Below are 115,343 nucleotides of genomic sequence, written 5' to 3'. Positions count from 1 at the left end.
TTCATCAAATGATGGTCATATTGTTAGATAATGCGATGAAGTATACAAATGGGGGCGGACATATTCAAATCGATTGTACGCAAACGAGCAGCTCAATTCGTATACGGGTGAAAGATGACGGGATAGGGGTTAAAGATGAGGACATCCCAAAATTATTTGATCGTTTTTATCAAGGTGATAAAGCGAGAAGTGCGTCAGAAGGAGCGGGATTAGGCCTTTCAATCGCAAATTGGATTGTAGAAAAGCATTATGGGAAAATATTAGTAGAGAGCAAATGGGGAGAGGGTACTTGTTTTGAAGTGAATTTCCCTAAAAACCAAAGAATATAAGTGAGAAGACGATCTTGTTTTTACAAGGTCGTCTTTTTTTAAGGGAAAGTTAAGAAACTATTTATAACATGTATTATATACAGAAAGTTCGTTGCATGAAGAAGCGATTATAAAAAGGTATTTGAGCAGATTATATCGATCATAATGTTATTTCGATTATGTATAGGGAATGATGGAAAAGAAAGTGTAAGAGGGAGGAATTAATTTTGAAAAAGAAAATGATGACGGTATTCACTATTGGAGTAATGAGCTTAAGCATACTAGGGGGGGCCTCTCCTTCTGAAACATCAAAAGGAAAGACAAATTACACGCAGCGCAGTAAAGAACAATTAAATAATGGGAAGATACATGCGGTACATACAGAAGAAAAGGCGGAGAATCTAGGTATTGAAACAGAAGGGAAAGAACAAATTACGCTAGAAAAAGAAATTCATGAGACGGAAGTAGGAAGAGAAGCTGAACAGTTAGGAATTTCGATTGAAGGAAAAGACGTTGGAACTCTTTCAGAAGAAATCTATGAAACAAAAGTGAAGCAAGAAGCGTTAAAGCTAGGCATATCTATAGAGAATACAACGATTGTAAATTTAATTACTCAAATTAATACGATTAAAATTAGCGATGAAGCGGATAAATTAGGCATTTCGACAAATGGAAAAGAAATAGAGGACATTGCGGAAGAAATCTATGGAACGAAAGTAAGAGAGGAAGCAGGGAAGTTAGGTATTTCACAAAAAGGAAAAGAGATAGAAACGTTAGCGCAAGAAGTGTACGAACAAAAAGTGCAGGAAGAAGCAAAAAAATATCATATTGATTTGTATGGTAAAGATATATATCAAGTATTAAGCGAAATTAATGAACAAAAAGTGTTACAAATGGCAGATGAGCTTAATATGGATAAAACGAATATGAACGTTCAAGAATTAGCAGAAAAAATTAAAAAAGATCAGCCTGAAAAAGGAAAAGAACTAAATTTTGTACCGGTGATTCGCACGGATGCTGACGCGTTTTATTTTTATTTAACGAACTAAAAAGGGCGTGAGAGTGATACGGAGATGGAAGTGGTATATATGTATGGCTTTACTAGCTATAGCAGTATGGAATGTATATACAAATGGTATTACAAAGTATGCGGAGAAGTTAACATTCTTCAATATACAAAGCGGAAAAGAAGCAGATTTTAGTAATAATGATGAAAAGGTCATCTTATCGAATGTACCTTTAATTCAGCAATTACCAGAGCTAGATAGAGGCTGTGAAGTGACTAGCTTAGCGATGATGTTACAATATGCAGGCATTACAGTGGATAAGATGAAATTAGCAAATGAAATAAAGAAAGTTGATTTTATGAACGATGGTGTACGTGGGAATCCGAATGAAGGATTTGTAGGAAATATTTATACCTTTTCTGAATCTGGATATGGTGTATATCACGGACCACTTTTTCAATTAGCGAAAAGGTATTTACCTAATAAAGCTGTGGACTTAACAGGGAAGAGTATAGAAGAACTTTATAAGAGTGTAAAATCAGGACAACCGGTAGTTATGATTACGAATGCAACATTTGCGCCATTAGATGAAGATGAATTTACTACATGGGAAACAAATAGCGGAGATGTTTCTATTACGTATAATGAACATTGTGTAGTACTGATTGGATACGATGAAGAATTTGTATATATTCGGGATCCTCTCGAGGATAGCCTAGATGTAAAAGTGCCGAGAGGAAAATTTGAAAAGGCATGGATGCAAATGGGGAGTCAGGCGATTAGTTATGTGAAAAGCTCTAAATGAATTAGTAAGGAAATAGATGTAAGGAACTGTAAGAGGAGTTTTTGTGGGTGTTTTTTGTCAAGAAATAAGAGAACTTCAGCTTATTATATAAGCTGAAGTTCTCTTATTTTTTATGATTAAATCTTTAGAAGTAGTGAATATGAAAAAATGCATAATTGACAAAAAAAATACATGTTATCATTATATATTGTTTTATATATGTTAATTGTATAAAATTACACAAGTATTCACATTACATAAAGGAGGCTTATTATGCAAAAAATATTTAACTGGGTTAAATGTATGAGTATCAAGAAAAAATTAATCATTTCATTTTTTCTTATTTTAACTATACCAGGACTTATTATCGGTGGTGTTTCATATCAAACTGCCAAAACAAATTTTGAACAACAAATTACAGGTAAAGCAAAGGAAAATATTTCAGTTTTAAATACTGTTATTTCTCAAAATATAGAAGAGAAATTTGTTGATGCGGCGTACTTTGCAGACATTTTAACAGAGGATACATATCAAAACGGACAAGAAGAAATAGTAAGAACGAAGTTAGCGCAATATATAAAACTTCATCCAGAAGTAGAAGGTATTTATATTGGAACACAGGCGGGAAAGTTTATAAGAGAACCATTTATCCAAATGGCTGATGGGTATAATCCAACAGATAGATCTTGGTATAAAGAAGCACATGAAAATAAAGGGAAAGTAATTGTTACTGCACCATATCAATCAGCATCTACTAAAAATATGGTAGTGACAATTGCTAAAGAAGTAAAAGATGGTAAAGGTGTTATAGGAATTAACTTAAATTTAGATAACATCTTAAAAATTTCCAAAATGATTAACATTGGTGAAAAAGGTTATGCAGTTATTCTAGATCAAAATAAGCAAATTGTTAGTCATCCATCTAGAAAACCAGGTGCAAAAGTTACTGATCCGTGGATTAAACCAATTTATGAAGAAAAACAAGGAAATGTGTCTTATACAGAACAAGGTGATAAAAAGAATTTAATCTTTGCAACAAATGAGAAAACAGGATGGAAAGTAGTTGGAGTTATGTTCGACGAAGAAATTACCCAAGCTGCGAATCCAGTGTTTTATAAGACTTTGATTGTCATTGCTATCGCTATTGTATTTGGTAGTGTATTAATTTATTTCATTACAAAGTCTATTACAAGACCATTAAGAAAAATAGCTGACTCGGCACATAAAATTAGTAAGGGAGATTTGACAGAGAAAATTACAATCCATTCCAAGGATGATATAGGGAAATTAGGGAATTCATTTAATGAAATGTCTGCCTCTTTACAAGATGTGATTACTCAAATTAGTTTTTCAGCAGAACATGTCGCTGCATCGGCTGAAGAGTTAACAGCGAGCGTACAGCAAGCAAATGATGCGACAGATCAAATTACAATTGCAATGGAACAAGTATCAGGTGGGGCTGAATCACAAAGTCAAGGTGTTGAAGAAGGTGCGGCTACATTACAACAGGTAAATACAGCAATTCAAGATGTAACTGGAAGCGCGGAATCAATTTCTATCTCCTCATTACATGCGAGAGAAAGAGCTGAAGAAGGGGAAGAATTGGTTGAACAAACAGCAAAACAAATGCAGTCTATTTCTAGATCGGTATCCGAGTCAGATGCTATTATTAAACTTCTTGATGAGAAATCAAAGCAGGTAGGAGCTATTTCTGAAGCGATTCAAAACATCGCTACTCAAACGAACTTATTAGCTTTAAATGCGGCTATTGAAGCGGCAAGAGCAGGTGAACAGGGCCGAGGGTTTGCTATTGTAGCTGATGAGGTTAGAAAATTAGCGGAGCAATCAGGAGAATCATCTGGAGAGATTGCAAATTTAATTGCAGAAATTAAGGCGGATATTGAACATACTGTTAAGGCGATGGATAATGTGAATGGAGAAGTTCAACAAGGCCTTGATGTTGTAACAAAAACGAAAGTAAGTTTTACGGAAATTTTAAGTTCTACTACACATATTGTTTCTCAAGTTAATCAAATGGTAGAAACAACGAAGAGAATTGCTGGAGATGCAAATGAAGTGACAAATGCTATTGATGAAATTGCAGCGGCTGCAGAAGAAAATACAGCTAGTATGCAAAGTGTTGCTGCTTCAACAGAAGAACAAGTGAATTCAATGGAAGAAATTAGTTCAGCTTCGCAAAACTTAGCTGGGATGGCCGAAGAACTACAAGCCATGACTAGTAAATTTAAAGTATAATAACAGCAGATAAGTAAGGTGATATTATTTTCACCTTACTTATTTTTCTATTCAGCAATTAGGGGAGTCATTAACGGGATGAAAAAAAGAAAAAGACTATGGAATTTATGGAAAACGATTACATTGTTAGTTTGTACAGTTGTAATTTTTTCTTTACTTGTGACAGATATATTAATTAGTCATAATGTAGAACGGACGACGGAGGATAGCCAAGCAGAGAAAGCAAAAACAATTGCACACATTGTGGCGAATGATTCAATTGTAATCGATGGTTTGATTGGGAAGGCAGATACTTCTGCAATCCAAACGTATACAAATAGAATATTAAAAAACACAGGTGTTCAATTTATTGTAGTTATGGACATGAATGGAATAAGAAAATCACATCCAAATCCTCAAAAAATAGGCCATCATTTTATTGGGGGAGATGAAGGGCCTGCATTGAAAGGAAAGGAACATGTATCGCTGGCAGAAGGAACTTTAGGTATTTCAATGCGAGTGTTTGTACCTGTATTTTCTGAAACAGGTGAACAACTTGGAGCGGTGGCCGTTGGTATTTCAGCAGATAATGTAAAAGAGAGAGTTAAGGAAAGTAGATATATCATTTACATTGGTGTCGGAGTTGGAGTACTAGTCGGAATTATAGGAGCAATATTGCTAGCTAGACATATAAAGAAAAGTTTATTTGGTCTTGAACCTCACAGGATAGCGAAAATTCTTGAAGAAAGAAATACGATGCTACAATCTGTAAAGGAAGGTATTATTGCTGTAGATAAAGAAGCCAATGTAACTTTAATAAATAATGAGGCAAAACGATTGTTTAAGAAAAGTGGACTTGAAGAAGATTTTATCGGTAAAGATGTTGAGTTGTATATGCCTAATTCACGTATAAAAGAAGTATTACAAACGGGAGAGGTACAATTAAACGAAGAACAAAATATTTATGGAATTACGATTGTGACGAATCGTGTTCCTTTATATGTAAAAGGAGAAATAGTTGGTGCAATTGCAACATTTCGTGATAAAACAGAGGTTAGAAAATTAGCAGAAGAATTAACTGGTATTAGACTATATGCGGAAGCATTACGGGCACAATCGCATGAATTTATGAATAAAATGCATGTCGTATTAGGACTTACACACATGAAGCAGTATGAAGAATTACAGAAGTATATAAGCGGTATGGTATCAGAGCATCAATATGAAATTGGTGGGGTTATGGAGAGAATAAAAAGTCCAGTATTTGCTGGTTTTTTACTTGGGAAACTTAGCTATGCTAGAGAGAAAAATATAAAATTAATCATAAGTGAAGATTCTTACATGCCGGAAATAGATGATGAAAGTAGTATTCATGAACTAATTACGATTGTCGGAAATTTAATTGATAATGCATTAGAGGCAGTGACGAATTGTGAAAAGAAGCAAGTTGAACTTGAGATACAATATGGGGATACATTAATCATTACAGTACAAGATACGGGGAAAGGTATACCAGAAGAAGAAATAGGGGCATTATTTACGAAAGGTTATTCCACAAAGGGAGATAACCGTGGTTATGGTTTGTATCTTGTAAAAGAAAGTATACAGCGAATAAATGGGGAAATTCATATGCATTCATTAGTAGGAAAGGGAACAACGATAACAATTGAAATACCTAAAGGTAGGGATGAGAGGCAAATATGATTAAAGTTTTAATTGTAGAAGATGACCCGATGGTAGCAATGTTAAATACGCATTATTTAGAGCAAGTAGGAGGGTTTGAACTTGTTCAAGCAGTTAACTCCGTTAAAGAAGCGATAGAAGTATTAGAGGAATCACAAGTAGATTTAGTATTACTTGATATTTTTATGCCTGAAGAAACTGGATTTGAGCTTTTAATGTATATTCGGAACCAAGAAAAAGAAATCGATATTATGATGATTTCAGCTGTACATGATATGGGGAGTATTAAAAAAGCATTACAATATGGTGTAGTAGATTATTTAATTAAACCATTTACATTTGAACGATTTAAAAAGGCATTAACTATATATCGAGAAAAACTTACTTTCATGAAAGAACAACAAAAAATTAGTCAATCGGAATTAGATTCGTTAATTTTGCAAAAAGAAAAAAGAGAGCCTACTGTCACTAAAGAGCTTCCGAAAGGATTAACGAAGCAAACGATGCAATTAATTTGGCAGAAGATCGAGTCGCTGAATGGACGAGCGTTTACAACAGATGAAATGGCGCAATTAGTTGGAGTTTCAAGAGTTTCTATTCGAAAGTATGTAATGTTTTTGACTGAAATTGGAGTATTAGAAAACGAAATGGTGTATCAACACGTAGGAAGACCAGTGAGTAAATTAAGATGTATTGACAAAAATAAAATAGAGTTTTACGTATAAGCGACTTATTATAAGTCGCTTATACTTTTTTTAATTACAAAATCAATTACAAAACTTACAAAAACTATTTTTACTATTGAAAGCGTTTTAATATTGTTATTAAGAAAACAAGGGGGTGCCATATGGGAATTCAAAAGAATGTGGAAGCGGTATCATTTTCTGGAGGAAATGAAGTACAAAGAGAATCTTTCGCTTCTAAAATTATGAATGTAAAAATCGGTGTTATACCTTTACCGTTATATGTAGTATTGGCTGCTATTATTTATGGGGCATCTGTATATAATAAATTGCCAGCAGATATGATTGGTGGATTTGCAGTTATTATGATCATGGGTATTTTCTTAGGTGACATTGGAATGAGAATTCCAATTTTAAAAAATATCGGCGGTCCGGCAATACTTTCATTATTTATTCCATCATTACTTGTATTTTTTAACTGGATGAATCCAGCTTCAATGGAAGCCGCGACTATGTTAATGAAAAAATCGAACTTTTTATATTTATATATTTCTTGTTTAGTAGTCGGAAGTATTTTAGGAATGAATCGTAAAGTATTAGTACAAGGTTTCGTTCGTATGTTTATACCTTTAGTAGTAGGGACGTTAGCTTCTGTAGCAGTAGGATTATTGGTCGGTTCACTATTTGGGTTTGAAATGAAGCAAACATTTTTCTTTATCATCGTACCAATTGTGAGTGGTGGTATTGGGGAAGGGATTTTACCATTGTCGCTAGCTTATAGTGATATTTTAAATGAATCATCAGCAACGTTTGTATCACAGCTTATTCCAGCGGCTATTATTGGAAATATGTTTGCAATCGTGAGTGCAGGTTATATGAAGCGTTTAGGTGAGAAGAAACCGGAGCTTAGTGGTAACGGTGTATTAGTGAAAACAGACAATCAGGCAGAATTATTAAAAGAACAAAATACAGAGAAGCCAATTGACTTCTCATTAATGGGAGCAGGTTTATTAATTGCGTGTACGTTCTTCATCTTCGGAGGATTTGCTTCTAAGTTCATCGGTATTCCTGGGGCAATCATTATGATTTTCTCAGCAGCACTTGTGAAATACTTTAAATTAATGCCAGCAAAAATGGAGCAAGGAGCATTCCATTTATATAAATTTATTTCAAAGAATTTAACTTGGCCGTTAATGGTTGGACTAGGATTGCTATATATTCCGCTAAAAGACGTAGCAGCAGTTCTTTCAGTAGGGTATGTTGTTGTGTGCGCATCAGTTGTTCTTACAATGGTAGCATCAGGTTTTCTTGTAGGGAAAGTGATGAAAATGTATCCAGTTGAATCAGCAATTGTAACGGGATGTCATAGTGGTTTAGGTGGAACTGGAGATGTTGCTATTTTATCAGCTTCAAATCGTATGGAATTAATGCCGTTTGCGCAAATTTCAACACGTTTAGGCGGGGCAGCAATGGTTGTAACAGCGACAATTTTATTAAAAATGTTTTCATGATCAAACAAGCTAGCTATATTCATATAGCTAGCTTGTCAAATTAAGGGGAGATTATAAGTATGTTAGATAATCAAATTAATGAAAGATCATTGTTACTGCATAAAGAATTAGTAGGGAAAATTGAAATTACAAGTAAAGTAGAAGTAAATTCAGCGGATGATTTAAGCCTGACATATACACCAGGTGTAGCGGAGTCTTGCAAAGCAATTGCGGCGGATGAAGAAACAGTGTATGACTATACGGCACGCGGTAATATGGTGGCAGTTGTCTCAGATGGAACAGCGGTACTTGGTTTAGGGAATATTGGACCGAAAGCAGCTATGCCTGTTATGGAAGGGAAGAGTATTTTATTTAAGAAATTTGCGAATGTAGATGCTTTCCCGTTATGTTTAGGTACGACTGATGTGGATGAAATCGTTACCCTTGTGAAAAATTTAGAGCCTACGTTTGCAGGAATTAACTTAGAAGATATTGCGGCACCACGTTGTTTTGAAATTGAAAAGCGATTAAAAGCAGAAACGAATATTCCTGTATTCCATGATGATCAACATGGAACCGCTATTGTCGTCTTAGCAGCTGTTATTAATGCATTAAAAGTTGTTAGCAAACAAATGGATAATGTGAAAATTGTTATTAACGGTGCGGGTTCGGCAGGAATTGCAATTGGAAAATTATTATTAAAGGCTGGTGCAAAGCGCATTACGTTAGTTAGCTTAGAAGGTATTGTTTGTGAAGGTGAATCATGGATGAACGAAGCACAAATTGAAGTTTCCAAAAAGACAAATCGAGAATATGTGCGTGGAACGTTAAAAGAAGCGATTCATCAAGCTGATATTTTTATTGGCGTATCTGCTCCTAACGTATTAACGAAAGAACTTGTACAAACGATGAATGAGAAAGCAATTGTGTTTGCTATGGCGAATCCAATTCCAGAAATCTTCCCAGAGGATGCATTAGAGGCTGGGGCAGCTGTAGTAGGAACAGGGCGCTCGGATTATGCGAATCAAGTAAATAATGTATTGGCGTTCCCAGGGATATTCCGTGGTGCGTTAGATGTGCGCGCGACTGATATTACAGAAGAGATGAAATTAGCGGCAGCATATGGGATCGCTAACATCATTACGGACGAAGAACGTAATGCGAATTATGTAATCCCGAATCCGTTAGATAAAAGAGTTGTTCCAAGTGTTGCGGAAGCTGTAGCGAAAGCAGCCATTGATTCAGGTGTGGCGCAAATTATGAAAATACCAAGTTATTAATAGCTAAAAGCAGTGCCTAAAAAGGCACTGCTTTTTTGAGATAAGAAATCAAAATAATGAAGAAGTGTAAAATTATTTATTTGTGTGTCTTCACTATTTATTTAATTCCATTGCAACTTGTTTACCATTTACTAAAACCTCAGTTACTGCTACGATCACTTCTATCATCTTTTTCATCTCTCCTTGTGTCATTTCTTACTTTAATAAGTATAAGAGAAGAGAGATACTTACACTATCGAAGTATATGACGTAGAAATTACATTGTTGTAAGAAAGTGTTTTAGTTTTGTCACTTTACTCAGCGGTAATTACAAACTGATCATAATATTTTTCATTCACATATATATTTAATACCCATAATCCAGATGAAGGTAGTGACATAGTGAGAGGGAGTTCGTTTGTAGTAGAATCAATTGTATTTGAAGTAGTCCAAGTTGGTTTGGAAGTTTCTTGTTGAAAGAGTACGGGTGTTGGAGTTATTGATCCTTGTTTTAGTGCAATAATAGATAGTTTTCCAGTTGGCATTTCAGGATCTAAAAAGTACCACATCATTTCATTTTTTTCATTTGCGATAATAGGACTATCAGCCATTGCGATTTTTTCTTCGATGCCTTTTAAAGGTATTTTTTCTTGTATGAAGGAGGGTGTTTCTTCCCAATTTACATCTTTTAAAACGCTAAGATGAAAGAAGGAAGGTGCATTAACTTGAGTGGATGACGTTGCGATGGCTTCTTTTTTAGGTGCTTCTGAATCAGGTTGCGCTTGTGTGCATCCAGCGATGAGAAAAGAGAAAAGTAGCATAGTTCCGATTTTTTTCATGGTGTCACACTCCTAATTTTTATTGTTAGTGTAATTGTATTTGCTAGAAAGCGGGACAATTCCTTTAAAGTATAAAAAGAGGTCGTAAGTTTTGTACGACCTCTTTTGACATTTTCTATATTTGTTCAGTTGTAAAAGTCGGTTCATTCTCTTTTTGCGGCATCGTTAAGAAAATAACAGAAAGAACGATACATACGCCGCCTAATAATTGATATGCTCCAAAGGATTCATTTAGCCAAGCGATTGAAACGATGGCAGCTACAAGTGGTTCAATGCTAGATAAAATGCTCGTTTCTGTTGCTGCTAAATATTTCAGACTACCGATATAAAGGAGGAAAGAAAGAGTGCCACTTATGATGATAAGAATAAGCATAGAAAAAGTTTTTGGTGTAAAAGTTTGTGAAAGCTGATTCCATTCAAACGAGCGATTACAAATAAGCAGGGCAATGCCACCGATTAACATCCCCCAGCCAATTACTACAGTTGTTCCGCATTCTTTAATAAGAGAAGCTGGATGAAGGGTATAAAATGCAAAGCCAATTGCTGTTAATAGGCCGAAAATAATGGCTTCTTTCGATAAAACAATATTTTCAATTGAACCGTTTGTAATAATAAAGTACGTTCCTGTTAGGGCAGTTATAATTGCGAGTAGTTGCATAGAAGCAGGGAATTTTCTTTGTCCAAATGCGACATAAATGGTAATAAGAACAGGGCCTAGAAATTGAAATAATGTCGCTGTGACCGCATTACTAATATGAACTGTTTCGATAAAGGCATATTGCGCACCGAGCATGCCGAGAATAGAGAAAATAATAAGTTGTATGGAATGTCTAGGATGTTTCCAAATTTGAAATATGTTTTGTTTCTTTATAAGCAAGAAAGATAAAATAAATATCCCCGCAAGCAACAAGCGAATTGTTAAAAAATCAATTGATGATACGTTAGTATGTTGAAATAGCCACTGAATCATCGGGCCAGATAATCCCCATAAGGTAGCTCCTGTAATAATCATAATGAGTCCAATCCGTCTATTGTTGTTCATAATCATGCATCCCCTCTCGAGTATTTGATTTTTTATGTGTGACATGATACAAGGAATTATATATAATTTCTGGTACTGTAAAAAGTATCAGATTTTAGTTTTATTAAGGGGTCAGATATTATGTTAGAATTAACGCCTAATTTAAATACGAAAAGTAAAATAGCATTGTACGTGCAATTGTATGAGTATATAAAAAAAGAGATTAAAGATGGAACGATTCCGGCTTTTACAAAATTACCTGCTAAAAGAAAGCTGGCGAGCTATTTACAAGTGAGTAAGAATACAGTAGAAGCAGCTTACGAGCAATTACTTGCAGAAGGTTATATTGAATCGGCATCGAGAAAAGGTTATTTTGTATGTAAAATTGAACAAATGATTTATGTAGAAGGAAGCGAAGCGAAAGTAGAAGAAGTATCGTTTCGGGAGGAGAACTATAAATTTGATTTCACCCAAACAGGGGTTGATACGGATACTTTTCCGTTCACTACGTACCGCAAGCTTATAAATGATGTATGGCAGCCACATAATAATGAGTTGCTTTTTCTTGGACACTCTCAAGGAGAATTGAGCTTAAGGGAGGAAATTGCGAGCTATTTGTATGAATCTAGAGGTGTGCGTTGTTCAGCTAGTCAAATTGTATTAGGGGCGGGAACACAAATATTAGTGAAGTTACTTTTTCAATTGTTGAAGGGGAGTAATTATGCAGTTGAAAACCCAGGTTATCATAGGAAAATGGTCGTTTTTGAACAGGGAGAAAAGAAGGTTCAAATGTTGTCTTTAGATAGGGACGGAATTTGTATGACAGATTTAGAAAATAGCGATGCAAATGTTGTATTTGTAACTCCTTCTCATCAGTTCCCATATGGAATGATTATGCCTATTACGAGGAGGACGCAGCTTTTACAATGGGCAAAGAAAGAAGAAGACAGGTATATTATTGAAGATGATTACGATAGTGAATTTCGTTATTCAGGAAAGCCAATTCCGGCACTACAAGGGTTAGATACAGATGGGAAAGTTATTTATATGGGGACGCTATCAAAAGCTTTGTTACCCTCATTACGGATGAGTTATATAGTATTACCGAAGAATGTAATTGAAAAGTATCAAAAGGAATATTTATTTTATACGCAAAGTGTTTCAAGAATGGACCAAGAAGTGATAAGAAGGTTTTTAAATGAAGGCTATTGGGAAAAACATATTCATAAAATGCGTGTCGTTTACCGAAAAAAGAGGGATCGACTTGTTTTTGAAATAGAGAAATATTTCTCTAATCGTGTTGAAGTGATAGGAGAAGATTCTGGATTACACATTTTATTACAAGTGCATAATGGAATGCGAGAAGAAGAACTAATTAAAGAAGCTGCAAAATATAGTATTAAAATATATCCTGTTTCTACGTACTATAAAGACGGTACTGCGCCTGAAAATGTAGTTTTACTTGGGTTTGCGATTTTATCAGAAGACGAAATTGCGAAAGCGATTCAATTATTACATAAGGCATGGTATACAAGAAAGTAAAAAACATCCTCCAAGCATGAGGATGTTTTTTATTATTTATTTTCATCTAAGAATAAGACCATATGCTCTTCGTCCCAATACTGTCCGTTATATTTCAGTGAACGTTCTTGTACACCGAATGTTTTAAAACCTAATGATTCATAAAGTTTCTTCGCACCATCGTTGCCAACAACAACATCAAGCATAACTTGTTCTACTTCTAAAGATTTAGCAAGTTCAAGACATTCTTTAATAAGTGCTTTTCCTGCTCCAAGTCCGCGTGCTTTTGGTGATACATATACAGAACCGATTTTAGCTTTATGTTCTTGTTTTACATATGGTTTCGTTTCCAGCGTTGCAACTCCGATTAATTGTCCATCTTTAAATGCACCTAGCGTATAGTTTTCATCTTGTGCTAATTTTTGTGCTTTATATTCAATCGCACACTCTTTATTAATAATATCTTCATAAGAAGAGCTGAAAGCTTCAGGGTTTTGCTTTAATCCTTCTACACGAAGTTCTAAATAAATTTCTGCTTCGTCTTTTGTTAATACATGGATATCCAATTATATCACCCTCCAAATCTTTGCAAATGTACCTTTATTTTATATTGAAATAAGAATAATTTCAAAAGCTTAGCTTATATGAGCTGATTTTATGACAAAATAACACCAGTAGTGTTTACTACTACTGGTGTTTTCACACGCATCTTATTCAAAAGGTAGCTCGATTATAAAGTTTGTTCCTACTCCTAATTGGCTTGTTACTAGAATGGAACCGTTATGCAATTCTACAATTTCTTTTGCAACAGCTAGCCCGATGCCTTTTCCACCAGTAGCTCTCGTTCTGGATTTATCAACACGATAAAAACGATCAAAAATATGCGGGATATCTTCTTCAGGAATACCTTCGCCTTCATCGGCTACACTTATTATAAAAGAATCTGTTTCTGTGAGCACGCGTATCGTAATAGTTGTGTTTTCTGGCGAATGTTGATAAGCATTGTGTAATAAATTTAACATAACTTGTTCCATACGTCTTTCGTCTATGCAAACTTCTAAATCATCTTTGCAATATACATGGAGTTGCATTTGTTTATTTGTTAATGTTGTTTTTGTTTTTTCAACCATTCGTTCTAAAAATGGTTGAAGAATCACTTTTTGTTTTTTTATAACAAACTGGTGTTGTTCTAATTGCACCAGCATAAATAAATCTTGGACGAGATCGGTTACACTATCAGTTTCATCCTCAATGATCTGTAAGTATTCTTCACGCTCTTCCTTCGTTAAAGACTCCCTCTTTGCTACCTTCGCATAACCTTTCATATAGGTCAATGGAGTTAATAGTTCATGGGCAACACTAGCGAGAAATTCATTCCGTTCTTTTTTCATATAAGTCAGTTCACTGGATAAATCTTCAATCGTTTTTGCTAAGCTTCCAAGTTCATCATTCCGTTTAATACCTAATTGAATTGGCGTATTTAATTTTGACATTTTTTCTGTCGCCCTCTTCATTTTTATAAGTGGTTCTGTAATAACACGCGAAAAAACAAAGACAGAAATAGTAGTCAAAATAATTGTCAAAACACCAATGATAAGAAATTGCTTCATGAGTTTAAGTAACATATTTTCTAAGAAAGATGTTTTTAATAACATATATAACTTCCCTTGAAACTCTGCTGTGTTAAGTGGGCTTACCGTTGTGATGAATTTTGATTTTTTCCAGTTCTTTTCGACGATCAATCCGCCTTTTGGAATAGGTTCTGTTTTACAAGTAAGTTGCTTCTGCATTGCCTTTGTTACGGGTTCTGAAGTGGAAATAATTTTGCCATTATTGTCTGTTAGTATGATAGCTATATCAGAGTTAGCAATTAATTCTGATTCTACTAAGTGTGCAGCTGCATCCGCGATATCGAAATCTGGATACATAGGACGGTTAGGGTTTTTATTGTATTCAGCGCGTTCGGGGTGTTGCTTTTCTTTAGCAATTGCATTCCGCTTTGTGCGGCTTGTAATTTTTTTACTATAGCGATTACCTTTTTCTAAAAGAGCAAGTGTTTCTTCCTCAATCCGCATTGTTGAAATGCTTTTGTAAAAAGATACAAAAGCAATTGTTTCAATACATAAAGCTAATATTAAAAAGTATGTCCCAATTTTAAGTGAAAGTTTACTCATTTTCTCACCATACCTTATTTCATATAAAGGGTCAGTGGTATACTATTGTCCACTGACCGAAGTAATTATTCACTTTTCCATTTATATCCGACTTTATAGACAGTTTCTAAGTAATTTTCAACTGGAAATCCTTTTTTGCGTAATTTATCACGGATATTGCGAATATGTGAATCGATTGTTCTATATTCAATGTCTGTTTCATAACCCCAAATTTTTTCGATTAAATCATCTCGGCTATAAGCACGGTTTGTATTTTGTAAAAATAGTCCAAGTAAAGAAAATTCGATAGGAGTTAGTGAAATTTTTTCATCATATACTGTGACAGTATGTTTCGTTTTATCCCACTCAATACCATTGAAGCTAACGAAGCCATCTTTCTTTGTACGGCGTAATATAGCTTCGATTCTTGCAACTAATACATGCTCATCAAATGGTTTTGTAATATAGTCATCCGCGCCCATAGTAAGACCTTTCACCATATCATAATTTTGATTACGAGCTGTTAGCATAATGATTGGAACGTTGGAAATTTGACGGATTTGATAACAAGTATCCCATCCATCCATAGTTGGCATCATAACATCTAACAAAATAATATCGAAGTCTTTTTGTTCTATTAACTTTAGTGCTTCAAGGCCAGAGGTAGCTTTCATACAAAAATAGCCGCGAGGGCTTAAGAAAAGATCTAATAATCGTAACATGCGTTCTTCATCGTCTACTAATAAAATTTTTACCATTATCTTGTGCACCCCAAACTGTTCATTCTACTTGTATAGTTTACATGAAAATAATAAAAAACTCTTTTTATGTGATTGAGTGGAAGAGTTATTTTTCGCTCAGAGTAATTGACATAAAAAATGCACTAGTTTTGCACAACTATTTTTTATAATAGAAAACGTAGCGACACAAAATACCCTATGTTGCGACATAACGTCATGTCATTTTATTTATAAAATGACAATTCCATTCTATTGTGTATGTGAGATAGAGAGGGTTTTCGTATTCACCTCGCATCGGATAAGAAAAATTTCCTATCTCACACTTTTTTTAAAAGGAGATCATACACATGAATCCAAAAGAAGAAATTTCAAAAAAAGAAAAGCAAGATCGTAATACGGTTGTCATGTGCATTGCCGTATCTATGGTTATTATTATAAGTTGTGTAAATAAAATTTTGGGGATTTTATAATAATGAAAAAAGCTTATTGCTTCTTAAGAAGCAATAAGCTTTTTTCATTATTAGGGAAATAGTTCTATATAATAAACCAAGGTAAAATCGCTAACCCAGAAGTTACAATCGCTATAGTAAATATTAAAAGCATAGCTCGTTTGTTTTGTTTCATGTCACATTCTCCTTTATATATCAATTGAATGCTATACGTTCATTTCATGATTGGTGCCTCACTAATTAAAGTGTCACTTTATACTTTTAGTATAATGAATGGAAAGGTTTGGTACGATCGATAAAGGTGACATGAAGATTACATTGTTGTAATGAAAAAAGCACCTTCCTTAATAAGAAGATGCTTTTAAAAAACTATATTGAAGTATTAATCATTTAAGAACAGAACCATATGTTCCTCGTCCCAATATTGCCCGTTATGTTTTAATGAACGCTCTTGTACGCCGTAAGTTTGGAAGCCTAATGATTCATATAATTTTTTTGCAGCATCGTTACCAACTACAACATCGAGCATAAGTTGTTCTACATGTAGTTTATCGGCATTTTCAATAATTGCTTTAATTAGAGCTCGTCCTGCTCCAAGGCCACGCGCTTTTGGGGAAACAAAAACGGAACCGATTTTTGCTTTATGTTCTTGTTTAATGAAAGGCTTTGTTTCTAAAGTAGAAATGCCGATTAAATCGTTATCTTTGAAGACCCCTAGAGTATACTTATCCGGATTGCTTAATCGTTTTGCCATAGCAGCTACAGGATCCTCATGTTTAAGAACATCTTCATAAGAAGAGCTAAAAGCTTCCGGGTTCTTCGTTAAACCTTCCATACAAACTTTTAAATATATTTCTGCGTCCTCTGTCGTTAATAAGCGAATTTCCATAGTTATAACCTCCTTGGTCGATTTCAAATCAAATAAATCCATTACTTCAATAAGATTGTGTATGCGTTTTGTTAACAGTCTCTTTTAATTTGTAAAAGAATGAAAAGATATATGCTACAATGTTTTGTTTTTAATATGTAATGAAATTATATATTAACTTCATTAACTATTCAAGACTTTAATATATTACATTTTTATAACTAAAATAACTCCTCAACCGAGGAGTTATTTTAGTTATTCGATTGATAACCATCAATTCGATGTGGATGTGTGTAAATATTGCAAGATTCATTTCTAATAAATCCTACGACTGTAATGCCTAAATCATGAGCGAGTTGTAATGCTAATTTTGTTGGAGCGGATTTAGATAGAACCATTTCACATCCGATTTTTGAAACTTTGAGTAAAATTTCGGATGAAATACGCCCACTAAATGCAATGATTTTTTCTTTAACAGATATATCGTTGCGCAAACAATGGCCATATATTTTATCTAATGCATTATGTCTTCCGATATCCATTCTTGATAGGAGGATATTGTTTCGATCACATAGCGCGGTATTGTGAACCCCGCCGGTTTGGCGAAAGGTAGTGGAAGATTGTTGTAAAGTATTCATTAAGTAAAAGCATTCTTCAGGAGTAATTTTTACATGTATATCATGTAAATCTTTTGCTTTTGCTGCATCGTTAACGAAAATAAAACCTTGTCTACCTTTTCCGCAGCAAGAAGTGATGTATCGTTTATTATATAAAGTTTGATAGAGTGGATTTACTTTTGATGATGTTACATGGACAATTCCGTTATCTTTTTGCACCCATAGCTCTTCAACATCTTTATAGGAAGCAATAATTCCTTCAGAAATTAAAAAACCAATTACCATATCTTCAATATAATTTGGTGTGCATACAACTGTTACATATTCTTCACCATTTAATTTAATAGTAATAGGAGATTCTGTAACAATCTCATCCAGTTGTTTTGAAAATGTACCAGATTGATAGCGTACAATTGTATAAGTCTCTTGCGTAGGCCCCATATTTAATTCCCCTTTTATATGTATTTCTCTCCCATATTTATCATAAAACAATGGGGAAATAAAAACACCTATTAGCAAGGAAATCACAGATTATTTTGGTTATTATTGTATATGTACGATATAATAGAACCGTAGAATAGTGATATTTTCAAGCTTTCGTAGTTATACCTTATAACATCTAGAATCGACTTCATAAGAAAAGTATTCGGGCAGAGCGTTTCAAAAATATGTACAGTAATGCGATTTTGAAAACGGATTCATAATTGTGTTGTACAGTTGGTTGTAAGGAGAGGGGAAACTATGGCAGAACAGACAGTCCGTGTAACCGTGGATGGTAAAGAATTTTCCACATCGGGTGAAAAGACGATACTACAATTATTTAACGAGAGTAATTTGGAACATCCTCAAATTTGTCATGTACCAGAAGTAGATCCAATTCAAACTTGTGATACGTGTATTGTAGAAGTAAATGGGAAGTTATTACGTGCTTGTTCAACGAAATTAGAAAACGGTATGCATATCGAAAGACAGTCCCAGCGTGCGAAAGAGGCACAGACTGAGGCAATGGATCGAATATTAGAGAATCATTTATTGTATTGTACCGTTTGTGATAACAATAATGGTAACTGTAAAGTTCATAACACGGTACATATGATGGGAATTGAAGAACAGAAATATCCGTATGAGCCGAAAGTAAGTGCTTGTGAAGTAGATATGTCACATCCGTTTTATCGGTATGATCCAAATCAATGTATTGCTTGTGGACAGTGTGTAGAAGTATGTCAAAACTTACAGGTTAATGAAACTATATCGATAGACTGGAACTTAGATCGTCCACGTGTTATATGGGATCATGGTGTAAGCATAAATGACTCATCTTGTGTAAGTTGTGGGCAGTGTGTAACAGTATGTCCATGTAATGCGTTAATGGAAAAAACAATGCTAGGTGAAGCTGGGTTCATGACTGGATTAAAACCAGATGTGTTAGATCCGATGATTGATTTTGTAAAGGATGTAGAGCCTGGATATAGTAGTATTTTAGCGGTTTCAGAAGTAGAGGCTGCGATGCGTAAGACGAAAGTTAATAAAACAAAAACAGTTTGTACATTTTGTGGTGTCGGTTGTTCCTTTGAAGTATGGACAAAAGATCGTCATATATTAAAAGTACAACCTGTTTCAGATGCACCTGTTAATGGTATTTCCACATGTGTAAAAGGTAAATTTGGATGGGACTTTGTAAATAGTGAAGATCGAATTACGAAGCCATTAATTCGCCAAGGAGATATGTTTGTTGAAGCTTCATGGGAAGAAGCATTAGAAGTTGTTGCTTCTAACATGCAGCATATTAAATCTCAATATGGCAGCGATGCGTTTGGATTCATTTCTTCATCGAAAGTAACGAATGAAGAAAATTACCTTATGCAAAAACTAGCCCGACAAATATATGGAACGAATAATGTGGACAATTGTTCTCGTTATTGTCAATCTCCAGCGACAGACGGTTTATTTAAAACTGTCGGTATGGGCGGGGATGCTGGAACAGTGAAAGATATAGCTGAAGCAGGCCTTGTTATTATCGTTGGTGCGAATCCAACAGAAGGACATCCTGTACTTGCGACGAGAGTAAAACGTGCTCATAAATTACACGAGCAAAAACTGATTGTAGCAGACCTTCGTAAACATGAAATGGCAGAGCGTGCGGATTTATTTATTCATCCGCGCCAAGGTACGGATTACGTATGGCTTGCTGGTATTACGAAATATATTATTGATCAAGATTGGCACGATAAAAAGTTTTTAGCTGAAAATGTGAAGAACTTTGATGAATATAGCAAAATGTTAGAAAAGTATACGCTCGATTATACAGAAGAAATTACGGGGATTTCTAAAGCTCAGTTAAAAGAAATGGCCCGTATGGTATATGAAGCAGATGGTACTTGTATACTTTGGGGAATGGGTGTAACGCAAAATACAGGAGGAAGTACGACATCAGCAGCAATTTCAAATTTACTACTTGTTACGGGTAACTATCGTCGTCCTGGTGCAGGTGCATACCCATTACGAGGACATAATAACGTACAAGGTGCTTGTGATATGGCAACATTACCAAACTGGCTTCCTGGTTATCAAGCAGTATCAGATGATACGCTTCGTGCGAAATTTGAAAAAGCATACGGTACAACTATTCCGAAAGCACCAGGATTAAATAATATTGCAATGTTACTTGCAGCGGAAGAAGGAAAACTACGCGGTATGTATGTCATGGGTGAAGAAATGGCTTTAGTCGATTCAAATGCGAACCATGTGCAACATATTCTATCAAATTTAGACTTCCTCGTTGTTCAAGATATGTTCTTATCAAAAACAGCTCGTTTTGCTGATGTTATTTTACCGGCAGCACCAAGCTTAGAAAAAGAAGGAACGTTTACGAATACAGAGCGCCGTATTCAAAGATTATATGAAGTATTGAAACCGCTTGGTGATTCCAAACCAGACTGGTGGATTTTGCAAAAAGTTGCTCGTGCACTGGGCGGGGATTGGAATTACGAAAGTCCAAGTGAAATTATGGACGAAATCGCATCACTTGCACCGTTATACTCTCAAGCGACGTATGACCGTCTAGAAGGATGGAATAGTTTATGTTGGGGTAGTCATGATGGTAGCGATACACCGCTATTATATGTAGACGGATTTAACTTCCCAGATAAACTTGCTCGTTTATCATTAGATGAATGGGTACCACCGGTTGTAGCGCCAGATGAGTATGATTTACTTTTAAATAATGGTCGTATGCTAGAACATTTCCATGAAGGGAATATGACGAATAAGTCGGCTGGTATTTTATCTAAAGTATCTGAAGTATTCGTTGAAATTTCACCTGAACTCGCTATAGAGCGCAATGTGAAAGATGGTGGTCTTGTAGAATTAGCATCACCATTTGGGAAAATTAAAGTACAAGCGCTTATTACTGATCGTGTAACGGGGAAAGAGCTATATTTACCAATGCATGCAACAGTAAATGAAGAGGCAATCAATATTTTAACTGGGACGGCAACAGACCTTTATACGTGTACACCAGCATATAAACAAACGATGGTGAAAATGCGTGTGTTACGTGAAAAAGGAAATCGTCCGTTACCATCTTCAAACCCGCGAGATAAAAAGCGTAATCCGCAAAATGGTGTTGAAATCGAGCAAAAGTGGCAAAGAAAACAATACGTATCACTTGTGGACTAGGGGGCGGAGAGAATGGCGAAAGAAATTACGTTAATAAAAAAGAAAGTTGTAACAGAGGAAGAGCAGAAACAGCAAGTAGCAGATGAACTTCTAAATGAGCTATCTAATAATCGTGAAGCAGTAGAAGAAACGATGCAGCTTTTAGCACAGTTGCAGAAGGCTGGTATATTAGATGCAGCGATTAGTTTACTTGCTGCGAAGGAAGATGTTTCAAAAATCGCTGTGGAGCAATTAAATCGTGAATCCGTTAAAAATGCACTCAACAATATGATGGGGGCGGGGGAAGCGCTATCCGCAGTTGACCCAGAAGTAACAAAGCAAATCACATCGAGTTTAGTTACTGGATTGCAATTTGCAACAGATGAATTAAATAGTGGGAAAAAAACAAAAGTGATGGATTTCTTTAAAGTGTTAAAAGATCCAGATATCAATAGAGCCATTACATTCGGTTTTAGCTTCTTGAAAGCATTTGGGCAAGGATTAGAGAAAAAATAGAGTAAATGAAAAAGTGATGGGAAGTAGCCATCACTTTTTTCATTGTATGTATAAGAGTGTTCATGTTAAGCGGAATATATTATTATTATTATTATAAAGATGGATTGGAAATGGAAATATGGAATCCATCTCAAATATCGTTTTAGAATGTGGAGGAATATATGCAACACCGTAAAAGACTATCTATACCAGAGGTAATGGGACATTCCTTTCAAACAGTTAGATTTGCTTTTTGGAATGTATTAACCTTTCAACTTGCTTATAAATTATTAGCAGCGATTGTATTTGTTCCGCTATTTGGGATTATTTTTAATAAGTTATTGTATTTTGGTGGTTATGCAAATGCGACGAATGATGAATTATTAGCGTTTTTAAAGACACCATACGGCATTTTGGCAATCGTAATTTTATCATTGTTAGCACTGTTTCTTATCTTTACGGAATTTGCAGTACTTATTATTATTTCGTACTTCGCTCATAAAAGACAAAAGGTGAAATTACGTCCGATTTTATATAAAACTGTAACGTATTTACCTACTCTGTTCACATATTGCTTACCAGGATTTATTTTATATGCTGTCGTATTGTTACCCCTTTTAAATATTGGATATGAAACGGCATTGATTCCGCAAATTCAAATTCCTAACTTTATTACAGGAGAACTGTTTAAGACAACGATGGGACAGGTTGGTTATTACACATTTTTTGCTGTAGTTGCATATTTGAACCTTCGCTGGATTTTTGTTCTACCTATTGTTGTTTTAGAGCAAAAGCCGTTTCGCACAGCAGCACGTAAAAGTGCAACGTTAGTAAAAGAAAGTTTTTTAAAAGTACTATTCTTTTTAGTAGGATTTTTTATTTCAATAGGGATTGTGTACGGTGTATTTTTTGGAATGTATTTATTGTGTCTATGGGGCATGTACGAATTTACAAATCCACAGGGAACATTTGCATTATTAGCGGAATCAACAATGTCTGTATTTTTAACGAGTACATTGTATTTATTTAGTTTTATCGTGACGCCATTTTATATTATGGCAATAACACGATTATATTTACAAAAGGTTCCGGTTGAAGATGTTTTATTAGAAGAAGGATTAGATTATTCGAAAACGAAAGCAGATAAATGTTTCTTCCAAAAACATCGTTGGAAATTTATTGGCGTATATATTGTAGGAATTATTACTGCGGGAATGGTTGTTGCTTTCATTGTGACCTTTATTACAAACACATATAAAGAACCAATTATTATGGCGCATCGTGGTTATATTTCAAAAGGTGTAGAGAATACGAAAGAAGCTGTGCAGGGGGCTATTGATGCGAAAGCAGACTACGCTGAAATTGATGTACTGCAAACGAAAGACGGTGAACTAGCAGTTATACATGATTTGAAGCTAAAACGTCTTGCTAATGCTAATGTTCATGTGTCAGATTTAACGATGGATGAGTTAAGGCAGGTTACTCTTAGTCAAGACGGATTGTCAGGACAAATAAGTACGCTGGATGAAATCATTAAGCTGTCAAAGGACAAAATTAAACTTAATATTGAAGTGAAGCTTCATGGTGGCGAAAAAGATTTCGTAAACAAAGTATTAAAAGCGATTAAAGATAATGAATTTGAGAAGCAATGTGTCATTCAAACGCTACACTATCCGCTTATTAAAGAGTTTAAACGTGCAAATCCAAATATAAAAGTAGGATATATACTGTATGCAAGTAGAGCCAACTTAAAGAATGTGAAAGCTGATTTTTATGTAGCGGAAGAATACATGTTAAATAAGAAATTAGTAAAAGAAGCAAGGAAGTTAAATAAGCCAATTTACGTATGGACGGTAAACGATATGGAAAGTTTAAAGGGATATTATAAGTTAAACGTAGATGGTATCATTACCGATTATCCTGAAGATGCACGTGAAACAATTAAGATGTTAAAAGAACAAGAAGCGGAAGAAAGTGATCTGTTTGATAAAATTAGTGAAACAACAGATGATTTATTTTCCAAGTTATTTATAAGTTATCCAGCTGCTGGCTAAATGCCTGCAGCTGTTTTTTTATGAAAAGAATATATCCCTAAAGTATTGTACAAATTATTAACTGTATATGTATACGGAATCACTCGGGTTTCTTACATTGTTACATTATTGTCGAATAATAAGTGAATGCTGCTTATTTTTAGGGAGTATAATAAAAATAGAGTGATAGATAATGAAATGGAGCGAGGATGCTAATAGAATCAATGTTCCATATATTTACACTATTCTAAATATATAAACTTTTAAAAAATGATATGTTAGCGTTTTCATAACTTTTAAGTTATGCTAGAATAAGGACATAAGTTATTAATTATTACAAAAAGAAAAAAGACTTTCTTTTTTCTGTTAATTATAAGGGGGCATTTCATTATGCGTATTGGGGTACCAGCAGAAATTAAAAACAACGAAAACCGTGTGGCAATGACACCAGCAGGTGTTGTACATTTAATTCGTAACAATCACGAGGTATTCATTCAAAAGGGTGCAGGTCTAGGATCTGGTTTCACAGATGCTCAGTATGTTGAAGCAGGAGCGAAAATTGTTGATACGGCTGAAGAAGCTTGGAACATGGAAATGGTTATGAAAGTTAAGGAACCAGTTGAAAGCGAATACAAACACTTCAGCGAAGGTTTAATCTTATTCACATACTTACACTTAGCTCCAGAACCAGAATTAACAAAAGCGTTAATTGAGAAGAAAGTTGTTGCGATTGCATACGAAACAGTACAATTAGAAAACCGTTCTCTACCATTACTTGCACCTATGAGTGAAGTAGCTGGTCGTATGGCTGCACAAATTGGTGCACAATTCCTTGAGAAAAACAAAGGCGGTAAAGGTATCTTACTTGCAGGTGTTCCAGGGGTTAAACGTGGTAAAGTAACAATCATCGGTGGTGGACAAGCTGGTACAAATGCTGCTAAAATTGCAGTTGGACTAGGTGCGGATGTAACAATCATCGACTTAAGTGCAGAACGTCTTCGTCAATTAGATGACATTTTCGGAAACCAAGTAAAAACTTTAATGTCTAATCCTTACAATATTGCAGAAGCTGTAAAAGAGTCTGATCTTGTAATCGGTGCAGTATTAATCCCAGGTGCAAAAGCGCCAAAACTTGTAACAGAAGAAATGATTCAATCAATGGAGCCAGGTTCTGTTGTTGTAGATATCGCGATTGACCAAGGTGGTATTTTCGAAACAACTGACCGTATTACAACTCATGATAACCCAACTTACGAAAAACACGGCGTTGTTCATTATGCAGTTGCAAACATGCCAGGTGCGGTTCCACGTACATCAACTCTTGCATTAACAAACGTAACAGTACCATATGCAGTACAAATTGCTAACAAAGGCTACAAAGAAGCCTGCCTAGGCAACTCTGCATTACTAAAAGGTATTAACACATTAGACGGCTATGTAACATTCGAAGCAGTTGCAGAAGCTCACGGTGTAGAGTACAAAGGTGCTAAAGAATTATTAGAAGCAGAAACAGTATCTTGCTAATAGAAGCATTATACAAAACAAAATCGAACAATATATAAACCAACATGATAAGAGCTAAGAGTGAAGATCTCTTAGCTCTTCTTGGCAAAAGGGGGCATACATCGTGGCCAACCTATTTAAAAAGAAATCCGTTACGCAATTGTTAGGGGAAAGTAAAAGTAAAACTTTAACGAAAACGCTAGGGGCATTCGACCTAACAATGCTAGGGATTGGTGCGATAATCGGTACAGGAGTTCTAGTATTAACAGGATTAGTAGCAGCAAGAGATGCTGGTCCAGCAGTTATTTTTTCATTCATGATAGCAGCGATTGTTTGTGGATTTGCAGCATTATGTTACGCAGAGGTCGCTTCTACACTTCCTGTTTCAGGTAGTGTGTACACATACTCATATGCAACAATTGGTGAGTTTGTAGCTCATTTAATGGGATGGACATTACTATCCGTATATGTTGTAACAACTGCCGCAGTAGCTGGTGGATGGACGGGTTATTTCCATAACTTAGTGAGTGGATTGGGACTTGAAATTCCAAAAGCGTTGTTAACGATTCCAGCGCAAGGTGGTATGGTAAACTTACCAGCAGTTATCGTTACGTTAGTAATAACTTGGTTGTTATCACGAGGTACGAAAGAAAGTAAGCGTGTGAATAACATAATGGTATTAATTAAAATTGGTATTGTTGTTTTATTCATTGCAGTTGGTGTATTCTACGTGAAACCAGAAAACTGGATACCATTTGCACCGTATGGCTTAAGTGGAGTCTTTGCCGGAGGAGCAGCAGTATTCTTCGCTTTCTTAGGATTTGATGCATTAGCAACTTCTGCTGAAGAAGTGAAAAATCCGCAACGTGATCTACCGATTGGTATTATTGCTTCATTAGTCATTTGTACAATCATTTATGTTGTAGTTTGTCTCGTTATGACAGGTATGGTTTCTTACAAGGAATTAGATGTACCTGAAGCTATGGCTTATGTACTTGAAGTTGTAGGACAAGATAAAGTGGCTGGTGTAATTGCTATTGGAGCTGTAATTGGTATTATGGCTGTAATTTTCGCGTACATCTATGCTACGACACGCGTATTCTTCGCTATGAGTCGTGACGGTTTATTACCAAAATCTTTCGCGAAAATTAACAAGAAGACTGAAGCGCCAACATTTTCAGTTTGGTTAACAGGAATTGGTAGTGCTTTAATTGCTGGATTTATCGATTTAAAAGAATTGTCAAATTTAGCGAATATTGGAGCGTTATTAACATTCGCCATGGTTGGTGTAACTGTTATCATTCTTCGTAAAACGCATCCGAAATTACAACGTGGATTTATGGTACCACTTGTACCAATCTTGCCGATTATTTCAGTTGCATGTTGTCTATTCTTAATGGTAAACCTACCATTAAAAACATGGATATACTTCGGTGTTTGGTTAGCAATCGGAGTAGTTGTATACTTTGTTTATTCGAAAAAACATAGTCATTTAAAAGACGATGGAAGTTCGCAGGATAATTTAGAACAAGCTAATTAACAGCTAATTAAAAGGGATATAAGTATAGTAAGCCTTGTGCGTCTAGGGAACGCGCAAGGCTTTTTTCTTTTGTGTAAAATGTACATCCTTTTTTGTATGAGAATGTAATGGATGCAGAAAATATGTATACGTCTTATGAAAATGTGAACAAAATGTTCGAAAAAATATATGAGATTTCATTGACACATATGAATAGACGCTCATATAATAAGAGTATAAGATATATGAATGATTGTTCATATGTTCAAATGAAGAGGTGAGCTATAATGGCTGGAAATAAAGTAGAAACACCACAAGAGACATGTTCTCAAACGATAATTCATGAAGAAGTTGTTGATCAAGTAAAACAAACAATTCCAACTGATGAAAGTTTAAGTAAAGTAGCAGAATTATTTAAAGTATTAGGCGATCGTACACGTACGAGAATATTACATGCATTATTTGAAGCTGAAATGTGTGTTTGTGATTTAGCGTATTTATTAGGAATGACACAATCATCTATTTCACATCAGCTGCGTGTGTTAAAGCAAGCGAAACTTGTAAAGAATCGTAAAGAAGGAAAGGTCGTTTATTATTCGTTAGCTGACCAGCACGTAATTCATATCTTCGAGCAAGCGTTTGAACACGTAAACGAGGAAGAATAAAAAAGAACGCGAGGAGGGAGAACGATGGCTGAAGCATTAGTGAAAAAGAAACTGATGTTAGAAGGTTTAGATTGTGCGAACTGCGCAATGAAAATTGAAAAAGGTGTTGGAAATATAGAAGGAGTAAATTCTTGCTCTGTAAATTTTGCGACAAAAACAATGGTTTTAGAAACAGCACAAAATAAAGAAAGCGAAGTTGTTACAGAAGCAAAACAACTCGTTACAAAATTAGAACCGCATATTAAAGTACAAGAAGAACAAAAAAATAAAGTTGCAAAAGAAGTATTTATATTAGAAGGTTTAGATTGCGCGAACTGTGCGATGAAGATTGAAAATAAAGTGAAGGAAATGCCGGCTATTTCAGCAGCAACTGTTGATTTCGTATCAAAGAAATTAAGAGTTGAAGTAGCGAATAAAAGAGAATTAGAAGCGACTGTAGCAAATATAACAAATGTCGTACAAAAGTTAGAACCAGATGTGAAAGTTGTTCGTGACTATGTCCGTGGTCATGACCACGGACATAGTCACGACCATGGTGAAGCAAATGTGAAAAAGATGGTAGGACGATTAGTGGTCGGCGGAATTTTGACAGCAATTGCCGCATTAGCTGGCTTACCACAAATGATAACAATTCCGTTATTCGTCCTTGCGTATTTATTAATAGGCGGAGATATCGTTTGGAGAGCGGTAAGAAACATAACTCGCGGCCAAGTGTTCGATGAGAACTTCTTAATGGCAATTGCAACACTAGGAGCTTTTGCGATTCAACAATATTCAGAAGCTGTTGCGGTAATGCTATTCTATCAAGTAGGGGAACTATTCCAAAGTATTGCGGTCAATCGCTCCCGAAAGTCAATTACTTCATTAATGGATATCCGTCCTGATTATGCGAATGTGAAGGTTGGAAATGAAACGAAACAAGTATCACCAGAAGATGTACAAATCGGCGATTATATTATCGTGAAGCCTGGTGAGAAAGTACCATTAGACGGAAAAGTAGTTGAAGGAACATCAATGGTAGATACTTCAGCATTGACTGGTGAATCTGTACCACGTGAAGTCGAAGTTGGAAATGATGTATTAAGTGGTTTTGTGAACCAAAATGGTGTATTAACAATTGAAGTGACAAAAGAATTTGGTGAATCAACTGTATCAAAAATTTTAGATTTAGTTCAAAATGCAAGCAGTAAAAAAGCGCCAACAGAAAACTTTATTACGAAGTTCGCGCGTTACTATACTCCAGTTGTAGTTATTACAGCAGCGATCATGGCGTTTATTCCACCACTTATTTTAGAAGGAGCTACATTCTCAGAATGGATTTATAGAGCTTTAGTGTTCTTAGTAATCTCTTGTCCATGTGCGTTAGTTGTATCTATTCCTCTTGGATTCTTTGGAGGAATTGGTGGTGCATCTAAAAGTGGTGTGTTAATAAAAGGAAGTAACTATTTAGAAGCTTTAAATGATGTGAAATATATTGTTTTTGATAAAACAGGAACATTAACAAAAGGTGTCTTCAAAGTTACAAAAATGGAACCAAGCGAAGGTATTACAAATGAAGAATTATTAGAATATGCAGCATTTGCTGAAGTGTATTCTAATCATCCAATTGCACAATCTATTCGAAAGGCATATGGAAAATCAATTGATGAAAAAATAATCGATGAGTATAACGAAATTTCTGGTCACGGTACAGTCGTAAAAGTACAAGGAAAAGAAATTTTTGCAGGTAATGCTAAATTAATGAGAAAAGAAAAAATTACATTTAAGCAACCAGAAACGGTAGGTACATTAGTTCACGTTGCTGTAGATGGGGAATATGCAGGTTATATCGTTATCTCTGATGAGGTAAAAGAAGATTCAAAACAAGCAATTCAAAAATTAAAAGAACTAGGTATTAAGAAGACAGTCATGTTAACGGGTGATGCAAAATCAGTTGGTGAGGCTGTTGGTAAAGAATTAGGTTTAGATGAGGTTCACGCAGAACTATTACCGCAACAAAAAGTCGAAGAGATTGAAAAAATTGATGCGGCGAAGAACGGAAAAGTTGCTTTCGTTGGTGATGGTATTAATGACACACCGGTATTAGCAAGAGCAGATGTTGGTATTGCGATGGGTGGTTTAGGATCAGATGCAGCGATTGAGGCGGCAGACATTGTTATTATGACTGATGAGCCTTCAAAAATTGCAACAGCCTTAAATATTGCAAAACGCACACGACGCATTGTATGGCAGAATATCATCTTTGCATTAGGGGTAAAAGGATTAGTTTTATTACTTGGTGCTTTTGGTATTGCAACAATGTGGGAAGCTGTCTTCTCAGATGTTGGTGTGACACTACTTGCAGTGTTAAATGCAATGCGTGTACTACGAGTGAAAGATTTATAAAAAAGAGGACGCAACCTGCGTCCTCTTTTTTAGGTTATTTTGTTGAAATTGACTCAATAAAATAATAACAAATATTATTTTATGAATAAATAACGTAATATTGAAATTTATAAATAAAAAATATTTGTCGTACTATTTTAATATATTTTCCACAAAGATACATATCGTATTGAAAAAACAGAGAAGGAAAAGCTTCTCTGTTTTACTTTTGTATATTTTTTTCAACTTGTTCTCGAACAGTTTGAATGTAATTCATTTTATGATCCCAACATTCTTGACTTAAATCGACAGGGTACTCTTCGGGATTTAAAGTTCGCATATATTCTTCCCAAAATAGTGCGAGACTCTGTTCGTTATATTTTTGAATATCTAATATACCTGGTAGTTCATATGTTCTTTCGCCGTTAACGAAAATGTCTTTATGCAGTTCGCGTGCTTCAAAGTTTGTTACAAATTTACTTATATACGTGTGAACAGGATGAAACATTTTTAAACGTTCTTCTTTTCCTGGTTCTTCAGAATCTAATGCAATATAATCGCCTTCTGCATGATCGTTAACTCGATTGATAATGCGATAAATTCGTTTCAGTCCTGGAGTGGTAATTTTTTCAGGGTTAGATGAAATTTTAATTGTATCATTTAACTTTCCATCAGTATCTTCAATCGCAACTAGTTTATAAACGGCCCCTAACGCTGGTTGTTCAAAGGACGTAATTAATTTTGTTCCAATGCCCCATACATCAATTTTTGCGCCTTGAGATTTCAAATGCATAATTGTGTATTCATCTAAATCGCTAGAAGCAATAATTTTTGTATGTGTAAACCCAGCTTCATCTAGTAGTTTTCTTGCCTTTTTAGATAAATAAGCCATATCACCACTATCAAGGCGAATGCCGTAAAAATCGATACGATCTCCAAACTCTTTCGCGACGCGAATTGCATTTGGAACACCTGATTTTAAAGTGTCGTATGTATCAACGAGAAAGACACATTTTTTATGAGTTTCAGCGTATTTCTTAAACGCGACATATTCATCACGATACGCTTGAACGAAAGAGTGAGCGTGTGTGCCGGCTACAGGTATTCCGAAGCGTTTTCCAGCACGAACGTTACTCGTAGACGAAAATCCACCAATAAAGGCAGCACGTGTGCCCCAAAGAGCTGCATCAAACTCGTGGGCACGTCTTGTACCAAATTCTAAAAGATCATCATTATTTGCAGCATGCTTCATACGAGCAGCTTTTGTTGCAATTAATGTTTGGTAATTCACAATGTTTAACAGGGCAGTTTCAATAATTTGTGCTTCACCGAGCGGTGCATCAACACGTAATAAAGGCTCGTTATTAAATACAACTTCACCTTCTTGCATACTTCGAACCGTCCCAGTGAATTTCATATTTTGTAAATAATGAAGGAATTCTTCTTCAAATTGTAATTCTGCTAAATAAGCGATATCGCTTTCGGTAAAGCTGAAGTTTTCTATGTACTCTACAATCTTTTCAAGGCCGGCAAAAACAGCATAACCGTTCTCGAATGGAAGTTTTCGAAAGTATAAATCAAACACCGAGCGGCGATTATGAATACCATCTTTCCAATATGTATAAGCCATATTAATTTGATATAAATCTGTATGTAAGGCATAGCTATCGTCTTTATAATAAGTCATCGCGAAAACACCTCCATAATTTGGTTATAGTATACCAATTTTTCACCGCTCGTAGCAAAGAATGGATATGAAAGTGGAGTCAAGAGGGAAAAAAATGAAATAATGCATATTTTTTAGAAAATTAACATTTATCAATTTATATTTCTCAAGATTTTATGTATTATTAGAGTAATGGGGGTAATGAGAATGGAGGAGGACAATGCAACAAACATTAGAAAAAATAGGCAAACAAGTCTTTTATAAACGGCTACAGCAAAAAATGACACAAGAAGAATTATGTCAGGGCATTTGTTCTGTCTCATACTTAAGTAAAATCGAAAATGGAAAGATCGAAGCATCAGAAGAAATTCTACAATTGCTCTGCACAAGGTTAGAGATTGCCGTGACGGATTTGAGAGATGTAGAAGAAGATGTGAAGGGGAAGCTAGATGAATGGTTAAATGCATTAGTTCATTTGGACAAGCCACAAGTAGAACGCATATACGAAGAGTTGCAAGGTGAAATGAAGCATGTTTTGGATTTTGAAATTATAAATTATTATCAACTGCTTTATACGCGTTATTTAATTATGAAACGAGATTTTCTTGCTGTTGAAGAAGAATTAGAGAGATTAAAAAAGATGTACAAAAAGTATTCGCCGTTTCAGAAATTATTATATACGTATAGTAAAGGTCTATATTATTTTTTGCAGCATAAATATAAAACGGCCTTAGATTATTTAGTTCAAACTGAAGTGATGGCGAAAGAACAAGGTTATTATGAAACTGGAATCTATTATAATTTAGCTCTCGTTTATAATGAATTAGAAATAGAACATATGGCTTTACATTTTGCTCATTTAGCTATGGAAGGCTTTAAGAATGAATATAAATTTCGTCATGTGATTAATTGCCAGTTATTGATAGGGTTAAGTTATATACAGAAAAAACAATATAACGAAGCTTTAGGAATTTATAGAAATATTTTAAGAGAGGCTAATTCTTTTGCGGATAAAGATAACATAACAGCGATTGCTCTAAATAACATGGGGTATTTACATTACCATTTAAAGGATTATGCAAAAGCGAAAGAGTATTATTTACAATGTTTACAATACAAGAAGGAAGAAGATTTAGATTACATCGATGCTGTATATGAGATTGCATTGCAATGTATTGAATTGAAGGAATTTGAAGAAGTAAAAGAGTGGATTAATAAAGGGATAGAAGTTGCGAAAAGAGATGAGAAGTATAAAAGTATGTTATATACACTTTTAATACTTCAATATAAATATTTTGAAGAGAAGGGGGTGTATAAAAAGTTTTTAGAAACAGAAGCTTTAACATTTTTTAAGCAAGAGGAAAATAAAAAAGATTTAAAAAAGGTATATTTAGAATTAGCAAAATATCATGAAGAAGTATTAGAATTCCAAGAAAGTAATCGGTATTATAGACTAACTATAAATTTATTAGAAGAAAAGGGAGGAAGATGAATATGAAGAAAATGATTTTTGGTGCACTAGCATTAGTGGCTATATTAGTAGTGTTAGAACCTCAATATGCTTGGACTGGAGATATGTATGGTCAAGCTAAAGAAGTAATAGAAGTAATAAATTCTTAATAAAAACCCCTTTCCAATCGGAAAGGGGTTTTTCAATATTTGTTCCCCAAAATTCTACAAAACTTGAGAAAATAATTATTTGAATTTTTAGTATATTAATAGTGGAAACATAGTGCTACGATAAAACTACTCTTTTTCAAAAAAAATTTTTATTAGGGGGAAGGTTCATGAAAAAGAAAAGTTTAGCGTTAGTGTTAGCGACAGGAATGGCAGTTACAACGTTTGGAGGGACAGGCTCTGCGTTTGCAGATTCTAAAAATGTGCTCTCTACGAAGAAGTACAATGAGACAGTACAGTCACCGGAGTTTATTTCTGGTGATCTAACTGGAGCGACTGGTAAGAAAGCGGAATCTGTTGTGTTTGATTACTTAAACGCAGCAAAAGGTGATTATAAGTTAGGGGAAAAGAGTGCGCAAGATTCTTTCAAAGTAAAACAAGTGAAAAAAGATGCTGTAACTGATTCAACAGTAGTACGTATGCAACAAGTATACGAAGGAGTACCTGTATGGGGATCTACTCAAGTAGCTCACGTAAGTAAAGATGGTTCTTTAAAAGTATTGTCTGGAACAGTTGCGCCTGATTTAGACAAAAAGGAAAAGCTGAAAAATAAAAATAAGATTGAAGGCGCAAAAGCAATTGAAATCGCGCAGCAAGATTTAGGTGTAACACCGAAATATGAGGTAGAACCAAAAGCGGACTTATATGTATATCAAAATGGTGAAGAAACAACATATGCATACGTTGTAAATCTAAACTTCTTAGATCCAAGTCCAGGAAACTACTACTATTTCATTGAAGCAGACAGCGGTAAAGTATTAAATAAGTTTAATACAATCGATCATGTGACGAATGATGATAAGTCACCAGTTAAACAAGAGGCTCCTAAGCAAGATGCAAAAGCAGTTGTAAAGCCTGTAACAGGAACAAATAAAGTAGGAACTGGTAAAGGGGTATTAGGAGATACGAAATCGCTTAATACAACGTTATCTGGATCATCTTACTACTTACAAGATAATACACGCGGGGCAACGATTTTCACATATGATGCGAAAAATCGTTCAACATTACCAGGAACATTATGGGCAGATGCAGATAATGTTTTCAATGCAGCGTATGATGCAGCGGCAGTAGATGCTCATTACTATGCAGGTAAAACATATGATTACTATAAAGCTACATTTAATAGAAATTCTATTAATGATGCAGGAGCGCCGTTAAAATCAACAGTTCATTACGGAAGCAATTATAATAATGCATTCTGGAATGGCTCACAAATGGTATACGGAGATGGTGATGGTGTAACATTTACTTCATTATCTGGTGGAATTGATGTAATTGGTCACGAATTAACGCATGCTGTTACGGAAAACAGCTCTGATTTAATTTATCAAAATGAATCAGGAGCGCTAAATGAAGCAATTTCTGATATTTTTGGTACTTTAGTAGAATTCTATGATAACCGAAATCCAGATTGGGAGATTGGTGAAGATATTTATACGCCTGGTAAAGCGGGAGATGCGCTTCGTTCTATGAGTGATCCGGCGAAATATGGTGACCCAGACCATTATTCTAAGCGTTACACTGGTTCAAGTGATAACGGTGGAGTTCATACGAACAGTGGTATCATTAACAAACAAGCTTATTTATTAGCAAATGGCGGTACACATTCTGGTGTAACTGTAACTGGTATTGGTAAAGATAAGTTAGGTGCAATTTATTACCGTGCAAACACACAATATTTCACGCAATCTACTACATTTAGCCAAGCTCGTGCTGGTGCGGTACAAGCTGCAGCTGATTTATATGGTGCGACTTCTGCGGAAGTAGCAGCAGTGAAGCAATCATTTAGTGCTGTTGGTGTAAACTAAGGGTTTAAGAGAGTATTATTAATAAAATACTTCAAAAATAAAGAAGGAGCCTATGCTCCTTCTTTATTTTTTTCTCCATTTTTTCCACAAATAAAACAATCCAACACACCCCGCTATTGTTACAATCCACTTCGCTTCATTCGTTCCATTCATGACATGATAGGCAGAATATACTTCGATTAACAAAGCCGGTATTTTACCTATTGTGCTGGCAATACTGAAAGAGAGTAGTGACATTTTGCCTAGAGCGGCAAATAAAGTAACGATACTTGATGGGATGAAAGGTATGAATCGAAACGATAGAACGAGTAGAAAGGCCTCTCTACCTTCTACATAAAGTAGGCGTTCTACCTTTGGATACTTATTTACTTTGTTGTGAGTGAATTTCTGAAGGCCTATACGATAAATATAAAACGAGATAATAGCCCCTAATGCCTCACCTGCGATCGAAATAATGGTTCCGTTTGTTACACCAAAGAGCTGTATGTTAATAGCGGTCAAAAAAATACTAGGGATAAAACCTAAAAGACTGATGATGATGTTAATTAAGATACTAAGTGGAATTGCGATTGAATAATAGTCTGTTAAGAAGTTTTGAATTGTTTCAGCCATTGTTTAAAATCCTTTATCTTTTTTTGCATTACACCATATTTCTATTGTGTAGGCAAGTGCAAATTTACATAATGTAGGAAACTGTTGATAAAACAGCATTTGTATACCTTATATAGGTATTGGGTATACAAAATGAGGGGTATATTTTCTGGTTTGGAAAACACCGAACAAATCCTGTATTTACAGGGTTTGTTCGGTGTTTTAAGTGGTGTTTTAGGTCGGGAAATAATTTTAAAAATATAGGGGTATATTTCGAAGAGGGTCCAAAATAGTTGTTTGATGAAACTAGGGTGGTAATATGGCAAAATTGATGAGGAATTTTAAAAATGTATATGTTTTTTCGTTGTGAAATTGACTTTTAGTGAAGTTACGATAATAATCATGGAAGAGGTGATATGATGAAACGAATAAGTAGTCTTTTCTTGAGTAGTTTATTGGCATTAATGCTGATCTTAAGTGGATGTGCAGGAAAAGAACAAAAAACAGAGAAACAAACAGGGAATCAATCGACATCAGTAGAAAAAATTAGTGATAATATTTTAGATGAAATGGAAGGGCCACCTAAAAATGGTCATACGATTGAAAGACATGTAGGAAAATCAGAAGAGGATTTGAAGAATCGCTTGAAGACAGATAAAGTATCAGCGGCAAGTACATACTATGATAAGGAAACAGCGACGAAAGCTGTAAAAGATAGTTTGAAGCAGCATGATAAGGAAATTCAAGATTGGTTAAAAAATTCTAAAGAGGCTCGTCTCGTATTAAATACAACTCATTCATTCCCAGTTGGAAAAACAGTAATAAAGAAAAATATGAATGTAAAAGACAAGTTAGTAAAAACTGTTACTGTTTTGGCGAGAGATAAGTCAGGAGATTTAGGATATAAGATCATTACTTCTTATCCATCTGATAAATAAGAAGGGGGAGTAAATATGTATACGACATTACAATATTTTCTCAAATCGTATTGTACGTTAAGTATCCATGAGGATGAAATAGTAGGCGTGATGGAAGAGTTTATAGAGCAAGAAGATGAAGAAATTGTTTTGAAATTACGCGATGAATTATTATATATGAAGAAAAAGAACGCTTGGGAAGAGGCGTGCGTATTAGCTGCGAAGCAAGGAAATCGCATGTGGTCTTTAGAAGAAACGAAAGACCATCTTGAAGCTTTTTTACTATTATTGCAAAAGAAAAAGGCGTGAATAGATCACGCCTTTTTTGTTTGCCAATTTGATGGTGTCTCATTGTGTTGGGGCACTTTTATATACGCTTTTTGAAATTTGTCCATTTGATACTACTTCACCGTTTTGTGTTACTTTTTTATACGTAACCGCTGTTATTTTATCACCAGTTCTACTAACTACTTGAGAAGAAACTTCAACATTTTTACCAGTATTTGTACCAAAAATGCGAGTAGTAATACTACCGCCATTTGAAAATGCTTGAATATAAATATGATTGCCTGTATTGTTTTTAAATTTTAAATCCGGACCATAATCTGCCACTGCTGCATCTTGCCCAAGTGGTAAATAATTTACGGGCATAGAATGATTGCTTCGAGAAACAATTCCTAAATCTGCTCTTAAAGCTGCGCTATATAAAGTGCTACTAACTTGGCAAACGCCTCCGCCTGCACTTTGTATAACTTTACCTTGTGAAAATACTGCTGCGGATTTATAACCATGGGCAGCATCCGTTACGCCAACACGGCCATTAAAACTAAACGTTTCATCAGGTGCGACAATAACTCCGCTTAAAGTATTAGCTGACTTATTTACGTTATAGGACTGGTTTCCATTCCGACCAGCCATTGGAGTTGAATATTCAGCAATTACTTCTTTAATCCCCATTTTCTGTATATCTTCTGTAGAACGCTCAGGTTTTAAGAGTGTAACTGGTAATGTAACGTCCGATGAGCCAGAAGTAATGGCCTGCTGCGTTAAATCAGTTAATTTTCCTTTGTCAATTTTTTCTCCATTTTGACTTTGGCTAATATTTACTGTAGAGCCTTCAACACTTAATTCTGCATTAACAGGATTTTTTAATGTGTCATTATATTTATCCTTCATAAAGCTTTCATAAGCAGTTGTATTTAATTGAGCTGTTAATTTATAGTCACGTTTTAATTCACCGTTTTCGGCCTGCTTCCGCATTTGGTAACGATTCATTGCGTTTCCTTCTTGTTCTTTAAAGATTTTGTCGATAATATCTTTTTCTTTATAATTTATACCTAAATCTTTCCATGTGTAAGTTTGTTTATCATTTTGGAATATGTAGGTAAGAGATTTTTGATCTAATTCAGTTACCTTTTGATTAATAATTGCTTGAATATCTTTTTTATTTTTTCCATCGAGAGAAATACCTTCAAATGTAGTATTTGGTAATGCAGTAGTATCTAATTGATTATTTAGTTTGGATACATATTGATATCCACCAACACCGCCTACACAAAGTAATATGCTTCCAGTAATTGCAGAACCGATCAGTATTTTACTTAGCTTCATTTATTTCCCCCCAGAAATTTTTGTATAAATATATGTATTACATTTTTTGTATAAAAATGATGAAAATAACATTATGTATGTACTAGTATACTATTATTTCCACTATGTGTGTAATGTTTTTATAAAAAATGTTACACTGTTGTAATAATTGTCTCTTTTTGTCACAATATGTACGAGAAATATGTTGAAAATTATAATAAAAAGGCTGTCTAGAAAGATCTAGCAGCCTTTTTATTATAATTTTTTATGTTCATTTTTATTCGTAACACCGAGATGTTCTTGTAGTGTTGTCGAAATATTATTGACGCTTGTTTTATTTGGAACGTAATAATAAATACCACCTATATATTTATCAGTACCTTCTACTTGCATTTTGTCCATTTTTAAATTGGAATCCATTGAATTTTTGGCAATTGTCATCATATCATCAAAAGTTAAATTTGTTTTTAAGTCTTTATCGACGGCGTCTAATAGGCCGCCGATTTTATTAATAGAATTAAGAGAAAGTGCTTTTGCAGCAATAGCTTCTAAAACAAGCTGTTGTCGTTGACCGCGCATATAATCACTGTCGATATGACGAGTTCTAGCTAGCGCTAATGCCTCTTCTCCATTTAAATGTTGACGTCCTTTTTTCAGATGAATAGCATCTGCTTCGTCTTTACTATTTTGTTCTGTAAACTCAACCGGAACATCGACAGTAATACCACCAAGAGAATCGACAATTTTGATAAATGATTTAAAGTTGAATTTTACATAGTAATCAACTGGAACATCTAAAAATTTCTCCACTGTATCAATTGTGCTATCCACACCACCGAATACGTGCGCATGTGTAATTTTATCGTATTTATCACGTGATTTAATGTAGACACGTGAGTCACGTGGAATACTGACAAGTTTAACAGATTTATCGTTTTTATTAATTGTTGCAAGTAATAGCGCATCCGTACGAGTTGCTTTTCCATAACTCTTGTCCCTAATATCACTTTCATCAACACCCATAATAAGTACGGAAATGTTGTCAGTCATAGGTTTCACAGCTTTTTCACGTTTGCTGGATTTATCCCCGCGGCCCAGTTCAGAATAGGCATTACTTAATACAGACTTTGCTTTACTGTATATATGGAAGGAGTAACCTCCTGCTCCAAGTGCTATAATCAGTAATGGAATAAGAAGGAACCAGAGTAGGCGTTTTTTCTTTGAGTGTCCTTTTTTGGCTCGGGTGTCTTTGTTCATATCGGATTTCATCATTTTTCTCCTTTAAAACTATCAAAGTGTATACATCTAGAAGCGCATTCAAACACATAAAAAATATTGTACGCTAAATAAAAGCGATTGTACATGTATAAAAAATAGATGTCTTGATTATTTATAAGACATCTATTCGTTATTGTATACAAAAGATAGGGATAAGAAAATGATAAAATTTTACCTAATTACAACATAATGCTTACGATAATTGCAGATAAAATGCTAACGAGGGTAGCTCCATATAGTAATTTAAGGCCAAATCTGGCAACGACGTTTCCTTGTTCTTCGTTTAATCCTTTTACTGCACCTGAAATAATGCCGATAGAAGAAAAGTTGGCAAAAGAAACGAGAAAAACAGAAATGATCCCCACTGTACGGGGAGAAAGGCTATTGGAAATTTTACTAAGGTCCATCATTGCTACAAATTCATTCGTTACAAGCTTCGTTGCCATAATGCTACCAGCTATGACAATTTCAGAACTTGGTACACCGATAAGGAATGCAACAGGCGCAAATACGTAGCCGATTAATTGCTGGAAAGTAATGCCGAATATAATGAGGAATAGGTCATTAATGCAGCTAATTAATGCGACGAATCCGATGAGCATAGCGCCGACAACAATAGCTACGCGAAAGCCATCTAGAATGTATTCTCCAAGCATTTCAAAAAAGCTTTGCTTTTCGCCTTTTATTTCTAAAATATCTTCGTCATCTTTAACGTCATAAGGATTGATGATGAGTACGATAATAAAACCACTAAATAAATTGAGAACGAGTGCGGTTACTACATATTTAGGCTCGATCATTGTCATATAGGCACCTACGATAGACATAGATACGGTTGACATGGCAGAAGCACAAAGTGTATAAAGACGATGTTTTGGAATTTGAGCTAATTGCTTTTTAACTGTAATAAAAACTTCTGATTGGCCGACAATGGCAGAAGCGATAGCGTTGTAAGATTCTAATTTCCCAAGACCATTTATTTTGCTAAGGAAGTAACCGATCCAATGAATAAAAAATGGTAGTATTTTGAAATGTTGTAGTATACCAATTAAGACGGAAATGAAGACAATTGGTAATAATACAGTAAGGAAAAATGACATTTCACCTTTATTGGCAAGACCGCCAAATACAAAGTTTATACCATCAGCAGCATACTCGAGTAGCTTTGTAAACAGACTGGAAATGACCCGAATAAGTATGAGGCCGATTTCTGTATTTAATAATAAATAGGTTAAAATCAACTGTATAATAAGCATGATGAAAATTGGTTTAAATTTAATATGTTTCTTATTGTTGCTAGCAATATAAGCAAGGAAGAAAACAACGATAAGTCCCACGAAAAAAGTAATAAATTTCATAGTAAGCCCCCTAAAAGAGATATTCTGCTATATATGTTTTTCATTTCAAGGGAGAATATGCATCTTTGGTAAAGAAAGGAATAGAGAGAGCATGAATATATGTAGAGTGCACCACGTTGCAATTATTTGTTCGAATTATGAACTGTCAAAGGATTTTTATACTCGGATATTAGGTTTTAAAGCGATAAATGAAGTATATAGAAAAGAACGAGATTCTTATAAGTTAGATTTATGTGTAGGGGAAGAGTATCAAATTGAATTATTTTCATTTCCTAGTCCACCTGAGCGCCCAAGTTTTCCAGAAGCAGCTGGACTTAGACATTTAGCATTTGCTGTTACAAATATAGAAGAAGCTGTAAACCATTTAAAACAATGCGGTGTGGAGACTGAAGCGATACGTATGGATGAAATTACGGATAAAAAATTTGTCTTTTTCCAAGATCCTGATGGCTTGCCTTTAGAATTGTATGAGGCTTGAAATTGGTGAATTTTATATAGGGTTGCTTTCAAATAAATGAAGAAACTAAAGTGAAACTTCTTTTTTAAAGGAGGTGTAACTTTAGCTAAGAAAGCTAAAGGACATATGTGGATATTTTAAAATTATTGATGGTAGCCATCCTTATTGCGTTAACAGCATTTTTTGTAGCTGTTGAGTTTGCAATTATTAAGGTACGTAGCAGTCGTATTGATCAACTCGTTAGTGAGAAACGACGAGGAGCATTGGCAGCTAAAAAAGTAACTTCGAATTTAGATGAGTATTTATCAGCATGTCAGTTAGGTATTACAATTACTGCTTTAGGGCTTGGGTGGTTAGGAGAGCCTACTATAAAACATATACTCGAGCCGTTGTTTTTAAAACTACACCTATCTCCTGCAATTGCAAGTACAGTTTCATTTATTATTGCCTTTGCAGTTATTACGTTTTTACATGTTGTCATTGGTGAACTTGCTCCGAAGACGCTCGCTATACAAAGGGCAGAGCAAGTTAGCTTATTATTATCGAAGCCAATTATTTACTTTTACCGAGTAATGTATCCGTTTATTTGGGCGTTAAATGGTTCTGCAAGGCTTGTGACAGGGTTATTCGGATTACATCCGGCTTCTGAACATGAAGTTGCTCATTCGGAGGAAGAATTACGATTAATCTTATCCGAGAGTTATGAGAGCGGAGAGATTAATCAAAGGGAATTTAAATATGTAAATAATATTTTTGAATTCGATAATAGAGTCGCAAAGGAAATTATGGTACCTCGTACGGAAGTTGTAGGTTTATATGAGGACGAACCATTTGAAACACATATTAAAATAATCGCACAAGAAAAGTACACGAGATATCCTGTATTTGGTGAAGATAAAGATGAGATTATTGGGATGGTTAATGTAAAGGATTTATTTATTCGTTATATGGATGGTAATCGAGATGAGGAGTGCTCGATTACGCCATATACAAGACCAGTTATTGAAGTGTTAGAAAATATTCCTATTCATGATTTGCTATTACAAATGCAAAGAAAACGAATTCCATTAGCTGTATTATATGATGAATATGGTGGTACAGCGGGGATCGTTACACTAGAAGATATTTTAGAAGAAATTGTTGGAGAAATCCGAGATGAATACGATGAAGATGAACACCCGCCTATAGAGCATATAAGTGAAGGGTGTAAAATCGTAGAGGGAAAAGTGCTTATTAGTGAAGTAAATGATTTATTTGGCCTACACTTAATCGCTGATGATGTAGATACAATTGGTGGCTGGATTATGGTACAAAAGCAAATCGTTGCTGAAGGAGATAGTATTGAAGAACACGGCTTTTCTTTTAAAGTTCTTGAAAAGGATATGCATCAAATTAAACGAGTGGAAATAAAGAAGGTAGAAGAATGATTTTCTATAAATTTTTATAAAAGATATATATAGAAAAATAAATGTTTGCGCTTTCAAAAAAGGTGCTATATAGTGAAGGTGGATACTGAAAAATTCTTCTAAATGATACTCGTGTTTTTAGAGGCGAATTTTTTAGATAAGGATTTAGAATGAAAAGTATAGGTGATGAAAATGATAGCAACGAAGGATATACGTATAGAGAAAGATTTTTTAGGTGAAAAGGAAGTACCGAGTGTAGCTTATTATGGGGTACAAACATTACGTGCTGTAGAAAACTTCCCGATTACAGGATATCGCATTCATCCGTCACTCATTACGGCAATGGCAATTGTGAAAAAAGCGGCGGCACTTGCAAATATGGATACTGGTTACTTAGCTAAAGACATTGGATATGAAATTGCAGAAGCAGCGCAAGAAATTGTTGATGGAAAATTCCATGATCAATTTATCGTGGACCCAATCCAAGGCGGTGCTGGAACTTCTATTAATATGAATACAAATGAAGTAATCGCTAATCGAGCTTTAGAACGTATGGGATATGAAAAAGGCGAGTATGTGAAAATTAGCCCAAACACGCATGTGAACATGGCTCAATCAACGAATGATGCGTTTCCAACGGGAATTCATATTGCAACTCTTATGATGTTAGAAGAACTTCTTATTACAATGGAAGAACTTCATGCTGCTTTCCGTGAAAAAGCAAAAGAGTTCGATCACGTCATTAAAATGGGGCGTACACATTTACAAGATGCTGTTCCGATTCGTCTTGGACAAGAATTTGAAGCGTATAGCCGAGTGCTTGAGCGTGATATAAAAAGAATTAAACAGTCTCGCCAACATTTATATGCAGTGAACATGGGGGCGACAGCTGTTGGTACGGGATTAAATGCAAACCCTACGTACATTGAACAAGTGGTTAAACACTTGCGAATATTTAGCGGCTTCCCACTTGTTGGTGCAGAGCATTTAGTTGATGCAACGCAAAACACAGATGCATACACAGAAGTATCTGCGGCATTAAAAGTATGTATGATGAATATGTCTAAAATTGCGAATGACCTTCGTATTATGGCATCTGGTCCACGTGTTGGATTGGCAGAAATTCAATTACCAGCTCGTCAACCAGGTTCATCTATTATGCCAGGTAAAGTAAATCCTGTTATGGCAGAAGTAATTAATCAAGTTGCTTTCCAAGTAATTGGTAATGATCATACAATTTGCTTAGCATCAGAAGCAGGCCAATTAGAGTTAAACGTAATGGAGCCTGTACTCGTATTTAATTTAATTCAGTCTATCAGTATTATGAATAACGGATTCCGTGTATTCCGTGAATATTGTATTAAAGGAATTACAGCAAATGAAGAATTGCTGAAGCAATATGTAGAGAAAAGTGTTGGAATTATTACAGCAGTTAACCCTCATATTGGTTATGAAGCAGCATCTCGTATTGCACGTGAAGCAATTGAAACAGGAAAATCTGTTAGGGAGCTATGTTTAGAACATGGTGTACTGACAGAAGGAGAATTGGATATTATTCTAGATCCGTTCGAAATGACGCATCCTGAAATTGCTGGTGCTTCTTTATTAAAGAATAAGAAGATGTAATATGAAAAAAACACCGATCCATTTGGATCGGTGTTTTATTTTTAAAAGATATTAAATACAGCGTTTAATTGAAGTAAGCTAATGATAGCTAAGAAGATTAAACTGTATTTCATTGCTGTTTTAAATAGGGCAGATTCTTTACCAACTAGTCCAACTGCTGCACAAGCAACGGCTACAGATTGTGGTGAAACCATTTTTGCCATTGTACCACCTACTACGTTTAATGCAACAAGAGTAGAAGGAACGATATTTAATTGATCTGCAGTTACTGCTTGAAGCGGTGCGAATAATGAACCACTTGATACTACTGAACCTGTAATGAATACGCCAATCCATCCTAAGATTGGAGAAAGAACTGGGAATGCATTACCAGTAGAAGAGAATGCCAGTCCAAGTGTAGATGACATACCAGAGTAGTTCTCTACGTAAGCTAAAGCGATAACGCTACAGATTGTATATACTGGAGCTTTTAGTTCTTTCATTGTTTCTACTATTAATTCTTTAACCATTTTACCTTTTACGCGGTAAACGATAAGTGAAACAATAATTGCTAATACGATTGCAGTAGTTGTAGATGAGAATACATCAAACTTGAAAACAGCTGCGAAAGGTGTATCAGCTTTTGTAATTGGTGTAGTTTTCATAACAGCATTATGAAGACCAGGGAACTGAATGTTAAATACTAAGTTTGCTAGTGCGCCATCCGGAGCAAATAAAGCTTTAATTGGTTTTAAATTAAAGATTGTTACGAATGCAGTTAAGAATACGAATGGAGACCAAGCATATAAAATTTGATTGAATGTATGAGATTCTTGTTTTTCTTGTTTTTCTTCTGTAGAAGAAGATTTTGGTTGCCAAACACGTAAGAATAATGCTAGAGAAACCATACTTACAACGGCTGCGAAAATATTAGTAAGTTCTGCACCTAAGAAGTAAGTCACAAGGAACTGAGTAATAGCGAAAGAAAAACCACTTACAAGAATACCTTGCCAAGTTTCTTTAATACCTTTAATTCCATCAACCATTGAAACAAGTAAGAAAGGTAAAACAATACTAATGAATGGTAAAATAAGAACAGTTTGACGACCGATAGTTAATGCGTCTAGCTCAGTTAATTGTGCTGGTACTGTAACTGGGATACCCATGGCACCCATAGCACCACCAGCGATGTTAGCTACTAAACAAATACCTGCTGCTTTTAATGGATTAAAGCCCATACCTACAAGTAATGCAGCTGTAATAGCAACTGGAACCCCTAGACCAGCTGCGCCTTCTAAGAAAGCACCGAAAGAATAAGCAATTAATAATACTTGTAAACGTTGATCATTTGTAATGCTTGAAATACTATCACGAATAATGTTGAATTGCTCTGTTTTAACAGTTAATTTGTAAAGGAAAATTGCTGCGATAACGATAGTACAAATTGGATAAAATCCAGATAAAACACCGAATCCGGCAGATGCTACAGCTACAGTTGCTGGCATTTTATAAACGAATATAGCAAGAATAATAGCGACAATCACACTGTAAAGACCAGCCATGTAACTTTTCATTTTCAGTCCCATTAAACAAATGATGAAGCAAAAAATTGGAAGTGCTGCGATTAGTGCAGATAACCAAATATTGTTTAATGGGTCATAAATTTGTGTCCAAGTACTCATAATAATGACAACTCCTATCTATTTTATGTGAAGAAATTCACATTATTTGTGAAACAATTCACAATCAACTTACATGCTTAGTATATTCTCCTTCAACACTATTGTCAACGTAAAAAAGTATAATTATTCCATAATAGTGTTAAAAGAAATACTTTGTTCATAAAGTGGACAAAAAGCAAACGCCAATAGATTTGAGTTTGCTTTTTGAAGTTATTTCTATATTGTTTTATTTGTTCGTATATCATTAATCTTATATGTTAGATGACGTCTTTACATCAAGTATATAGGGTGTTGGAATACTTAAGCTTTGATAGGTGGTAACATGCTCGCCCGAGTTGATCTAGTAAGGTAGAGAAAGCAAATGCATTTAATAGGAAGTATTTCATCACAGTTCAAGCTATTGAATACGAATTTAAAAAGAAATAAGTTAATTTTTAATGTTAAAGTATCTCTTTTTACTGAAAATTCCTTTTAGCATAACAAAGAGGTTAAATATAACCCAAATACGTTACGAAAGGTTATCAATTATAGACGGTATTTTACAATATCATTACTGTACGTTGCAGTGAGGTGAAAATATAACAAAAAGCCTGATAAAACAACGTTTGTAAGCAAAGTATTCATAGCCCTTACTTTTGCTTTTTCATTATATCATATAGTATAATATTCAAAATCAGCAAGGAATTTTTCCTGAATTCTTTCCTGATAAAGGTGGAAAAATTTTTCAGCTTTATAGGTTGATAAAGTTATGTCGTAACAGGAAATATAAGAACAGATATATAAATAAATAAAAAGAAAATAAAAACGAAAATGAGGGGAACTTTATGAGCCAAAATCAATTCGAATGTCGTATTTCAGAAGAAGATGTACAAATGTTAAGAGCGTTAGCGCACCCGTTGCGTCTACGTCTAGTAATGGAACTAATGCAACGTGGAACTTGTAACGTAACACAATTACAGGAAGTATTAGAAATTCCACAATCAACGGTTTCACAACATTTAACGAAATTAAAACAAAATAAAGTAGTGCGCTTTGAAAGACGAGGGCTAGAAGTGTATTATCAAATTCATAATGATAAAGTAAGTGAAGTTGTAAAAACATTATTTTCTTAAAATTTGAATATTATGGAAAAAGACGTGTGGGATATACGTCTTTTTTTATTTGTCAGAAAGGTGATATGAGAGTAAATGTTAGCATGTAAGGAAGAAAAGGCTATCAATTAACATGTTGTTATATGGAATATATTCTAAAGGGAAAAGAAAAGATAGAAAGGAGTGTAGTAAGGAAAAGGAGGAATAGTAGTATGGATGTAAAACGTGTGAAACAAATCTTATCTTCTTCAAGTAGAATTGACGTTACATATGAGGGCGTACCAGTATGGATTGAGAGCTGTGACGAGCAGAGTGGAGTTGCTCAAGTGTATGATGTATCTAATCCTGGAGAAAGCGTTCACGTGAACGTGACGGCTTTAGAGGAGAATTAATAGAAAAGACGCTTCTAATTTTAGAAGCGTCTTTTTTATTATTCCATCATATGTGCAATTTTCTTAGAGAACATAAGAAGTACTAATCCTAGTACGATTACGATAACACCGATGCTTGCGAATACTTCTAAATATCCTAAAGATTGAGTGAAAGCAGCTAATTGTCCTGCTAAGAAGTTTGCACATCCAGTACCAGCTAACCATACACCCATTAATAAAGAAGCTAATTTAACAGGAGCGATTGCACTAACCATAGATAATCCGATTGGTGATAAGAATAATTCACCGATTGTGTGGAACATGTAAGTGAATACAATGAATAGTAAGTTTGCCTTCATTGTAATGTTACCTTCATCACTACCAGTTTTTAAAACAGCTAAAGTTAGAACTAAGTATCCAATACCTAGTAAAATCATACCTAGTGCCATTTTTGTTGGGATTTTTAAATCACCATTTTTTGTTTTTGAAAGCTTAATCCATAAAGCTGAAACAGGTAATGCTAGTAAGATAATGAATAGTGGGTTTACAGATTGGAACCAAGGTGTTGGAATTGTAAATCCACCAATTGTACGATCTACGAACTTATCTGTGTAAAGTGTTAAAGAACTACCAGCTTGTTCAAAGCCTGCCCAGAAGAATACAACGAAACAAGTTAAAATTAAAATTGCAGCTGTACGTTTTTTCTCTTGTGATGTTAAAGGTTTTTTCTCAATTACTTTTGCAGTTTTTTCTTTAGACTTTTTACCTACAACAGTTGTACCAATTGTTCCTAAGTAACGAGGTGCTAAGAAATTAAAAGCAACCTGTCCAATGATCATACCGATACAAGCTGTTAAGAATCCATATTTGTAATCTGTGAAGTAACCGCAAATGAATGGAGCGATAAGAGCTCCTAAGTTAATTCCCATGTAGAAGATAGTGAAAGCACTATCACGACGAGAATCGTTGTCGCTATATAATTGACCTAGTAAAGTCGAAATATTTGGTTTGAAGAATCCGTTACCGATAACTAATAATCCTAATCCTAAAAATAGTCCAGTTTTCGTATTCATTGAAAATAGTACAAAGTTACCAATTGCCATGATGATACCACCAATAGTAATGGCGTGTCGCTTCGTAATGAAATGGTCAGTTAACCAACCACCGATAATTGGTGTGAAGTATACTAACATTGTGAAAATACCGTATATTTGTACAGCAACTGCTTTATCAAATCCTAAACCGCCGCTTACTAAGCTCGTTGTTAAATAAAGAACTAATAAGCCACGCATTCCGTAATAACTAAATCTTTCCCATGCCTCTGTAAAGAACAACAAATATAATCCTGGTGGATGTTTTTTTGGTGATTGTTGCTCTCCAGCTTTGTCTAATTTTAAAGCTGCATCCATGTTTGTTTCCCCCTAATCCTGTATAACGGATATTTATGTAATTATTTTAATTCACAAAATATTTAGAAGTCAATAGAATTATATGGAAATAGAAAGAAAATTTCTAAAAAAATCTATTTTTCTTCAACCGTTACTGTATTTTTCCCTGAAAACTAGATAATAAGCGTTTTCAAATGTAATAATTGAATTCTAAAAGAAAATAAAATAGTGATTAATCGGAAAATTTAGATTAAAATATTTATTCTGATATAGAGAAAATATATTCTATTTACTTTTATAATATAACATATTGGGAATAAAAATACAAAATGAAATAATGTGACATTTAAGTGAATCAAAAAATAACCAGCTCCATAGAAGGGAGCTGGTTAGGGAAATATTATTTAACAAAGCGTTTTTCGATATCATCTAATAGTAGGTTAGCAGCCATTACACCACCGGCTGTATTCCAAATAACGTCGTCAACTTTGTATGCTTTACCGTTTTTCACTGCATTTAAATTTTTAAATAGAGGATCATTGATATATTCTTTTTCTAATTCAGAACCTTTTTTCTCGTTTCCTTTATCGAATGTGAAGTAGAATAATACATCGCCGTCCATTGCTGAAATACGTTCTTTAGATACGTTACGCTCTGCAAAGTCATCTTTATTTTGATCTCCAGGACGTTTAAATCCAAGTTCTTTTAAAATAACACCAGAGAATGTATCACCGTGATAAATACGAACATCACCAGGCATAAAGCGAACCATAGAGATTTCTTGATTTACTTTATCGCCTAGTTTAGTTTTTAAATCTTTCATACGTTTATCGTAATCAGCTAAAACCTTTTGACCTTCTTTTTCTTTATTTAATGCTTTTGCATAAAATTTGAAGTTATCTTTCCATTCACCACGTAGCGTTTCAGAGAACACAGTAGGTGCAATTGCCTTTAGTTGCTCGTACACTTTTTCGTGACGCATTTTGTTACCGATAATTAAGTCTGGTTTTAAGGAAGCGATTGTTTCCACGTTCACTTGCCCTTCATCACCAACAACCTTTACATCTTTCATTTTATCTTTAATATGTGGATACCATGGATCACCAGTCCAAGATTTCACAGCCCCAACTGGTTTTACACCTAACTCGAGTAAAGCTTCAGTGCCTTCATTTGTTAAAATAACTACACGTTTTGGACTAGCGGGAACTTCTGTTTTACCCATTGCATGTTCCACAGTAATCATTTCTTTTTTCGTATCTTCTTTTGATTCTTCTTTCGTATTTGATTTTCCACAAGCACTTAAAAGTAGTGAAAAGGCTAGTAAAAATACAAATACTGTAAACGATTTCTTTTGCACGAATTTCATTATGTACCCCCTACATACTGAGAAGTTTTTTCAATAGCAAGCATGATATTAAGCTTTTATCTTTTGATTGTCAATACATATCAATGAAAATAGTTCTCATTATCGTTGACAATGAGAATTAAGTTGAAATACACTTACAACGTATCATTATACATTGAAGGGGAAACGCTGCATGTTATTAAAAACAAATCAAGCAAAATGGATTGGGTTATTTGTTGGAATCATTGCAGTCATTATTTGTATTTGGGGAAGTATTATTTTCGGATATACAAATACGAGTTGGAAATTAGCGTTAGATGCTTTTTTCCATTTTAATGGTTCCAATGAACATATTATTATTCAAAATGTGCGTCTACCAAGGGCACTAATTGCAGCTAGTGTTGGTGCTAGTTTAGCCATTGCTGGTTGTCTTATGCAAACTTTAACGAAGAATCCACTTGCTTCTCCAGATTTTATTGGATTAAATTCAGGCGCTGCGTTTTTCATAGTTGTAGCAATTGTGGTTTTTTCTGTTACATCATTGTCAGCTTTTACTTGGATTGCCTTTTTAGGGGCAGCAGTTGCTGCAATCCTTGTATTCGCTTCTAGTTCTTTAGGAAAAGAAGGGACAACGCCTCTTAAGTTAACATTAGCAGGGGTCGCAATTAGTGCGTTATTTTCATCATTAACACAAGGATTACTTGTGTTAAATGAAAAGGCGCTTGAAGAAGTATTATTTTGGCTTGCCGGATCTGTGCAAGGAAGAAAGTTAGAAATTTTACAATCTGTATTCCCATATTTATTAATAGGCTGGATCGCATCTATTATGATGGCAGGGAAAGTAAATACATTGATGATGGGGGAAGACGTCGCGAAGGGGCTTGGACAACGAACAATTTTAATGAAATCATTCGTGTTACTTATTATTGTCCTGTTGTCTGGTGGTTCAGTTGCAGTCGCTGGTCCGATTGGATTTATTGGTATTATTACTCCGCATTTTGCCAGATTTCTTGTTGGAGTAGATCACAGGTGGAGAGTACCGTATAGCGGGTTGTTAGGTGCAATACTATTAATCTTAGCTGATATAGCAGCAAGATATGTCATTATGCCACAAGAAGTACCGGTAGGGGTTATGACAGCATTTATCGGGGCACCATTCTTTATTTATATTGCACGTAAGAGAGGGCTTAGCAAATGAAGAAGTATATTCCGTTTCGTATAGGAAAAGGCGGGCTCTCGTTTTTAATGTATAAACGAGCTTGTCTCGTCTTATTCAGTTTACTAGTTGTTTTAATAGGATTATTTTTTGCGAGTGCAGGTATGGGAGACATGAAAATTGCTCCTTATGATGTATGGCAAGCAATCACTGGAAATGGCGATGCGATGTCTAATATGGTTGTAAATAAGTTTCGTATGCCGCGTATTTTAATTGCCATCCTTGTAGGAATCGCACTTGCAGTAGCAGGATGTATTTTACAGGGTCTCGTTCGAAATCCACTGGCTTCTCCTGATATCATTGGGATTACAGGTGGTGCAAGTGTTGCAGTTGTATTATTTTTAGCTATATTTAGTGATAAAAATAATGCGCTAACCGTAAGCATTCATTATATGCCGTTAGCAGCCTTCGCTGGGGCAACGATTGTAGCGCTTTTTGTATATTTATTTGCATGGAGAAATGACGGATTATCACCGATTAGTCTTGTTTTAATTGGTGTTGGTTTTTGGGCATTAACGAAAGCGGCAACGACTTTGTTTATGTTGTTAGCGCCAATTTATCAAGCGAGTCAAGCGAATGTATGGATTACAGGTACTGTTTACGGTTCTTCATGGCAAAACGTTATGGTGCTTGCGCCGTGGGTTCTCATTTTAACGGTAATATCATTTATAGCTGCTAGGCATTTAAATGCGCAAGAGCTAGGGGATGATATTGCGGTAGGACTTGGTGTTCCTTTAACGAAGTCACGCGTATTCATGTTATTACTGAGTACAGCTTTAATTGGTGGCGCAGTTGCCTTCGCCGGAGGAATTGGGTTTGTCGGTTTAATGGCACCTCATATTTCACGAAGACTAGTTGGTTCTTTATACGGTGCATTACTCCCAGTTGCGGCTATTGTTGGTGCAATTTTAGTACTTGCTGCAGATTTAATCGGGCGTACAGTTTTCACACCACTTGAAATTCCAGCAGGGGTATTTACATCAGCAATTGGTGCACCTTATTTTATTTATTTACTTTATAAAAGTCGGAATTCATAAAGGGAGATGAATATGCAAAAAGCATTGGAGACGAAACGTTTGACGCTGTCTTATGGTGAAGCAATTATTATTGATGAGTTGAATTTAGAAATTCCAAAAGGCGAAATTACAATCTTTATCGGTTCTAACGGTTGTGGAAAATCAACTTTATTACGTTCACTAGCTAGATTATTAAAGCCAACAACTGGTGACATTTTGCTAGATAATCAAGCCATTCAAAGTATGCAAACAAAGCAAATCGCTCGTCAAATGGCAATTTTACCGCAAGGACCGCAAGCTCCAGAAGGGCTTACAGTATTGCAACTTGTAAAGCAAGGGCGTTATCCATATCAAACGTGGCTGAAGCAATGGTCAGAAAAAGATGAGGAAATGGTACAAAAAGCACTCGCAGCAACAGGTATGACAGAATTTGCTGAGCGTGATGTGCATGCTCTTTCCGGTGGACAACGACAACGTGCTTGGATTGCAATGACGCTTGCACAAGATACAGATATTATTTTACTGGATGAGCCTACTACATATTTAGATATGACTCACCAAATTGAAGTGCTAGATTTATTATTCGAATTAAATGAAACAGAACAAAGAACAATTGTTATGGTATTACACGATTTAAATTTAGCATGCCGTTATGCAGATAATATTGTAGCCATTCAAGATAAACAAATATATGCACAAGGTAAGCCGGAAGAAGTAGTAGATGAGAAGCTAGTACGTGATGTATTCCGAATGGAATGTCAAATCAGTACGGATCCGTTATTTGGGACACCACTTTGCATCCCGCATGGAAAAGGAAGACGTGTACGTAAAGAGGTTGCTCAAGTAATGAGTTAAATAAAAAAGGCGATGAGGATTCATCGTCTTTTTTATTTGCGGCAAGAAAATAAGAGGAAGAGGGGAATTCGTAAACGTCGTTCATATTCTTCTTCACTCTGAAAATAAGTTTGATTTGGTGTGGCTTCTTTTATGTTTGTAATCGTAAACCCGGCTTGTTGTAACAATGTAAAATACTCTTCTGTTGTACGATGGTATTTAATAACCTCCTGATCAATCCAAGGTTCAACGCGTTTTCCCGTTTTAAAATAATCATCGACGAGCCAGCTCGTAAATATGAAAAGTAAATGATAGATTTCTTGTAATGAATCATATATAATCTAAAATTGTAAGCGGTTACTTTAAACTATTTTTCTATAATAAATTCTGAAAACGTGTTAAGCTAGTAGAGGGATTATTAGAACTATTAAGACAATAATTCGCTTACATGAACGATGGGAGGCTTCACAATGTCTAGTAAAACACTTGCGAAATTTTTAGAAGAAAATTTAGAGGATTTAAAATCAAAGGGGCTTTATAACGTAATTGATCCGCTTGAGAGTTCAAATGGACCGATCATTACAATTGGCGGAAAAGAATATATTAACTTATCTTCAAACAACTATCTTGGATTAGCAACAGATAGCCGTTTGCAAGAAGCAGCAATTGGTGCAATTCATAAGTACGGCGTTGGAGCAGGAGCTGTTCGTACAATTAACGGTACTTTAGATTTGCATATTAAATTAGAAGAGACAATTGCAAAGTTTAAACATACAGAAGCAGCAATTGCTTATCAATCAGGATTTAATTGTAATATGGCAGCGATTTCAGCCGTTATGGATAAAAATGATGCGATTCTTTCAGACGAATTAAACCATGCTTCTATTATTGATGGTAGTCGTCTATCAAAAGCAAAAATTATTGTTTATAAACATTCTGATATGGAAGATTTACGCCAAAAAGCAATCGCGGCGAAAGAATCAGGTCTTTACAATAAATTAATGGTAATTACAGATGGTGTCTTCTCAATGGATGGAGATGTTGCAAAATTACCAGAAATTGTTGAGATTGCAGAAGAATTAGATTTAATGACATATGTAGACGATGCACACGGTTCAGGTGTACTTGGAAAAGGTGCAGGAACTGTAAAGCACTTCGGTCTATCTGATAAAGTTGATTTCCAAATTGGTACATTATCAAAAGCAATTGGGGTAATTGGTGGATATGTAGCAGGGAAACAAAACTTAATTGACTGGTTAAAAGTTCGTTCACGTCCATTCTTATTCTCTACAGCATTAACACCAGCTGATGCAGCTGCATGTATGCGATCAATTGAAATTTTAATGGAAAGCACAGAGTTACATGATCGTTTATGGGAAAATGGCCGCTATTTAAAACAAGGGTTAAAAGAACTTGGCTTTAACATCGGAGAAAGTGAAACGCCAATTACACCTTGTATTATTGGTGACGAAGTATTAACACAAGAATTTAGTAAACGTCTAAATGAAGAAGGCGTATATGCAAAATCTATCGTGTTCCCAACTGTAGCTAAAGGAACAGGACGCGTTCGTAATATGCCTACAGCAGCTCATACGAAAGAAATGTTAGATGAAGCAATTCGTAAGTATGAAAAAGTAGGGAAAGAAATGGGCATCATTTAAGTAACGACATCTTTTGAATAGCTTGCAAATGAGGAGTGGGGATAATGAAAAAAATTCTAGTAACCGGTTCTTTAGGGCAAATTGGTTCTGAACTAGTAATGAAACTTCGTGATGTATACGGTGCATCAAATGTTATTGCAACAGATATTCGTGAAACAGATAGTGAAGTAGTAACGTCTGGTCCATTTGAAACGTTAGATGTAACAGATGGACAAAAACTACATGATATTGCAAAGCGTAATGAAGTAGATACAATTATTCATTTAGCAGCTTTACTTTCAGCAACAGCAGAAAAAAATCCGTTATTTGCTTGGAATTTAAATATGGGCGGACTTGTAAATGCATTAGAAGCAGCTCGTGAATTAAACTGTAAGTTTTTCACGCCAAGTTCTATCGGTGCATTCGGTCCATCAACGCCGAAAGATAATACGCCACAAGATACAATTCAGCGTCCTACTACGATGTATGGGGTAAACAAAGTAGCAGGAGAATTACTATGTGATTATTATCATCAAAAGTTTGGCGTTGATACGCGCGGTGTACGTTTCCCAGGTTTAATTTCTTACGTAGCTCCTCCAGGAGGCGGAACAACTGACTATGCAGTTGAAATTTATTATGAGGCGATTAAAAAAGGCACATACACCTCATACATTGCAGAAGGAACATACATGGATATGATGTACATGCCAGATGCTTTACAAGCGATCATTTCATTAATGGAAGCTGATCCAAGTAAACTTGTGCATAGAAACGCATTTAATATTACAGCGATGAGCTTTGAGCCAGAGCAAATCGCAGCATCCATTCGTAAACACATCCCGACGTTTACAATGGATTACGCTGTAGATCCTGCTCGTCAAACAATCGCTGATAGCTGGCCGAACTCTATTGATGCAACAGCAGCAATGAACGAGTGGGGCTTTAAAGCAGAATACGATTTAGACAAAATGACAACGGACATGTTGGCTAAGTTAAAAAAAAAGTTCACAGCTGAGTTAGTGATGAATTAACAGGAAGGGTCGATTCTTAGGAATTGGCTCTTCCTTATTTTTGAGGGAGAGAAGTCTTATGCAAAGAGTTGATGTCGTATACGCACTAATACATGATGAAGAAACAGATAAAATATTAATGGTGCATAATGTAGAACAAAACGTTTGGTCATTGCCAGGCGGGGCTGTGGAAAAAGGTGAAATATTAGAGGAAGCACTAATAAGAGAAGTAAAAGAAGAGACAGGTTTAACTGCCGTGGCAGGTGGACTTGTTGCGATCAATGAAAAATTCTTTGAAGCATCAGGGAATCATGCGATACTATTTACATTCCGAGCAAATGTAGTAAAGGGTGAACTGGTTGCGGAAGATGAAGAAGAAATTTCTGCAATAGAGTGGGTGGATCGAACGATCGCAAATGAAAGATTCCCATTCTACGATGGAGGATTCGAGGCATTATTAGAAGTAGCCATTCCATACAAGTTTCAACCAGAAACAAAGTGATTGAAAGAAAAAAACAGGAGCGAAAACGCTCCTGTTTTTCTATTCAATCGTCTTCAGTAATAACTTTTTCAATAGTGGTTTAATCTTCAGACGTAAATCTTCAGCGTGATTTGCAACTAAGAAGTGATGATTGTAAATGTTCTTCATTAATTGATAAGTTGCTTCTTTTGCTTCGCCTTCTTCGATGAAGATTCCGATTACTTCCATACCACTTTTACGAGCAAGTTTGACAGCTTCATGCGTATCTAAAATACCGTCTTGTTGATAGTCTAGCGCAGAAGGCTCACCGTCTGTAAAGACAAGTAAGAATTTATGTTTTTCTGGTCTTTTTGCAAGCTTTTCAGAAACGATACGAATAATATATCCGTCGCGGTTATCTTCTTCTTCGCGAAGCTGCATAATTTCTGGACCGACGTTTGGTAACGTTGAGTTTTTATACGTTACAACTTCATGGATAACGTTCGGCTTATCTTCAGGCTTAGCACTAGAAGCATCTTCCCAAAATCCGCTAATAGCGTGCGGGATTTTTAAAGATTTCAACGCTTCATGGAATAGGACCACACTCTTTTTCGTTTCTTCCATTTTGTTATACATAGAACCAGAGCAGTCCACTAGTAGTTGGAATGCAACGTCAAGTTCTTGTGATTCTTGTCCTTTTTTATAAAACATGCGTGGCTGCTTTTCAGTATAAATACGAAGGAACTTCTTACGAAGTCTTCCGTAATATTTATCACTATTTGCATTCGTTTTATTTTCAATCGTTTTTTCGATAATTTTCTTTAATTCTTTTACATCTTTATTAACGACTGATTTGATAGCTTGGTAATCCTTTTTTTCATCAGGATTTGATTTGCGAGCTTCTTTAAATATATGAGAAGCACCAACGTTATACTTACCGTATGCACCCTCGTTTTGGCTAGAAGCGTGTGAAGCTCTTGCTTCTTCTGTATCAGCGCCATCAAAGTTGGATTGTGTACTCTTTTGAGACGTACCTTGTACAGAACCAAGTGCTTGGTCGCCATCTTCTGATTCACGAGCAGTATCGCCCATCATGTTTGTTTTTGTTCCGCTTTCTAATTCAAAGCGTAAAAAGTTCTCGTTTTCGTTATTTTTATTTTCACGATGCCATGTGGAGAAACTTTCATCCATTTTGTTTTTATTTTCATCGTCATCTATGAGCTGCGTATCATCATTTGCTAAATCTTCGACGCGACAGTTCTTTTCGTCTGCAATGACAGATAAATAAAGCGGAGCATGTCCGAAATAATTATTAAGCATATCACTTTCAAGAAGTTCCTCTAAGCGATAGCGAATTTTTTCAACGATATACATAATGTCTTCTGTATTACGAGCTTGGAATGTTTCATGCAAAATTGCTTCAATTTGCTCGAAATATTCATTATTAAACATTTCATATTTATCGCTCGTTAATGAAAGATAGCAGAGACAAAATAGACGATCACCGTGATAGTTACGAACACGATTGATTTCATTTTGTGAACCAAAGTAATTGCGATACATTTCTTTTCTTCTTTTAAAAACATGCTTTGTGCCAGGGCGTAAGTTTTTTACGATTTCCTCAACACGTAAATCTTCTAATAGAACAAATAATTGTGTTAAAAACTTTTTTAAGGGTGATTCTTGTAATTCAATCGCATAAGAACGAATTAAAGTCATGTCCGAGTAATGTTTATTACCAAGTGCTTTTAAAAACACTTCGCTTTTTAATCCGATTACTGTATCCTCTTCTTTTCGATCATCCCAAAAGTGACTAATGACAACCTTTTTTTCAATTTCGTCGTAGTATGCTTTATAGCCATACTCAAGGTAGGCATCGTCTTCTTTTAAAAGAGCATACATTAAGTTTTCCATTTGTAGAAACAGCGACGCATCAATTTTTTTGTCACTAAAAATTTGTCTCATGAATTATCCCTCAAAGAAATAACTTTCTGCTAATTCACGGACAGTCATTTGTTCGGTTTCATCGTTTAATTTTGCGATAATACTACGTTCAATTGCACGCAAAACAGGGATATATACACCTAAATCACATGCGTCGATAATGCCACGAATACTTGCTGCTTCTTCGCTTACACGTCCATCACGAGCTAAAGGCATAAGGTCGCTTGCAAATGCAACGAACTTTTCAATTGTTGCAACATCATTTAATTTTGATTCAGATAGTAATAGTTCTTTTAATGTGTCACCTTGAATGTATGGAACTTCAATAATAACGAAACGGTTTTTTAATGCTTCGTTTAGTTCACTTGTTCCAACGTAACCTTCATTAATTGCTGCAATTACACGATACTCGTCATCACCGTATACAACTTCTTGTGTAAATGGATTAGTAATCATTTTACGGTAATCTAATGCACCGTGAAGAAGTGGTAACGTTTCAGGTTTTGCCATATTGATTTCATCAATATATAGGAAATGACCGTTCTTCATTGCTTTCATAAGAGGGCCGTTAACGAATGTAACTTCAGATGCGCCATCTTTCGTTTGTAGTGTGTTGTATCCTAAAATACCTTCTACATCTAGGTCAACAGAACAGTTAATGCTATGCATTGGTTTTTGGAATAAAGAAGAAAGAGTTTCAGCCAGTACTGTTTTACCACTACCAGTCGGTCCTTTTAATAGAATGTTTTTGCCAAGAAGAAGCGCTGTAATAGCATCTTCAATAATGCTGTTATCAGATGCTTTATATATTTTCTTTCCAATTAAATGTGCATTTTCACCAGCTTCTTGTTTATTTTTTTCGTGAATGGTTGAGAGCTGTTGTTTTAAATCAGCATGTATATGAAATTGTTCTAACATGTATTTCCCACCTAACATTATTTTCATAAAGTAATACATCTTATGATAACTTGTTTTAATATGGTATGCAAAGAAAAGGAGAGAGGGGAAATGGAAAAGAAAAAGCAATCAATATTACATTGATTGCTTACAGTAAAGGAGAAATGAGTCGCATGAAAGACTCTAATATTCGTTTTTTGATACTTCTTTTTTGGAATGCGTTCCATTTAATTTCAGTGGAATGCTTAAAGTCGTCTTCAAAATCATGTTTAATATCATGAACGGTTTCTGATTCATATAGTACGCTAATAAGTTCATAATTTAATTCAAAGCTGCGTACGTCCATATTTGCCGTTCCAATTGTCGCGATTTTATCATCAACGAGTACAATTTTTGCATGCATAAAACCATCTTTATAACTATAAATGGAAGCACCAGCTTTTAAAAGCGGAGTGAAGTAGGACTGAGATGCTTGATCACTAATAATACTATCACTTTTACCAGGATATAAAATGCGTACATCTATGCCAGATATTGCACTTAAACGTAATAATGTTAAAGTTTCTTGATCTGGAATAAAGTAAGGTGTAGCGATCCAAATCGATTTTTTTGCAGATCCCATAACAGCTAATAATGTATTGCGAATGCTTTTATCATCTGAGCTAGGCCCGCTGGCTACAATTTGCACAGCACCTTCTGCACTTGAAATTTCTTTACCTGGGAAGTATTGTCTATTCATAAATTGATCCCAAGAATAAGTATTCAATCCACTAGAGGCATAGAGCCAATCTTCTAGAAAAATTGCTTGTAATTTATATAACGCTTTTCCTTCTATTTTTAAATGACTATCACGCCAAACGGGAAATTTTTTTGAACGGCCAAGATATTCATCACCGACGTTGAGTCCACCAGTAAAACCGATTTCTCCATCTACAATAACGATTTTTCGATGGTTACGATAATTGACAGTTTCAAGTAACCAAGCTGAAAAAATAGGGTCAAATTCTACAATTTCAATACCAGCTTCTTTCATAGGTTTTAAAAAGCGTCTTCTTAACGTATTACTTCCGAGTCCATCATAAAGAAAGCGTACAATAACACCAGATTTTGCTTTTTTTATTAAAGCATCTCGAACTTTCGTACCAATCTCATCAGATTTATAAATATAGTATTGAATATGTATGTGATGTTTTGCTTGCTCGATAGCTTGCAAAATTTCTGAGAATGTTTGATCTCCATTTGTTAAAAGTTTTGTCGTCGTTCTATCTGCGGCAGGACCGCCTCCAAATTTTTGTACGACCTCTGTTAAATGTACAGAACGTTCATGTAAGGGGACTGTGAGTGATAATTCTAGTCGTCTTCCTTCTAATATTTCACGGAATAATTTTCTTTGTTCTTCTGAACGATGGAGATGTTTTTTCCTTCTCCAACGGCTACGACCGAAAATAGAGTATAAAAGCACACCTACAACAGGAAGAAGTGCTAATACTAAAAACCACGCTAAGGTGCTTTGAGGAGATCTATTTTCGATGAAAATAACGAATGAAATTCCTACGATTGTAATAGACCATAGGGCACCGACAAATGTATATAAAGAAATAAACGATGTATTTAATAGGAAAAGAACGATAGATATAATTGTAAATATTAATAGTAATTGAACGATAGGCTTCTTCATTTCTATAAAATTCCTCTAATCTTTCTTAAATATAGACTTCTTATATAAAAGGTATAATCCGACATTCTTATTATAAAGTGTTTTATTTTTTTTACAAAATATAGACATTTTCCCCATGCTTTCCGCATTTGTCCTACATACAGTATATTGTTACGTTATTATCCTGCTATTTGCTGTTTAATAAACAGTGTAGGGGGGACAAAACATTTGTCCTTTATATAGGAACGGGGATAACCATATCATGGATTGGTAACAGGTGCACGATGAAGCCAAGGATATGGTTATTCGTATTATACGGATTCTTCTTATTATATAGGTTACTAACAAGGTCCGTACTATTCATACAATACCTATTAAGATGAGAAAATGGAAAAGGAGAGGGGAAACATGAATTATATAGAAAATAACGGATTGTATTATCGTCATAATCATGGCGGTCACCATCATAATGGCGGACATAACCACCATGGCGGACATAACCACCATGGCGGACATAACCACCACGGAGGGCACAATCACCATGATCATCACCACCATCATGGAGGTGGATGGGGCTGGGGTGGCGGCTCATGGGGTGGTGGATTTTTCCCAGGAAGTTTTGCTGGAGGCGTGTTAGGTGGACTTACAGCTGGCGCATTAACGGGTGCAGCAAGTGGAGGCTACTATCCAGCACCGTACCCAGTAACTTATCCAGCGCCATACCCAGCACCATATCCAACTCCATATCCGGGGTATCAGCAAATATCATATCCGTATTAAACTAAAAAAGAGGCTTTCCTCTTTTTTTAGTTTAATAAAGTATTTATAAAATATTTCCAAAATAAAGGTGAAAATATGTTAATATTTTGTTATTGTAATTCAAAAACGTATATACTAATTTTAACTTTTATATTATTATCCGTGAATAGTTGTATAGTGCGCTCGAAATTCTATTTCGCTAGTAAAGTAAAGAGGTTAGATATGAGCGGGATTAATAGGGAATAGGTGTTGTATAGAGCAATCTATAAAGGAATGTAAGAGAATGAATAATGTATAATAAAGTAAGCTAATTATAGCGATAAGAAACTACTATTTATAATTGAAACGGTATTATATTGCTTTTTATTACAAATAATATTATGTTATTTTAATCGGCATATTTCAAAATGTGATGAATGCAAATAGCTATTATTAAGAAATGAAATATCTCTATTTCTATGAAGAGAAACAAGTTGTGTTTTAGTCAGATAGGAAGCAAGGAGAGATGCGCATGCTAGAACAAAGAGGTCATGCATTATATGACTCTTCATTGCGAGATTTAAAGTTAGCATTAGATGAGTCTTCAATTGTTGCGATTACAGACCGAAATGGTCTTATTACATATGTAAATGATAAGTTTTGTGAAATCTCCAAATATACACGAGAAGAGCTAATAGGGAAAGATCATCGTATTTTAAATTCAGGATATCACCCGAAAACATTTTTTCAAATTCTATGGAAGCGTATTTTGAACGGAAAAGTATGGAGAGGTGAGATTCGAAATCAAGCAAAAGATGGGACGTATTATTGGGTTAAAACAACAATTGTTCCGTTTTTAAATGAAAAAGGAGAGCCGTATCAATTTATCGCGATCCGAAATGATATTAGTAGTAGGAAAGAAGCAGAACAGAGGTTGCGGTTAAGTGAAAGTCGTTATAGGGAGCTTGCGTATCATGATGCTTTAACGAGTTTACCGAACCGATTGCAGCTAATAACAACTGTAAACGAGATGATTGCAGGAAAAAAAGAATTTGGTATGATTTACTTTGATTTGGATCGTTTTAAATTAGTAAACGATACGCTAGGTCATATGATAGGGGATTTACTTTTAAGCGAAGTTGCTTCACGGTTGCATTATGTGCTAGGAGAGAAAGACGTTCTGGCTAGACTGGGTGGCGACGAATTTGTGCTGTTAACAAAAAATCATAAACAAGATGAAATGAGGCAGTTAGCAACATCTGTGCTGTCGTGTTTTCAGGCACCATTTATACTTGAAGGTCATGAAGTATACATTTCAGCTAGTCTAGGACTGTGCGCATATCCGCAAGACGGACAAGATGTAGAAACTCTATTGAAAAATTCGGATTTAGCCATGTATAGTGCGAAAGAACAAGGCAGAAATGCCGCGTGTTTCTTTACAGATGAGTTACGTGCGAAAATAAATCGTAGAATGAAAATTGAATTCGCTTTGCAAAAGGCAATCCGTGATGAAGAATTAGATGTGGTACTGCAGCCTATTATTGATTTGAAAACGAAGAAATATACCGGTATTGAGGCTTTAGCACGTTGTTCGACAGAAGAAGGGCCTATTTCGCCAGGCGAATTTATTCCAGTAGCTGAAGAATCTGGACTTATTATAAAATTAGGAGACTGGGTATTAGAAAAGTCATGTCGCTTGTTTAAAACATTGCCAGATTACGAAGAAGGACTAAGGTTATCTGTTAATTTATCCATACAACAATTAATGCAAAAGCGTTTTATTTTATCTGTACGTAGCATTTTAAGGAGAACTGGCTTTCCACCGAATCGTTTAATTTTGGAAGTAACGGAAAGTATCGCTGTTCGTCATTTTGATTATATTATTGCTACATTACAAGAATTAAGAAATATGGGTATTTTAATTGCTTTAGATGACTTTGGAACGGGTTATTCTTCCTTATACTATTTAAAGCAACTGCCACTGGATATAGTGAAAATTGATCGTAACTTTATTCGTGAATTTCATTATGATCACGCACAGCCAGAGCGAACGATTGTAAAATCTGTTATTGAAATTGCCCATAGCTTAAATTTAGCAGTAGTTGCTGAAGGGGTAGAAACAGTAGAGCAAGAAAGTTTATTACAATCTATGGGCTGTGATTACGTACAAGGATTTTATTATGCGACACCTTTATCTGTAGGAGAGTTAAAAGAAAAGTTAATTACAGATTTTTAATAAAAAAGAGAAGCGAGTAGCTTCTCTTTTTTTAATTCATTTTTTTCGAGTCTTTCATTAATACTGGATAAAGAATAAGACCTAATACAAACAATCCGATTCCTAAGAAGAACGTTTTTAAATCAGCAGTTCCTGTTTTGATAACCCAAATAGAGTAGACAAATGCTAGTGTAGTAATGATTCCATCCTTTATTCGAGAGCCAGGCATTATATCATACGTTTCTCCTGTAATAACCAATTTGAATTGGTACAGCGTGGAAACAAGGTATGGGATTAAATAAGCTAATGTTGCTACAACGATAGCGAAATTATAGGCTTCTGACACAGTGCCAGAAATCGTTGAGAATAAGAAAATTTGCGTCATCACATTTGTAATAAATAATGATTTTGAAGGACTACCTTTTTTATTTGTTTTCGCGAAAAACTTAGGGAAAAGTCCATTCTTGGCTGCCTGGTAAGGTACTTCTGAACTAACAACGATCCAGCCAACTGTAGATCCAAATAAAGATACAAGTGCAAGTAAAGCCATGATATAGGCACCTTTATTGCCAATTGCTAAATTTAATGCGTCTACTAATGGTTTTTGAGACTCTTTTAAAGCATCTTGCGAAAGAGCTCCCATTGTAAGTAAAGTAATTGACATGTAAATAAGAAGAGCGATAATCAACCCGAAAATAGTAGCTTTTTTTACATCGCGCTGAGATTTTGCACGGTTAGAAAGCATTACAGCAGATTCAATACCGATAAATGCCCAAAGTGTTGCGATAGCAGCTGAATTGATTTGTCCACCTAACGAAATTGATTGTCCTGCTTCATTCATAAATGTTTGACCGTCTCCGAAATTAGAGGCATTGAAAATGAATAATGTGATTACAATAAACATTGTAAATCCGATAATTTTTGCAATGGTAGCAAGAAGATTCATATTCCCAGCCTGGTCAATATTTTGAGAAAGAATATATTGAATTCCCCATAGCATAAGGCTACATACGAGGAAAGTTAGTCCTTTTCCGAGTTCTAGTGAAAATCCGTTCGTAGAAAAGAGAATTTGCTTACTTTGTAACACTGGAAAGAATGTTGATAAATATCCAGCAAAGGAAATAATAACAGATGCTGTTGCAGCCCAGTTCGCAGCCCAATATCCCCATGCCATACTATATCCTGCAACTTTACCCGCTTTTTTTGAAGGGAACATTGCTTGGGCGTAACTTTGTGGTCCAGCCTTTAATTCTGGCTTGCGAATTGCTAAATTTCCAAATACGAGTGCAATCATAAATACGCCAAGGCCTGTAATACTCCATGCGAGTGTAGAACCCATTGGACCTGATACATGTGCTAAATTTGCTGGGAGCATAAATACGCCACCGCCAACCATATTTCCGATCACAAAAGCTGTTAAAATCCATAATCCCCATTTTTTCGTTTCCATTTTTGTTAACTCCTTTGTAGTAAGTTTTACTTAAACATCATTTTTTACTAGCTTTTTGGCAATAAAAAAAGAGCCATGTAGATAAAAAATACCTACATGGCTCTTCGCCTAACGTAGGTACAACGGGAATAACCCTTGTACCTACGCGTAATTTTTCCGCTAGGTTTCAAGGGTTACGTATGATGATGATGTTTTTGTGCAAATGTAACTACAATTGTTGTATAAGTAAGCATAGTTCTTTGCTCCCTTTCTCCTCTGATTTTGAAGTTAGTATACTACATGTTTTTTTGAATGAAAAGAAAAATATAAAAATTTTTATAAAAATACGTTTTAGAGATTAAATATTTACCTGTATTTTTCCTATACTGGAAAATAAGTGAGAGATTGGCAGAAGAGTGTAGCATGGTATAATACATATAGAATTAGAAGGTGACAAGGGGCTATTGTAGATGATGAGTAAGTATGAACAAATTTATACAGAAATCAGTAAGTCTATTGATAATAAACAATTAAAAGAGGGGTGCAAAATCCCATCAGAAACAGAATTAATGAAGCAATATGAAGCAAGTCGAGGTACAGTCAGAAAAGCAGTAGATTTATTGCAAGAGCGTGGATATGTTCAAAAAATACATGGAAAAGGTGTTTTTGTTTTAAAGCGAAAAAACATTGAATTCAACTTTGGTGGTATTGTAAGTTTCCAAGAAGAAAATGAACGTTTAGGACGCCATTGTATTACAAAAGTCGTGGAAATAGAGAAAGTAAAAGCGACAAAAGAGGTTGCAAAGCTATTAAATGTGAAAGAGAAAACAGAAATAGATCATATTAAGCGCGTACGAAATATTGATGGAGAAAAAGTAATTTTGGATATCAATCATTTTGTATCGGAATATATTCCTGGATTAACGAGTGAAATTGCAGCGGAGTCCATTTATAAATACATTGAGAAAGAACTAGGGCTTCATATTAGTTACTCACAAAGGGTAATTGAAGTGCAGCCATGTACAGAGGACGATAGAAAGTATTTAGATTTAAATGGAACAGACTATGTTGTTGTTGTGAAAAACTTTACGCATTTCTATGATGGAAGTCAGTTCGAATATACAGAATCACGCCACCGCTTAGATATTTTTCATTTTTCGGATGTGGCGCGGAGAAAATAAGGAGATGGAACGAAATAACGTTTCATCTCTTTTTTTATAAAAAAATCACAAACTCGTATATACGAGTGTTGACTAACTTATATATACGAGTTAATATGTAATTGTAAACGGTATCAAATAAAGAAAAGAGGGACGGGAATATGGGGAAAGACTATCGTAAAACAGCAGAGGAAGTGTTGCAGTATATTGGTGGGAAAGACAATATTGAACAAGCTGCGCACTGTGTAACGAGGCTCCGTATCGCTTTAAAAGATGAAAGTAAAATAGATAATGATAAACTACAGTCTGTTTCATTAGTGAAAGGAGCGTTTCATAACGCTGGGATATTTCAAATTGTAATTGGCCCAGGGGACGTAGATCGTGTATACGCTGAATTGATAACGCTTGCAGGTATGAAGGAAGCGACAGTAGCTGACGTGAAAGACTCTGGAAACCAAAAGTTAAATCCAGCTCAAAAGTTTGTAAAAGTATTTTCAGATGTATTTATGCCGATATTACCAGCGATCGTAACAGCTGGTTTACTAATGGGGATTAATAATCTATTGGGGGCAAAGGACTTATTTTTTGAAGGTAAAAATTTATTAGATGTGTATCCAAACTTAGGCGGGCTTTGGGATTTAATTAATATGATGGCGAATACAGCATTCGTATTCTTACCAGCACTTGTCGGTTGGTCAGCGACGAAGCGTTTTGGTGGTAGTCCGATATTAGGGATCGTTATGGGATTAATGCTTGTGCATCCAGCCTTATTAAACGCGTGGGATTATGGCAAAGCAGCGACTGGTTTAGATGGACAAAAGATTGAGTACTTCGATATTTTAGGATTATTTCAAATTGAAAAGGTAGGGTATCAAGGTCAAATCTTACCGGTTTTAGTAGCAGCATTTGTATTAAGTAAAGTGGAAATTTTCTTAAAGAAACATGTACCAAATGCAATTCAATTATTAGTTGTACCAATTACAACGATTGTCGTAACAGGTGTGTTGGCATTAGGGATTATTGGTCCGGTTACACGTCATATTGGAGATTTATTAACAGTTGGATTAGTAGGTATATATGAAACAGTACCAGTAGTTGGAGCGGTATTGTTTGGAGCATTATATGCACCGCTCGTAATTACAGGTATGCATCATATGTTTATTGCAATTGACTTACAATTAATTGCACAGCACGGTGGTACATTCATTTGGCCAATGATTGCTCTTTCTAACATTGCGCAAGGTAGTGCGGCACTTGCGATGTTCTGGATTTCTAAAAACCAAAATGATAAAAGTATGGCATCGACATCAGCAATTTCAGCATATTTCGGTATTACAGAGCCAGCTATGTTTGGTGTAAACTTACGAAATAAATTCCCGTTCTATGCAGCGATTATAGGATCGGCTGTGGCAGCGATATTCATTACGTTAAATGGTGTATTAGCACCTGCTATCGGAATTGGTGGATTACCAGCATTTATTTCTATCATTCCGAAATCGATTCCAATATTTATTGTAGGAATGATTATCGTAGTTGTAATCCCATTTACGTTAACATGGTTATTTGCAAAACGAGTAAAACAGAAGTAGGAGGAAGTTAAACATGAAGGATTGGCATAAAAGTGTAGTTTATCAAATTTATCCGAAGAGCTTTAATAGCTATTACAATAAAGAAACCGGTGATATAAAAGGGGTTACAGAGAAACTAGATTATTTAAAAGAACTCGGAGTAGATTATATTTGGTTAACACCGATATACCAATCACCACAAAATGATAATGGATACGATGTAAGTGATTACTACAGTATTGATCCATCTTACGGAACGATGGAAGAGTTTGAAGAGCTTTTAGAAGAAGCAAAGGCACGTAATATTGAAATTATGCTTGATATCGTTGTAAATCATAGTTCGACGGAGCATAAGTGGTTTAAAGAAGCGAAGGAAGATAAAAATAGTCCATATCGTAATTACTATATTTGGCGTGATGAAAAAAATAATTGGCAATCTAAGTTTGGTGGGTCTGCTTGGAAATATGATGAGAAGACAGAGCAATATTTTTTACATCTATTTGATGAGACACAAGCTGATTTAAATTGGGAAAATAAAAAACTTCGTGAAGAAGTATATGATATGATGCGTTTTTGGCTTGATAAAGGGGTAACTGGATTCCGATTAGATGTTATTAATTTAATTTCAAAAGATCAGCAGTTCTTAAATGATGACGGAAGTATGGCGACAAGCGATGGCCGTAAATATTATACAGATGGCCCGCGCGTTCATGAATATTTACAAGAGATGAACCGAAATGTTTTTGAAGGGAAAGATGTAATTACAGTTGGAGAAATGTCATCTACGACAATTGATAATTGTATCAAATATTCAAACCCTGAGCGTAATGAATTAAGTATGACGTTTAGTTTCCATCATTTAAAAGTAGATTATCCGAATGGAGATAAGTGGACGCAAGCTAATTTTGATTTCATTAAATTAAAAGAGATTATGTCTAATTGGCAAATTGAAATGCAAAAGGGCGGAGGATGGAATGCGTTGTTCTGGTGTAATCATGACCAACCTCGTATTGTGTCACGCTTCGGTGATGATAGAAAGTACCGAAATGAATCTGCGAAAATGCTAGCGACAGCTATGCATATGTTGCAGGGCACACCTTACATTTATCAAGGCGAAGAAATCGGTATGACGAATCCTAAATTCGAGTCCATCGAGCAATATCGCGATGTGGAATCGTTAAATATATATGATATAAAGCTGGAAGAAGGATTATCAAAAGAAGATATTATCGGGATTTTAAAACAAAAATCTCGTGATAATTCCCGTACTCCGATGCAGTGGAATGAAGAGATGAACAGTGGTTTTACAACAAGTACACCTTGGATTTCAGTGGCTGAAAACTTTACAGAAATAAACGTAGAAAAAGCATTAGAAGATAAAGAGTCTGTATTTTATCATTATAAAAAGTTAATAGAACTTAGAAAAACGTATGATGTAATTACAGAAGGGAAATATGCTATTTTAGATGAAAATCATCTTAAGGTTTGGGCATATACACGTACTGTAAATGACGAGGTATTACTCGTTATCAATAACTTCTATGGAGAAGAAATAACGTACTCTGTACCAGCTCATGTTCAATTAGATGGAATGAAGCAAGAAGTACTACTGTCGAATTATAAAGATTCCAGCAAGGATATTACAAAACTTAACTTAAGACCATATGAATCAATTGTATATCGATATACGAAATAAAAAGGTTGTATGCCCGCGTGGCATACAACCTTTTATTTTAAGACACCACTATACAAAATGTTTACTTCTACTTCAGGTTTGAATTTTACTTTTGCATAATCTTTATTCCAATTTTTTTTCTTCCATAACTCAGGGTGATATGCGATAAGGTGTCTGCCGATACCGAAAGCATCACAATTTGCTTTTTGTAACCTGTTCGTTATTTGTTTTGCTTCTTTTGTAAGTTGTTTAGATAATTTTTCATTTAATTTTTTTCTTTCTTCCATTTTGTAAATATTATCTCTTGGAGCCTCAAGGGCTATAACTTTTAGTTGAAGCTTAATGTGAGCATATACATTTCCTTTTCTATCTGTTGTTATTTTTAAGTCTCGCTTTAACTTTCGATTACTAACTTCCATTGTTAAATAATCAGATGTCTTCTCTGATTCATCGCTAGTAAGTTTTTGGGTTATACGGGCACTTGTTCCCATTTTTCCGGTTAATAATACGAATAAAACAGATTGTTTCAAAGGTAAATGCCCAGTTAATTTATCATTGTTAAATAAAGCTAACCCGTTTGTAATTACTTCTTTTCCTTTTATTTTTATAGAAGGGAGGGTAAAGTCTTTACCGGGATCTAACATTTTTGTAGCAGCTGTTTCTAAAGTTTCTTTTGGAAATACACTCATATCTTCTAAGCTTTTCACTTTTTTCTTTAGAAAATCTCCAATTAGTAAATTTCCTACCTTCTTTTTTTCTAGTATCTCGGATGTTTCACCATCTACTGCAATAAGTTTTACTAAAGCAGTTGGGTTTGTTGGGTCCCGAAAGCTGACATCTAAATAGGGGAGTATACCTTTTTTTAGAATTTTGGTTCCTAATAATTGAACACCATATTTAAAATAGCGAATATTCCCAGTCACATTTTTTTTTAGGGCATCGCTTGTATCCCTTATGTTATGCCCGTTTGCTGAATGTATTTCATTCTCGAATGAAGATTGCTCTCCGCTTGAACTTTTTACGAGTTCAAGCGTTTGCTGAAGTATATTTTCTTCCGTAATATCATATCCAATGCTATAAGCTAATCTCGCTTCTCTTAATGGTTCTTGATCCCAACAGCCAGAAAGGAATGCACTAGTACATAATATAAAAAGTAATTTAACTCTTTTTTGGAACATACTGTTCTCCTTTCTTATTCCTTATTACTGAATAAAGTAGAAATAAAAGAGGGAGGACAACTATGAAAATATACGTGAACTTATCAGTAAAAGTTGCAATTACTTTTAATTCTTCAGGTGTATCTATAAATAGGGCTACACTAAAAGCAATAATACCAACGATTGGAACAGCCTTTTTATGATTAGCCAGATTGAAGATATGTCCAATTCCTATAGAAGCAGCACAGTAATAACTAGCAATAGAAGCTACAACAGTTATCATCCATATTGGGATGAATAGTAAATCGGTTCGGTCTATAATCCCAATATGTAGAGAACGCAATAAGTAAGCAACTGGCTCTGGAATAAGTTCAACTTGTTTTGGACTAAATACGATAAAGCAAATCCAAACAGTAAAAGTATAAAAAAGAGTTACAAATCCATTAGCGATAGAAATTGCTTTCAGTTTTGCCACAGAACTCCCGTTTACTTTTGGGAAAGCGATAAGAATAATCTCAAAACCATACATAGCTGTAATAGTTTCTTTTGATGCTTGAATAATATTCCACCATCCGGCTTCTGTAATTGGAAAAATGTAAGAAAAATCAGCTCGTGTAAGCCCTAGGGCAATTAAAAGAGCCATTGGTAAAATGAGAATAGAAGCCATGACGTAAAACCGTACGATGACTTTGAACGTATTATAAGCTATGTAACAACAAGCTATTGTAAATAGCATGAGAGTGGCATACCAAGGAGTTGCTTGTAATATCCAAACTTTAATGACATTACAAGCATTTAACATAACCGTCATACCGATAAGGGTAAAATAAAAAACATAAGCAAAACCTAATAGTTTTCCAAACTTATTCCCAAATAGCATACAAACACTTTCATACATATCTGCATCAGGAAATCGTTTTAAGAAAAGCCACATAAGTAAAATAATAAGTTGAATTGCAAGACCAGCGATGAGAGCAGAAATCCATCCGCCACCTTTCGCTATTGGGTGAAGACGGTTTGGTAGAGAAAGTATACCAACTCCGATTTGGCATTGAATAACGAAAAAGGTAAATTGAACAAGTGAAATTTTACTTTGCGTGTTTGTCACCGTTCTCATCCTCTCTCGTTACATGTTGTCGTTGCATTTTTTTCGGTTTTGAATCATGTGGTCGTTCCCAAAACGACCAAATTGGTAGTCGTACAAAAGAGTCTTTCATATCTTTTATCCGCATCGGAGCGACAGGAGAAAGATATGGGGTATGAAATGAATGTAACTGGCATAAATGAACGAAAGTTATAATGAGACCGAATGATATTCCTACATAGCCAAATATGGCAGCAAGGAGCATTAACGGAAAACGAAGAATCCGAACTGCGGAACTCATATCATTTGATGGAACGAGAAAAGATGAGATCGCAGTTAAAGCTACAACGATAATCATTGTGTAAGAAACAAGGCCAGCCTTTACAATTGCATCACCAATTACTAAACCACCTACAATACCGATTGTTTGTCCAACTCGGCTTGGCAAGCGAATACCAGCTTCCCGTAATAATTCAAAGATTAATTCCATTAAGAGAGCTTCAAAAATAGGAGGAAGTGGCACTTTTTCTAATGAAGCTTTAATCGTATAAACAAGTTCGAGCGGCAACACATCAGGATGAAAAGCAACTGTTGCGATATATATAGCGGGCAAGAGAAAGGCAATCAAGAAACTGACTAAGCGAATCATTCGGATGAAAGAACCGACAATCCAGCGGTTATTATAATCATCTGGTGATTGATAGAAAGCAAATAACGTAACAGGAACGATAAGTGCAGTTGGATCTCCATCAGATAAAATAGCAACTCGTCCTTCCATTAAATTTGCTGCGACTCTATCTGGACGCTCTGTATTTAATTGTTGCGGAAAGGGTGAGAAAGACGTATCCTCTATAAATTCTTGTATATATCCTGGAGGCATAAGTGCATCTGTCTTAATCGTTTCTAACCTTCTTTTTACTTCTGTAACTAGATCGTCATTAGCTATGTTTTGCATATAAGCAATTGCCACTTTCGTATGCATTTCTTCACCGAGTGTGAAATATTTAACGACGACATGTGGACTTTTTATGAGTTTACGAATAGAAGCTAAATTGGTTGCTAAATCTTCTACTAAACCAGTATGCGGTCCACGGACAATCCCTTCATTATCAGGTTCTGTTATATCTCTCTTTAAAGATAGAGCTGTTTCGAAAATACAAAAACTGTCGACGTGTTCATGAAAATATAAGGATTTACCTTGTAATAAAAGCTGCACACCATAATTTAAATTTGTTTCTTTTTTCATATTTAATGTGGCAAAAGCTTTATCTAAAGACAGATCCGATCGAGTTAATAATGGTTCAAGAGCTAATTGATGAATTAAATTTGGGTCTGCTAAAGATTCGATATATATAATTGTTCCTTTTCCATTTTGAAAAGGGATATCTAATTTTTTTATATCGTCCGAATGGGAAAGTTTGTTTTCAATGTAATTAATGTTCTCCGGAAGTGATGGAAACATATGCTTTTGATTTTTACTCTCTTGTTGTTCTTTAGGCTCTGTCATAATTTCCACCTCTTTTAGAATAAAGTCACTTCAGTTAATTTTTGTTGTTTGTGAGAAATTTATGCTTGGATTATTCGGGGGGGATTGAAAATTCTGTTTTTTATCTTCTATACTTAAAGAAAATGAAAATTAGGAGAATGGGAAGGAAGCGTATATTAGATTGGCGATATTAATATATATCTTTTGTACTATAGGAGGGTAAACCTAGCGACACATATAATTACATCATTCGATGAATAGGAAATTTAAGAAAAGCGATTTATAATAATAGTATTGTGTCTTGCCTTTTTAGGTGCAGTACACAGCCGGTGATTGGCTAGTGGAGGTTCTTCCATTTTGCCAGTGCCGGTTTTTTATTGGATAATAGAGAAAATGAAGTTTTATAAAGAAAGAAGGGGTTGTTTTGAAGGATGTAAATTCTATTTTTATAAGAGAAAAGATTGCTAGTTCTTATCTTTATTTTATTTCTTTTCTTGGTTTGATTACTATAACTATATCTTTACTTGAAATTAAAATCCCTTCTCATTCAACAATACTAATATTGTTATTAATATTTATGGGGATTGCAGAGTATTTTCCTGTACGATTTTGGAGAGGAACGAGCTCGCTTACCTTTCCCATAATTTACGCTATGAGTTGGCAGTTTGGAATCCATATAACTATTATTGCTATTGTACTCGTAACGTTAATTATTCACCTGCATCGTCGTTCACCAATACAAAGAATGTTATTTAATAGTACTCAGCATGCGCTTAGTTTGATCTTGGCCGAATGGTTTTCAAATAAATGTATGCACTTATTAATTAACAATATAGATATGTCAGTTCTGTATGAAAATTTAATATCTTTGTTATTATTTTGCGTGTTTTTTTGTTTTTTCAACAACCGCTTTTACGATTTGTTAATGATACTCCTTCCACAGCCATATTCAATCTATCAGTGGTATAAAAAAACTGTAACGGTATTCCTTTGCGAAACTTTTGGTTTCTCTTATGCGGCCTTGATGCATGTATTAATTAGTACATATAGTGTGGAAGTAAATGAGATTACAGTACTTTTTTTCTTTTTTCCACTTGTAGCAATTTCAGTTATTAGCTCTTTTTCTGTACGGATAAGGATGGAGAAGGAACGATTATATGAGCTGTTTCTTATTACGACAGAAATTAGTCGTGGACTAACCGGAGGGAACCTGAAACATATTAAACAAGCACTTAAAGGTTTTTTTGGCATACAAGCATATGGAATATGGACAAAAGATGATGGAAACTGGAATCTTCTATTAAAAGATGGGAAAGTCCGTCTTGATATTTCTGATCATTCGGAAAAGTTTGAGGGAATCTCTAAAAATCTTGTGTTTAATGATTGGAAAACTGGTACGGCTCCTGGAGATGAAATATTTGATAGTGTCATACGCTCCCTTGTATATTTTCCTCTTATTGTAAATGATGAACTAGTCGGAATGTTTGTTGCAGGGAAAAGTAGAACTGCGGGTTTTTTCCCGGAAGATGTACAGTCTTTAGCTACGTTTTCTAATCAATTAGCTAACGTAGTTAAAACAAGGATATTGATTTCTGAACAGGAAAAAAGAATGATTTTAGAAGAAAGAAATAGAATCGCACGCGAAATTCACGATGGTATTGCGCAAACATTGGCAGGGGTGATATATCAACTAGAATCCGCGCAGAAAAAATATCGTGATAAACCAATAGATATGCAACAAATAGTAGAGAAAAGTATAAAAGATTTAAGAGGAAGCTTAGGAGAAGTTCGCTATTCTATTTATGCTTTAAAACCATATCCGACACAACAATTAGGGCTAAAGCAGGCGATAGCAAGTAAAATAAAGTCTTTAAAACAAGAATATGAACTAGATATTACATATCATGAAAGAGGTCATGCACGTGCGCTTAGCTTTTCAAAAGAAAGAGCTATTTTTGATACATTACAAGAGAGTTTGCAAAACATTGTAAAACATGCACAAGCAGACAAGACTGATGTTTTACTTAGCTATCAAAGTGAGCACGTGCTTTTAAGGGTTAAGGATAATGGGGTTGGTTTTTCACTATTTGAGTCTATGGTTAAAACGAAGAATGAGCCACATTATGGTATATTACATATGAATGAACAAGCTGAACAATTAGGGGCTACTTTACAGATTGATAGTTCTGTAGGGAAAGGGACAGAAATTACACTATTAATTCCAGATTCACAAACAAGGGGTGCGTAAAATGATTAAAATATTAGTAGTGGATGATCATGCTTTTTTACGAGACGCAATTCGGAGCATACTAGAGGATGAATCTGATATGAACGTGGTTGGAGAAGCTAGCTCTGGGGACGGAGTATTGGAAAAAGTAGAAGAATGCAGACCAGATTGTATTTTGATGGATATTAATCTTCCTGGGAAAAATGGTATTGAAGCTACAGAGTTGGTGAAAAAAAATTATCCGAATTGCCGAGTACTTGTGTTTACAATGTATGAGCATGATGAGTATTTAATGGATGCACTCCAAGCTGGTGCTGATGGGTATTTATTGAAAGATTCATCATCGGAGCAGGTAGTAGCAGCAATTCGGATGTTATATCGAGGCGATTCAGTTATTCATCCGCGTATGACTAAAAAATTAATTACATATCATCAGCAAAAAATGAAAGTAGAATCAAATGAAAATGAACTGACGGAACGTGAAAAGGAAATTCTCTTTGAATTAGTAAAAGGACTTAGTAATAAAGAAATTGCTGAAGCTCTGTATATTAGTGATAAAACAGTTAAAATTCACATCAATAAAATTTTTAAAAAACTAAATGTGAAAAGTCGGTCGCAAGCGGTGATTTATGCTGTTCGAAATCAATTGGTTCCGTTGGATTAAATAAGAGATGTTTAAAAGAACTATCGTGTTTCTTTATTCTATATTACAAAGAATAAAGAGCAAGATAGTTCTTTTGTACTATGTAGACATAGAATCATTAGAAAAAAGATACGCCTTTCGTTTAATTTTCAGAAAAGTTAGAATGTGGAATAATAAAAATAGAATTATTGCTTAAATCTACTAATAATTCATGTTGTAAATCATTGTAGTTGGAAACAATTTATGGGGGCTTTTATAGAAAGAAGATTAGAAGTGTGGGGATGGCGGTAGTAGTGTTGGAGATTTTTGATCCTTTTAAATAGATCCAAGGTTGATAGAATTGCCAATGCTACATAGGAGCTCAGAAGATTTATTTTAGAAAAAATAATTTTAATAATAAGGAGATGCGCTATGAAGAAGGGGAAATTCGGAAGAATACTTATCGGAACGCTAACTGTTGGTATGTTAATGTCTCAAGGAATTCCATATAACGTATTGGCAGAAGAAGTAAATACATCTACTTTAACTGGAATTGATGATGCAAGTTCTATATTGAAAGGACTTACAAAGGAACAACGTAATGCTTTAAAAACATTAGATACAAAACCTGGTTTTGTTATTTCACCAGGCATTAATACAGCAAGTCCTGATAATGTGAATGTGATTGTAGAATTTAAGCAAGCACCTAGCAAAATCGAGATGTTAAAACAAGCAGCTAAAGGGAAAAAAATAGCTCTTTCAACTGCAGAACAAAAGGTGGAAGCATCGCATAAAGGATTTAAAACTGAGCTTGAACAGCTTCAAAAAAAGAAAGATAAGGGGCCGGATTTTAAAACTGCCAAAATAACAAGAGAATATAAGAATGCTTTTAATGGTGTGGCAATGTCGTTACCTGCGAATATGATCGAAGATTTAGTTCGCACTGGTATTGTTAAGCGTGTATGGGAAGATCGTGAGGTCAAAATTGATTTACCGAAAGAAACAGCTAAGACGGCTGCCGAACCCAAAATGGCAGATAGTGTACCACAAATTGGTGTGGACAAGCTGCATGATGAAAAAATAACAGGAAAAGGAATTAAGGTAGGTGTACTGGACACAGGTATTGATTATAACCACCCTGATTTAAAAGATGCTTATAAAGGGTATCGTGCAAAGCAAGGTGAAGATGCAAGCAAAATAGATCCGAACTCAATAAAAGGATGGGATTTTGTTAATAATGATGCTGATCCAATGGAGACAACGTATAAGGATTGGCAAAATTCTGGAGGATATCCTGAAATTTATGATGGAAGTGCATACTATACATCCCACGGTACTCATGTAGCTGGGACAATTGCTGCAGACAAAAAGAATAGTGTGGATTATGCAGTTACGGGAGTCGCTCCGGATGTAGATTTATATTCATATCGTGTATTAGGTCCATATGGAAGTGGACAAACAAGCGGTATTCTTGCTGCGATTGATAAAGCAGTGAAAGACGATATGGACGTTATCAATTTATCATTAGGTGCGTCTATTAATGATCCTTTATATCCTACTTCTATTGCAGTAAACAATGCGATGTTAGCTGGTGTTGTTACAGTAGTAGCGGCAGGTAATAGTGGTCCAGAAGAAGGCACCCTTGGATCACCTAGTGCAGCAGCACTTCCAATTACAGTTGGAGCAAGTGACGCTGCGATGACTATCCCGACATTTTCCGCCGATGCAGCTGATTTACATGTGGATAAAATGATGCTACTTGGAAAAAGCTTTACTGATAAGATTGAAGATTTGAAAGGTCAATCATTATCTGTTGTATATACAGGTCTTGGGAAAATAGATGATTTTAAAGGGAAAGATGTACAAGGAAAGTTAGCGCTCATCCAGCGCGGTGAGATTACATTCGATGAAAAAATTAAAAATGCTAAGGAAGCAGGTGCAAAGGCGGTAATTGTATATAACAATGTAGATGGTGAAATTACAAGTTACCTTGGGGAAAGTACTTCATCTATTCCATCGTTCCGCTTAACAAAGGCAGATGGTGAGAAATTGCAAGCAAAAGCTGTCCAAGGAGATGTCTCTTTAACATTTGGAGAACTGAGTAACACAAAAACAGAAGGAGATCACTTAGCTGATTTCAGCTCTCGCGGTCCTGCAAGTAAAACAGATGATATTAAGCCGGATATTGTAGCGCCAGGTGTTTCTATTTTCTCAACTGTTCCTGAATATATTAATGATCCAAAGGATGGAGAAAATTATCCGGTAGCGTATGGACGTATGTCAGGTACATCTATGGCAACTCCTCATACAGCGGGGGTGGCGGCACTCATTTTACAAGAACATCCAAACTATAGTCCGTTTGAAGTAAAAGAAGCGCTTATGAATACTGCAGTTGACTTAAAAGAGGCACGCTCTGTATTTGAGGTAGGATCAGGCCGAATTGATGCGTATCGTGCAGTTCATGCAGATACAGCTATCGAGGTTATCGATAAAACATCAAACGTTGTAAATGATGAAGAAGTAGAAATTGAAGAAAAAACAGGGTCTATTGCATTCGGGTATAAAAACCAATTGGGAAATGGACCTATTAAAGATAGTCGAAAAGTCTTAATTAAGAACAGCAATAAAACAGACGAGAAAGAGTTTAAATTAGAAGTAGAGTTTTCACCAACAAGTGTAGGTGTGCAAGATGCAGCGAAGAATGGTGTGAAGCTGAACGTACAAGATTCTATTAAAGTAGCTCCTAGTACATCAGGGGAAATTAGCCCTGAAATTATCATTCCAGAAAACGCTGAATTTGGTAGATATGAGGGATATATTCATATTTCAAATAAAAAAAATGAAAAAGAAGTATATCAAGTGCCATTTGCAGTTAAATTCACAGAAAAAGGAATTGAATCTGTAGATTTGCTGAGAGATGCAATGGCAACAGATACATCTAACTTCCATCCATTTATGGAAAGGCCGAGTTCACCGCTGACATTTAAATTGAACAGTCCACTTGAAACTATCGATGCAGTGGTGAAGGATCGAAAAACAGGAAAGGCATTAGGAATTGTGGGGACAATTAATGCTAGCAGTCTAACACCAAATATTGAATATATCATGTTCGATGGTATGGGTGGCTATGTATTCCCGTTTACAGGAGATCCAAATCATCCAATTGGAGACAAGCGAGTTACGTTGCCTGATGGAGATTACCAACTTGATTTCATTGGATATGACAAAGAAGGGAAACCTTATACAAAAGGAGATAGCGTAATTATTGATAATATCAAACCTGAAATGAAATTTACCGATGTAAAACCTGGCGTTCATGAGGTAAATGAATCTATGTTCAAAGAAGAAGATGGTCAGCGTGCATTATGGGTACATGGTAACATTTATGATTCTACGATAGATGTATTAAAGGCAAAAGGCCTTCAGTATGACCAAAAAACTAATGAAATTGTATATTACCAAAACTCTGCTTTTCCGTCAGGTTGGTTGAATACAATTCAAGCCAATGGTGATTTTAAATTTGGTGTACTTCCAGAGGAAATCAATGAACCGCTTAATTTAAGGTTATTTGGATATGATCTTGCAACTGCATCAAATATGGCAAATGGATTTAAAGATTATGTCTTTGTTAAAGAGGGAACGGAATACGCTGTCCCAAGCTATGACAAGGATAAAGTTAAACTAGGAGAAAAAATTACATTAACTTTAAATCTTAATAATGTGAAACAACTTATGTCAGGTACATTTGAGATTCCTTATAGTAAACAGTTGTTTAAATTTGTAGATGTTAAACCAAATCCAGCACTTGCAGAATATGCAAAACAACATGGATTAAATATTAAATTAGAAGGTCCAGTGATAAATGAAGAAGGAAACTGGGAAAACAAGGTGAAAGTTGGTGCATCTTTAGAAGGAACAGAATTTAAAGGTCTAGATGGAGACGCACCATTTGTAGATGTTACATTTGAGATGACGAGTGACGAGTATTTTTATAATTTAACAGCATTTGGAGTAGATAAATTCTCTTATACAAAAACAGGTGCATCAGAAGGCGTTGAGATTCCTGTGTTTAAAGATAAATCCTTTTCTATTATTTCGAAACATGCAATGGTTACAGGATATATTGGACCAGAAGCTTTCTTAACTGAAGAGGGGTATTTAGGTAAGAATGACTACACAAAACTAGGAGCAAAAGTGTATGCAGTTGGTAAGGATGGAAAGAAATATACAGGAACGGTTGATGATAATGGGCAATTTGAAATTCATAGTGTTCCAGTAAGTGATACAGAATATAATATTTTCGTAGAAATGCCAGGTCATTTAAATAGTAAATTAACTACAAAAATAGGGAAAATGCAGGATGGAGAATTAGTGGGACAAAACTTTAGAGCTGATATGGATGACAGCCTTGCAGGTGATGTAAACGGCGATAAAATGGTAGATATTCAAGATGCTAGAATAGCAGCTCTTTCATATGAAAAAGGAAAAGTGGCTGTAAAAGATGGAGATGTCAATCAAGATGGTGTTGTAAATGAAACAGATATTCGTTTTATTGAGAAGAATTTCTTGAAAAAGGGTCCAGATGCCAAAGAAAATCAGAAACCGAAAGAAAATGTAGGGCCAGTGACGTTAGATAAAATCTTACGTTCCATTGGATTAGAGCCAAAAAAATAAGTGGGCACAATTCTAGAGTAAACTAAGTGATAAAACAATGAGTATAGAATTAAATAGGATTTACTAACAATGGACCGGTAATGATTCGATGTAACATTACCGGCTATTCTTAAAGTGATAGTTATTTGTATACATGAAGTAAATAGTTTAACGTTGGTTAGGTTTCGTTATGGGGAATATTATTTGTTTAATTAGTATTGTTTGTGGGATGGAAATAAGGTTTGGAGTTTGAACTTTAAAAATAGGGGGACTTGTGAAATGAGTATTAAGAAAAAACTTGGTATGGGTGTTGTAACTGCAGGGCTTGGTTTATCTTTAATTGGCGGGGGGACATATGCGTATTTTAGTGATAAGGAAGTATCACAAAACACGTTTGCAGCGGGTACTTTAGATTTGAGTGTTAATCCTGAAGTTGTTATTAATGTCGACAATATTAAACCAGGTGATGAAATGGAACGCGGTTTTCAATTAGTTAACAAAGGAACTTTAGCGATAGGAGACGTGAAACTTCTTACAGATTATAGTGTAATCGATGCTAAAGGAGATAATGGAAGTGCTGATTTTGGTGATCATATCCGTGTCGATTTCTTATGGAATTTGGATAAAAATGAGGTTCCAATTTGGTCTACTACATTATCTGAATTAAAGGTAGCTACGCAAAACGGAAGTATTCCTGATCTTGTACAAAAAGGTGTTGTAGACCGAGAAGGAAATGGACTTGCTCCTGGTGATGATGATACTTTCTATGTAATGTTCACATTTGTAGATAGCAATGAAGAGCAAAATGTATTTCAAGGAGATTCATTAAAATTAAATTGGACTTTCAATTCAATGCAGACAAAAGGTGAAGAGAGATAAAGATAAATGTTATATATAAGAATAAATTGATGAAGAATTGAGAAATAAAATTTTTAATAGTGTAAGGGTTGATTTAGTAAATCAACCTTTTTTGTGTTTTGAGAGAAAATTATGCTTGGATTATTTGAAAAAAAATAAGCTTGAAAGTTACGTTACGTCATCTTTTATACTTAAGGAAACAAGGAGTAGAGGGATGGTGTATATAATTTTGAAAAGTATGTGGGGATGGAAAGAAATTTTATATTTATTTGTGTTTGTATTTATTATTGTTCCAGTAACTGTTGAATCTCTTTTTTATGACTATGCTTTAAAAATAATAGGGAACTCATTATATGCTGGAGTATTAATGGGATTTATAATGGCAGTGATATTTACTACTGTAGTTTATCTTTTTTGTATAAAAAGATATAAGCTCTCGTGGAGAGATATTGGAATTCGGAAGCTTTCATGGAAAGATTTCTTATGGACATTTGGAGCGGTTATTTTCTTAATTGTAGTTAGTATTGCTGTATTAATGATAATGGAGAAAATGGGTATTTCTTTTGAAAATAGTAAAACGGAAACGGTCCAAAATGATAAATCAATATATTCATTCTGTATCGCGGTAATTGGAGCAGCAGTTATATCACCAATCTATGAAGAGATTTTGTATCGAGGGGTTTTTTATACGTTTTTTCGTGATAAATATGGTATATGGGGCGGAGTGCTTATAAGTTCCATAATATTTACCGTTGTTCATATTCCAACATATAACACATTACCAGTGAATTTTTTTAGTGGAGTAGTATTTGCGTGGTTATATGAGAAAACAAATTCTATTTTATCAGCTATGATTGCCCACGCATTATTCAATTTTATAGCAGTACTTCTCACATTTATGTCGAATTAAGAAGATATATAGGAGGGATACATATGGAAATAGCTGTAGAACGTGTTTTTACAAAAGAGGTTTTAAAAAGAGCGGCGAGTTTGTTTCATGTAGCAGTGGAAGAAAAACCACTTGGAGATTTTGAAAATTATATTTTTAAGGCAAAGGGTGATAGTGGTGAAGATTACGTATTACGTTTAACACACTCTTCTCATCGTTCTAAAAAAGAAGTTGAAGCTGAACTAGATTTTTTACGATATGTTGCGGAGCATGGGGCAAAGGTAGCAGGACCTCTTTATTCAAAGTCTCAAAATCTTGTAGAAGGGATTAGAGCAGAGGATGAAACTTTCTTTTTCGCTTCTTTATTTACATATGCAAAAGGTGAACAAGTAAAAGGAAAAGAATCGCCTTATTGGGGAGATGCTTATTTTGAAGCATGGGGAAAAGCGATTGGTCAACTGCACCGCTTAACAATGAACTACCCTAAAACAGATTATCGTGATACGTGGGAAGAAGACGAAAGTGGGATTGTTAATGAATTAGAAGATGATCAAGTGAAAAAGATTGCAGCGGTATTAATGGATGAAATAAAGGCTCTTCCCATTGAAAGAGAAACGTTCGGCCTTATGCACGGTGATATCCATCCCGGTAATTTTCATTATGATGGTAAAGAGCTAACAATCTTTGATTTTGATGATGCGGCTTATAATTACTTTATACATGATTTAGCGATGGTTCTCTATTACTCTGTTCTATTTACACCGTGGATAGCAGAAGAGAAGACAAATTTTGCTCGTAAACAGCTACAAGTGTTACGAAAAGGCTATGAGTATGAGCACAGACTAGCGGATAGTTGGTATGAATCGTTACCGTTGTTCTTACGTCTACGTGATGTTGGTTTATACGGTACACTTCAAAAGAAGTTTAAGGGGAAAGATATGCCAGATAACTTCCGGAAATTATCGAAAGAATTATATGAAAGAATTATAAGCAAAGAAGCAATTGTGAATATATAATACATTTTGTTCAAAACAAAGTATATAAAATAAATATATACTTTGTTTTTTTATACAAAAATATGTTTGTTTTATTAAAATAATATTGTTATAGATTAGGTATACACTTATAATTTTATGTATATTCTGAATATTCTTTATAAAGAAGGAGGGGGAATGTTGGAAGCTTTCGTGAATTGGTTAAATAATATTGTTTGGAGTCCAGCACTTGTTTATTTATGTTTAGGAGTAGGTTTATATTTTTCCATTCGAACGAGGTTTTTACAAGTAAGGCACGTAGGCGAAATGGTTAAGCTGACATTTCAAGGTGAAAAATCAGAGGCTGGTGTTTCTTCATTCCAAGCGTTAGCACTTTCGTTATCAGGGCGCGTTGGGACAGGGAATATAGCTGGGGTAGCAACAGCGGTTGCATTTGGTGGACCAGGAGCTGTATTTTGGATGTGGGCAGTGGCCTTTTTAGGGGCAGGATCAGCTTATGTAGAATCTACATTAGCACAAATATATAAGACGAAACATCAAGGACAGTTTCGTGGTGGACCTGCTTATTACATTGAAAAAGGTTTAGGTGTGAAATGGTATGCATTAGTATTCGTTGCAGCGACAATTCTTGCAACGGGGCTTTTACTACCAGGTGTGCAAGCAAATAGTATTGCTGTAAGTTTAGAAACAGCTTTTGGAATTAACACTACCGTATCAGGGGCTGTATTAGTTGTTGTATTAGCTCTTATCATCTTCGGTGGAGTAAAGCGAATTGTTAACGTGGCACAAGTTGTCGTACCGTTTATGGCAGTTGGTTATATTTTAGTAGCTTGCGTTATTGTTGCTATGAATATTGAAAAGTTGCCAGAAGCATTTATGTTAATTATAAGAAGTGCTTTTGCATTAGAGGCGGCTTTCGGTGGTATTATCGGTTTAGCAATTTCTTGGGGAGTAAAACGTGGTATTTATTCCAATGAAGCAGGGCAAGGAACTGGACCACATGCAGCAGCTGCTGCGGAAGTATCACATCCAGCTAAACAAGGTTTAGTGCAAGCATTTTCCGTTTACATTGATACATTATTTGTTTGTTCAGCAACAGCATTTATGATGATTATTACAGGCATGTATAACGTATTTGATGCAAGCGGAAAAAACTTTATCGTAAATAAATTAAATGGTGCTCAGCCAGGACCGGGATATACACAAGCTGCGGTAGAATCTGTTTTCCCTGGATTTGGAAACGGTTTCGTTGCAATCTCGTTACTATTCTTTGCATTTACAACAATTATGGCGTATTACTACATTGCAGAAACGAATATTGCGTACTTAAATCGTGATAAAGACCGTCCTTGGCTGTCTATGGTACTAAAGTTTGTATTTTTAGGAGCTGTATTCTACGGCTGTATAAAAACAGCAGCAACGGCGTGGGCTTTAGGTGACATCGGTGTAGGAATTATGGCATGGGTAAATATCATTGCGATTTTATTATTACAAAAACCTGCATTAGTTGCATTAAAGGATTATGAAAAGCAGAAAAAAGAAGGAAAAGATCCAGTATTCGATCCAGGGCCATTAGGAATTAAAAATGCTGATTTCTGGGAGCATGAATACGGAAAAGATAAGAAAGAAGAAGTATCTTAATAGAATAGAAATGAAGAAGCAAAGGGAAATCCCTTTGCTTTTTTTTATGGACAAAATGAGGTTGGAAGTTATTTTTTTGCCTATTTTTGAATATAAAAAGAATGTACATGCTTTGTTAAGGGAAGGGGGGAGTATGTTGATAGAGTTTCGTAATGTAAATAAATATTATGGTACCTTTCAAGTTTTAAAAGATATTAATGTACAAGTGAAAAAAGGTGAAGTGGTAGTAGTTGTTGGGCCGTCCGGATCAGGAAAAAGTACGTTGCTACGGTGTATAAATCAGTTAGAGACAATTACAGATGGAGCGTTAATTGTACAAGATACGGAAGTACACAATGCAAAAACAGATATGAATGAATTACGCCGAAATATTGGAATGGTCTTTCAACATTTTTATTTATATCCACATAAAACGGTTCTTCAAAATATTACACTAGCACCGATTAAAGTAAATAAAGTTTCAAAAGAGGAAGCTGAGCAAACAGCGATGTTTTATTTAGAGAAAGTAGGAATTCCGGAGAAGGCTAGTGTATACCCTCATCAATTATCCGGAGGACAACAGCAAAGGGTAGCAATTGCTAGGGGGCTCGCAATGCAGCCGGAAATTATGCTATTTGATGAGCCTACGTCTGCTCTTGATCCAGAGATGATCGGGGAAGTACTTGATGTTATGAAGACGCTAGCTAAAGAAGGGATGACGATGGTCGTTGTAACGCATGAAATGGGATTCGCGCGAGAAGTAGCAGATCGGATTTTGTTTATGGATGATGGTCAAATTATTGAAGATACAACACCGGCGCAATTTTTTGCAAGTCCTGAACAAGAAAGAGCTCGTCTATTTTTAAGAAGAGTGTTAAATCATTAAAGGGGGAGTTTTATGCTTAAAATGAAAAAGTTGTTTACGTTAATCGTATTTTCATGTTTATTCGTACTTGTCGTTGCTGGATGCGGAAGTAAAAAAGATGAGACGAAAGAAACGAACACGAAACAAGGCGGAGCTGTTGAGCAGATTAAAAAGCGCGGGAAACTAGTAGTTGGGGTGAAGAATGATACGAACTTATTTGGCTTGAAAAATCCTTCGACAGGACAGGTAGAAGGGTTTGATGTTGATATCGCAAAGGCGCTTGCGAAAAAAATCCTTGGAGATGAAAAGAAATTAGAATTAAAAGAAGTAACGTCTAAAACGCGTATTCCACTACTGAAAAATGGTGATATTGATGCAATTATCGCGACAATGACAATTACGGAAGAACGTAAAAAAGAAGTAGATTTTTCAGATGTATATTTTAAAGCAGGGCAATCGTTACTTGTGAAAAAAGGAAGCGATATTAAAAGTATTGATGATGTGAAAAAGGGTGTGAAAGTGTTAGCGGTAAAAGGTTCAACGTCTACAAATAATATTCGTCAAAAATCACCAGAATCGACTGTATTAGAATTTGAAAATTACAGTGAGGCATTTACAGCGTTAAAAGCAGGGAAAGGCGATGTATTAACGACAGATAATGCAATTCTTTACGGCATGGCAAAACAAGATTCGAATTATGAAGTTGTAGGGAAAATTTTCACGGATGAGCCGTACGGAATTGCAGTGCAGAAAGGTGCAGATGATTTAACGAAAGAGATTAATAGCTTGCTAAAAGATATGAAGGCGAACGGGGAGTACGACAAATTGTATGAGAAATGGATTGGGCAAAAACAAGAGAAGTAAAGTGATAGTTTCATTAATGGAGCTTTATTCTCATTGATAAATAGTAAGAGGATGAGGGATGCTCATCCTCTTCTTGTAAAGAAAGAGGGGAGAATATGTGCCTGATTTTTCTATATTGACGAATAACATTGATATGTATTTAGAGGGCTTTAAGTATACAGTTATGTCTAGTGTAATTGCGTTAATAGGCAGCTTTATTTTGGGAGTAATTTTGGCTGTAATGCGCATTGCACCTATTCGTATTTTAAATTGGTTGGGAACGGCTTTTGTAGAGTTTGTAAGAAATATTCCACTCGTATTAATTGCATTTATATTTTATTTCGCTTTACCTGTAATAGGAATTACTTTAAATGGTTTTGTAGCAGGAACAGTTACGCTTACCGTATATACTGCAGCGTTTATTGCGGAAGTCATTCGCGCTGGTATTTTATCAGTTGCAAAAGGTCAAATGGAAGCAGCGCGTTCCTCAGGATTAACGTATGTACAGGGGATGTATTATGTTGTTTTACCCCAGGCGATGAAAATCGTAATCCCTCCTCTAGGAAATCAATTTCTCAATTTAGTAAAAAACTCTTCCATACTCGGAATTATCGCTGGTACCGATTTGATGTATCAAGGAGATTTAATTTCAACGAAGACATTTGTTACGTTCGACGTTTATATATTTGTCGGGATATTTTATTTAATATTAACAATTCCGCTCAGTATGCTAGTGCGTTATTTAGAAAAACGCTTAGCAAAGGAGGCGGTGTAAATGGATTTTAAGGGAGCAATTACAGGAGATCATATTCTGTTTTTATTAAAAGGATTACTTATAACGTTAGAGGTAGCGCTCGTAGCAATTGTACTCAGCTTTATTATTGGTAGTATAATAGGGATATTGCGCTACATGAAAATCCCTGTCGTCTCACAAGTATTAGGAATTATCGTTGAAGTGATTCGAAACTTACCACTACTTTTAATTATATTTTTCACATATTTTGCGCTTCCAGAAGTAGGCTTGAAATTAGAGATTATAACAGCTGTAATTGTTGCTTTAACAATATTTGAAGCAGCAATGATATCTGAAATTGTTCGAAGTGGTCTATTATCGATTGAAAAAGGACAGATTGAGGCCGCAAGATCTTCAGGATTAACGTATGTTCAAGCACTGTGGCATATCATTTTACCACAAGCATTAAGAAGAATGGTCCCGCCGCTTGTCAGTCAGTTTATTTCATTGCTGAAAGATACATCATTAGCAGTTGGTATATCACTGCCAGAGCTTATGCATAATGCTCAAATTATTAGCGGGCAGAATGTAAATTATATGATTCCAACGTTTATAGTAGTAGCTTGTATGTACTTTATCGTAAATTATAGTTTATCAATTTTATCGAGAAGATTAGAACTTCGTTAACCTTTACAATATATGTAAAGGTTTTCCCTTGTTTCTCCTTATTTTCCTCTAATTAGAATCTAAATCTCACAATAATTCGGTTTTTTATATTATTTTATCAGAAAAGTTTTAATTTTATATAGAAATTGTAATCGCTTTCGTGTATATTTTTATTATCAGAAAATTTTAACAAGATATAGGGGTATCGGTAGGGGGAGGATTTAGATGCAGCAACCAACGAATGAGAAATTACATCGTACGATGAAGAGTAGACATTTATTTATGATCGCACTAGGTGGTGTAATCGGGACCGGTTTTTTCTTAGGTTCAGGTTACACCATTAATCAGGCTGGACCAGGGGGAGCCATCCTTTCCTATTTAGTGGGCGGATTTATTATGTATTTAACAATGCTTTGTCTCGGAGAGTTAACGGTAGCAATGCCGGTTTCAGGTTCTTTCCAAAAGTATGCGACGAAGTTTATTGGGCCAGGAACGGGCTTTATGATTGGCTGGCTATATTGGCTTGGCTGGGCAGTGACAGTAGGACTAGAATTAACGTCAATCGGTTTAATGATGAAAAGATGGTTTCCGAATGTTGATGTTTGGGTATGGTGTCTCGTATTCGGCGTTATTTTATATGCTTCAAATGCTATCTCAGCGAAGAGTTATGCTGAATTAGAGTTTTGGTTCTCTAGTATTAAAGTAGTTACAATTCTTGCATTTATTGTTCTTGGTGGTAGTGCATTATTAGGGTTTATATCATATGACGGAAAAGAAGCGGCACCTCTTTTCTCTAACTTTGTAAGCGATGGTGGATTATTCCCGAATGGACTAGCTGCCGTATTACTCACAATGATTACAGTTAACTTCTCGTTCCAAGGAACAGAGTTAATCGGGATTGCAGCAGGAGAAAGTAAAGACCCTGAAAAAACAATCCCACGTGCAATTCGTAATACAGTATGGCGCATTATGCTATTCTTCATTTTAACAATGACGATTTTAGTAGGATTAATTTCTTGGAAAGAAGCTGGCATAATTGAAAGTCCATTCGTAGTCGTATTTGATAAAATCGGTATTCCATACGCAGCTGATATTATGAACTTCGTTATTATTACAGCTTTACTATCTGTAGCGAATTCAGGATTATATGCGGCAACTCGTATATTATGGTCACTTGCAAATGAAGGAATGGCACCAACATCTTTCAAGAAAGTAAATAAACGAGGTATTCCAATTACAGCGCTAGTCGTAACAATTGCGGTAGCAGGGTTATCTTTATTCACAAGCTTCCTTGCAGAAGATACAGTATACATGTACTTATTATCTATAGCTGGTTTATCGGCTGTTTCGAGTTGGATCATTATTGCTTTATCGCAACTTCGCTTTAGAAGTCAGTATATAAAAGGCGGAGGAAAGTTAGAGGACTTAAAGTATAGAACACCACTATACCCGATTGTTCCAATTTTAGCTTTAATTACAAATAGCATCGTTGTTATTAGTTTAGCGTTTATTCCTGAACAAAGAATGGCGTTATACTGTGGTATTCCATTTATCATTTTCTGCTACATATATTATTATATGAGTAAGAAACGGAAGAAACCGAAGAAACCGATGAAAGTGGAGATGGAAAAAACAAATGAAACTAACAATCAAACACGATGATATAGAAGCAGGTTTATCGTATGGTCAATTAGCGATTGGAAAAGAAAACGGGTATTCACCGTTACAATTACTCATTTCTTCTATCGCAGGATGTAGTGCAATTGTCTTCCGAACAATTTTAGAAAAGAAACGTATTCCATACGATACGTTTACAATTGAGACTGAAATTGGTAGAAGTGAAGCTGTATCAAAACCAGTTGAAAGTGTTCATTTGCACTATAAAATCAAAGCACAAAACATTACAGAAGAGCAGTTGGACAAGGCGCTGCAACTTGCAGTGAAAAATTGTACGATTGTTCAATCTATAAAAGATAGTATAAAGGTTACGGAAACACTTGAACTAATAAAATGAAACATAAAAACGTGAGAATACGGCTCTCACGTTTTTATGTTTTTAATAAAGGGGGAAATATGATGGAATGTTTAGGGTGTAAATTAGCCAACGAAGAAGAAATTATATATAAAATATATGAAGATGACTATGTAACATGTTTTTTAGATCATGAACCTTTCTATCCAGGACATACTTTAATTGTGCCAAAGCAACATGTTGTAGAAGTAGACGAATTAGATGATGTTGTAGCAAAATCCATTATGGATGCTTCTAAGCTGATTGCAAAATCGATTAAGGCATTATATAAACCTGACGGAATTACAATTTGCCAAAATGGTGGAATCTTTAACGAGTTAACACATTACCATATGCATGTCGTACCAAGATATAAAGAGCGCTCGTTTGCCGAGTTTTATACGGTACAGCTAGGAGAAAAGAAGAATTATAACTTGGAAGAGACAAAGAATTTGTTAAAAGAAGCGATAGAGCAAATGCTGCTTACTGAAAAGGCGTAAGAGAGTTGTTTTTAACGGGGCAGTCAGGAAAATTACAATAAACAAAAAGCTCAATTTCTCAGTTACAATAGAGAAATTGGGCTTTTGTTTATTCTATTATTAAATTTTATCTATAAAAAGATTTTGCAGTGTCACAAAGTATAGCGCTCATTCGTTATATAGAGTGAGAGGAGGAATTATATGAAAGTTACAAACAACGGTTATGAAAAGATGGAAGAGCTATATGAGTTGTACGAACAAAAAATTTATTATGTGGCTTATTCTATTTTAAATAATATTCAGCAGGCTGAAGATGCGGTTCAAGAGACGTTTATTACTCTTTATAAGAACTTGGAAAAGCTCCATAGCTTGAGCACTGAAGAGCTTAAACGCTACATTTTGAAGGTCGCGAAAAACAAGGCGATTGATAGTTATCGGAAAAATAAGCGACATAAAACATTCTTAGAAGAATATGAAAGAGAATCAACAGAAGTAGTAGATGAAAATATTGAAGAGTGGGAAAAACGTAAAATGTCTGAGGTTCAAATTGATACATTGCTAAAAGAGTTAAATGAATCGAACAGACAGGTGTTTAAGTACAAAGTCTTCTATAACTTAACGTATCAAGAAATTTCAAGTGTCATGGGGATAACGGAGGCCAATGTCCGTAAGCAGTTTGAACGCGCTCGAAAACGAGTTCAAAATATGATAGGAGGTATACAACATGACGAATTCAAAGAACTCCAAAGAAATATATGAACTTGCTGAAAAAATTGCTTTAGATGATTTTGATAAACTCGAAGAACAGCATGAATTTTCACATACATATACGCGCAAAAAGAAATTGTTTATGGAGGAAATGAAGCTGAAAGATGGACAACCGCAGAAAAAGCGTAAAAAACATCGTATGTTAATCGCTGCTGCTTGCTTATTGATTGGCATGCCGACAACCGTTTTTGGGGCAGTGAAAGTCTATAATATGATTGTCCAAAAACAAAATTACGAAGTAAATGTTTCAGTAACAAACAATGACTCGAAAAAGGCTGACAAGTGGTATAAGTTGAAGATTGGTAAATTGCCAGAAAATATGGAAGCAATTGATGACAGTGCTATGAAATATTCATTTAAAGATAACTACGCAAAGGGTGGATTTTCATTCATTCTTTGGAGAGTAGGAAAAGATTCGAATTTTAAAACGCTGTACTCAAAAAGCTACGAAGAGAAAGAGATAAATGGCAAGAAAGCAGTGATTGTCAATAAAGAAACTGGAGACAACAATTTAGCGTTTAACAGAGAGGTCTTTCTCTTTTTTGAGAAAGAGGGGATCATGTTACAAAGTTATATTGGAAACGATATAAACGAAGAACAAATGGTGGATGTGTTAGGGAACATTTCCCTTGAGCCTACGTCAAAAGAAAAGGCATCACATATAACAGATTATGATAAAAAGTATTTTAGCGAAGAAAGTAAGCCTAAACAAACTAAGGTGATTCCTTTGAAAAAAGATAGTAAACGACTATTTCATATAGGACAAAAGGTTCCAGTAACCATTATCATGGATAACAGTAAAATTGAATATGTGATAGAAAAAGTTGAAGTTTTTGATTCCATTAAAGATTTTAAACAAGAAAACTTTAATGAACTTGGTTTAGGAATACTAAGCGAGAATCAGGCTTTGGATCAAGCTGGACAATTGATACCATATAGACGGGATGAATATAAATTTGGAAATGGTAAAGATTCAATTGATCAATTAGTAGAGTCAAGATTAATTCAGCCTAAATTTGTCTACTTGACAACAACAGTGAAAAATATAGGTAAACAGGAAACAAAAGAAATCTATATGCATCCATCCATACAAGTGCTTAAAAGTAAGGGGAATGTATGGAATTACGCTGAAAGAGCTGGAATTGCGGAAAAAAATATTATGACGGGCGAAGTTGATTATTTAGAACCTCACGGAGACGGGAAAAGCTTCTACAATATTGGCAGTATCCGACCAGGAGAAACGGTAAAAGTTAACTTAGGTTATTTTGTAGATGAAGATAAACTAGATTCAATCTTTTTGGATGCTTTCCATTACAGAGGGAATGGAAGTACTGAAAATATGAATGCGTCATATCGTTGGTGGATTGATATTCGTCAACAGTCAAAACAATAGGAACAAATAAACAAAAAGCTGCTTATATCTAGCAGCTTTTTTCGTCTTCATACATATGTAAAACTTCTTTCGCACGTATACGTAAACTATCTATCAATTCTTTTGGCTCTAAAACTCGTGCATCTTTTCCAAGTCTATAAAATAAAGGGGTAATAAAATTGATTTCACCTTTATCAATTGTTGAATGTATATATCCTGTCCCGTCTTCGTTTCCTACCACGAATTCTTCAAGGTAAGGCACGCTTTTACATTGGCGCACACCTTCTGTCGTTAATAAGACATGTAACTGGGTAGGAATGTTTATGACGTTAGAGCTAGAGTCAAACCATTCTTCTAAATTCATGAACGTACTTTCATTTTCTTCTGTTGATAATATAGAAAGAATACGATCAACGCGATACAGTAATACTTTTTTTCTACTGAAGTCATAGGATGGTAAGTACCATAGCCCGTCATGAGCATATACACCGATAGGGTGAACGTGTTTTGTTTTTATTCCTGTTTTAGATTCGTATTGAAAGTGTAAATTTTTATTTTCAATAGCGGCTGTTAATACTTCGTTTAAAAGAGGTGTATCAATTGTTCTCTTTGGATTCCAAAAAGCGATATAAGAACGTATTTTATCAACTTTCGTCTTCGCATCATGTTGTAGAGAGCTATACAGTTTATGTGTAACAGAATTGATCTCTGTATTAAAAGGCAGGTCTCGGTAGTAGCTTAAAGATTGAAAGGCAAAAAAGATGGAGACCGCTTCTTCTTCCGTAAATAAGATAGGTGGAATGACCCTATTTGTTAATACTTTATATCCTCCATTACGACCTTGTTCAGCATAAATGGGTAATCCCATATCACTTAAATCTAAAATGTATCTATGAACCGTACGAACGGAAATATTAAATTCATCAGCTATTTCTTGAGCTGTAAATGTCTTTTTGGCAGAAGCAAATATAAGAATATCTAATAAGCGTTTAGCTTTTGACAAATGTATCACCTTTTTCTTTTTAACATGACATAAAGTGTCATATTTTATTGTTAGTATATTGTTTACATCATATGTTATCAAGATGAGATATAAGGAGGAAAAATATGTCACGTGAAATAGTTTTATTTATTGCGGCGAGCTTAGATGGATATATTGCGAAAGAAAATGATGATTTAGAGTGGTTAATGGAAACGGAAGGAGAGGGAGATAACGGTTATACAGAAATGTACGAAACGATTGATACAATAATTATGGGAAAGAAAACGTACGATTATGTAGTAGAGCATACGGAAACATTCCCGTACTTAGATAAAACATGTTATGTTTTTTCTCGTTCAGAAAAAGGTTCAGACGGAAACGTAGAGTTTGTAAATGAAGATGTAGTGGAGTTTACAAAAAGGTTAAAAGCACAAGAAGGATCTAAAATATGGATGGTTGGTGGAGGAGAGCTACTGAGAGAATTCTTTAAGAATAATCTAATTGATGAATATGTTGTTACGATTACACCGCATATATTAGGCTCTGGTGTTCCATTATTTAAAGAAAAGAATCCAGAAATTAATTTAACTTTGACGGATACGAAACGTTTTGGGCAATTTGTAAATTTATATTATGAGGTAAAGTGAATAACCTACCAATGAATAGACCAAATCACATCTGATTTGGTCTATTCTTATTCCTAGTTATATCAATATTTATCTGTCTTTAACATATCAATTAACATAAGGGATAACAGATAACATATTAATTTCGATAATTCAAAAGGGAAATTGTAATTTTATGTTGAAATGAATATGGAAATTATGAAGAAATGTACTTAGATTACTGAGGTGGTTGTCTTGAATAAAGGGAGTGAGGAATTGGATGAAAAGAAACTATTAAAATTAGTTTTAGAAATTCAAGAGCTACAAGATTTTGGAGAAGATTTTGAACATAAACTGACTGTATTTGAAAAGAGTGTTCCTTATCCACGTGCAAAAGAATTATTTTTTGCTGACTACGGTGCAGAATACATTGTAAAAAGAGCTATTAATCATAAAAATATAAAGTTAGGAGAGTTAAATAGAGAAGAGTTAGTTACCTTGGTTCAAAAACTTATGGATACAGAAGGAGAAGAATGGGAGCTGGCAATTTGGTTGGACATGGTTAAATCGTCTGTTATTGACCCTAAAATAAGTGATTATATTTTCTGGAGTGATGAAGAATTAACTGCCAGAGAAATTATAGATAAAGCATTGGCTTATAAACCATTACAAATATAAAGAGTGTTACTTTAAGTAGAATTAAAGATTCTTTTTAGAATAAAGAGTGTGAAATGAATATGTTTAGAAATTTATTTAAGTTTTGCCTTTAATTTTATTTAAGTTAAAGGAGAATTTAATTCAATAAGACAATAAAAGACGCTCAGAGTTTTTTCTGCTCTGGGCGTTTTCATATGTCAATTATGATGTAAGTTTGTAGGTTAATTAATGATAGTTGTATTTCTATATAGATGATAATGAAATGATAAAACAAGACCCATGATCGACTTCGCTCGTTACAGTAATATTCCCGCTGTGTAGTTCTACAATTTCTTTCACGATAGATAGTCCTAAACCAGTTCCGCCTGTAGCGCGTGATCTAGCTTTATCAACTCGATAAAAGCGGTCGAAAATGTGAGGGAGGTCTTCAGGCGGAATACCTTCACCTTCATCTTCAATTGTAATGGAAATACGTTTATTTTCTTCTGTAACAGAAATGTTTATATGAGAATGTTCGTTTGAATGTCTATAAGCGTTATTTAAAATGTTCACTATAACTTGTTCAAATCGCTGTTCATCTAAGCTTACTACCAGTGTAGGAGGACAAAAGAAGGAAACTTTAATATGTCTTTCTTTATACATGGCGTTTACTTTTTCGGCTATGCGAGTAAGGAAGGTGTGTAAATGTACTTCTTTTACTTGAATAGAGAAGTTATGTTGTTCTATTTGTGCAAGTGAAAATAAATCTTGAACTAAGTTTGTAATGTAATCAGACTCATCTTTTATAATAGATAAATATCGCAAACGTTGCTCAGGAGATGTGGTTTCTTTTAAAGCAATGTCAGCATAACCTCTTACGTATGTTAACGGTGTTCGTAATTCGTGAGCAACACTTGCTAGAAATTCACTTCGCTCTGTTTTCATATAATGTAAATCATTAGCAAGCGTTTGAATAGATGATGCTAGCTCACCAATTTCATCATTTCGAGTAGTTGTTAATGAAACAGATAAGTCGCCTTTACTCATTTTTTCAGTGGCATGTTTCATGTGTAACAATGGTTTTGTTAACAACCGTGATAATAGAAAGATGGTGATGGCTGTTAATAGAAAAGTAATGACTCCAGCAATAATGAATTGTCTTGTTAGCCCGTTAACCATTTCCTCGATTGATTCCGTTCCGAGAAACATATATACGTAGCCTTCTGTTTTGCCTGCCACTATAATAGGACTAACTGTACATATATAATTAGATGTTTTCCAATGATTTTCTATAATTGCTCCGTCATGATCTGTCCGTGTTTGCATTTTTTCGATATGCTTTTTTATCGTAGTATTTATTTTGTTGGATTTAGCCAGTACTTCTTTATTTGCATTTGTAATAACAACAGTGGTTTCAGCTTCGGATTCCATTAGGGCAACATGGGAGATTGTTTGCTTATCAAAATACTTTTCAAGGACATCTCGGTGACTATTTCCGCGCTTTAATAAAGCTGTCATTTCTTCATTTACTCTATTGTTGACAAGGCTATAATAAAGTAAGACAAATAGAACACTTTCGATTAAAAGTGTAACAATTAAAAAATAAAATCCGAGTTGAATAGATATTCGCTTCATCGTTTTGCTCCTTAATCTAGAGTATCAATCCATCGATACCCGACTCCGTAAACAGTTTTTAAATGATGATCAATAGGAAAATTTACTTTTCGTAATTTATCACGCAAATTACGAATATGTGAATCGACTGTTCTATCTTCTGTATTTGTATTTAATCCCCAAATTCGTTCAATGAGCTGATCGCGGCTTAATACGTAGTTCACATGACGTAAAAATAATCCGAGTAAAGAGAATTCGATTGGAGTGAGAAGAAGTTCTTCATTATGGACAGAAGCGAAATGCTTTGCCTCATCCCATAAAATGCCGTGATATTGGATTTGTGCGTGTTGATTCGTTCGCCTTAAAACAGCTTCAATTCTTGCGAAAAGCTCCTCTTCATGGAACGGTTTCGTCACGTAATCATCTGCGCCAAGTTTTAATCCTTGGACGACATCTACCGTTTGATCACGAGCAGTTACCATAATGATAGGAACGTTACTAAATGATCGAATTCTTTTGCACGTTTCCCATCCGTCCATCTTTGGCATCATAATATCAAGTAAAACAAACTTGAAGTTTCGATTTTCTATATGTGAAATAGCTTCTTCACCGGATACTGCACATACGCAGTTGTATCCGATTGGAGTAAGATAAAGTGTTAATAATTCAAGCATTCTCGGCTCATCATCTACGAGTAGTATATCGACCATAGAGTACCTCCGCATTTGTAGTTATTATTTAAATTGTAAGTCAAAATCATGAAGAAATGGTGCAGATTATAATGCATCTGCATAATTTCTTCAGAATTGCTTGTTATTGTAAAGGTGAAATTCTAATTTAGGTAATCATATTGGCTCGAAAACGATTCATACGGAGGCGGTATAGTGAAAAAGATGACCCGAATTTTAGGGATAACAATAATTGCGGCGGCTGGTCTTGCGGCGTGTGGGCAAACGAACACAGATCATAAAAATCATGAATCTAAAGAAGAGAAGAAAACAGAGCAAAAGGAAATGAAAATGAAAATGAAGCAGGAGGTAAGTGCGCCGAAAGAAATGAATAAAGGGGCATCGAATGATGTATTAACGACGAGTTTAAAAAATGTAACGAGATTAAATACAAATGACCCTATGCAAATGGCAGTATTAACTTCGCAAACGATATGGCCAGCAACGCATAAAGAGAATCAGCCAGGCGCTGTTATTTTAGTACCAGTAAACGAGTGGCAATTAGGTATTGCAAGTGCGGATCTTATTCACCATCCGAATAACGGGCCAATTTTATTTATAGAAAAAGAAAAGGTACCCGAAATGACGTTAAAAGAAATAAAACGATTAAATCCGCTCGGAACGAAAGATGGAACACAAATTATGTTGATGGGGGATGTAGGTCCATCTATCCTTGAGCAATTAAAAGCATATAAAGTAAAGCAAATAAAAGAAACGGATCCAGCTAAATTTGCTAAAGATGTGGATAAAGAATATGCCGATATAACAGGTAGCTATCCAAATAGTGTTATTATCGGTTCGTCTGAAGAAGAAGGGCGTTTATATACAACACCAGCTGTAAATTGGATTTCTCATATGCCAGAACCGCTTTTATATACAGAAAAAGATAAAGTGCCAGAAGCGACGATAGAGGCATTAAAGATGAGAAAAGATAAAGCGAATATATATGTATTAGGACCAGAAAAAATCATTTCAAAAGCAGTAGAAAAAGAGTTAAGTAAATACGGAAAAATAACGCGTATTAGTGGAGAGACTCCAACAGAAAATTCGGTTGCATTTGCGAAGTTTAAAGATGAAAAAACGAAATTTGGATGGGGGTTTACAAAACCAGGTCACGGTTTATCATTTGTTTCAAGCAAAACACCAGACTTAGCAGTTGCAGGGGCACCATTTTCACATATGGGTAAACACGCACCTGTTGTATTGTTAGAAGAAGGGAAAGCTTCACAGCCAGTGTATGAATTCCTTGCTAGTATTCAGCCGAAGTTTAAAGATGACCCAACACTTGGACCGTATAACCACGGCTTCTTATTAGGAAGTACGAGTGATATTTCATTTGAAACACAAGGTATACTGGATGAAAGGTTAGAGATTGTTCAGGAAAGTGGTCAAGGGCACGGTGGACATTAATGAAATGAGAAAAGACGCTATGAAGGTAGCGTCTTTTTTTAGGAAACTTTTACATAGCGCAAAATCCTCTACTCGTTATATAATAGCCTTCGTGCAGTCGGCCTAGGTTTTCTTATGGAGAAAATCAAATGATAAAAGAGTAGAGGAGTGGTATTTTGTTTCAAACGATAAAAAATGACTGGTTCTCCAATGTGAAAGGGGATGTGCTGTCAGGAATTGTTGTTGCTTTAGCGTTAATTCCTGAAGCGATTGCTTTCTCAGTTATTGCAGGCGTGGATCCGACCGTTGGGTTATACGCAGCCTTTTGTATTGCAGTTACCATTTCATTTGTTGGCGGACGAACTGGGATGATTTCAGCTGCAACAGGTGCAATGGCATTATTAATGGTCACGCTCGTGAAAGATCACGGTTTGCAATACTTATTTGCTACAACAATATTAACCGGTATTGTCCAAATTATTTTTGGCGTGTTCAAACTGAGCTCATTTATGAAGTTTGTACCTAAATCTGTTATGAGTGGTTTTTTAAATTCACTTGGAATTTTAGTTTTTACAGCGCAATTACCACATTTTAAACATGCAACTTGGCAAATGTATGCACTTGTCGCATTAGGACTTGTAATTATATATGTATTTCCACGTATTACGACGGCTGTACCGTCTACACTTATTTCTATTATTATTGTGACAAGTATTGCACTTATGAGCGGATTGCAGTTAAAAACAGTAGGAGATATGGGAAGCTTGCCGAAAGAATTACCGTTCTTTAGCATTCCTGACGCACCTTTTACACTTGAGACGTTAGGGATTATTTTACCGTACGCAGTTATGCTTGCAATTATCGGTTTACTAGAGTCATTATTAACAGCTTCAGTTTTAGATGATATGACGCATACGGAAAGTAATAAACATAAAGAAGCACGTGGGCAAGGTATTGCAAATATTGTGGCTGGTTTCTTCGGAGGAATGGCAGGGTGTGCAATGATTGGACAATCTGTTATTAATATTAAATCAGGTGGACGAGGTCGTTTATCCACATTTGTAGCGGGCGGATTTTTAATCGTATTACTATTTGTTTTAGGTGACTATGTCGTTCATATTCCAATGGCAGCTTTAGTTGCAGTAATGATTATGGTTTCAATCGGAACATTTGATTGGAACTCTGTAACAACGATTCATAAAGTACCAAAAGGAAATGCGTTTGTTATGATCGTAACAGTTGTGATTGTCTTAATTACACATAATTTAGCATTAGGTGTAATTATTGGAACAGTAATTAGTGCGGTTTTATTTGCATTCAATATGGCAAAGATTCACGTGAAACATTTATATATTGAAAATAAGAAAATATACGAAATTCATGGTCAACTTTTCTTTGCATCTACAGCAGACTTTATAAATAATTTTTCATTCAATGAAGATGTGGAAGAAATTGAGTTGAACTTTACTTATGCGCATATATGGGATGATTCAGCAGTAGCTGCAATTGATAAAGTTATCATGAAGTATGAACAAAGTGGCGTGAAAGTAAGTATAACGGGATTAAATGAACGAAGCTCGAAGATTATTTCAAATTTAGCTACTTATAATAAAAGAATTGCTAGTTAGAAGCCTCCTTTTTAGGGGGCTTTATTATATAATACGGGTAGGATAACGAAAAGGGGATTCAGCATATGTACAAACAAATTATATTAGCATGTGACGGTTCTGAACATGCACTTCGAGCAGCGGAACATGCAACATATATTGCGAAATGTAGCGAAGAAACAAATGTTGAAGTTGTGTACGTAGTAGATAATAGAACGGCAAAATCAGATATTATACAAGGTCAAACAGATCTAGAAACAATATCGGCTAGTCGAAAAGATAAATTAAAAGAGATTGAAGGTTTATTAAAGAAAGAGAACATTTCTTATAAAATTACGATATTACATGGCGATCCAGGAGATACGATTGTTCAATATGTAAATACAGGAGACATAGATCTTGTTATCGCTGGAAGTAGAGGATTAAATACACTGCAAGAGATGGTGCTTGGTAGTGTAAGTCATAAAATAGCAAAACGAGTGAAATGCCCGGTGATGATTATTAAATAAATTGAGTGAGATACTCTGTAGTGTAAGCAGGACTTTGATATAATTCAAGGTCCTTTTTGGCGTATAAAAGGGGAAGGTATGGACATACTAGATACATAAGTTTTAGAAAATGTTAACTTACAAATTTGTAAGTTTGTTGTCAGAAAAATCGATGTTATGAAATTTTTCCCATTGGTAAAATAAGAGTATCAAAGGGGAGATAGGGAGGATGGAAGTAATGAAATCATTGCAAAATTTATCATATAGTCAAGGGGTAAGCTTAATTTGTTTAGGCGGATTTGCTGCATCTGTTACGTTAGCTATTTTAATAAAGATGGTTCATCAAATCTTTTAATTTTAGAGTAGGGAAGGAATTGGTTGTTATTAATAGCAAGAGAAGTATTATAAATAGAAAATAGCTCCTAGCATGTATCTTAGTGCTAGGAGCTATTTTCTTATTTCTCTGTTTCTGCTTTATCGCTTGTTACGCTAACTTTACCCCACTTGTATTGATCTTCTGGTGTATATTTATAATCTTTTACGCGATTATTTACACCTTTTAAGTCAAATTTATAATGAAGTGGAATTAATGGTACTTCGTCATGAACTAATTTTTGCCATTTATCGTAGACATCTTTACGGTACTTTTCATCAGCAGCTTCTGGAGAAATACCTTGTTTTAATAATTCTGTGTTTTTGTCAGTAGCCCAACGTGGGTAATTGAACGCTGCATCTTTAGCCCAAATACCAGAAGGATCTGGGTCAGATCCAGTTCCCCAAGCTGCCGCGAAAAGATCAACTTTTGGATCATCTTTTTTAATCATATCGTAGAATGAGTTAAATTCATGTAAGCGACCATCAAGAAGCTCTACTTTTAGGCCGATGTCTTTCCAAGATTGAATAAAGAATTTTGCAAGTGGTTCACTTACATCGCTACCACTCATTGATAAGAAATTAGCTTTAAATTCTTTACCATTCGGATCTTCACGGAATCCATCTCCGTTCGTATCTTTATAGCCAGCTTCATCTAATAATTTTTTAGCTTTCTCTATATCTTTATCATAGGCACCAGCTTTATTGTTATGATATTTTGGTAGAGATGGTGGAATTGGTGAGTTAGCCGGATAACGTAGGCCGTGATATAATTTTTCACCAATTTCTTTTCGATCGATAGCATACGCCATTGCTTGACGTACACGAACATCTTTAAATTTCTCCTTATCCATCACTACTTCTTCTTTTTCTTTATCCATATGGCCTAATTTAAAACCGATATAGCTATAGTATAAATCAGTTTTACCGACTAATTGTGCATTTTTTAATTTACTTACATTTGGATACTGATCTGCACTTACTTCAGCAATGTCAATATCACCATTTTTTAAGGACGCGTTAACAACGGAAGGGTTAACAACTTTTAAAACCATACTTTTTAGTTTTGGTTTTCCGCCATAATAATCATCAAAACGTTCAAATTCAACGGCTTCACCTGGCGTAATTTTCTTCACTTTAAAAGGCCCGAAACCAATTGGGTTTTTACGAATTTTATCAGATTCTGCTAATTTATCGATTGGTACATCTCCTAAGTATTTCTTATGAAGAGGATATGTCCAAAGTCCAGTTTTCACTGAAGGATTCGGTTCTTTAAATGTAATCGAAATTGTTTTTGGATCCGTTACCTTTATACCCGAAATTTTTTCGGCTTTTCCATTATGGTAATCTTCCATACCTTCAATCATTTGCATTTGAGTGTCATAGCGAGAACCAGCATATTGTTTGTTACCAATTACTAGATAAGAGTATTCTAAATCCTCAGCGGTAACAGGGTTTCCATCATGCCATTTTACATTATCTTTGATTTTTAATGTAATTGTCTTTTTATCTTTAGAAATTTCATATGTAGCAGCGCCATCATTCGTGTATTCCCAGTTTTCGTCATTTGATAATAAAGATTCATCGAAAATTGTAATGACTTGGTTATCAGGATCTCCTTCATATACAGCGAAGTTCAAAAGTCCTTCAAATGGTGTGTTAGAAACAAGACCATATGTTAATGAACCATCTTTAATTTCCTTTTTATCATTTTTAACAGATGCACTAAATTTATTTGTATCTACTTTTTTTGTGCTGCTCGTTTTTTCACTACCACCACTGCCCCCACATGCTGAAAGTAGTAATGTTGAAACGGCAAGTGTACTTAATACTTTGAAAAATTTTGGCTTATTTGTCATTTCTTCCACCCCTTATCCTTTTCTTTGTCTTGCGTCGGCCGAGCGGCGTAGCGCTTGACCAATAAAATTTATACACAGCATCAATGTTAAAATCATGACTGATGCGGGTAACCAAATCCACCATTTTTCTTGTAATACATCTGGATTTCTAGCATAACTAACAAGTGTACCAAGGCTTGGTGTACTTTCTGGTAGACCAAATCCTAAGAAAGTTAGACCAGATTCAATACCGATGTTTCCAGCAAGATTTAATGTAACGCTAACAATGATAATTGAACTTAAGTTAGGTAGTACTTGGAAAAGAATGATTTTCCAGTTTGGTGTTCCTAAAGTTTTAGATGCAGAGACATAATCTAGTTCTTTTTCAGTTAATACTTTTGAGCGAATTAATCTGGCCTTTCCTGTCCATAAGAACACGCTCATAATTAAAATGAAAGTAAAAATATTGAATGTAGGAACAAGTGTAATAAATACAATTACAAGCATTAAAAATGGTAAAACCATAACAAAGTCGATAATGCGCATAATGATATTATCAATAGCTCCTCCAAAATACCCGGCAATTAATCCAATTGAAAGACCAATTAAACAAGAAAGAATAGTAATTGCTAATCCAATTGTAAAAGAGTTCCGTGTACCAATAATAAGTTGGCCGAAAATATCGCGTCCTCCATAATCTGTTCCTAACCAATGTTCAGCAGAGGGGGGAGCATAAATAGCGAATAAATCAACTCGTACAATATCTTCTTGTTTCATAATAAAAGATGTTGCGTAGACTGCTAGTAATAAGATTGCTAGGAAAATAAGTGAAAACATTGCTAATTTATCTTTACGAAGTTCTCGCCACATAATAGAGAAACCAGAAGGGCTTTTTTCGTAATGAATAACTTCAGTTTGTTTTTCAGGGTTTGCTAACATAACGTCATCTCCTTTCTTTAATCAATACGAATACGTGGATCGACGATGCTTAGAATAATATCTGAAAGGAGAGTTCCAAGTAACGTTGCAAATCCAGTAAACATAACGAGTGCAGTTATTACACTAAAATCACGTTGAGAGATAGATTGTATAAATAGTTGTCCAATTCCTGGATAGCTAAAAATACTTTCTAAAAAGATGGCACCGCCAACTAATCCTGTAATTTCATAGCCTAAGAAGGCTGCAATTGGTAAGAATGAATTTCGTAAAATATGTCTAGAATAGATTTTTGATTCTGGAACACCTTTTGCTCTTACTGTACGAACAAAATCTTTATGTTTCGTATCAATAATTTCGCTTCGTAAATATTGAACAGTACCAACTGTTGCGATTAATGCCCCGGATAAAGCTGGTAGTAGCATGTGATTCAATTTGCTTAAATAGTAAGCAAATGTACCTGTTGCAACTTGAGGATCTACGCTACCGCCGGTTGGGAATATTGCAAACTTAAATCCGAATAGGAAGAGCATAACTAGTGCAAATATAAATAGTGGTGTAGCAAAACCTAGATAGTTGTAAAGGGTAATGAGTCGATCAGCCCATGTATCATTCCAACGCCCACTTATAACTCCCAGTGGTATGGCAATTAAATAAGTAAGAATAAGAATGACAAGTGCTAAAGATACTGTATTTCCAAGTCGTTCTCCAATTAAATCGGTTACTTTCATTTTATGTGCATAGGAAATACCAAAGTCACCTTGGGCTGCATTTTTAATCCAGCGAACATATTGTGTTGGAACTGGGTCATTTAATCCAAGCTTTTCACGTTGTTCTTCAATCACTTTTGGATCCGCTTTTGGATTCATTGCTTTGCCAGTTAAGGCATCGCCTGGCATTGCCTTAGCTAGTAGAAAGACAAGTACACTTAACACGAATAATTGCGGGATCATCACTAAAAATCTCCGTAATATAAACTTCCACATGTTTTATCACTCCCTTATGGTAATGCCACCCGGTGCGTTGGCGAGATTGCTTTTAAGTCATAAGCACGACCGTTTTCATTGAAATAATTTTCGTATGATTTCTCGTATTCAGAGCTTACTTGTTGACGGAGCTTACGCTGTCTCTCTCTGTTTTCAGGACGAATATCAGGAATTGCTGATATTAGGCGCTTCGTATAAATATGTTGCGGATTACTATAAATTTCTGCACTAGTTGCTTCTTCGACGATGCGTCCGCGATACATAACACCGATACGGTCACACATATGACGAATTACACCTAAATCATGACTAATGAATAAGTATGTTAGTCCGAGCTCAGCTTGTAAATCTTGCAAGAAGTTTAATACTTGTGCTTGTACAGAGACATCAAGCGCAGATACTGGCTCATCAGCGATAATAAGCTTAGGTTTTAATGTAAGAGCGCGTGCAATACCAATCCGCTGCCTTTGCCCGCCGGAAAATTCATGTGGATATTTATAAATTGACTCTGGATTTAGACCAACTTTATCAAGATATTCTTGAACCGCTCTACGTTCTTCATCAGGTGAGAGCTTCTCAAAATTTCGAAGAGGCTCAGCAATAATGTCGAGAACACGTTTCTTCGGATTTAATGATGAATAAGGATCTTGGAAAATCATTTGAATATCTTTTCGTTGTTCACGTAGCTCAGAGCGACTTAATTTTGTTAAATCTCTATTATTAAAATGAATGCTACCCTCTGTTGCTTTCGTTAAATGCATAATTGCTTTACCCGTTGTTGATTTGCCACTTCCTGATTCACCAACGATCCCATATGTTTCACCCGGTTGTAATTCAAAACTTACACCATCGACAGCACGCACGTAATCTAATGTGCGGCCGAAGAAGCCACCTTTAATTGGAAAATGTACTTTTAAATCTTCTACTTTAAGCAGTGCCATGAGTTACGTCATCTCCTTTCTTATCTTGGAAGTTGAAATGCTTGTAGCAAGTACAACGTACCCAATGGTCTGGTTTTACTTCATGTAAAATTGGATTTTCCTCGTGTTGATCAGGTCTAATCCATGGAATTCGAGCTTGGAAGCGACAACCTGTGCGAGGAAGCTTCGCTAACGAAGGAACCACCCCTTGAATTACATGCAATTTTTCTTTTTCACCATACGCAGATGGAATGGAGTTTAATAGAGAACGAGTATATGGGTGAAGAGGATTGTTAAAAATCTCTTCAACTTTTCCTGTCTCTACAACTTGTCCAGCGTACATAACGACGATACGATCGGCTGTTTCTGCGACAACACTTAAATCATGAGTAATTAAAATGATGCCCATTTTCGTTTGTTCTTGAATAGATTTTAGTAAGTCTAAAATTTGTGCTTGGATGGTTACGTCAAGAGCCGTTGTTGGCTCATCCGCAATAATGAGTGCTGGGTTACAAGCAATTGCAATTGCGATAACAATTCTTTGTCTCATTCCGCCAGATAATTCGTGTGGGTATTGTTTATATGTAAGTTCTGGTTTTGGAATACCAACTTGATGAAGTAGTTCTAAGGTGCGTTCTTTTTTTTCAACTTTTGAAAGGCTTGTGTGGTAGTCTAAGTTTTCTTCGATTTGTTTTCCAACTGTCATGAGAGGATCGAGTGCTGTAAGAGGTTCTTGGAAAATCATACCGATGTTTGATCCGCGTACTTTATTCATCTCTGCGGCTGACATAGTTAGTAAATCCTTATCTCTATAGTTAAGCTGCCCTTGTAATTTTGTATTTGCTTCATTATGCAATCGCATAATAGAAAGGGCAAGTGCACTTTTTCCGCAACCTGATTCACCAACTATCGCGACAATTTCATTTTCATGGACAGTTAACGAAACATCATCTACTGCTGCATGATAGTGATCTTGTATGCGAAAGGAAGTCTGTAAGTTTTCAATGCGAAGAAGTGGATTCTTCATGGCTATCCCTCCATCTTTTCAGAAAAGACTAAATATTTTGTATGTTGTTGTTATTTTAATATAAAATGACAATGTTTGACAAGTATAAGTTGAGAAAATATTCAAAAATCTTTTTATACAAAAATTGAATGCAGTTGTATTAGTAGTTGAGGTGTTTTGGAAACGCTAACATATATGTGAGAGGGAAATAAATCTTTTGTAAGAAAAAAGTATTATATGTAGAAAAAAGAGAGGTGTTCTGGAAAGAACAGTCTCTCTTTTTTTGATAAGAATAATATTAGTACTTAAGCTTGTTTTGGTTTTGCAGATCCTGTCTTTAAAGTAAGAGCAAGGAAGAACATTGCAAGTACACAAGATACAAGTAATAAGATGAATCCGCCATCCCATCCGAATGCATCGACGATAAAGCCCATAGCTGCGCTAGCAAAAGTAGCTCCACCTAGGTAACCGAAGAACCCAGTTAAACCAGCTGCAGTTCCAGCAGCTTTTTTTGGTGCTAAGTCTAGTGCGTGTAGGCCGATTAACATAACAGGTCCATAAATTAAAAATCCAATTGCGACAAGTGCGATACTATCAATCATTGGATTACCAGGAGGATTTAGCCAGTAAACAAGAACGGCGATAAATACACCAACCATAAATAAAATACCAGCAGGTGCGCGGCGCCCTTTAAACAGTTTATCACTCATCCATCCGCAAAGAAGTGTACCTGGAATACCAGCCCATTCGTATAGAGCATAAGCTGTGCGAGAGCTACTATGAGTAAAACTTTTTTCCTCTACTAAATAAGTAGGAGCCCAGTCTACAACGCCGTAACGTACGAAATAAACGAAAACGTTCGCAATAGCGATGTACCATAAAAATTTATTGTTTAGTACGTATGTAAATAAAATTTCTTTTACTGAAAGTTCGCGTTCTCGATCTTTTACTTTTTCATCTGGTGGATATTCTCCAGTATGTTCTTCAATAGAAGGTAATCCACAAGATTGAGGTGTATCTCTCATCGTAATTAATACATAAATACCAACTAAAATTGAAAGAATACCTGGGAAGTAAAAAATACTATGCCAGTCATTTGCAAAGAAATATAACCCTAATGTTACAAGAGAAGGCATAAGTGCGCCACCGACATTATGAGCGACGTTCCAAATAGACATTTTTGTACCACGTTCACTAATAGAGAACCAGTGAACCATCGTACGACCACAAGGAGGCCAGCCCATACCTTGTACCCATCCATTTAAAAACTGAAGGACAAACATAAGTATAATGCTCGTTGTAATGAAAGAAAATGAGCCGAAAATAATATTAATGATACCTGATAAAAATAGCCCAGCTGCTAAAAAATAGCGAGGATTACAACGGTCGGATACGATACCCATAAGAAATTTACTTAATCCGTAAGCGATAGAAACTGCTGAAAGGATAACCCCAAGTTCCCCTTTACTAAAGCCTTGTTCGATTAAGTATGGCATCGCTAGTGAAAAGTTTTTTCGAACAAAGTAGTAACCTGCGTAGCCGATGAAGATACCTAAGAATACTTGTAAACGTAATTTACGGTATTCGCTATCAACGCGATCAGCTGGTAAGCGTTCCGCGTGGGGCGCAGGCTTAAATAATTGTGTGAAAAACATAAAATGAAAATCCTCCCCTAATGAATTCGAAATGTTGTAAGTCAGAGAGAATATAAAAAGGCCATGAAATATAAAAAAGTTTCCTTTTTTATGATTCATAGCCGTATACTCCGATTCTCCGTGACTGTCAATATTAACTTCGTCGAAAATTATACAACTTTGTGACAGGAATGTAAACGTTTTTATAAATAAAAAGTGTTGACGGATTTTGTTCGTGGTATTAATATTTAAATACGTTAAATATTTTATTGCTTAAATAAGAGGTGGATAACATGCCAAATGATATGACGCATATCGATAAAATTCAAGCTCTTGCCTTTTCGATTGGAAAGAAAATGCAGACGGAGTTATTAGAACAAATGCAAGCAACAGGACTTACACCACCGCAGTTTTATATTTTAAAGATTTTAGATCATTACGGTGCTTCAAGAGCTACAAAATTAGCAAAAAAGATGTATGTAAAGCCTAGTGCAATTACAGTGATGATTGATCGCCTAATTGACCAAGAGCTTGTAGAACGCTATCACGACAAAGATGACCGTCGTGTTGTCATCATTGAGTTAACAAAAAAGGGGAAAGCTAGAGTAGAAGAGGCAATGACCGCTCGTAATGAGCATATTGCAAAATATTTCTCACATTTAGAATTACAAGAAAGAGAAGATTTGTTACGCCTCTTTGAGAAGGTAGAAACAATTATTTGCGGGACACAAGAGAAAAAAGAGAATAACTAAGAGGAATTGAGGAGATTACATGGAGCAACAAGAAAACATAAATAGAAAGTTGCTGTTAATCGGTTTAATAATCGCGATGCTATTTGCTGCATTAGATGGAACAATCGTTGGTACAGCAATGCCGCGTATCGTCGGTGAACTAGGCGGATTAAGCTTAATGACGTGGTTAACAACAGCTTATATGTTAACATCAACGACAGTTGTACCAATTGCAGGTAAATTAGCGGATTTACTTGGCCGTCGTAACGTATATATTACGGGACTAGTTATCTTTATGGTTGGTTCGGCGTTATGTGGTATGGCAAATGGTATGACAGAATTAATTATTTTCCGTGGTATTCAAGGTCTTGGTGGCGGTATTATGATGCCAATGGCTATGATTATTATCGGAGATATGTTTACGGGAAAAGAACGTGCGAAATGGCAAGGTATTTTTGGTGCGTTATACGGTCTTGCTTCTGTAATTGGACCACAAGTGGGTGGCTGGATTGTAGACGCAGTGAACTGGAGATGGGTATTCTACATTAACTTACCAGTTGGTATTTTAGCAACAATCTTTATTGCAATGGGATTAAAGTCACATAAACAAACAGGACCGATCAAAATTGATATCGCTGGAATCTTTACGATGATTCTCGGTGTTGTAAGTTTATTACTTGCATTAACGTTTGGCGGAAAAGATTATGCATGGGGTTCTTGGCAAATTATCGGTTTATTTGCATTAGCTCTAATTGGTATTGTTAGCTTTGTTATCGTTGAAACGAAAGCAGAAGAACCAATTTTACCGATGCATTTCTTTAAAAATCGCACGTTTACAATACTGAATGCGATTGGTTTCTTTATGAGTATCGGAATGTTCGGTGCGATTATGTTCGTACCATTCTTCATGCAAGGAATTGTAGGAGTAAGTGCTGCTGAATCAGGAACAATCATGACACCGATGATGATTACAATGATTGTTATGAGTATTATCGGTGGTCAACTTGTATTAAAAGTTGGTGTGAAACCACAAATTATTACAGGGATGCTTATTATGGCTGGTGGTTTCTGGTTATTAACAACGATGGATATGCACACGACTAAACTTACTGCTACTTTTTATATGAGTATTATCGGTTTAGGAATGGGTCTTGTTATGCCGACATTAACATTAGCGTTACAAGAAAGTTTCCCGAAAAAAGATCTTGGAGTCGTAACATCATCAAGTCAGTTCTTCCGTCAAATCGGTGGAACATTTGGTATTACAATTTTAGGGTCAATCATGAATAACACTTCAGGTACAACATTAACAAATAAATTAGTACCTGTATTAGATACGTTCCCGAAAGAAGCGGGACAAATGGTAACGAAATTTAAAGATATGATTCATACAGACCCACAAGGTTTATATTCGATGCTATTTAGTCCAGAAGCATTAAAACAAATGCCAGAAGCATTCGCTAACAGCATTGTACCAATTTTGAAAAACTCCTTAGTAGACTCACTTCATACTGTATTCCTAACAGGATTAGTATTCATTGTAGTGGGTGCTATCTTTACGATTTTCTTACAGAAGATTAAACTATCAGATCGTAAAAAAGACGCTGAAGAGCCTTCTGCACAGGAAAAAGAACAAACTGTATCATATTCGTAATGAAAAAGCATCGCCTTATGGCGGTGCTTTTTTGAGTATAACCTTAAAAGCTTTTTTGTGAGAAATGATTGACGTATTTCTAGAAATACGTTATATTATTTTCTGTAAACGGTTACATGAAATGGAGAGGAAAGAGAATGAGTACGATTAAAGACGTTGCAAAATTAGCGGGAGTATCTGTTGCGACCGTTTCCAGAGTGTTAAATAAAAATGGATATGTTCATGAAGATACATTAAAGAAAGTAGAGCGAGCAATTGAGATGCTAGATTATAAACCTAGTACAGTAGCGCGTTCATTGTATAATAAAAAATCTCGTTTAATTGGCTTAGTTGTTCCAAATATCGTGAATCCATTCTTTCCAGAAGTTGCACGTGCCGTAGAAGATGTAGCGCATAAGCAGGGATACACAGTTGTCCTTTGTAACTCTGATGAGAGTTTAGAGAAAGAAAAGCAATATATTGATGTACTTAGGCAAAATAATGTGGATGGATTTATTGTAGCAACAAATCCACAAAATAGTGTTAATTACATGAAGTTGTCTGTTCCAGTTGTTGCAATTGACCGTATGTTTAATGAGCGTATTCCTACTGTATATGCAGATAACTATGCAGGGAGTCAGGCTGCGACAAAGTTATTAATAGATAAAGGCTGTAAACATATTGCGCATATTCGCGGACCGCGTGACGTAAGCACGGCTAATGAACGTTTTGAAGGTTTTGTAGACGTTATTACGCAAAATAATCTTTCTTATATGATTGCAGAGAGTACATTTGATCCAGCTAATAGTGAGCGTGTAGCGGTGGAATTATTAGAAGAATACCCACATATTGATGGAATTGTTGCTGGAAATGATTTAATTGCAATAGGTATTGTAAAGGCTGCACTTCAAAAGGGGATTTCTATTCCGGATAATTTACAAATTATCGGATTCGATGGAATTTCTTTAACAGAAATGATGTATCCATCTATTACAACTGTTGCACAGCCAATTTATGAAATGGGGAAAATTGCAACAGAGCTGTTGTTAGAGCAGATGGAAGGAAACGTATTAGAAGAGAAACACTATCGTTTACCGATTGAAATTATAGAACGAAATACAACGAAGTAAGGAGATGAAACAGATGCCAAATATTGCAGTAGTAGGTAGTATTTCAATGGATTTAGTGGCTATTTCAAAAAAACGTCCGAAAGCAGGAGAAACAGTAATTGGTGAAGCATTTCATACAATCCCGGGAGGGAAAGGAGCCAACCAAGCGGTTGCTGCAGCTAGATTAGGCGCAAATGTAGCGATGGTTGGAGCGGTAGGAAACGATAATTATGGAACTGTAGTTAAGAACAATTTAGAGAACGAACGCGTTTTTATCGACTATGTGGTACCGGTTACAGATGCGTCGACAGGAATTGCTCATATCGTTTTAGCAGAAGAGGATAACAGTATTGTTGTCGTGCAAGGGGCGAATGCTCTTGTAAATGAGTCGGTTGTAGATCGTTCAAAAGATCTTCTTATAAAAGCAGATATGGTTGTTCTTCAACTAGAGATTCCACTTGAAACAGTAAAATATGTATTGGCTATTTGTGAAGCGCATAATATTCCAGTTATGTTAAATCCAGCGCCAGCACAAGTATTATCAGAAGATATTTTAGAAAAGGCAACTTATATTACACCAAATGAACATGAGTGTCGCATCGTATTAGATGATTTCACATCACCAATTGAAGATTTACTGGCTAAATATCCAAATAAACTATTGATGACAGAAGGTTCTAAAGGTGTTCGTTTCCATAATGGTACGGAGATTGTACATGTTCCTAGCATCGCTGTTGATGTAGTAGATACGACTGGAGCTGGTGATACATTCAATGGTGCATTAGCGGTTGCGCTTTCTGAAGGAGAAACACTTCAAAAAGCAATTCGTTTTGCGAATATTGCTGGTGGCCTTTCTGTAACGAAACTTGGAGCACAGGGCGGAATACCAACGAGAGATAGAGTACGTGAAGTGCAGGTGATTGTCGGATGAAAAAGCACGGTGTATTAAACAGTGAGATTGCATCAGTCCTTGCTTCACTTGGGCATACAGATACAATTGTAATCGCAGACTGCGGGTTACCAATTCCTGACGGAGTAAAACGAATTGATTTAGCAGTTGAGATTGGAAAACCTAGCTTTTTAGACGTATTGCAAGTGGTAGCCGATGATATGGCAATTGAAAAAGTAACGTTAGCAGAAGAAGTCATTAACAATAATGCGGAAGTAAATAAAGAGATCGAGCTGAAATTAATAGAGCCAGCGTTTGAATATGTATCGCATGAACAATTTAAAGAGCACACGAAGAAAGCGAAGGCGATTATTCGTACAGGAGAGGCTACTCCTTATGCCAATGTAATTTTACATGCAGGCGTGATTTTTTAATAAAAGGAAGTGATGGGAATGCGTATTGAAATGAAAAATATTTCAAAGGCGTTCAATGGCAATCCTGTTTTGAAGAATGCACAGTTTAAGATTGAAACAGGGGAAGTCCATGCATTGATGGGGGAAAATGGAGCGGGTAAATCAACGCTCATGAAGATTTTAACAGGTGTATACAAAAAAGATGGTGGAACAGTCACGATTGATGGACAAGAACGAACTTTTAAAAATGCGAAAGAAGCTGAAGAGTATGGTATTGCATTTATACATCAAGAATTGAACATATTATCGAACTTAACAGTAGCTGAAAATATGTTTCTCGGTAAAGAGTTAATGTATGGGAAGACAGGTGTTTTACGAACGCGTCAAATGAACGCGATTGCGCAGCAGCAACTAGCGGAGTTAGGGTTACATGTAAAAGGCGCTATGTTGGCAGGAGAGTTATCGGTTGGACAACAGCAAATTATCGAAATTGCGAAAGCGTTAATGACAAACGCGAGCGTTATTATTATGGATGAACCTACAGCTGCATTAACAGATCGTGAAATTGAAACGTTGTTTACTGTCATTAATAAATTACGTAAAGAAGGCGTTTCGTTCGTTTATATCTCACACCGAATGGAAGAAATTTTTTCAATATGTGATGCCATTACGATTTTACGTGATGGGGAATACGTAGGAAAGAGACTTATTCCGGAAACATCATTTGATGAAGTAGTGAGTATGATGGTGGGGCGCAGCATTGGTGAACGTTACCCAGAGCGAAATAGTCAAATTGGCGATGTCATTTTTGAGATGCGTAACGGAACGAAAAAAGGGAAGTTTGAAAATATTTCGTTTCAAGTGAGAAAAGGTGAAATCCTTGGTGTTGCTGGCTTGATGGGAGCTGGCCGTACAGATATTATGAAAGCGATATTTGGATACGAACCTTTAGATTTTGGCCAAATTTTTATAAATGGACAAGAAGTAAAGATTGATAGTCCGATAGATGCGATTAGACAAAGAATAGCTTTTATTACAGAGGATAGAAAATCTGAAGGGTTAGTTTTAGATTTCTCAATTCGAGAAAATTTAGCTTTACCGAATTTAGAAAGTCTTTCAAAGGGAAGTGTCTTAAGTAACGAACTAGAACAACAGTTTACAGCGGATATGATGAAACTTCTTAATGTGAAAGCAGCTAGTGGAGAGCAAGCGGTGAAATCTCTTTCTGGTGGAAATCAGCAAAAGGTTGTTATTGCAAAATGGCTAGGTATCCACCCGCAGCTACTCATTTTAGATGAGCCAACAAGGGGTGTAGATGTTGGAGCGAAAAAAGAAATTTACTCTATTATGAATAAGCTTACTGAGCAAGGAGATGCCGTTATTATGGTATCATCTGAGCTTCCAGAAGTTTTAGGAATGAGTGATCGCGTTCTTGTTATTCATGAAGGAAAAGTCGGCGGCATTTTAGAGAAAGATGAGGCATCACAAGAGTCTATTATGGCACTAGCTACAGGGGGAGAGTAAGGATGGCTAAGAAGGGGAATGTATTACAACAACTCGGTTCTTTAATCGGTTTAGTATTAATTATCGTCGTAATTACAGCTTTAAATCCAGCATTTATTGAGATTCCAAATTTATTTAATATACTGCGTCAAGTATCGATTAATGCGCTTATTGCATTCGGAATGACCTTTGTAATTTTAACAGGGGGTATTGACTTATCGGTAGGTTCTATTTTAGCATTATCAAGTGCACTTGTTGCTGGAATGATGGCAAGTGGCATGGACCCGTTCCTTGCGATGGCAGTTGGATTATTAGCTGGTCTTGTAATGGGGATTGTAAACGGTATCATCATAGCGAAGGGAAAAGTAGCTCCATTTATTGCAACTTTAGCAACAATGACTATTTTTCGCG

Annotated in this window: 98 protein-coding genes and 2 pseudogenes (2 of these 100 cut by a window edge); 68 read left to right on the top strand and 32 right to left on the bottom strand. The window is 35.3% G+C overall.

All coding sequences use genetic code 11. The features are described 5' to 3' along the window. The 9 genes and pseudogenes from AC3WTA_RS22815 to AC3WTA_RS22775 all read left to right on the top strand — a co-directional run. On the top strand, positions 1 to 329 hold the 3' portion of the coding sequence (locus AC3WTA_RS22815) for a sensor histidine kinase (RefSeq protein ID WP_070169388.1). Its footprint begins 922 nt before the window's first position; the window shows 329 of its 1,251 coding nt (coding positions 923–1,251); its start codon lies beyond the left edge, outside the window; the stop codon is at positions 327 to 329. A 206-nt stretch (positions 330 to 535) separates the two neighbouring features. Further along, the gene (locus tag AC3WTA_RS22810) at positions 536 to 1,357 is read left to right on the top strand and encodes a hypothetical protein (RefSeq protein ID WP_000728597.1); all 822 of its coding nucleotides are present in this window, start codon (positions 536 to 538) and stop codon (positions 1,355 to 1,357) included. A 13-nt stretch (positions 1,358 to 1,370) separates the two neighbouring features. Further along, positions 1,371 to 2,120, top strand: coding sequence for a C39 family peptidase (locus AC3WTA_RS22805; RefSeq protein ID WP_116480681.1), 750 nt, complete (start codon positions 1,371 to 1,373; stop codon positions 2,118 to 2,120). A 252-nt stretch (positions 2,121 to 2,372) separates the two neighbouring features. Continuing rightward, positions 2,373 to 3,416, top strand: a pseudogene (locus AC3WTA_RS22800) (HAMP domain-containing protein); the annotation flags it as partial. Continuing rightward, positions 3,408 to 4,355, top strand: coding sequence for a methyl-accepting chemotaxis protein (locus tag AC3WTA_RS22795; RefSeq protein ID WP_438357834.1), 948 nt, complete (start codon positions 3,408 to 3,410; stop codon positions 4,353 to 4,355). The pseudogene AC3WTA_RS22800 and the gene AC3WTA_RS22795, both read left to right, overlap by 9 nt. Positions 4,356 to 4,433: 78 nt before the next feature. Beyond that, a complete protein-coding gene (locus tag AC3WTA_RS22790; protein ID WP_070169390.1) occupies positions 4,434 to 6,038 on the top strand; it encodes a sensor histidine kinase in 1,605 nt (534 codons plus the stop codon). After that, a complete protein-coding gene (locus tag AC3WTA_RS22785; RefSeq protein WP_000598658.1) occupies positions 6,035 to 6,742 on the top strand; it encodes a response regulator in 708 nt (235 codons plus the stop codon). Before AC3WTA_RS22790 ends, AC3WTA_RS22785 begins: the two co-directional genes overlap by 4 nt. 122 nt (positions 6,743 to 6,864) lie before the next feature. Continuing rightward, positions 6,865 to 8,211, top strand: coding sequence for a 2-hydroxycarboxylate transporter family protein (locus AC3WTA_RS22780; protein ID WP_000512729.1), 1,347 nt, complete (start codon positions 6,865 to 6,867; stop codon positions 8,209 to 8,211). 59 nt (positions 8,212 to 8,270) lie between these two features. After that, positions 8,271 to 9,470, top strand: coding sequence for an NAD(P)-dependent malic enzyme (locus AC3WTA_RS22775; RefSeq protein ID WP_000886554.1), 1,200 nt, complete (start codon positions 8,271 to 8,273; stop codon positions 9,468 to 9,470). A gap of 293 nt (positions 9,471 to 9,763) precedes the next feature. Here AC3WTA_RS22775 and AC3WTA_RS22770 read toward each other — a convergent pair whose 3' ends face one another. Together AC3WTA_RS22770 and AC3WTA_RS22765 are read right to left on the bottom strand one after the other, a co-directional pair. Continuing rightward, positions 9,764 to 10,288 (bottom strand): DUF4871 domain-containing protein, encoded by a 525-nt coding sequence (locus AC3WTA_RS22770; RefSeq protein WP_000719655.1) that lies wholly within the window; start codon positions 10,286 to 10,288, stop codon positions 9,764 to 9,766. 115 nt (positions 10,289 to 10,403) lie between these two features. Then, positions 10,404 to 11,330 carry a DMT family transporter gene (locus AC3WTA_RS22765; RefSeq protein ID WP_001063913.1) on the bottom strand — a complete coding sequence of 309 codons (927 nt, stop codon included), beginning with the start codon at positions 11,328 to 11,330 and terminating at the stop codon, positions 10,404 to 10,406. 120 nt (positions 11,331 to 11,450) lie between these two features. Here AC3WTA_RS22765 and pdxR point away from each other — a divergent pair, with 120 nt between their 5' ends. Continuing rightward, on the top strand, positions 11,451 to 12,851 hold the full coding sequence (gene pdxR, locus AC3WTA_RS22760) for a MocR-like pyridoxine biosynthesis transcription factor PdxR (protein WP_000891914.1): 1,401 nt from the start codon (positions 11,451 to 11,453) through the stop codon (positions 12,849 to 12,851). Positions 12,852 to 12,883: 32 nt separating this feature from the next. Here the strand turns inward: pdxR and AC3WTA_RS22755 are convergent, their stop codons facing one another. From AC3WTA_RS22755 to AC3WTA_RS22745, 3 genes are all read right to left on the bottom strand, one after another. Then, positions 12,884 to 13,396, bottom strand: a complete 513-nt coding sequence (locus AC3WTA_RS22755) for a GNAT family N-acetyltransferase (RefSeq protein ID WP_000351216.1) — start codon at positions 13,394 to 13,396, stop codon at positions 12,884 to 12,886. A 144-nt stretch (positions 13,397 to 13,540) separates the two neighbouring features. Continuing rightward, positions 13,541 to 15,004, bottom strand: a complete 1,464-nt coding sequence (locus tag AC3WTA_RS22750) for a sensor histidine kinase (RefSeq protein ID WP_070169392.1) — start codon at positions 15,002 to 15,004, stop codon at positions 13,541 to 13,543. Between the two features lie 65 nt (positions 15,005 to 15,069). Next, complete coding sequence (locus AC3WTA_RS22745) at positions 15,070 to 15,741, bottom strand: response regulator transcription factor (RefSeq protein WP_000238953.1); 672 nt, start codon at positions 15,739 to 15,741, stop codon at positions 15,070 to 15,072. A gap of 329 nt (positions 15,742 to 16,070) precedes the next feature. Between AC3WTA_RS22745 and AC3WTA_RS22740 the strand changes: the two genes are divergently transcribed. Continuing rightward, positions 16,071 to 16,193: a hypothetical protein gene (locus AC3WTA_RS22740; protein WP_001068388.1), complete on the top strand. Its 123-nt coding sequence runs from the start codon at positions 16,071 to 16,073 to the stop codon at positions 16,191 to 16,193. A gap of 361 nt (positions 16,194 to 16,554) precedes the next feature. Here the strand turns inward: AC3WTA_RS22740 and AC3WTA_RS22735 are convergent, their stop codons facing one another. Continuing rightward, positions 16,555 to 17,061 carry a GNAT family N-acetyltransferase gene (locus tag AC3WTA_RS22735; protein ID WP_000405878.1) on the bottom strand — a complete coding sequence of 169 codons (507 nt, stop codon included), beginning with the start codon at positions 17,059 to 17,061 and terminating at the stop codon, positions 16,555 to 16,557. A 230-nt stretch (positions 17,062 to 17,291) separates the two neighbouring features. Further along, a complete protein-coding gene (gene fdhD, locus AC3WTA_RS22730) occupies positions 17,292 to 18,098 on the bottom strand; it encodes a formate dehydrogenase accessory sulfurtransferase FdhD (RefSeq protein WP_070169393.1) in 807 nt (268 codons plus the stop codon). A 300-nt stretch (positions 18,099 to 18,398) separates the two neighbouring features. On the opposite strand from fdhD, the gene fdhF reads away from it, so the two are divergent. The 7 genes from fdhF to AC3WTA_RS22695 all read left to right on the top strand — a co-directional run bounded on the left by fdhF (position 18,399) and on the right by AC3WTA_RS22695 (position 29,914). Continuing rightward, positions 18,399 to 21,335, top strand: a complete 2,937-nt coding sequence (gene fdhF, locus AC3WTA_RS22725) for a formate dehydrogenase subunit alpha (RefSeq protein ID WP_000840694.1) — start codon at positions 18,399 to 18,401, stop codon at positions 21,333 to 21,335. Between the two features lie 12 nt (positions 21,336 to 21,347). Then, positions 21,348 to 21,830 carry a helical membrane plugin domain-containing protein gene (locus AC3WTA_RS22720; RefSeq protein WP_001040530.1) on the top strand — a complete coding sequence of 161 codons (483 nt, stop codon included), beginning with the start codon at positions 21,348 to 21,350 and terminating at the stop codon, positions 21,828 to 21,830. A gap of 161 nt (positions 21,831 to 21,991) precedes the next feature. Beyond that, the gene (locus AC3WTA_RS22715; protein WP_340983444.1) at positions 21,992 to 23,863 is read left to right on the top strand and encodes a glycerophosphoryl diester phosphodiesterase membrane domain-containing protein; all 1,872 of its coding nucleotides are present in this window, start codon (positions 21,992 to 21,994) and stop codon (positions 23,861 to 23,863) included. A 369-nt stretch (positions 23,864 to 24,232) separates the two neighbouring features. Then, positions 24,233 to 25,366, top strand: coding sequence for an alanine dehydrogenase (gene ald / locus AC3WTA_RS22710; protein ID WP_001219749.1), 1,134 nt, complete (start codon positions 24,233 to 24,235; stop codon positions 25,364 to 25,366). 103 nt (positions 25,367 to 25,469) lie between these two features. Beyond that, positions 25,470 to 26,885 (top strand): amino acid permease, encoded by a 1,416-nt coding sequence (locus AC3WTA_RS22705; RefSeq protein ID WP_001284886.1) that lies wholly within the window; start codon positions 25,470 to 25,472, stop codon positions 26,883 to 26,885. 266 nt (positions 26,886 to 27,151) lie between these two features. After that, positions 27,152 to 27,529 (top strand): ArsR/SmtB family transcription factor, encoded by a 378-nt coding sequence (locus AC3WTA_RS22700; protein ID WP_000918377.1) that lies wholly within the window; start codon positions 27,152 to 27,154, stop codon positions 27,527 to 27,529. Between the two features lie 24 nt (positions 27,530 to 27,553). After that, complete coding sequence (locus AC3WTA_RS22695) at positions 27,554 to 29,914, top strand: heavy metal translocating P-type ATPase (RefSeq protein WP_492333037.1); 2,361 nt, start codon at positions 27,554 to 27,556, stop codon at positions 29,912 to 29,914. A 202-nt stretch (positions 29,915 to 30,116) separates the two neighbouring features. On the opposite strand, the gene AC3WTA_RS22690 is transcribed toward AC3WTA_RS22695, so the two are convergent. Then, complete coding sequence (locus AC3WTA_RS22690) at positions 30,117 to 31,580, bottom strand: nicotinate phosphoribosyltransferase (protein WP_492333036.1); 1,464 nt, start codon at positions 31,578 to 31,580, stop codon at positions 30,117 to 30,119. Between the two features lie 199 nt (positions 31,581 to 31,779). Between AC3WTA_RS22690 and AC3WTA_RS22685 the strand changes: the two genes are divergently transcribed. The 3 genes from AC3WTA_RS22685 (at position 31,780) to AC3WTA_RS22675 (ending at position 35,047) form a co-directional block, all read left to right on the top strand. Continuing rightward, the gene (locus AC3WTA_RS22685) at positions 31,780 to 33,051 is read left to right on the top strand and encodes a helix-turn-helix domain-containing protein (RefSeq protein ID WP_001187954.1); all 1,272 of its coding nucleotides are present in this window, start codon (positions 31,780 to 31,782) and stop codon (positions 33,049 to 33,051) included. 2 nt (positions 33,052 to 33,053) lie between these two features. Then, entirely contained in the window at positions 33,054 to 33,179 is a 126-nt protein-coding gene (locus AC3WTA_RS22680; RefSeq protein ID WP_000738188.1) for an NprX family peptide pheromone, read from the top strand. 167 nt (positions 33,180 to 33,346) lie between these two features. After that, positions 33,347 to 35,047 carry a M4 family metallopeptidase gene (locus AC3WTA_RS22675; protein ID WP_000730372.1) on the top strand — a complete coding sequence of 567 codons (1,701 nt, stop codon included), beginning with the start codon at positions 33,347 to 33,349 and terminating at the stop codon, positions 35,045 to 35,047. A gap of 63 nt (positions 35,048 to 35,110) precedes the next feature. On the opposite strand, the gene AC3WTA_RS22670 is transcribed toward AC3WTA_RS22675, so the two are convergent. Next, complete coding sequence (locus AC3WTA_RS22670) at positions 35,111 to 35,659, bottom strand: TVP38/TMEM64 family protein (protein WP_000852193.1); 549 nt, start codon at positions 35,657 to 35,659, stop codon at positions 35,111 to 35,113. 398 nt (positions 35,660 to 36,057) lie between these two features. Here AC3WTA_RS22670 and AC3WTA_RS22665 point away from each other — a divergent pair, with 398 nt between their 5' ends. Both AC3WTA_RS22665 and AC3WTA_RS22660 read left to right on the top strand, forming a co-directional pair. Beyond that, positions 36,058 to 36,576, top strand: coding sequence for an RNase A-like domain-containing lipoprotein (locus AC3WTA_RS22665; protein WP_000822712.1), 519 nt, complete (start codon positions 36,058 to 36,060; stop codon positions 36,574 to 36,576). A 15-nt stretch (positions 36,577 to 36,591) separates the two neighbouring features. Next, positions 36,592 to 36,864 (top strand): hypothetical protein, encoded by a 273-nt coding sequence (locus AC3WTA_RS22660; RefSeq protein WP_000288799.1) that lies wholly within the window; start codon positions 36,592 to 36,594, stop codon positions 36,862 to 36,864. 39 nt (positions 36,865 to 36,903) lie between these two features. Here AC3WTA_RS22660 and AC3WTA_RS22655 read toward each other — a convergent pair whose 3' ends face one another. The 3 genes from AC3WTA_RS22655 to AC3WTA_RS22645 form a co-directional block, all read right to left on the bottom strand. Then, entirely contained in the window at positions 36,904 to 38,166 is a 1,263-nt protein-coding gene (locus tag AC3WTA_RS22655; RefSeq protein ID WP_070169394.1) for a VanW family protein, read from the bottom strand. Positions 38,167 to 38,400: 234 nt separating this feature from the next. Then, entirely contained in the window at positions 38,401 to 39,417 is a 1,017-nt protein-coding gene (locus AC3WTA_RS22650; protein WP_290439587.1) for an LCP family protein, read from the bottom strand. Positions 39,418 to 39,602: 185 nt separating this feature from the next. Further along, the gene (locus AC3WTA_RS22645) at positions 39,603 to 40,781 is read right to left on the bottom strand and encodes a NupC/NupG family nucleoside CNT transporter (protein WP_000668856.1); all 1,179 of its coding nucleotides are present in this window, start codon (positions 40,779 to 40,781) and stop codon (positions 39,603 to 39,605) included. A 91-nt stretch (positions 40,782 to 40,872) separates the two neighbouring features. Here AC3WTA_RS22645 and gloA2 point away from each other — a divergent pair, with 91 nt between their 5' ends. From gloA2 to aspA, 3 genes are all read left to right on the top strand, one after another. Continuing rightward, positions 40,873 to 41,259, top strand: coding sequence for an SMU1112c/YaeR family gloxylase I-like metalloprotein (gene gloA2, locus AC3WTA_RS22640; RefSeq protein WP_001017670.1), 387 nt, complete (start codon positions 40,873 to 40,875; stop codon positions 41,257 to 41,259). A gap of 107 nt (positions 41,260 to 41,366) precedes the next feature. Continuing rightward, on the top strand, positions 41,367 to 42,665 hold the full coding sequence (locus AC3WTA_RS22635; RefSeq protein ID WP_000353288.1) for a hemolysin family protein: 1,299 nt from the start codon (positions 41,367 to 41,369) through the stop codon (positions 42,663 to 42,665). A gap of 171 nt (positions 42,666 to 42,836) precedes the next feature. Next, complete coding sequence (aspA, locus tag AC3WTA_RS22630) at positions 42,837 to 44,270, top strand: aspartate ammonia-lyase (RefSeq protein WP_492333035.1); 1,434 nt, start codon at positions 42,837 to 42,839, stop codon at positions 44,268 to 44,270. Positions 44,271 to 44,311: 41 nt separating this feature from the next. On the opposite strand, the gene AC3WTA_RS22625 is transcribed toward aspA, so the two are convergent. After that, a complete protein-coding gene (locus tag AC3WTA_RS22625; RefSeq protein ID WP_000109124.1) occupies positions 44,312 to 45,931 on the bottom strand; it encodes an L-lactate permease in 1,620 nt (539 codons plus the stop codon). An 824-nt stretch (positions 45,932 to 46,755) separates the two neighbouring features. Here AC3WTA_RS22625 and AC3WTA_RS22620 point away from each other — a divergent pair. Then, entirely contained in the window at positions 46,756 to 47,043 is a 288-nt protein-coding gene (locus AC3WTA_RS22620; RefSeq protein ID WP_000081429.1) for an ArsR/SmtB family transcription factor, read from the top strand. A 191-nt stretch (positions 47,044 to 47,234) separates the two neighbouring features. Further along, positions 47,235 to 47,414 carry an acid-soluble spore protein H gene (locus AC3WTA_RS22615; protein ID WP_000382684.1) on the top strand — a complete coding sequence of 60 codons (180 nt, stop codon included), beginning with the start codon at positions 47,235 to 47,237 and terminating at the stop codon, positions 47,412 to 47,414. Between the two features lie 38 nt (positions 47,415 to 47,452). Here AC3WTA_RS22615 and AC3WTA_RS22610 read toward each other — a convergent pair whose 3' ends face one another. Together AC3WTA_RS22610 and AC3WTA_RS22605 are read right to left on the bottom strand one after the other, a co-directional pair. Next, on the bottom strand, positions 47,453 to 48,802 hold the full coding sequence (locus tag AC3WTA_RS22610) for a peptide MFS transporter (protein WP_000338304.1): 1,350 nt from the start codon (positions 48,800 to 48,802) through the stop codon (positions 47,453 to 47,455). Between the two features lie 379 nt (positions 48,803 to 49,181). Further along, complete coding sequence (locus tag AC3WTA_RS22605; RefSeq protein ID WP_000673897.1) at positions 49,182 to 50,147, bottom strand: ABC transporter substrate-binding protein; 966 nt, start codon at positions 50,145 to 50,147, stop codon at positions 49,182 to 49,184. Positions 50,148 to 50,319: 172 nt separating this feature from the next. Between AC3WTA_RS22605 and AC3WTA_RS22600 the strand changes: the two genes are divergently transcribed. Genes AC3WTA_RS22600 through AC3WTA_RS22590 form a run of 3 tightly spaced genes read left to right on the top strand, consistent with a single transcriptional unit; the run spans position 50,320 to position 53,213 of the window. Continuing rightward, positions 50,320 to 51,324, top strand: a complete 1,005-nt coding sequence (locus AC3WTA_RS22600) for a FecCD family ABC transporter permease (RefSeq protein ID WP_000925204.1) — start codon at positions 50,320 to 50,322, stop codon at positions 51,322 to 51,324. Beyond that, positions 51,321 to 52,379 (top strand): FecCD family ABC transporter permease, encoded by a 1,059-nt coding sequence (locus AC3WTA_RS22595; protein ID WP_000760065.1) that lies wholly within the window; start codon positions 51,321 to 51,323, stop codon positions 52,377 to 52,379. The genes AC3WTA_RS22600 and AC3WTA_RS22595 overlap by 4 nt, the downstream gene beginning before the upstream one ends. Before the next feature lie 12 nt (positions 52,380 to 52,391). Further along, on the top strand, positions 52,392 to 53,213 hold the full coding sequence (locus AC3WTA_RS22590) for an ABC transporter ATP-binding protein (protein WP_001167945.1): 822 nt from the start codon (positions 52,392 to 52,394) through the stop codon (positions 53,211 to 53,213). Between the two features lie 32 nt (positions 53,214 to 53,245). On the opposite strand, the pseudogene AC3WTA_RS22585 reads toward AC3WTA_RS22590, so the two are convergent. Then, positions 53,246 to 53,485, bottom strand: a pseudogene (locus tag AC3WTA_RS22585) (SAM-dependent methyltransferase); the annotation flags it as partial. 177 nt (positions 53,486 to 53,662) lie between these two features. Here AC3WTA_RS22585 and AC3WTA_RS22580 point away from each other — a divergent pair. The 3 genes from AC3WTA_RS22580 to AC3WTA_RS22570 are packed head-to-tail and all read left to right on the top strand — an operon-like array spanning position 53,663 to position 56,344. Further along, positions 53,663 to 54,853 (top strand): glycine C-acetyltransferase, encoded by a 1,191-nt coding sequence (locus AC3WTA_RS22580; RefSeq protein ID WP_000095906.1) that lies wholly within the window; start codon positions 53,663 to 53,665, stop codon positions 54,851 to 54,853. Positions 54,854 to 54,897: 44 nt separating this feature from the next. Beyond that, complete coding sequence (locus AC3WTA_RS22575) at positions 54,898 to 55,863, top strand: L-threonine 3-dehydrogenase (RefSeq protein ID WP_000723143.1); 966 nt, start codon at positions 54,898 to 54,900, stop codon at positions 55,861 to 55,863. A gap of 58 nt (positions 55,864 to 55,921) precedes the next feature. After that, on the top strand, positions 55,922 to 56,344 hold the full coding sequence (locus AC3WTA_RS22570) for an NUDIX hydrolase (protein WP_001189946.1): 423 nt from the start codon (positions 55,922 to 55,924) through the stop codon (positions 56,342 to 56,344). 39 nt (positions 56,345 to 56,383) lie between these two features. Here AC3WTA_RS22570 and AC3WTA_RS22565 read toward each other — a convergent pair whose 3' ends face one another. The 3 genes from AC3WTA_RS22565 to AC3WTA_RS22555 all read right to left on the bottom strand — a co-directional run bounded on the left by AC3WTA_RS22565 (position 56,384) and on the right by AC3WTA_RS22555 (position 60,821). After that, the gene (locus AC3WTA_RS22565; protein ID WP_001248852.1) at positions 56,384 to 58,267 is read right to left on the bottom strand and encodes a vWA domain-containing protein; all 1,884 of its coding nucleotides are present in this window, start codon (positions 58,265 to 58,267) and stop codon (positions 56,384 to 56,386) included. Positions 58,268 to 58,270: 3 nt separating this feature from the next. Beyond that, positions 58,271 to 59,164: an ATP-binding protein gene (locus tag AC3WTA_RS22560; RefSeq protein ID WP_098098523.1), complete on the bottom strand. Its 894-nt coding sequence runs from the start codon at positions 59,162 to 59,164 to the stop codon at positions 58,271 to 58,273. A gap of 127 nt (positions 59,165 to 59,291) precedes the next feature. Beyond that, the gene (locus tag AC3WTA_RS22555; RefSeq protein ID WP_000743019.1) at positions 59,292 to 60,821 is read right to left on the bottom strand and encodes a cardiolipin synthase; all 1,530 of its coding nucleotides are present in this window, start codon (positions 60,819 to 60,821) and stop codon (positions 59,292 to 59,294) included. A gap of 387 nt (positions 60,822 to 61,208) precedes the next feature. Between AC3WTA_RS22555 and AC3WTA_RS22550 the strand changes: the two genes are divergently transcribed. Next, a complete protein-coding gene (locus AC3WTA_RS22550; RefSeq protein WP_492333034.1) occupies positions 61,209 to 61,580 on the top strand; it encodes a cobalt transporter in 372 nt (123 codons plus the stop codon). A gap of 490 nt (positions 61,581 to 62,070) precedes the next feature. Then, positions 62,071 to 63,774: a putative bifunctional diguanylate cyclase/phosphodiesterase gene (locus tag AC3WTA_RS22545; RefSeq protein WP_000893358.1), complete on the top strand. Its 1,704-nt coding sequence runs from the start codon at positions 62,071 to 62,073 to the stop codon at positions 63,772 to 63,774. A 31-nt stretch (positions 63,775 to 63,805) separates the two neighbouring features. Here the strand turns inward: AC3WTA_RS22545 and AC3WTA_RS22540 are convergent, their stop codons facing one another. After that, the gene (locus AC3WTA_RS22540; protein WP_000448428.1) at positions 63,806 to 65,203 is read right to left on the bottom strand and encodes an amino acid permease; all 1,398 of its coding nucleotides are present in this window, start codon (positions 65,201 to 65,203) and stop codon (positions 63,806 to 63,808) included. 449 nt (positions 65,204 to 65,652) lie between these two features. On the opposite strand from AC3WTA_RS22540, the gene treR reads away from it, so the two are divergent. From treR to treC, 3 genes are all read left to right on the top strand, one after another. After that, on the top strand, positions 65,653 to 66,363 hold the full coding sequence (gene treR / locus AC3WTA_RS22535; RefSeq protein WP_000987247.1) for a trehalose operon repressor: 711 nt from the start codon (positions 65,653 to 65,655) through the stop codon (positions 66,361 to 66,363). Between the two features lie 140 nt (positions 66,364 to 66,503). Next, on the top strand, positions 66,504 to 67,931 hold the full coding sequence (gene treP, locus AC3WTA_RS22530; protein ID WP_492333033.1) for a PTS system trehalose-specific EIIBC component: 1,428 nt from the start codon (positions 66,504 to 66,506) through the stop codon (positions 67,929 to 67,931). 13 nt (positions 67,932 to 67,944) lie between these two features. Beyond that, complete coding sequence (treC, locus tag AC3WTA_RS22525; protein ID WP_000656118.1) at positions 67,945 to 69,606, top strand: alpha,alpha-phosphotrehalase; 1,662 nt, start codon at positions 67,945 to 67,947, stop codon at positions 69,604 to 69,606. Between the two features lie 32 nt (positions 69,607 to 69,638). On the opposite strand, the gene gerKC is transcribed toward treC, so the two are convergent. From gerKC to gerKA, 3 genes are read right to left on the bottom strand one after another with little or no spacing between them, the layout of a single operon-like run. Beyond that, on the bottom strand, positions 69,639 to 70,763 hold the full coding sequence (gerKC, locus tag AC3WTA_RS22520; RefSeq protein ID WP_078183478.1) for a spore germination protein GerKC: 1,125 nt from the start codon (positions 70,761 to 70,763) through the stop codon (positions 69,639 to 69,641). Next, the gene (locus AC3WTA_RS22515; RefSeq protein WP_000185782.1) at positions 70,744 to 71,850 is read right to left on the bottom strand and encodes a GerAB/ArcD/ProY family transporter; all 1,107 of its coding nucleotides are present in this window, start codon (positions 71,848 to 71,850) and stop codon (positions 70,744 to 70,746) included. The genes gerKC and AC3WTA_RS22515 overlap by 20 nt, the downstream gene beginning before the upstream one ends. Next, entirely contained in the window at positions 71,831 to 73,333 is a 1,503-nt protein-coding gene (gerKA, locus tag AC3WTA_RS22510; RefSeq protein WP_000138673.1) for a spore germination protein GerKA, read from the bottom strand. The genes AC3WTA_RS22515 and gerKA overlap by 20 nt, the downstream gene beginning before the upstream one ends. Positions 73,334 to 73,736: 403 nt before the next feature. Here gerKA and AC3WTA_RS22505 point away from each other — a divergent pair, with 403 nt between their 5' ends. The 16 genes from AC3WTA_RS22505 (at position 73,737) to AC3WTA_RS22430 (ending at position 92,934) form a co-directional block, all read left to right on the top strand. Further along, entirely contained in the window at positions 73,737 to 75,560 is a 1,824-nt protein-coding gene (locus tag AC3WTA_RS22505; RefSeq protein WP_000655902.1) for a GAF domain-containing sensor histidine kinase, read from the top strand. Position 75,561: 1 nt separating this feature from the next. Next, entirely contained in the window at positions 75,562 to 76,203 is a 642-nt protein-coding gene (locus AC3WTA_RS22500; RefSeq protein WP_000590680.1) for a response regulator, read from the top strand. 390 nt (positions 76,204 to 76,593) lie between these two features. After that, positions 76,594 to 80,835: a S8 family serine peptidase gene (locus AC3WTA_RS22495; protein ID WP_492333032.1), complete on the top strand. Its 4,242-nt coding sequence runs from the start codon at positions 76,594 to 76,596 to the stop codon at positions 80,833 to 80,835. A gap of 258 nt (positions 80,836 to 81,093) precedes the next feature. Beyond that, complete coding sequence (locus AC3WTA_RS22490; RefSeq protein WP_000023371.1) at positions 81,094 to 81,693, top strand: TasA family protein; 600 nt, start codon at positions 81,094 to 81,096, stop codon at positions 81,691 to 81,693. A gap of 202 nt (positions 81,694 to 81,895) precedes the next feature. After that, positions 81,896 to 82,582, top strand: a complete 687-nt coding sequence (locus AC3WTA_RS22485) for a CPBP family intramembrane glutamic endopeptidase (RefSeq protein WP_033659184.1) — start codon at positions 81,896 to 81,898, stop codon at positions 82,580 to 82,582. Between the two features lie 23 nt (positions 82,583 to 82,605). After that, positions 82,606 to 83,577: a phosphotransferase enzyme family protein gene (locus tag AC3WTA_RS22480; RefSeq protein ID WP_088106825.1), complete on the top strand. Its 972-nt coding sequence runs from the start codon at positions 82,606 to 82,608 to the stop codon at positions 83,575 to 83,577. 159 nt (positions 83,578 to 83,736) lie between these two features. Beyond that, on the top strand, positions 83,737 to 85,197 hold the full coding sequence (locus AC3WTA_RS22475) for an alanine/glycine:cation symporter family protein (RefSeq protein WP_000387179.1): 1,461 nt from the start codon (positions 83,737 to 83,739) through the stop codon (positions 85,195 to 85,197). Further along, a complete protein-coding gene (locus AC3WTA_RS22470) occupies positions 85,142 to 86,062 on the top strand; it encodes an amino acid ABC transporter ATP-binding protein (RefSeq protein WP_002096857.1) in 921 nt (306 codons plus the stop codon). Before AC3WTA_RS22475 ends, AC3WTA_RS22470 begins: the two co-directional genes overlap by 56 nt. 12 nt (positions 86,063 to 86,074) lie before the next feature. Then, positions 86,075 to 86,905, top strand: coding sequence for a glutamine ABC transporter substrate-binding protein GlnH (gene glnH, locus AC3WTA_RS22465; RefSeq protein ID WP_000916495.1), 831 nt, complete (start codon positions 86,075 to 86,077; stop codon positions 86,903 to 86,905). A gap of 97 nt (positions 86,906 to 87,002) precedes the next feature. Further along, entirely contained in the window at positions 87,003 to 87,659 is a 657-nt protein-coding gene (locus tag AC3WTA_RS22460) for an amino acid ABC transporter permease (protein ID WP_001112680.1), read from the top strand. Then, complete coding sequence (locus tag AC3WTA_RS22455) at positions 87,660 to 88,304, top strand: amino acid ABC transporter permease (protein WP_000345967.1); 645 nt, start codon at positions 87,660 to 87,662, stop codon at positions 88,302 to 88,304. It abuts the gene before it with no gap. Between the two features lie 204 nt (positions 88,305 to 88,508). Beyond that, positions 88,509 to 89,945 carry an amino acid permease gene (locus tag AC3WTA_RS22450; protein WP_492333031.1) on the top strand — a complete coding sequence of 479 codons (1,437 nt, stop codon included), beginning with the start codon at positions 88,509 to 88,511 and terminating at the stop codon, positions 89,943 to 89,945. After that, a complete protein-coding gene (locus AC3WTA_RS22445) occupies positions 89,920 to 90,297 on the top strand; it encodes an OsmC family protein (RefSeq protein WP_000778850.1) in 378 nt (125 codons plus the stop codon). The genes AC3WTA_RS22450 and AC3WTA_RS22445 overlap by 26 nt, the downstream gene beginning before the upstream one ends. Positions 90,298 to 90,359: 62 nt before the next feature. Further along, positions 90,360 to 90,794 carry an HIT family protein gene (locus tag AC3WTA_RS22440; RefSeq protein ID WP_000388965.1) on the top strand — a complete coding sequence of 145 codons (435 nt, stop codon included), beginning with the start codon at positions 90,360 to 90,362 and terminating at the stop codon, positions 90,792 to 90,794. Positions 90,795 to 90,974: 180 nt separating this feature from the next. Continuing rightward, positions 90,975 to 91,532 carry an RNA polymerase sigma factor gene (locus AC3WTA_RS22435; protein WP_000869296.1) on the top strand — a complete coding sequence of 186 codons (558 nt, stop codon included), beginning with the start codon at positions 90,975 to 90,977 and terminating at the stop codon, positions 91,530 to 91,532. Further along, the gene (locus tag AC3WTA_RS22430; protein ID WP_078183482.1) at positions 91,498 to 92,934 is read left to right on the top strand and encodes a DUF4367 domain-containing protein; all 1,437 of its coding nucleotides are present in this window, start codon (positions 91,498 to 91,500) and stop codon (positions 92,932 to 92,934) included. Before AC3WTA_RS22435 ends, AC3WTA_RS22430 begins: the two co-directional genes overlap by 35 nt. A gap of 28 nt (positions 92,935 to 92,962) precedes the next feature. Here the strand turns inward: AC3WTA_RS22430 and AC3WTA_RS22425 are convergent, their stop codons facing one another. Continuing rightward, positions 92,963 to 93,916 (bottom strand): helix-turn-helix transcriptional regulator, encoded by a 954-nt coding sequence (locus AC3WTA_RS22425; RefSeq protein ID WP_000030253.1) that lies wholly within the window; start codon positions 93,914 to 93,916, stop codon positions 92,963 to 92,965. Between the two features lie 104 nt (positions 93,917 to 94,020). On the opposite strand from AC3WTA_RS22425, the gene AC3WTA_RS22420 reads away from it, so the two are divergent. Both AC3WTA_RS22420 and AC3WTA_RS22415 read left to right on the top strand, forming a co-directional pair. Beyond that, complete coding sequence (locus tag AC3WTA_RS22420; protein WP_000085784.1) at positions 94,021 to 94,542, top strand: dihydrofolate reductase family protein; 522 nt, start codon at positions 94,021 to 94,023, stop codon at positions 94,540 to 94,542. Between the two features lie 213 nt (positions 94,543 to 94,755). Beyond that, positions 94,756 to 95,178 carry a bacteriocin immunity protein gene (locus AC3WTA_RS22415; protein ID WP_001032608.1) on the top strand — a complete coding sequence of 141 codons (423 nt, stop codon included), beginning with the start codon at positions 94,756 to 94,758 and terminating at the stop codon, positions 95,176 to 95,178. Between the two features lie 222 nt (positions 95,179 to 95,400). Here AC3WTA_RS22415 and AC3WTA_RS22410 read toward each other — a convergent pair whose 3' ends face one another. Beyond that, the gene (locus AC3WTA_RS22410) at positions 95,401 to 96,771 is read right to left on the bottom strand and encodes a sensor histidine kinase (protein WP_000822572.1); all 1,371 of its coding nucleotides are present in this window, start codon (positions 96,769 to 96,771) and stop codon (positions 95,401 to 95,403) included. A gap of 11 nt (positions 96,772 to 96,782) precedes the next feature. Beyond that, positions 96,783 to 97,460 (bottom strand): response regulator transcription factor, encoded by a 678-nt coding sequence (locus tag AC3WTA_RS22405; RefSeq protein WP_000227658.1) that lies wholly within the window; start codon positions 97,458 to 97,460, stop codon positions 96,783 to 96,785. A gap of 174 nt (positions 97,461 to 97,634) precedes the next feature. On the opposite strand from AC3WTA_RS22405, the gene AC3WTA_RS22400 reads away from it, so the two are divergent. The 4 genes from AC3WTA_RS22400 to AC3WTA_RS22385 all read left to right on the top strand — a co-directional run bounded on the left by AC3WTA_RS22400 (position 97,635) and on the right by AC3WTA_RS22385 (position 101,317). After that, positions 97,635 to 98,888, top strand: a complete 1,254-nt coding sequence (locus AC3WTA_RS22400; protein WP_000738886.1) for a cell wall-binding repeat-containing protein — start codon at positions 97,635 to 97,637, stop codon at positions 98,886 to 98,888. Between the two features lie 155 nt (positions 98,889 to 99,043). Further along, positions 99,044 to 100,495, top strand: a complete 1,452-nt coding sequence (locus AC3WTA_RS22395) for a SulP family inorganic anion transporter (RefSeq protein ID WP_088106826.1) — start codon at positions 99,044 to 99,046, stop codon at positions 100,493 to 100,495. Between the two features lie 65 nt (positions 100,496 to 100,560). Then, positions 100,561 to 100,983: a universal stress protein gene (locus AC3WTA_RS22390; RefSeq protein WP_000277996.1), complete on the top strand. Its 423-nt coding sequence runs from the start codon at positions 100,561 to 100,563 to the stop codon at positions 100,981 to 100,983. Between the two features lie 208 nt (positions 100,984 to 101,191). Further along, positions 101,192 to 101,317, top strand: a complete 126-nt coding sequence (locus tag AC3WTA_RS22385; protein ID WP_000453509.1) for a DUF4027 family protein — start codon at positions 101,192 to 101,194, stop codon at positions 101,315 to 101,317. Positions 101,318 to 101,417: 100 nt separating this feature from the next. Here the strand turns inward: AC3WTA_RS22385 and opp4A are convergent, their stop codons facing one another. The 6 genes from opp4A to glpT all read right to left on the bottom strand — a co-directional run bounded on the left by opp4A (position 101,418) and on the right by glpT (position 108,675). Beyond that, on the bottom strand, positions 101,418 to 103,193 hold the full coding sequence (opp4A, locus tag AC3WTA_RS22380) for an oligopeptide ABC transporter substrate-binding protein (protein WP_000182624.1): 1,776 nt from the start codon (positions 103,191 to 103,193) through the stop codon (positions 101,418 to 101,420). Positions 103,194 to 103,205: 12 nt separating this feature from the next. After that, complete coding sequence (locus tag AC3WTA_RS22375; RefSeq protein ID WP_000880734.1) at positions 103,206 to 104,111, bottom strand: ABC transporter permease; 906 nt, start codon at positions 104,109 to 104,111, stop codon at positions 103,206 to 103,208. Positions 104,112 to 104,128: 17 nt separating this feature from the next. Next, entirely contained in the window at positions 104,129 to 105,094 is a 966-nt protein-coding gene (gene opp4B, locus AC3WTA_RS22370) for an oligopeptide ABC transporter permease (RefSeq protein WP_033657692.1), read from the bottom strand. A 14-nt stretch (positions 105,095 to 105,108) separates the two neighbouring features. Continuing rightward, the gene (locus AC3WTA_RS22365; protein WP_001196372.1) at positions 105,109 to 106,035 is read right to left on the bottom strand and encodes an ABC transporter ATP-binding protein; all 927 of its coding nucleotides are present in this window, start codon (positions 106,033 to 106,035) and stop codon (positions 105,109 to 105,111) included. Further along, a complete protein-coding gene (locus tag AC3WTA_RS22360) occupies positions 106,022 to 107,041 on the bottom strand; it encodes an ABC transporter ATP-binding protein (protein ID WP_000795364.1) in 1,020 nt (339 codons plus the stop codon). Before AC3WTA_RS22360 ends, AC3WTA_RS22365 begins: the two co-directional genes overlap by 14 nt. A gap of 284 nt (positions 107,042 to 107,325) precedes the next feature. Then, the gene (gene glpT, locus AC3WTA_RS22355) at positions 107,326 to 108,675 is read right to left on the bottom strand and encodes a glycerol-3-phosphate transporter (RefSeq protein ID WP_000466387.1); all 1,350 of its coding nucleotides are present in this window, start codon (positions 108,673 to 108,675) and stop codon (positions 107,326 to 107,328) included. Between the two features lie 272 nt (positions 108,676 to 108,947). Here glpT and AC3WTA_RS22350 point away from each other — a divergent pair, with 272 nt between their 5' ends. The 7 genes from AC3WTA_RS22350 to AC3WTA_RS22320 all read left to right on the top strand — a co-directional run. Further along, a complete protein-coding gene (locus tag AC3WTA_RS22350) occupies positions 108,948 to 109,406 on the top strand; it encodes a MarR family winged helix-turn-helix transcriptional regulator (protein ID WP_492333030.1) in 459 nt (152 codons plus the stop codon). Between the two features lie 19 nt (positions 109,407 to 109,425). Next, on the top strand, positions 109,426 to 111,039 hold the full coding sequence (locus AC3WTA_RS22345; protein ID WP_000437637.1) for an MDR family MFS transporter: 1,614 nt from the start codon (positions 109,426 to 109,428) through the stop codon (positions 111,037 to 111,039). A 137-nt stretch (positions 111,040 to 111,176) separates the two neighbouring features. Continuing rightward, the gene (gene rbsR, locus AC3WTA_RS22340) at positions 111,177 to 112,148 is read left to right on the top strand and encodes a ribose operon transcriptional repressor RbsR (protein ID WP_000104028.1); all 972 of its coding nucleotides are present in this window, start codon (positions 111,177 to 111,179) and stop codon (positions 112,146 to 112,148) included. A 13-nt stretch (positions 112,149 to 112,161) separates the two neighbouring features. After that, positions 112,162 to 113,058, top strand: coding sequence for a ribokinase (gene rbsK / locus AC3WTA_RS22335; RefSeq protein ID WP_088106827.1), 897 nt, complete (start codon positions 112,162 to 112,164; stop codon positions 113,056 to 113,058). Further along, entirely contained in the window at positions 113,055 to 113,450 is a 396-nt protein-coding gene (gene rbsD, locus AC3WTA_RS22330; RefSeq protein ID WP_000716160.1) for a D-ribose pyranase, read from the top strand. The genes rbsK and rbsD overlap by 4 nt, the downstream gene beginning before the upstream one ends. 18 nt (positions 113,451 to 113,468) lie before the next feature. Then, positions 113,469 to 114,953 carry a ribose ABC transporter ATP-binding protein RbsA gene (gene rbsA / locus AC3WTA_RS22325; RefSeq protein ID WP_001217676.1) on the top strand — a complete coding sequence of 495 codons (1,485 nt, stop codon included), beginning with the start codon at positions 113,469 to 113,471 and terminating at the stop codon, positions 114,951 to 114,953. Between the two features lie 2 nt (positions 114,954 to 114,955). Continuing rightward, positions 114,956 to 115,343, top strand: partial view of an ABC transporter permease subunit gene (locus tag AC3WTA_RS22320; protein WP_001074645.1) — the start only. The gene runs 548 nt beyond the window's last position; the window shows 388 of its 936 coding nt (coding positions 1–388); it begins with the start codon at positions 114,956 to 114,958; the stop codon falls past the right edge of the window.

This window comes from Bacillus sp. EB106-07-01-XG149, from assembly GCF_058791555.1.
The sequence above is the reverse complement of the archived record's forward strand: the minus strand, read 5'-3'. Positions and strand labels throughout refer to the sequence as shown.

Bases quoted from the DNA above. Each gene is read 5' to 3' on its own strand.
- AC3WTA_RS22795 (WP_438357834.1), top strand. From the start codon at position 3,408: ATGTCTGCCTCTTTACAAGATGTGATTACTCAAATTAGTTTTTCAGCA.
- AC3WTA_RS22790 (WP_070169390.1), top strand. From the start codon at position 4,434: ATGAAAAAAAGAAAAAGACTATGGAATTTATGGAAAACGATTACATTG.
- AC3WTA_RS22785 (WP_000598658.1), top strand. From the start codon at position 6,035: ATGATTAAAGTTTTAATTGTAGAAGATGACCCGATGGTAGCAATGTTA.
- AC3WTA_RS22780 (WP_000512729.1), top strand. From the start codon at position 6,865: ATGGGAATTCAAAAGAATGTGGAAGCGGTATCATTTTCTGGAGGAAAT.
- AC3WTA_RS22775 (WP_000886554.1), top strand. From the start codon at position 8,271: ATGTTAGATAATCAAATTAATGAAAGATCATTGTTACTGCATAAAGAA.
- AC3WTA_RS22770 (WP_000719655.1), bottom strand. From the start codon at position 10,288: ATGAAAAAAATCGGAACTATGCTACTTTTCTCTTTTCTCATCGCTGGA.
- AC3WTA_RS22765 (WP_001063913.1), bottom strand. From the start codon at position 11,330: ATGAACAACAATAGACGGATTGGACTCATTATGATTATTACAGGAGCT.
- pdxR (WP_000891914.1), top strand. From the start codon at position 11,451: ATGTTAGAATTAACGCCTAATTTAAATACGAAAAGTAAAATAGCATTG.
- AC3WTA_RS22750 (WP_070169392.1), bottom strand. From the start codon at position 15,004: ATGAGTAAACTTTCACTTAAAATTGGGACATACTTTTTAATATTAGCT.
- AC3WTA_RS22745 (WP_000238953.1), bottom strand. From the start codon at position 15,741: ATGGTAAAAATTTTATTAGTAGACGATGAAGAACGCATGTTACGATTA.
- AC3WTA_RS22740 (WP_001068388.1), top strand. From the start codon at position 16,071: ATGAATCCAAAAGAAGAAATTTCAAAAAAAGAAAAGCAAGATCGTAAT.
- AC3WTA_RS22735 (WP_000405878.1), bottom strand. From the start codon at position 17,061: ATGGAAATTCGCTTATTAACGACAGAGGACGCAGAAATATATTTAAAA.
- fdhD (WP_070169393.1), bottom strand. From the start codon at position 18,098: ATGGGGCCTACGCAAGAGACTTATACAATTGTACGCTATCAATCTGGT.
- fdhF (WP_000840694.1), top strand. From the start codon at position 18,399: ATGGCAGAACAGACAGTCCGTGTAACCGTGGATGGTAAAGAATTTTCC.
- AC3WTA_RS22720 (WP_001040530.1), top strand. From the start codon at position 21,348: ATGGCGAAAGAAATTACGTTAATAAAAAAGAAAGTTGTAACAGAGGAA.
- AC3WTA_RS22715 (WP_340983444.1), top strand. From the start codon at position 21,992: ATGCAACACCGTAAAAGACTATCTATACCAGAGGTAATGGGACATTCC.
- ald (WP_001219749.1), top strand. From the start codon at position 24,233: ATGCGTATTGGGGTACCAGCAGAAATTAAAAACAACGAAAACCGTGTG.
- AC3WTA_RS22700 (WP_000918377.1), top strand. From the start codon at position 27,152: ATGGCTGGAAATAAAGTAGAAACACCACAAGAGACATGTTCTCAAACG.
- AC3WTA_RS22695 (WP_492333037.1), top strand. From the start codon at position 27,554: ATGGCTGAAGCATTAGTGAAAAAGAAACTGATGTTAGAAGGTTTAGAT.
- AC3WTA_RS22690 (WP_492333036.1), bottom strand. From the start codon at position 31,580: ATGACTTATTATAAAGACGATAGCTATGCCTTACATACAGATTTATAT.
- AC3WTA_RS22685 (WP_001187954.1), top strand. From the start codon at position 31,780: ATGCAACAAACATTAGAAAAAATAGGCAAACAAGTCTTTTATAAACGG.
- AC3WTA_RS22680 (WP_000738188.1), top strand. From the start codon at position 33,054: ATGAAGAAAATGATTTTTGGTGCACTAGCATTAGTGGCTATATTAGTA.
- AC3WTA_RS22675 (WP_000730372.1), top strand. From the start codon at position 33,347: ATGAAAAAGAAAAGTTTAGCGTTAGTGTTAGCGACAGGAATGGCAGTT.
- AC3WTA_RS22670 (WP_000852193.1), bottom strand. From the start codon at position 35,659: ATGGCTGAAACAATTCAAAACTTCTTAACAGACTATTATTCAATCGCA.
- AC3WTA_RS22665 (WP_000822712.1), top strand. From the start codon at position 36,058: ATGAAACGAATAAGTAGTCTTTTCTTGAGTAGTTTATTGGCATTAATG.
- AC3WTA_RS22660 (WP_000288799.1), top strand. From the start codon at position 36,592: ATGTATACGACATTACAATATTTTCTCAAATCGTATTGTACGTTAAGT.
- AC3WTA_RS22655 (WP_070169394.1), bottom strand. From the start codon at position 38,166: ATGAAGCTAAGTAAAATACTGATCGGTTCTGCAATTACTGGAAGCATA.
- AC3WTA_RS22650 (WP_290439587.1), bottom strand. From the start codon at position 39,417: ATGATGAAATCCGATATGAACAAAGACACCCGAGCCAAAAAAGGACAC.
- AC3WTA_RS22645 (WP_000668856.1), bottom strand. From the start codon at position 40,781: ATGAAATTTATTACTTTTTTCGTGGGACTTATCGTTGTTTTCTTCCTT.
- gloA2 (WP_001017670.1), top strand. From the start codon at position 40,873: ATGAATATATGTAGAGTGCACCACGTTGCAATTATTTGTTCGAATTAT.
- aspA (WP_492333035.1), top strand. From the start codon at position 42,837: ATGATAGCAACGAAGGATATACGTATAGAGAAAGATTTTTTAGGTGAA.
- AC3WTA_RS22625 (WP_000109124.1), bottom strand. From the start codon at position 45,931: ATGAGTACTTGGACACAAATTTATGACCCATTAAACAATATTTGGTTA.
- AC3WTA_RS22620 (WP_000081429.1), top strand. From the start codon at position 46,756: ATGAGCCAAAATCAATTCGAATGTCGTATTTCAGAAGAAGATGTACAA.
- AC3WTA_RS22615 (WP_000382684.1), top strand. From the start codon at position 47,235: ATGGATGTAAAACGTGTGAAACAAATCTTATCTTCTTCAAGTAGAATT.
- AC3WTA_RS22610 (WP_000338304.1), bottom strand. From the start codon at position 48,802: ATGGATGCAGCTTTAAAATTAGACAAAGCTGGAGAGCAACAATCACCA.
- AC3WTA_RS22605 (WP_000673897.1), bottom strand. From the start codon at position 50,147: ATGAAATTCGTGCAAAAGAAATCGTTTACAGTATTTGTATTTTTACTA.
- AC3WTA_RS22600 (WP_000925204.1), top strand. From the start codon at position 50,320: ATGTTATTAAAAACAAATCAAGCAAAATGGATTGGGTTATTTGTTGGA.
- AC3WTA_RS22595 (WP_000760065.1), top strand. From the start codon at position 51,321: ATGAAGAAGTATATTCCGTTTCGTATAGGAAAAGGCGGGCTCTCGTTT.
- AC3WTA_RS22590 (WP_001167945.1), top strand. From the start codon at position 52,392: ATGCAAAAAGCATTGGAGACGAAACGTTTGACGCTGTCTTATGGTGAA.
- AC3WTA_RS22580 (WP_000095906.1), top strand. From the start codon at position 53,663: ATGTCTAGTAAAACACTTGCGAAATTTTTAGAAGAAAATTTAGAGGAT.
- AC3WTA_RS22575 (WP_000723143.1), top strand. From the start codon at position 54,898: ATGAAAAAAATTCTAGTAACCGGTTCTTTAGGGCAAATTGGTTCTGAA.
- AC3WTA_RS22570 (WP_001189946.1), top strand. From the start codon at position 55,922: ATGCAAAGAGTTGATGTCGTATACGCACTAATACATGATGAAGAAACA.
- AC3WTA_RS22565 (WP_001248852.1), bottom strand. From the start codon at position 58,267: ATGAGACAAATTTTTAGTGACAAAAAAATTGATGCGTCGCTGTTTCTA.
- AC3WTA_RS22560 (WP_098098523.1), bottom strand. From the start codon at position 59,164: ATGTTAGAACAATTTCATATACATGCTGATTTAAAACAACAGCTCTCA.
- AC3WTA_RS22555 (WP_000743019.1), bottom strand. From the start codon at position 60,821: ATGAAGAAGCCTATCGTTCAATTACTATTAATATTTACAATTATATCT.
- AC3WTA_RS22550 (WP_492333034.1), top strand. From the start codon at position 61,209: ATGAATTATATAGAAAATAACGGATTGTATTATCGTCATAATCATGGC.
- AC3WTA_RS22545 (WP_000893358.1), top strand. From the start codon at position 62,071: ATGCTAGAACAAAGAGGTCATGCATTATATGACTCTTCATTGCGAGAT.
- AC3WTA_RS22540 (WP_000448428.1), bottom strand. From the start codon at position 65,203: ATGGAAACGAAAAAATGGGGATTATGGATTTTAACAGCTTTTGTGATC.
- treR (WP_000987247.1), top strand. From the start codon at position 65,653: ATGATGAGTAAGTATGAACAAATTTATACAGAAATCAGTAAGTCTATT.
- treP (WP_492333033.1), top strand. From the start codon at position 66,504: ATGGGGAAAGACTATCGTAAAACAGCAGAGGAAGTGTTGCAGTATATT.
- treC (WP_000656118.1), top strand. From the start codon at position 67,945: ATGAAGGATTGGCATAAAAGTGTAGTTTATCAAATTTATCCGAAGAGC.
- gerKC (WP_078183478.1), bottom strand. From the start codon at position 70,763: ATGTTCCAAAAAAGAGTTAAATTACTTTTTATATTATGTACTAGTGCA.
- gerKA (WP_000138673.1), bottom strand. From the start codon at position 73,333: ATGACAGAGCCTAAAGAACAACAAGAGAGTAAAAATCAAAAGCATATG.
- AC3WTA_RS22500 (WP_000590680.1), top strand. From the start codon at position 75,562: ATGATTAAAATATTAGTAGTGGATGATCATGCTTTTTTACGAGACGCA.
- AC3WTA_RS22495 (WP_492333032.1), top strand. From the start codon at position 76,594: ATGAAGAAGGGGAAATTCGGAAGAATACTTATCGGAACGCTAACTGTT.
- AC3WTA_RS22490 (WP_000023371.1), top strand. From the start codon at position 81,094: ATGAGTATTAAGAAAAAACTTGGTATGGGTGTTGTAACTGCAGGGCTT.
- AC3WTA_RS22480 (WP_088106825.1), top strand. From the start codon at position 82,606: ATGGAAATAGCTGTAGAACGTGTTTTTACAAAAGAGGTTTTAAAAAGA.
- AC3WTA_RS22470 (WP_002096857.1), top strand. From the start codon at position 85,142: ATGCTGATTTCTGGGAGCATGAATACGGAAAAGATAAGAAAGAAGAAG.
- glnH (WP_000916495.1), top strand. From the start codon at position 86,075: ATGCTTAAAATGAAAAAGTTGTTTACGTTAATCGTATTTTCATGTTTA.
- AC3WTA_RS22455 (WP_000345967.1), top strand. From the start codon at position 87,660: ATGGATTTTAAGGGAGCAATTACAGGAGATCATATTCTGTTTTTATTA.
- AC3WTA_RS22450 (WP_492333031.1), top strand. From the start codon at position 88,509: ATGCAGCAACCAACGAATGAGAAATTACATCGTACGATGAAGAGTAGA.
- AC3WTA_RS22445 (WP_000778850.1), top strand. From the start codon at position 89,920: ATGAAACTAACAATCAAACACGATGATATAGAAGCAGGTTTATCGTAT.
- AC3WTA_RS22440 (WP_000388965.1), top strand. From the start codon at position 90,360: ATGGAATGTTTAGGGTGTAAATTAGCCAACGAAGAAGAAATTATATAT.
- AC3WTA_RS22435 (WP_000869296.1), top strand. From the start codon at position 90,975: ATGAAAGTTACAAACAACGGTTATGAAAAGATGGAAGAGCTATATGAG.
- AC3WTA_RS22430 (WP_078183482.1), top strand. From the start codon at position 91,498: ATGACGAATTCAAAGAACTCCAAAGAAATATATGAACTTGCTGAAAAA.
- AC3WTA_RS22420 (WP_000085784.1), top strand. From the start codon at position 94,021: ATGTCACGTGAAATAGTTTTATTTATTGCGGCGAGCTTAGATGGATAT.
- AC3WTA_RS22410 (WP_000822572.1), bottom strand. From the start codon at position 96,771: ATGAAGCGAATATCTATTCAACTCGGATTTTATTTTTTAATTGTTACA.
- AC3WTA_RS22405 (WP_000227658.1), bottom strand. From the start codon at position 97,460: ATGGTCGATATACTACTCGTAGATGATGAGCCGAGAATGCTTGAATTA.
- AC3WTA_RS22390 (WP_000277996.1), top strand. From the start codon at position 100,561: ATGTACAAACAAATTATATTAGCATGTGACGGTTCTGAACATGCACTT.
- AC3WTA_RS22385 (WP_000453509.1), top strand. From the start codon at position 101,192: ATGGAAGTAATGAAATCATTGCAAAATTTATCATATAGTCAAGGGGTA.
- opp4A (WP_000182624.1), bottom strand. From the start codon at position 103,193: ATGACAAATAAGCCAAAATTTTTCAAAGTATTAAGTACACTTGCCGTT.
- AC3WTA_RS22375 (WP_000880734.1), bottom strand. From the start codon at position 104,111: ATGTTAGCAAACCCTGAAAAACAAACTGAAGTTATTCATTACGAAAAA.
- opp4B (WP_033657692.1), bottom strand. From the start codon at position 105,094: ATGTGGAAGTTTATATTACGGAGATTTTTAGTGATGATCCCGCAATTA.
- AC3WTA_RS22365 (WP_001196372.1), bottom strand. From the start codon at position 106,035: ATGGCACTGCTTAAAGTAGAAGATTTAAAAGTACATTTTCCAATTAAA.
- AC3WTA_RS22360 (WP_000795364.1), bottom strand. From the start codon at position 107,041: ATGAAGAATCCACTTCTTCGCATTGAAAACTTACAGACTTCCTTTCGC.
- glpT (WP_000466387.1), bottom strand. From the start codon at position 108,675: ATGTTTTTCACACAATTATTTAAGCCTGCGCCCCACGCGGAACGCTTA.
- AC3WTA_RS22350 (WP_492333030.1), top strand. From the start codon at position 108,948: ATGCCAAATGATATGACGCATATCGATAAAATTCAAGCTCTTGCCTTT.
- AC3WTA_RS22345 (WP_000437637.1), top strand. From the start codon at position 109,426: ATGGAGCAACAAGAAAACATAAATAGAAAGTTGCTGTTAATCGGTTTA.
- rbsR (WP_000104028.1), top strand. From the start codon at position 111,177: ATGAGTACGATTAAAGACGTTGCAAAATTAGCGGGAGTATCTGTTGCG.
- rbsK (WP_088106827.1), top strand. From the start codon at position 112,162: ATGCCAAATATTGCAGTAGTAGGTAGTATTTCAATGGATTTAGTGGCT.
- rbsD (WP_000716160.1), top strand. From the start codon at position 113,055: ATGAAAAAGCACGGTGTATTAAACAGTGAGATTGCATCAGTCCTTGCT.
- rbsA (WP_001217676.1), top strand. From the start codon at position 113,469: ATGCGTATTGAAATGAAAAATATTTCAAAGGCGTTCAATGGCAATCCT.